We start from the raw sequence: 96732 nt of genomic DNA, 5'->3' as shown, positions 1-96732 counted from the left end.
TACCTTCCAGCCGCGCTTGATGATGCCGCTGTCGCTCTCCTACGATCACCGAGCAATCAACGGTGCGGATGCCGCTCGTTTCACGGCCTTCCTGGCCGATGTGCTGACGGACATTCGTCGGTTACTGCTGTAATCGTCTCTGAGTAAGCCACAAGCGGCGCCCAATAGGGCGCCGCTTGTGTTTAAAACGGTTCGGTAGGTCAGCAAGGCAGGGGTGACCAAAGTACAAGGAGTTGCCACCTTACTGTTTTCACTTAAAAAAATGTTAAAAAATAGTGCTCTCAGGCTTTTGGGGAGTTGTGTCGTCCGAACGGCACGGTTATTGTCAGTCCATTATTCAAAATTATTCATATCTAACGACTAACATTCAAGGAGCAGTGCCATGCGTTTAATCCTGTTGGGTGCCCCCGGCGCGGGGAAGGGGACTCAAGCTCAGTTTATTTGTGAGCAGTTTAAGATCCCTCAGATTTCCACCGGGGATATGCTGCGCGCAGCCATTAAAGACGGCACTGAACTGGGACTTAAGGTAAAAGAAATCATGAACAGCGGTGGCTTGGTCTCTGACGAGATCATTATCGATCTCGTTAAAGAGCGCATCAGCCAGCCTGACTGTGACAATGGTTTCTTGTTCGATGGTTTTCCGCGCACCATCCCTCAAGCAGATGCGATGAGAGAAGGCGGCGTTAAGCTGGATCACGTACTGGAAATTGCCGTACCTGATGAAGAGATTGTTAGCCGCCTTGCAGGTCGTCGAGTGCATCCGGCGTCTGGACGTGTTTATCATGTTGACCACAACCCACCTAAAGAGGTGGGGAAAGACGACGTAACGGGTGAGGCGCTGATTCAGCGTGAAGATGACCAAGAGTCTACCGTGCGTAACCGTCTCTCGGTTTATCACGATCAAACCGCACCGTTGGTAGATTATTACCAGCAGTGGGCGAAAGAAGACCCTGACGCCGCGCCGCAGTACCATCGCGTTGAAGGTGTAGGCAGCGTGGCTGAGATTACCCGGCAGGTAAAAGACGCCTTAAGCTAAGCGCTTACCGCGAGTGCTCCATTCGATGGCCCGCAGGTTACCTGCGGGCCATCGTCGTTAGGGCCGCGTAAAGGTATAATGGTTGTCTATTTCACGGAGTGCAAAACCGCTATGTCATCGTTACACCTTCTTGCACTAGACGCATCCTCTAGTGCCTGCTCAGCGGCTCTACTACGTCAGCAAGGCTCCCAGCGTGAATGCCTGGCGCGTTTTGAGATGACACCGCGGGCCCACACGCGACGCTTGATGCCGATGGTAGATGACATACTTGCTGAAGCTAATATTTCGGCGCAGCAATTGGATGCTGTCGCCTTTGGACGTGGTCCTGGCTCATTTACTGGCTTGCGCATTGCTACCGGAGCTGCGCAAGGCTTAGCGTTCGGTTTAGATTGTCCTCTGTTGGGTATTTCTACCTTGGAGGCATTGGCGCTTCAGGCACATCGTCGCTACCATTTTCGCCATGTGGTCACCGCGCTGGATGCTCGCATGGGTGAAATTTATGCGGCCACGTGGCACTGCCTTAACGATACCCTTAGCCAGCAGAGTGATGAAGTAGTGATAGCGCCTGATCACTTTCGGATACCCGCTGACGAAACCGACTGGGTAGGCGTGGGATCAGGCTTTACGCTGTGGAATGACTTTGCGTTAGGCGTGCAAACGCGAATGACACAGCATCTCATCGACCTTGAACCAAGAGCAGAAGAGATGGCATGGCTTGCTGTTCGCGATCTCGAGGCGGGCTTAGGACAAGCGGCACATGAAGCGCAGCCGATTTACTTGCGCAACGATGTTGCCTGGAAAAAGCCAGCATGAGCCAGGTGGCGAGCCCAGAATCCCTTGTGCTGCCTTCGGGACTAGCCCTTCGTTACGTGGATGGCCAGTTGGCGCTATCAGGTGACGAACGCCACTATGGAAAGCCGTTAAGTGTGGACTTTGTCGCTGGCAAGGCAGCACACCGTCGTCAGTTTGGTGGTGGGCGAGGGCAGTTAGTTGCGAAAGCCTGTGGGCTGGCTAAAGGTGTCACGCCTAACGTTGTAGATGCTACGGCTGGGTTGGGGCGGGATGCGTTTGTGCTAGCAAGCCTGGGCGCGCAGGTGCTGTTAATTGAGCGTGTCGCGGCGATTGCCGCGCTGCTTCAAGATGGCCTTGCCCGCGCTGCGTTAGCGGACGATACCGCTGCGATTGCAGCGCGCATGACCCTTCGCCACGGCGATGCTGCTGAGCAGCTTGCTGCTCTGGTGACAAGTGCCGTCTTTGATCCTGAAGTGGTTCACCTTGATCCGATGTTTCCGCACCGTGAAAAGTCGGCATTGGTCAAAAAAGAGATGCGCCTGTTTCGCGAGCTGGCGGGGAATGACGATGATGCACCGCGCTTATTAGAGGCCGCACTAGATGTGGCGACGCACCGAGTGGTGGTCAAACGCCCTCGCAAGGCACCTCCTATTGGTGGCCCTGCGCCGCAGCATACCCTAGAAGGTAAAACGAGTCGTTACGATCTGTATGTGCATCGTTCGTTAACTCGCCGCTAGCCGTATTATCAAGAGAAGGAGTCTCTATGCAGCACGTGTGGCGAGAAGGCAACCGCATTACTCTGCTGCCCGAAGCGTCTCGGTTTCTGCCAGCCATGTTTGAAGCTGTTAGCCAGGCGCAGCACTATGTGTTGGTAGAACTTTACTTGATGGAGTCTGGCGAGCTGGCCAGCCAAGTGATCGATGCGCTTATAGAAGCCGCTGAGCGAGAAGTGAGGGTGTTTTTACTGCTCGATGGCTATGGTTCTATAGGGCTGGAACATTACGATCGCGCTCGATTGCAGCGGGCAGGTATAGCGTTACGGCTGTTTAACCCTATTGGTTTTCACTCACTCGCCCGTAACCTTAGTCGCGATCACCGGAAAATTGTGGTGGTGGATGGAAAAATTGCCTTTACCGGTGGTTTTGGTGCCGTGGATGAGTTTCTCGATGCATGGTACGAAATTGCACTGCGTATCGAAGGGCCTGTAGTCGCTGATTGGGAAGGGCTTTTTCGGCGTTTATGGCGCTCTCGGTTAACTCAGCAAGTGTTAGACAGCCAACCTCAGGAGGCGCTACCGCAGCAGCAGGCAGTAGTGCACTTTGCCGATGGCGTAAGTGGTCGAGTAGTGTCGGGACGGGGTTATCGCTACCAAGCCATTCGTCATTCGCTTTATGCGCGGGTTAGTCGCGCCAATAAACGGCTGTGGCTGTGTACGCCCTATTTTGTACCGACGTTTACACTGCGCCGTCGCCTGATACGTGCAGCACGACGCGGCGTCGATGTTCGTCTGTTGTTACCTGGAAGTAAACATGACCATCCTGGTGTGCGCTATGCGGGCCAGCGCTTTTACCAGGTCATGTTAAAAGCTGGTGTGCGCATTTTTGAGTTCCAGCCCACCTTCATTCATGCCAAATTTGTGCTGGCAGATGATTGGGTCAGCATTGGCTCCTGTAATTTCGATCACTGGAACCTGCACTGGAACCTTGAGGCTAACCAAGAGATAGAGAGTCGGATATGCGCTGATGAGGTGCGAGGGTTATTTGAGCGCAACTTTGCGTCGAGTCAAGAGGTGGATGCGGCCGTTTGGGCTGCGCGGCCATGGAGGCAGCGCGCCCGAGAGTGGCTGTATGGCGTCATGGACGCTATTGTCACTCGCCTTAAATAAGAGTCCTCAACCCGCTATCGACGTTTTTTTCCTTTGGCTGGGGTTTTCTTGCGCGGTTTTGGCTTTGGTGTTTCAGGCGGCACGCGGTAGTGAAGATAAAGATCAAGTACTAGCTCAGGCAGCTGAGCGACGAAGGTCTCCTGGCTGGCCTGGTCTTGGGCCATCTCGGCCATCTCAGGCTCATCATCGAACAGACCTGAGAGTGACATAAAAGGTAACAGGAGAGTGGCGGCGGCCTCTTCGTCATCCTGGAACCAAGCACTTTCGTCACTGAATACGCCTTCCATAAAACCTGCACACCAGTCGCCGATGGGCGTTTCTTCAGCGGGAATGCCATCGAGTGTCAGCTCGAAAGGCAACTCCGGTAGGCCGCCTTGCTCAAGCACTGCGACTGCGTTATCGCGTAGCAGCGCCAGTAAGTGGGTAATCTCGTTTTGCTCGGCGTCGTCACGGTAGTTGGGTTGCCCCTGAAATAGCTCGGCCAACCATTGAGCAGGAGGCTGTTCGCTGGGCGCAACCGCCAGTGCGACTAAAAAGCCGTGGGCAGAGATAAGGTCCAGCGCATCCTCGCCTACTTGTTCAGAGTCGAGAAAGTCATCCAGCCTATCCAGCTGCTCGTCGTCAAGCAGCGGCTGAGGCGGGACGCTGTTCGGAGAGTTTGCTGCGGGCACGTTATTGCGCTCTGCCATGGGGAGCCTCGTCGTAAAAGTCGTCTTTGAGAAAAGGGCGTTGATCGGTAACAATGGTTGCCAACATCATGCGTTGCAAAATACTCGTTGAGTAGTTTATCACTAATGAAGACCCAACCACTGCCCTCTTGGTCGGCACAAACGCTTTCGGTACTCTCCCGTCGAGAGCTGATACAAGCCGCTCAGCTAAGGGTTGATGAAGCCCTGCAGCGTTGTCGAGAAGTTTATCCCACACTGCCTGCACCAGGGGTGTGGTTTGACCTGAAAGGTGCCTCAGCCGGTCAGGCGCATTTAGGACGGGGTGGGCTGCGTTTTAACCCTGTTCTTTTAAGCGATAACCGGCAGGTGTTTTTTGATGAGGTTATTCCACATGAAATGGCTCACTGGCTGGTCTTTCATTTAGCAAATGGCACTCGCTTAAAGCCACACGGACGCGAGTGGCAGGCCGTGATGCGAGACCTGTTTGGTTTAGCGCCCAATGTTACCCACCAATTGGACATTCAGTATGCTCAGCCGCGCCCCTATTGTTATCAGTGTGGTTGCCAAACTCACCGCTTTACGGCTAAGCGTCATTCTTTAGTGGTAAAGGGGCGTCGCTATCGTTGCCGTCATTGTGATCAGACCTTGGTCTACAGCGCTTTTGAAAAACCTTGAATCTTCTTTAACTTATTGTTTTTAAAATTAAAAATGTTAATACCAATGTCTAAAGGGAAGCCAGCCTTGGGAGGTTTATGCTAGTTAAATATTAAGCGCGTCGGTGCGACTAATAACAATGCCGACACCATTTCCCAGAGAGTGCATTTTCACGGACAGAGGCAATTTCATGAGCGAGCATAATAACGTCTATCCAGTGCGCGATAGCATCGCCGCCAGTGCATGGGCCGATAAAGATAAATATGCGGCAATGTATCAGCAGTCCATGGACGACCCAGAGAGCTTTTGGGCCGAGCAAGCAAAGCGACTTGATTGGATTAAGACGCCGACCAAGATCAAAAATACCTCGTTCGCACGAGACAATGTTGATATCCGCTGGTTTGAAGACGGTGAGCTTAACGTTAGTGCTAACTGTTTAGACCGACACCTGGAAAAGCGTGGCGACCAAACGGCGATTATCTGGGAAGGCGACAACCCAAACGATTCCAAGCATATTACTTACCGCGAGCTTTACGAGCGCACCAATCAGCTGGCCAACGGCCTGAAATCGTTAGGCATCAAGAAAGGCGATACGGTCACGCTATATATGCCAATGATTCCAGAAGCGGCCATGGCCATGCTTGCGTGTGCCCGTATCGGTGCTGTGCACTCCGTTGTATTTGGTGGCTTTTCGCCGGATGCGGTGGCTCAGCGAGTAATGGGGTCAGATTCTAAATTAGTGATTACTGCCGATGAGTCGGTGCGTGGTGGTAAGCACGTCCCCCTTAAAGAGAACGTTGATTCGGCCCTGACGCGCGACGGCACCGATGTGTGTAAAAACGTGCTGGTGGTGAAGCGTACCGGTGGGGATATCGAGTGGCAGGAAGGGCGCGATATCTGGTTCGAGACGTTGGTCGATAAACAGTCTACTGAGTGCCCAGCTGAAGCCATGGGTGCGGAAGATCCGTTGTTTATTCTCTACACCTCCGGTTCTACTGGGGCTCCGAAAGGCCTTAAGCATACCACTGGTGGCTACCTCACCTATGCAGCGATGACCCACCAGTACGTTTTCGACTATCAAGAGGGTGAGGTGTACTGGTGTACGGCGGATGTTGGTTGGGTGACGGGGCACAGCTATATCGTGTACGGACCGCTTGCCAACGGTGCAACCACGCTGATGTTTGAAGGCGTGCCGAGCTACCCAAGCCATGGCCGTATGGGTGAAATTGTCGATAAACATCAGGTTAATATCCTTTATACGGCGCCGACTGCCGTGCGTGCACTTATGGCGCATGGCGATAACGTGATGGATTCAAGTAAGCGTGAATCGCTGCGCCTGTTGGGCTCTGTTGGAGAGCCCATTAACCCTGAAGCCTGGGAGTGGTTCTATCGCGTGATCGGCAATGAGAAGTGTCCGATTGTTGATACGTGGTGGCAAACCGAAACCGGCGGCATCATGATTGCGCCACTACCCGGTGCCACGGATCTAAAACCCGGCTCTGCCACTACGCCTTTCTTTGGTGTGAAGCCAGCACTGGTTGATAACGAGGGCAATACGCTGGAAGGTGCGACTGAGGGAAATTTGGTATTGCTTGACTCTTGGCCGGGGCAGGCACGTTCGATCTGGGGAGATCATGAACGTTTTGTACAGACCTATTTTTCGACCTACGATGGCATGTACTTTACGGGAGATGGCTGCCGTCGAGACGAAGATGGCTATTACTGGATTACAGGGCGTGTAGACGATGTGCTTAACGTCTCTGGCCACCGTATGGGTACGGCTGAAATCGAGTCGTCGCTCGTGGCTCACTCTGCAGTCGCGGAAGCGGCAGTCGTTGGCTTCCCCCACGATATCAAGGGGCAGGGCATCTATATCTACGTGACGCTTGGTGATGGTATTGACCCCTCTGATGAACTCAAAAAAGAGCTTACCCAGTGGGTGCGTAAAGACATTGGCCCGATTGCATCGCCGGATGTGATTCAGTGGGCACCAGGTCTGCCTAAAACACGTTCGGGTAAAATTATGCGTCGGATTCTACGCAAAATTGCTGCTAATGAGTGTGACGGTTTGGGTGATACCAGTACGCTGGCAGACCCATCGGTGGTCGATGAGCTCATTGAGCATCGTGCGAATCAGTAACCCTCTATGCCCCCGGTTATCCTACTAATGGGGGCATTTTTCAATGACGGATGTCATTCATTTGCTATGTTAAATAAGGCAAACTAGGGGTATCCGTTGCAGTGCCGGCCATGGAGCCGGCACTGTTATTTCTATCGGGATGACGTAGAGATGACAAATTGTGCATGTGATGCTTGGGAATGACGAAGCCCATGGGGTACCATGCTTCAACCGTATGAGCCTAGCGTCGCGGCGGCAGCCAACCCCGCTGCTCGAGGAACCGGAGGAATATCCATGGCAGTAGCCCATAAGTTTATCGTCGCAGACGACCATCCGCTGTTTCGTGCAGCGCTCACCCAGGCGTTGCGCCAGTTAGCCCCCCAGGCTGAGATTGTCGAAGCCGACACCATGGAAGCCACCACTGAGGTCGTTAATCGACATCCAGATGCTGATTTGATTTTGCTAGACCTACATATGCCAGGAGCGCATGGCTTCTCAGGTTTGATTCAACTGCGTGGTCAGATGCCCGATATTCCGGTGGCAGTTGTTTCAGGCAGCGACGAGCCCTATGTAGTGCGCCGTGCAATTGACTATGGTGCATCAGGCTTTATTCCTAAATCGTCCTCGCTACAGTTGATTGCTGAAGCGGTGGGAGAAATTCTGCAAGGGGAAGTGTGGCTGCCAGAAGCGTTGGCAAATGTATTAGATGAAACCAGTGAAGAAGAGTCGCGTTTTGCGGAAGCCATTGCCTCGCTGACACCGCAGCAGTTTCGTGTGCTCAATATGCTGACCGAAGGCTTGCTGAATAAACAGATCGCCTATGAGCTTAGCGTCTCAGAAGCAACGATTAAGGCTCACGTGACTGCAATTCTGCGCAAGCTGGGAGTACACTCGCGCACCCAGGCAGTTATTGCTGCTCAAAAACTTGAAGTAGAGCCGCCGAAAGTTTCTTCTTGATGGGTAAGTGATTGATATAAAACGACTCATAAGTTACTGCGTGTCTCGCCGCTCTGTCATTCCTGATAACCCCATTCGGGAATGACGGTGTGGTGCATCTGTCTCGCTTCGGGAATGACGGTATGGTGTATCATTACGTTTTCCCTCCTGCTCGGCTTGCCTGCAGTGTACGTGTTAAAAGGGCGCGCAGCGCTGCAGGTTTGACTGGCTTCAGTAGTAGCTGGTAACCCGCTCGCTTGATCTCTTCGGCAACTGTTTCTGTGCGATCGGCGGTAATCACAATGCCAGGCACCTCTCCGTCTAGGCGCTCGCTAAGTGCTTCAAGTGCCATAAGCCCAGTTACTTCGTTGTCCAGGTGGTAATCCGCTAAAATGGCATCGGGGTCACCATCCATATTACGCAGAATCGATTTTGCACCACCGATGCTGGTCGCAGTAAATACCTCGCATCCCCAGCCGCTTAGCATGGCTGTCATGCCCTCTAGAATGAGTGTTTCGTTATCAATACACACAATGCGGGTGCCCGCCAGCTTGTTACCACTGCGTTTGGCTTGAGGTTCTTGGTCTGCTGCAGTCACTGCTCGCGTTGCCACAATAGGTACGCTGACGGCAAATACGGTGCCTACGCCTTCCCAAGAACGCACTTTGATGGGGTGGTCAAGCACACGGCTCATGCGGTCAGCAATGGAAAGCCCCAGCCCTAGGCCTTTTTCGCTCTCTTTGTGACGAGATACCTGATCGAGGCGACGGAACTCTTGGAAAATTTCTGTCAGTTTCGACTCGTGAATGCCTGGGCCGCTATCCCATACCTCTATGGAAAGGCGTCCATTCTGTCGACGACACCCCAGCAGTACGCGGCCTTCCTGGGTGTAGCGAATCGCATTAGAGAGAAAATTCTGCACAATACGGCGTAGCATTTGAGGGTCTGAGTCTACCCATAGTTGCGTTGGCACGACGACGAGATCAAGTCCACGGTCATCCGCCATGACCTCAAACTCAGCTCGCAGTGGCCGGAAGATATCCGCCAGTGCGAAGTGGCTTCGGCGAGGTGTTAGCGCGCCAGCATCGAGTTTGGAAATGTCCAGAAGGGTGCCCAGCAGCTCTTCCGCAGCTTGAAGAGAGTTATCAATATGGCCAATAATTCGCTGAGTGTCGCTAGTGGTGACGTTTTGCATTAAAGCAGAGGTAAATAGCCGGGCCGCATTCAGTGGTTGCAACAGATCGTGGCTGGCGGCGGCCAAAAAGCGCGTTTTAGACGCGTTGGCATCCTCGGCTAACTGTTTTGCTTGGCGCAGTGCCTGCTCTGCTTCGGCGCGCACACGGTTCTCTTGGCGCAACGCCGCGTTGGCCTCGGACAGTGCTTGTGTCCGCTCGCGTACTCGCTCTTCAAGGGTTTCGTTGGTTTCTTTCAAGGCGATTTCAGCTTGGCGACGCTCGGTAATATCTTGGTAAAGCGCAAAAAAGCCTAAAATCGATTGGCTATCGCCAAAGTGGGGCGTATACGTGACCAGCATATAGCGCATGGCGTCGTTAACGCGCATTGATACTTCAAAACTGACACGTTCGCCTGCGAGAGTGCGCTGTACCCAGGGCATGCGCTCTTCGGCCTTTTTAACCGGCAATACGTCTTCGTATCGCCGACCAATCACGGCATTGCGGTCAATGTCGAAGGCTTGTTCGTAGGCACGATTGGTGAATAAGTAGCGACACTCTTTATCAAAGTAGGCAATAAGCGCTGGCACATTGTCTGTGTAAATACGGATATTGTTTTCTGAGCGAATCAACGCCTCTTCGATGCGCTTTTGCTGGGTAATGTCTTGGTAGGTGTAAACAAAACCGCCACCCGGCATCGGATTGCCTTGCACTTCCAGTACGCTACCATCTTGGCGGTAGCGCACGTAGCGATGTGGCTGGCCATCACGAATGTTATCTAATAGCAGTTGTACGTGCTCTTCAGGGTCACCGGGGCCGTATTCGCCGTTATGGGCGTTGTAGCGAAAAATACGATCCATTGGCGCGCCAACGCGAATCAAATGATCGGGGAAGCGGAATAACTCTAAATAGCGCTGATTCCAGACGACCAGCCGCAAGTTTTGGTCAACCACGCTAATGCCTTGGTTGATGTTTTCGATAGTGGCTTGCAACAAGGCGCGGTTGAACTCTAAGACCTGGGAGGCTTCGTCAACGATGGAGATAACATCTGAGATCCCAATCCCCCGGCCTTGAAGCGCAGAGTTAACCACAATTCGCGCCGATGATGCACCTAACACAGAGGCAAGAAAGCGCTCGGTAAACTGAATAACATCAATGGAGGCGCGAGTGCTGTCATCCAGGGGTTTACCTGTTCGGCGAGCGTAATCCTCAAACGCACGGTCCACCTGGTCTGCGCCAAGAAAGCGCTCACAGAGTACTTTTAGGTCACCGACAGTGGTGGCACCTGTCCAAGGCCGGTTAACTGATGTTTGGCGGGTTTCGACGCTATCAACAAACAGTGATGCCTGGATGCGTTCGACCACGCGCTGAGAGGTAACTTGCGATACAAAGATATAGCAGAAAAGATTAATGCCCAGCGACAACATGACACCGTGGGTGAAGGAGTCGCCAAGATTCAGGCCAAACAACGCGGTAGGGGTGAGCCAGACAAGTCCTAAAGGACCACCTGAGAGCCAAGCGGCTGGAAGCACGCCTGCATTGATCATTGCGGGCATTAACAAGCTATATGTCCAGATCGCAAAGCCAGCGTTCATGCCAACGATAACGCCGAGGCGGTTGCCGCGTTTCCAGTAGAGCCCGCCAATTAGCGCAGGCGCAAACTGAGCAGCGGCTGCGAACGAGAGCATGCCAATGGAAGCCAGCGAAGCGAATTCCGCAATGAGCTGGTAGAAGCCGTAGGCCATCGCTAGAACAGCGACAATAGTGAGGCGGCGCGCACGTAGCACTAAGCGCCCATAGTCGCGCGCCTTGGTATCGAACCAGCGCAACCTGAATAGGGCTGGAATCACAATTTCATTAGAAATCATAATAGAAACAGCGACGGCGGCGACGATGACCATGCCGGTCGCCGCCGAAAAACCGCCAATAAAGGTCAGTAGCGTCAGCCACTGCTGTCCTGATGCCATGGAGAGCGCCAGTACATAGGTATCTGGCTCTACACCGCTCTCAGAAAACAGCAGCAGGCCAGCGGCGGCCAGCGGTACGACAAAAAATGCAATGGCCAGCAGGTATAAGGGGAACAGCCAGCGCGCTTTGCTGGCATCGTCGGGGTGGATGTTCTCCACAACGGCAACATGGAACTGGCGTGGGAGACAAAGTATCGCCAGCATGGCAAGTAGGGTTTGCGCCCAAAAACTTTGGCCAAAATCCTGGTTAGCTAGCTGGCGCTGTAATTCCAGCTGGTTTTCGGCGTGGCCCATCAGTTCGCCTAATCCGCCGAACATGCCCCAGGTCACAAAAGCACCGAGCACAACAAAGGCCAGTAGCTTTACTAAGGACTCAAAAGCGACTGCATGAATTAGCCCTTCATGGTGCTCGGTCGCATCGGTATGCCGAGTGCCAAACAGAATCGCGAAAATAGCCATCACGATTGCCACGTAAAAGGCGGTGTCGCCAAATAACGGGGTGTGAGTCATGTCCGCGGCGTCGGTAAGGACGCTAAAGGAGGTAGAGACTGCTTTCAGCTGAAGGGCGATGTAAGGGAGGGTGCCGATCAGTGCAACAAGGCTGGCAAACGCTGCTAGAGACTGTGTTTTACCATAGCGGGAGGCAATAAAGTCGGCAATGGACGTGACATTTTGATGTTTGGCAACGCGAATCATTTTGGCTAGTACCGGCCAAAATAGTAAAAACGTCAGAATAGGACCAACAAAGATACTGGCAAACGACCAGCCAGCCGTCGCGGCTTGTCCTACTGCACCGTAAAACGTCCATGATGTGCAGTAAATGGCCAGTGCCAAGCTGTAAATAATAGGCCTGCGACGGCTGGCACCATGGGTGCGTGCCCGGCGGTCGCCAAACCAGGCAATACCAAACAGAATCGCGATATACAGCAGCGATACGGCAATCAGGACTCCGCCATGAAACATGTAATTTCCCCACAAGCACCCACCCGCTGGGCGGGTTCGGTCAGGTTCATGGTCAGCCTTAAGCTGGCGCGAAAGTAGCGACTCTAAACGCGATAGACCGCTACTCTAAAAATGCAAAGTACCTGTTCGAAAGGTAAGGGTAGCTATTCTAGGGGAAAATCATCACAGCGTCAGTGGCCGAGATGGCTCCTTCAGGTGTTACGTTTGATCGTTAGGAGGCGCATAACGCTGTGTAAATTCCTGAATCTTGACGCAAAATACGTATAGCCTGGGTATCCAGTTCGCCGCCTACCGTATCCATCGGTACTAATTCACGAGAGGCACAGTCAAGCAGGTACCCCTGAGCGGTCACGGCATCAATATGATGGCGTTCGAACTGATAAAGCATGAACTCTACAACCCGTGTTGGCGACTCGCTGACGTGAACGCTATCGCGATCGATAACCGTGAATTTGGTTGTGATAGGGAAAGCGAATGTCCATGGTCGCCACACGGCGCTGCTGGTCTCGCTGGCGACGACTTCTGCAGAGCTAGGCAACTGCTCTTGCTTGTGCTCGAACCAGCTGTATTCGGTGGAAACCTGATATCCCAGCATGCCTAAACCACCAAAGACAGGCACGATCCATTTGGGTAATCGCTTACGGCTAAGTGTTCTGAGTAACAGGCCAATCCCTGCGGCGGCAAGCCCCGCAAATACAGCAGCAACTAGGTGCCATATCATAAAATATCCTTTCTAAATGACATCGGGCCTCCCTGAGGAAGCCCGATGGTAAGGTGTGGTTCCTCACCTAGTGGCAATCAGCCAATGCAGTGAGGAACAGTGATGACTTAGCAGTGATGGGTTAGTGGTCAACCGCCATGCCAGCACCTTTCGGGTAACGTACGCTCTCTACCAGATCTTGAATCTCTTGGGGAGGCTCTTCCGTTGCGCTAGAGACAGCAAACGCAACTGCAAAGTTGATCATCGCCCCTACCGCACCGAAGGAAAGCGGCGAGATACCCATAATCCAGTTATCTGGCGTGTTGGCAAGCATATTGGTACCTGGAATAAATAACCAGCCCAGGTAGGTGAAGATATACAGCAAGGTCGAGACCAAGCCAGCCAGCATACCGGCAATTGCACCTTTACTATTCATACGCTTGGAGAAAATCCCCATCATTAGCGCTGGGAACAGCGAGGCACCGGCGATACCAAAGGCAAGTGCAACGGTCTGTGCTGCAAACCCTGGCGGATTAAGCCCAAGGTAGGTTGCCAGAAGGATGGCGCCACCCATTGAGATCCGTGCGGCTAGCATCTCACCTTTTTCAGAAATTTTCGGATTGATCATTGTTTTGATCAAGTCATGGCTGATAGCAGAGGAGATCGCCAATAGCAGGCCAGCCGCTGTTGAGAGAGCCGCTGCGATACCACCCGCTGCGATAAGACCAATAACCCAGCCTGGTAAGTTCGCGATTTCGGGGTTAGCCAATACCATGATGTCGTTGTTAACTTCCAGCTCGTTGCCTGCCCAGCCTAGGTCTGAGAAATCGGCACTGCCGTTATACATCTGGATGCGGCCATCGCCATTGAGGTCGCGGAACTGAATCAGACCGGTTTCTGCCCAGGTCACCATCCACTCAGGGATGTCTGGGTGGTTTGTCCACTGGTCGGCAGGTGCATAGCCTTGTGCGTCAGTTGAGGTGATTTCACCGTGTTGGATCGACGACTGCAAAGCCTCCTCGACATTTTCTACCTGGCCTGCAAGGTCTGGGTAGATCGTGGTGGTTAGGTTCAAGCGAGCCATAGAACCAACCGCAGGTGCAGTGAGGTACAGCAGTGCAATGAACACCAGCGCCCAGCCGGCAGACCAGCGTGCGTCGGCGACTTTTGGCACTGTGAAGAAGCGAATAATGACGTGAGGAAGACCGGCGGTACCTACCATCAATGAAAGCGTAAACAGCACCATGTTGAGCTTGTTATCAACATCAGCGGTGTAGTCTTGGAAGCCTAGTGCCGTGACGACTTCATCGAGTTTTTGCAGCAGTGGAACGCCGGATTCTGTATGAGTACTAAACATACCGAACATCGGGATCGGGTTGCCGGTAAGCTGCATGGCAATAAATACCGCTGGAATAGTATAGGCGATGATTAACACCACATACTGAGCGACCTGAGTGTAGGTAATCCCTTTCATGCCGCCAAATACAGCGTAGAGGAAGACGATCAGTGCAGCGATCCAGATGCCCCAGGTATTGCTAACTTCCAAGAAGCGTGAGAACGCAACACCCGCACCGGTCATTTGGCCAATGACGTAGGTAACGGAGGCAACAATCAAGCAGACAATGGCGACGAAGCGTGCCGTGTTGCTGTAGAAGCGGTCGCCGATAAAGTCAGGTACCGTGAACTTACCAAACTTACGTAGGTAAGGAGCAAGCAGCATCGCGAGGATAACGTAGCCTCCGGTCCAGCCCATGAGGAAGCTGGAGTTGGCGTACCCGCCAGAGGCCAACAGACCCGCCATGGAGATGAAGGATGCGGCTGACATCCAATCGGCGGCGGTGGCCATACCGTTAGTGATAGGGTGAACGCCGCCGCCGGCGACATAGAAGTCTTTGGTTGACCCGGCCCGTGCCCATATCGCAATACCGATATAGAGCGCAAAGGACGCGCCAACAAACAGTAAGTTAATTGCAAACTGGCTCATGCTGGCTTACTCCCCAAGGCCAAATTTTTGGTCGAGCTTGTTCATTCTCCAGGCGTAGAAGAAGATCAGCACAATAAACGTGAGGATGGAGCCTTGCTGAGCAAACCAGAAGCCCAAGTCAGTCCCACCAACGGGAATGCCCGCCAACAGCGGACGAAACAGGATGGCGCATCCGTAAGATACGAATGCCCATACTGCTAAGCACCCGAAGATTAACCGTACGTTGGCTTTCCAATAGTCAGCAGCATTGGATTTGTCGTCTGCCATTATGTTGCTCTCCAGTTGTGATTTTTAGGGTTGGAAAGTGAACTTAGGATAGCAAGTGATCCATTTAGGGTAGCCCTTCATAGAAAACCGCTCTTTTTAATTGTCCGCGGTGAGTTGGTATTGCGCGTTTTACTCCTAGTCGAGCCACTTGATAGTGATGCGGCACTACACAGTTTAGGTGTAAGCTGTAATCCTCTTCAGTGGCTTGGTAAGCATTTAGTGAGTAACGCATGATTACCTTGTAGAGCTCATTGTTAATAGTGGGCAATAAATGCCAAAAATAAATCCCAGACTTTGGTATCAATGCGCTTTAAGGTACTAGTTCGATGCTTTTTATTTAATATAAGTATTTGTTTTTAATTATATTTTTGGTTTTTTTAAGGTTTCTGATGATATGATAGGACGATGGTCTATAGCTCGCTAAAAAGCAATGTTTGCTACTTTTAGCAAAGGTGCATAAAAAGTTTTAAGCTGGTCGAGAAAGTTAGCCAGAGAAGTTGCTCTAAAAGTGACACTACTTTGGTCTTTCAACGAACGTCGTTTCGACGTTAGCGTTATAGCGGAAAGTATAATGAGTGGAGCTGGTTAAAAAATAATCACTCCTTTAGTCGTGCTTTCAAATCATCGCGCTTTAGTGGGGTCAATAATGATTGAAGTTGATCTTTCCCAACTGCCTTTCACCCTGATTGATGAAGAGGGGCGTGACCATGTTCGCCGAGGCATGGACATTGCCTACTTTGATCGTGACGAGATTATTCTCGAAACGGGTCAGGCGGGTGAGTCTGTTTTTTTGATTCACAAAGGTGAAGTTGCCGAGCTTGACCCTACGTTGCCAGCATCTAGTGCGCGAATAGGTCACTACACGGCAGGCGATTTGTTTGGTGCGATCAGTATTCTTAATGGCAAGAGTCGGTACCGCTTCCAAGCTGAGCAAGAGTGCTTGTGTTATGTAATGCCCAAGGCGCTTTTTATGAAGCTGTGCCGCCGCCATCCGGATTTTGAGCACTTCTTTAAGCAGTCGCTATCTCACAAAGCTCGGCTACTGACGGAAAAGCGCGCTGACGGTGGCGTGACCATGGCTGGCTTTATGCTGGCTAAAGTTAGTGAATGCATGCGAGATCCCTTAACGGTGGACGCCACTGTGACCATTGCCACTGCCGTGCGTCAGCTCAATGATAGCCATGCTGACAGCTTGCTGGTGAACACGCCCAGCAAGGTTGGCATGGTGACCAAAACCGACTTGCTCAATGGGTTGATACTACATAACTGTCAGCACGACTCGCCGATAGAAGCCGTGGCCCATTTTTCGCTGGTAACCGTGACGCCCCAGCAGTACCTGTTTGAAGCGTTGGTGTTAATGACGCGGCACAAAGTGGCGCGGGTAGTGGTGATGGAGCAAGGCGAACTTAAAGGTGTGGTAGAGCTAACGGATGTGCTGAGCTTCTTTTCAAGCCGCAGCTATGTGGTCAGCCTGCAAGTCGAGCAAGCCAGTAACCTTGAGGAGCTGGCTGCAGCTAGTCAACGTACCCCTGAGCTGGTCAACGCGCTGATGGCGCAAGGCGTCAAGTTACGCTTTGCCATGGATTTGTTGGCGGCACTTAATGGCCGGATTATGAACAAGGCATGGTCGTTTATTATTCCAGAGGAGTACCACACTCAAAGCTGTCTCATGGTCATGGGCAGCGAAGGTCGTGGCGAACAGATTCTCAAAACAGATCAAGATAACGGTTTGATTTTGGCAGACGGCTGCGATTGGCCAGCGTTGTCCAAAGACATGAACGCGCTAACGCAGACGCTGATTCAGCTGGGCTACCCGCCATGTCCGGGCAATATTATGGTGTCCAATCCTGAGTGGGTGGGTAGCGTATCTCAATGGAAGAGCAATATTGCCAAATGGGTCAGCGACAGAGATGGCGATAGTTTGATGAAGCTAGCCATTTTGTTGGATGCCCATGGCGTTGCTGGTAATCCACAGCTGCTGGACAGTGTGCGCACTGCGCTATTTGAACGCTGTTCCCGTGATGAGCTGCTGCTGTCTTACTTTGCCCGGGCGGCCTTGCGTTTTTCTACACCGCTGACGCTGTTTGGCTCTTTAAAAAAGCCTCAGCACGGGATTGATATTAAAAAAGGGGGCATTTTTCCCATCGTCCATGGGGTGCGTACCATGGCGCTTGAACGCCGAATCAATGCCACGTCTACCTTAGATCGCTTGGATGCACTGGCGGCAGATGGCCGCCTGGATCGACGCTTTGCTGAAGATCTTGGCGAGGCGCTAGCACTATTTACTGAGCTGCGTCTAAGGCAGCAACTGCAAACGCTGGATGAGACTTCAACACAGCGCAGTAACCGTGTTGTCGTGCAAGAGCTCTCGTCCCTAGAGCGCGATTTATTGCGTGAGGCGCTGCATATCGTAAAAGATTTTAAACAGCGGCTCTCCCACCGTTACCACTTGGAGTATTCGTGACCGGAATGCGCTTGTTAGATAGGCATGTGTCACTGTTCAGCGGCTCGTTACGCACGTTGATGCAGCGCGAAAGTGACCGCAGGCGTTGGGCCGACTCCCCCTATGCATGGCTGTTTCAGCCCTATATGGGAGAGGAGGTAGTTGCGCTTGCCTGTCAGGTGAGCCCCGGGCGATTACCTGTGGTTAGCTTAGCCGCCGTGGTGTTGAGTCCGCACCGAGTGCATACCAGTCAGGCCTGGGTGGCTACCTTTGCGGATGCGCAACGTGCCTGCCCAGCCACGCTACGTCGCCATCATCGGCTGTACGCGACGGAATCCGTGCTCACTCCTGACGCTGACAACCTTGGCTCATTGGCTGAGTTTATTGGTAATCGCCCGCTTATCGGCTGGCAACTGGATCACGCTGTGGAGTGTCTGAATGGTCTGTTTAAAACGGGGCTGGGCTTTGGGGTACCCAACGCTCAGGTAGATGTGGCTAAGTTGCATCACCGGCAGCTACGCCGTCTGCACCCCCATTGTGATACCGCCAGCCAAATCACAGAGGCGCTCGCCCGCTGGCAAGTGCCGGGCATCCAGTGGCTAGGTGTGTTGGGTGATGCTACCGCCAGTGCGCTTTTGTATCTGCGTCTGCAGCGTGAGATGGCACGCGAAGCTTAATACCAAGCACTTTTCCAGCGTGATTGGCTGGGTTTATGTTGGGTGGTGGTGGCGAGTATTGTTAGAATGCACGCTGCTTCTTCTACCATCGGCAGTGCTTACACCATGCAACAACCTGATTACTTTGACCCCGCTGTGGCAGATATGCCTTCTGTTGACGGTTCTTCTGTTGATAGCTTACGACTGCAGTCTGCGCATAATGACGCTAAAAAGAAACGTGAATTCAATAAATTACAAAAACGACTGCGGCGAGAAGTAGGCAACGCGATCATCGATTATCAAATGATCGATGAAGGTGACCGGGTGATGGTATGCCTGTCAGGTGGCAAAGATAGTTATACAATGCTGGAGATACTACTGAATCTGCAGCGCAATGCTCCGGTTAATTTCTCGCTGGTGGCGGTGAATATGGATCAAAAACAGCCGGGCTTTCCTGAGCACGTGCTGCCCCAGTACCTAGATAAAGTGGGTGTTGAATACCACATTCTAGAGCGTGATACCTACTCTGTGGTGAAGGAGAAAACCCCTGAGGGAAAAACGACCTGCGCGCTCTGCTCACGACTGAGACGTGGCTCTCTGTATGGCTTTGCCGAGGAAATTGGGGCGACGAAAATTGCCCTTGGGCACCATCGTGAGGATATTTTAGAAACGTTGTTTCTTAACATGTTCTTTGGCGGCACCTTGAAGGCAATGCCGCCCAAGCTCTTGTCTGATGATGGAAAAAATATTGTGATTCGTCCTCTTGCCTACTGCAAAGAGGCGGATATTGCTGAGTTTTCTCGTCTGATGGAATTTCCCATTATTCCCTGCAATTTGTGCGGCTCTCAGCCCAACCTTCAGCGGCAAATTGTGAAGGACATGCTCGCTGAGTGGGATAAAAAGCACCCAGGGCGCTTGGAGAGCATGTTTAAAGCGGTCACCAATGTCGCTCCTTCGCAGTTGGCAGACCGCCAGCTATTTGATTTTAAAGGCCTGGAAGCCAAGCAAGCGGCGCTGATGGAGGGACGAATTCAGGCGCTTAACGTGGGCTAGCCGATAGCTCTTCCTCTTCGGCTAAGGTGATCAAGCGTTGCATATCAAGAATGTTCACCTCGCGGCCTGAAACAGCCACCACATTTTGCTGCTGAAAGCGGCTTAAAATGCGGCTGACGGTTTCCACTGCAAGGCCTAAGTAGTTACCAATGTCGGCGCGGGACATGGAAAGCCGGAAGCTATAAGGTGAGTAGCCCCGTCGACGGAAACGGTCGGAAAGGGTAATTAAAAAGCTAGCAAGACGTTGGTCAGCAGTCTTGCGTGATAGCAGGCGCATCATGCGTCGGTCATCGCGTAATTCTTTACTCATACTGCGGTAAAGCTGACCGCGTAATTCAGGCAGCTCTTCAGAAAGCAGGTCTAGGCGGTCAAAGGGAATCTCGCAGACAGTGGTCGTTTCCAGTGCGATAACGCTGCCTGGATAGTGTTCTTCATCAATCCCATCTAAGCCAACCAGCTCGCTGGGAAGATAGAAGTTCGTCAGCTGGTCATTACCATTACCTTCACTCGTCACCTGCTTTAGGCTTCCTGAACGAACGGCATATACACTGGTGAAGCGGTCGCCTTGGCGAAATAGTGGTTCGCCTTTTTTCAGCGGCGCGCGGCGGCGAATGATGGCGTCAAACTGGCTCATGTCTTCAAGCTCTAATGCGAGCGGTAGACACAACGAGCTCAGGCTGCAGGTTTGGCAGCGCGCCTCTTGCAGCAGTGAACGTCGTTGGCTAACGGGGTGTGACATGTGATTCTCCCTTTCTCGTTCGCCATCATGGGCGCAGGGGCAAGACGCCTCAAGAAGCTTATAAAATCTTCGAGTAGCGCTGAGTAGTCTGGCTTGGCAGTCGAGCATCAAAGGCCATTGCCAAGTGACGAATTAGCAAGCGTCCTGTGGGTGTCGCGCTAATCGTTTGCTGATCGCACGTCACCAAGCCATCCTGCTCAGCGGTTTTTAGTTGCTCAAGTGCCATGGAAAAATAGCTAACAGCATCAATTCGCCAGCGCTTGCCAATGGCCCCAAGGTCAATCTGCATATCGCACATTAGACGTTCGATCACGTCTCTGCGTATTAGGTCATCCTTATTTAAACGTAATCCTTTGACGGTTGCTAGTCTTCCTTGATCTAAGGCCGCTTCATACTGGTTAAGCTGGGTAGGGTTTTGCGCGTAAACATCGTCAACCCTTGAAATAGCGGATACACCTAAGCCAACTAAGTCGCACTGAGCGTGGCTGGAATAGCCCTGGAAATTACGCTGTAGCGTACCGTTGCGTTGAGCGATTGCCAGACTATCGTCTGGGCGCGCAAAGTGATCCATACCGATATGAACGTAGCCTGCATTCGTCAACATCTCAATGGTGGTATGTAGGATCGCCAGTTTTTCATCGGCGTTGGGTAGGTCTGTTTCGTTAATTCGGCGCTGAGGAGCAAAGCGGGTTGGCATGTGGGCATAGTTAAAAACAGACAGCCGAGCGGGGTTTAATTCGATCACTTGGCTCAATGTTTCGGCAAAGCTTTTTTCTGTTTGGAATGGCAGCCCATAAATTAAATCAAGGTTGAGCGAGCGAAAGCCAAGGCGGTGAGCTTCCTCCATTAATGTTTCAGTCAGTACTCGTGGCTGAACACGGTTGATGGCTGTCTGTACCTGCGGGTTTAAATCTTGTACGCCAAGGCTTAAGCGGTTAAAACCCAGAGACTGCAGGTGGCGCAGCGTAAAAACGTCCGCCTCGCGAGGGTCAATCTCAATGGCATAATCGCGGTCAGCTGCACTGGATAGTCCGAAACGGGCATCTAGGCGATCAATCAGGTCGCCCATTTGGGCTAGGCTAAGAAAAGTCGGTGTGCCGCCCCCCCAGTGTAATTGTTGCACTGGGCGTGAGGTGTCTAAGTGGCGTGCAGTGAGCACCATTTCTCGGTCAAGCCTGGAAAGATAAGGCTCTGCCAGGGCAGTATTTTTCGTGGCAATTTTATTGCAGGCGCAGTAGAAGCAAATCTTGCGACAAAAGGGCACATGTACGTAGAGCGATAGCGGCCGCTGGCTGGTGTTGCTGCGCTTCAGTGCCTGGGTAAAGTCATCGGTGGTAAAGCGCTCATTGAATGCAAGTGCCGTCGGGTAGGAAGTGTAACGTGGACCGCTCTTGTCATAACGGCGCAGCAGTTCCTCATCCCAGGCAGTTGCCCCAGGCACTGCGGTATGTGTTGGTGAGAGGGCAGCAGTGGCATGAACGGGCATGATGAGCGCTCCGAAGTGGAAAAAGTGCAATAAGGCAGTGTGGTCTAGCCAAGTGATGACTCAGACATTGATCCATATGTTAGTGCAGTGTCACTTCGAAAGCGTTGAGCTATATCAAGCTATTTAAGGGTGGGTTAAGGCGTGCAGGGGGCTTTAATGTGCGGTGAGCGACATAAGGGTCCAGAGCTGCCATAAGGCGAAGCCGATAATCGACAGGGCGGCAATGGTTCGGGTGGTGGGGTGCCTGATTAAATGGCTGAGCTGCTGTGCGGCTAACCCAGTAGCGAGCAGCGCTGGCAGTGTACCTAATCCAAAAGCGCCCATTAGGAGAGCTCCTTCAAGCGGGTCAGCAATCGCCAGGCTCCAAGCCAGCATGGAGTAGACCAAACCGCATGGCAGCCAGCCCCATAGTGCGCCTAGTGTAAACGCTTGAGGAATATGTACTACGGGCATCAAGCGCCTACCGACCGGCTCTATATAACGCCAAAGATATCGTCCAACAGCTTCGACTTTGAGAAGCCCTTTCCACCAGTTGGCGATATACAACGCCATCAAAATCAGCATTAGCGCAGCAAAGGCTTGTAGTGCCACGCCTGCTGATGGTGATAGTGAAAGAAGCGTGCCAAGCGACGCGACGAGGGCACCCGCCACCATGTAGCTAAGAATGCGGCCAGCATTGTAGCTGACGAGGAGCCCCCCCATGCGTGCGGGATGGCGCATGCTGGGTGGAACAGCAAAGGTCAGTGCGCTCATGATGCCACCACACATGCCGATGCAGTGGGCACCCCCCATTAAGCCAAACACAAAGGCGGCTAGCAACGGGGGTAAGTCAAGGCCAACTGGATTCATGCGTGGGGCTCGTGGTCATCATCAGATGCCTGTTTGGTCGCTGCTTTTTTACGTTCAGCGCGCTGCTCAGACGTTAAATCATTATCATCGTTGTCGAACAGAATGCGGTGGGCAGGGCCTTCTAAGTCCTCGAACTGGTCGTGCTTAACGGCCCAGAAAAACGCCCACACGGCCAAGCCCAGCAGAATTAATGAAAGCGGAATTAACAGATATAAGATGGTCATACAGTCACCGGAGATGCAGAAGCAACCTGGGGGGTAGGTGGCGTGCGCCAGCGCGTTAAGCGTAGTGCGTTACCGACCACCACCAGAGAGCTTAGCGACATGCCAATCGCGGCAAGCCAGGGGGGGATTAATCCCATTGCCGCTAAGGGAAGTGCCGAAAAATTGTAGCAAACAGACCACATCATATTTTGACGCATGATGCGCCGAGTCGCACATGAGATATCAATGGCTTCGAAAATGCGCATTAGGCGTGGGCTGAGTAACACAGCATCGGCGCGCGTGCGGGCTAGGTCTGTTGCACCGTTCATAGCAATAGCAACGTCGGCCCCAGCCAGCACAGGGACATCATTAATGCCGTCACCAATCATGACGACCCGCTCGCCTTTCGCTTGCAGCTCGCGGAGCCGCTCAAGTTTGCCCTCTGGGGATTTGCCTGCGTGCCACGTGGTGATGTTGAGCTGTTCAGCCAGGCTTTCTACTGCCTCTTGAGTGTCTCCAGACAGCAGCTCTACTTCGAGCCCGCGGGCTTGGAGTGCGGCGACTGTTTGCGCGGCATCCTCGCGGATACCGTCATGAAGCTTGAACCAGGCGCGGGGTTCGTCGTCTTGGCTCAGTAATAGCCACTGCCCAGCGCCGGGTGAGGCGAGGGGGAAAGAGCAGGCAAAATCTGGTTTTCCTAAACGCCATGTCGTGCCGTTGAGCACCCCTTCAAGGCCACTGCCGGTAACGCTTTTGACGCTGCGTGCCTGCAGCGTGGCATCACGAAATGGCCGAAATGCTCGGGCAATGGGGTGCTCAGAGTGGGCTTCAAGCGCAGCAGCAATGGCTTGTGCTTGTTCGCTACTAAGGGGGTGCGCGGCGTGTGACGATTGAATAGGGTGTGTTTGCGTAAGTTGCATCTCACCGCGGGTCAGCGTTCCTGTTTTATCAAAAATGACCCGTGTGATGCTTGAGAGTGATTCGATAGCGTCGGCACGAGTTATGAGAACGCCGCGTTGGCGCAGTTGGCCATGCCCAGCGGTGAGGGCCGTGGGAGTTGCTAATGCCAGTGCGCAAGGACATGTCACAACTAGCACGGAAAGCATTATCCACAGCACTCGTGAGGGGTCGATAAACCACCAAGCGAGCGTGACGCAGACGGTGACCACTAGTAGACGTAACACAAACAGGTGCGCCATGCGTGCTGCCATTTGCGCTAATCGAGGGCGGCTGGCAAAAGCACGGTCGGTTAAGTCGACAATCCCAGCAACCCTGGCGCTATTGCCTGCATGGGTGACTCTGATGGTTAGCGGGTTCTCCATGTTTTGGCTGCCGCCCACAACGCTGTCACCGACCCGTCGCGTAACGGGCAAGTACTCTCCCGTTAGCATGGATTCATCCAGGCTAGACTCGCCGTCTTCGATCACGCCGTCGGCGGGTACACCATGCCCAGGCTTAATAAGTACGCGGTCTCCCGCGGCAAGTTCACTGGCAGGTAAAATACGTTCGCTGCCATCGTCTTCCAGGCGCGTAGCCGACACTGGCAGTACGTCGCTGAGAGCATTGCCACTGTGCCCACTGCGCCGCCGAGCACGGCCTTCTACATAGCGGCCAAACAGTAGGAAAAACGTAAACATGGCCACCGAGTCGTAATACACCTCGCCAACATCAAAGAGCACGGCGTAGCTACTGGCTAGGTAAGCCCCGCCAATAGCCAGTGATACCGGCACATCCATGCCCAGTACGCCGGTTTTCAGATCTCGCAGTGCATTGCGGAAGAAGGGTTGTGCTGAAAAAAGTACGACGGGTGTCGCCAGTGCAAACGAGAGCCAGTGGAAAAGGGCGTAAAAGTCTGGACTAATTTCGCCAGGGGCCGCCACATAGATAGGGATTGAAAACATCATGACTTGCATCATGCCCACCGCAGCGACAATAAGGCGACGCACGTTCATGCGCTCTTCATGCTGCAGACGGGCTTGCGCTTGGTCAGGCTCATAGGGCAGGGCATCGTAGCCAATGGCGGCTAGCTCAGCGAATAGCTGTGAAAGCTGTATGACGCTGGGGTTCCAGCTGACACGCAAGCGATGATGGGTAAGGTTTACTGCACTTGAGGCAACGCCTTCAAGAGCATTCAAACGGTGTTCAATTAGCCATGCACAGGCTGCACAGGTGATGCCTTCTACCGCCAGAGTGGCGCGTACCAGCCCTTCATCGCCATCGGAGTGCACGAACTTGGCTTGCAGGCCAGGATCATCAAATACTGACCATGTTTCAGCTTTGGTGGCCTGACGTTCATCGGGGCGCTCAGGCAGCTCGGTACGGTAGCGGTAGTAGCTTTCTAATCCGCCATCTACAATCGCATGGGCGACTGCCTCGCAGCCTGGGCAGCAAAGCGGCTGTGGTGTATCGTCGATGCTGATACGCCACGGTGCCCCATCGGGCACCGTGTTGCCGCAGTGATAGCAGCTAAGGACGCTGGTGCTCATTCGCTCGCAGAACGCCCCCCGGGTAGCAGGGCAATACGGTTCTCTTCAGGGAAGCGTGCTTCACCTATTAAGCGCCAGTCGGCGCCTTCCTCCTCTGGCTGTAGCTGCAGGTACCAGCGGTATTGAAGGTTATCTGGCGCTTGGGCGACATAGCGGCCATCACGGACGTGTTCAAGCATAAATTGCTGATCGCGATCATCTTGGGTAGGGAAAATAAGTTTTAGGTACAGTGTATCTGGGCGTTCGTCGCCAGCCAGATCGAGAACAATGTCACTGGTGATTGGGTCAATGCGTAACTCGGCGGTTAGATTGAGTTCTCGGGCTCGCTCCTGTTTGGCGATCACAACGTTAATCGCACGGCCATGCTCGTAGTAATCATCCTGCACCAAACCGTCAGACGTGCGTAAGGCCATCACCGCTAGGGTGCTACTGGCAAAGATAGACACACCTAGCAGCCCGAGTAAAAACCAGGGCCAAACTTGCTTATACCAAGGTGTAACGTCAGTGGAAGACATCGTCTTTTTATCTCCTAATATCGCCTAAAAAACGCGTTTCACGCTCTTGGCGGATTTTCTCGTTGTGCTGCGCCTGCAGCATAAAAGTAATCGGGTGGCTGGGCTGGGTAAGTGTTTCCGGTGCGGCAATTACCGTGACTATCTGAGTCCGTGACTCGCCAGCGGGTACACTAACGGAGGTATTGTCCAGCGTTAAGTTGGGCAGCCCTGTCACGCTGAGTTGATAGGTGTGATCTTGGTGATCTAGGTTACGTATTGTCAGGTTGTACACGTTGCTAACTTGCCCGTCGCGGGTCATTTGGTATAGCTGCGTGCGTTCCCGCTCGGCTTCAAAGTTAAGCGGCGTGCGGTCGTTAACCGCCCAGGCAAACGCGCCGATCATAATGACGAGCGCTGCAAAATAGCCAAGTAGCCGAGGGCGTAGAAGGTGGCTTTTTTTCCCCTCCAGTGCGTTTTCTGTCGTATAACGAATCAGTCCTCTTGGGTAACCCATTTTATCCATCACGCTGTCGCAGGCATCGATGCAAGCGGCGCAGGTGATGCACTCATACTGCAGGCCATCGCGGATATCAATGCCAGTTGGGCATACTTGGACACAAAGCTCACAATCAATACAGTCACCGAAGCCTGCTTCGCGCGCTTGCTCATGATTTAACGATTTCTTACGCCGCCCCCGCGGTTCGCCACGTGTTTCGTCGTAGGACACAATGAGTGTGTCGCGATCAAACATCACTGACTGGAAGCGAGCATAGGGGCACATATAAATGCACACTTGCTCACGCAGCCAGCCCGCATTCAAGTAAGTAAATACCAAAAAGAAGCCAACCCAAAAATACGACCAGCCGTGAGCTTCCAGTGTAGGTAACGCCATAACTAGCTCGCGAATTGGCGTGAAGTAGCCTACAAACGTGATACCGGTTGCTAAGGCGATGAGCAGCCAAGCCATGTGTTTGGCGCCTTTGCGCCATACTTTATCCACTGTCACCGGCTGTTTGTCGAGCTTAATGCGCTGGTTGCGAGACCCTTCGATACGGTGCTCCAGCCAAATAAATAGAAATGTCCAAACGCTTTGTGGACAGGTATAGCCGCACCATACGCGCCCGGCAAATACGGTGATAAAAAATAGCCCAAATGCGCAGATGATTAGTAACCATGAAAGCAATACGAACTCTTGCGGATAAAATGTAGCGGCAAGGATATGAAACTCTCGGCCTGGCAGATCAAACCATATCGCAGGGCGATCGCCCCAGTTAATCCATGGCAGTAGGAAAAAAACCAGCATCAGTGCCCAGTTAGCGCTGCGCCGTACTTTTTGAAACAGGCCTTTAATTTCGCGCACGTATATGTGACGACGCTTGGCGTACATCTCTTGGGTAGAGCTCTCTCCCGGGGTGTGGTGGCCCACAGGTGGCGGCGTAATATCTTGGCTAGGTATCTTTTCCATGGCGATGATCGCAGCTCATATTTGGCAGGAATGGGCGACAGCATGGATATCGTGGCGCTAACCATCCGACGCGCGGATAGCGATGCTGTACGCCGTGTCACTAAACAGTAGTGTAACGGATAGAGAAAGTGCCTGAGCAGGCAGTAGATGAAGAAAGGGTGCGGTATGAAACCGCACCCCCTTCATGCCTCGTATCAACGAATACCGCTTTTCCTAGCGTTAGTCTCTAAAACGCAGGCTATACACATAGGCTGCCACTAGGTGAACACGCTCTTCACCGATATAAGCCGCTTGAGCAGGCATGTGGCCGTTACGGCCATTGCGCAACGTTTGACGGACAGAGTCAGCAACGCTTTGTCCAGGTGCTTGATAGAGCCAAATATCGTTGGTTAAGTCAGGTGCGCCCAACGCGGTATTACCTGTGCCGCTGGGAGCGTGACATGCTGCGCAGGCGGCCATGTAAGTGCTTTCACCGCTGGCTGCACGCTCCTCATCATGCTCCAGGTTAGAGAGTGAAAGTACGTACTGAGTGAGGTTCTCTATGTTGTTCTCACCGAGCTGCTGCCAAGAGGGCATCAAGCCATTACGGCCGTTGTTGAGGGTCGCCAGGATATTTTCCGGCTCACCGCCATATAGCCAGTCATCGTTGGTTAAGTTCGGAAAACCGTAGCCGCCCTGGGCATTAGAGCCATGACACACAGCACAGTTGTTCAAGTAGATGCGCTCGGCTACCTGCATGGCGTCAGCATCTCTTGCTAACTCAGGAATAGGTATTTCCTGATATTGAGCAAAGATAGGCGTGAAACGCTCATCCGCCCGGGCGACTTCCTCTTCCCACTGGCGTTCTTGAGACCAGCCCAGCACTCCGGCGAAGTTGCCCAATCCTGGATAAAGCACCAGATAGCCCAAGGCAAATACGACGGTAAGTACAAACAGCTGGAACCACCACCGAGGCAGTGCGTTGTCATACTCTTCGATTCCGTCGGCTGCGTGGCCGGTAGTCTCGACGTTGCCATCGGCATCTGGCGTTTTGTCAGTTCTGCGGTTAGCAAACAAAATCCAGACGCTCAGTGCAATCGTGCCCAGCGTGATGACGATGATCCAGGCGCTCCAGAAGCTGGATAAGGAGTCACCCCATAAATTATTCATGTATTTTTATCTCCCCTGTCGTGGCGGGAATCTACTTCGTCTGTAGGCGAAGCATGCTTATCACGGAACGGCTGCTTATCATCATTTTCGGCAAAGGGCAGGTTTGCCGCTTCATCGAAGTCTGGTTTGCGTCGCTTTGAGTAGGCCCATAAAAAAATACCGATAAAGGCGATAATCAAAATCAGCGTGATAAGGCCGCGGAAAGTTCCCGTATCCATAGCTTAACGAGTGCCCTCAAGCACAGTTCCTAGTTGCTGTAGGTAAGCGACCAGTGCAGTAATCTCTTGTTGGCCTCGCACCTCGGCAGTCGCATTGGCGATATCTTCATCGGTATAGGGCACGCCAAGCCGTTGTAGAGCACGCATCTTTTTAGGCGTTGCATCGCCATCAAGGGTGCGCTCAAACAACCAGGGATAAGCGGGCATAATGGACTCAGGTACTACGTCACGAGGGTTATACATGTGCGCACGATGCCAGTCGTCGCTGTAGCGTCCGCCGACGCGGGCAAGGTCTGGACCGGTACGTTTGGAGCCCCATAGGAAGTTGTGTTCGTAAACTTCCTCTCCCGCCACGTTATAGTGGCCATACCGTTCAGTTTCTGCCCGGAAAGGACGTACCATCTGAGAATGGCAGCCGACACAGCCTTCGCGCCGGTAGATGTCACGCCCTTCTAGTTCGAGTGCAGATAAGGGGCGTAGCCCCTCAACGGGCTCCGTCGTGTCCTTTTGAAAGAACAGCGGAACGACTTCGGCCAAGCCGCCAAAACTGATCGCAACCAGGATCAACACGGCGAGCAAGCCAACGTTCTTTTCGACAATCTCGTGTTTCATTGGTCTCAACTTCCCCGGTTTAAGCGGCTTGTGGCGCTGGATGGCTGATAGCTTCGCGGCGCTTCACGGTCATGTAGACATTGAACGCCATGATGAGCATGCCTACGATCCAGAACAGGCCACCAATGAGGCGTACAAAGTAACCAGGGCCGCTAGCCTCGACAGATTCTACAAAGGTGTACATTAGCGTGCCGTCGGCATTAATCGCGCGCCACATCAAGCCTTGCATAATACCGTTGACCCACATAGAGGCGATGTACAGCACGGTACCGATTGTCGCTAGCCAGAAATGCACCGCAATCAGGTTAACAGAGTGCATTTCAGTACGTCCAAAGAGCCTTGGGATCAGGTGGTACATTGAGCCGATGGTAATCATCGCTACCCAGCCAAGTGCGCCAGAGTGAACGTGACCAATGGTCCAGTCAGTGTAGTGGGAGAGCGCGTTAACGGTCTTAATCGCCATCATCGGGCCTTCGAAGGTCGACATACCGTAGAACGATAACGCCACTACTAAGAAACGTAGCGTAGGATCCGTACGTAGCTTATGCCAGGCGCCAGATAGGGTCATCATGCCGTTGATCATGCCACCCCAAGAGGGGGCAAGTAGGATGATTGACATGATCATGCCGAGTGACTGTGCCCAGTTCGGTAATGCGGTGTAGTGCAGGTGGTGAGGGCCAGCCCACATGTAGATCATGATTAACGCCCAGAAGTGGACGATAGAGAGGCGATACGAATAAATCGGACGTTCCGCTTGCTTGGGTACGAAGTAGTACATCATGCCCAAGAAACCAGCCGTCAGGAAGAAACCAACCGCATTGTGGCCGTACCACCACTGCACCATAGCGTCCACAGCACCGGCGTAAATCGACGTAGAGTACATCGGCGTAACGGGGATAGCAGCGTTGTTAACAATGTGTAGTACGGCAACGGTTATGATAAACGCAGCAAAGAACCAGTTTGCTACATAAATATGAGGCGTTGCGCGCTTTTTCACTGTCATTAAGAAGACGATGGCGTAGCTGATCCATACGACCGCAATCAAAATATTGATTGGCCACTCAAGCTCAGCGTACTCCTTCGTCGTGGTATAGCCTAGCGGCAGCGTTACCACGGCAGAAAGGATGACCGCTTGCCACCCCCAGAAGGTGAACGCTGCGAGCTTGTCAGAGAAAAGGCGAACCTGACAAGTGCGTTGTACGACGTAATAGGACGTCGCAAATAGCGCAGAGCCGCCGAAGGCAAAAATAACGGCGTTAGTATGTAACGGACGAAGGCGTCCGAAGCTGGTCCAAGGTAAGCCGAGATTCAGTTGCGGCCATACCAATTGTGCGGCAAGAATGACGCCAATCGTCATCCCAACAATGCCCCACACAACGGTCATAATCGCGAACTGCCGAACTACCTTGTAGTTGTAGGTCGGGTGTTCCAGTGCTGTGCTCATTTCATGTTCCCATCGAACGCGGTTAGGGGGTAACCCGAAGCATTTTGCATTAGCATTTTGCACGGGTGCGGCCACCCGCTTGATGATGCAGGTCAAGATCCGGCATAGATTCTATCGCAGCCGCGCCTTAAGCTGAACACGCCAATAGATGTAACGCTAAATTACTAGGAGAAAAGCGTGTCGTATTATGCGGATGCAGGGTTCATTCCTATCACGGCAGAGGCACTGCCCGATAGGCTGGATAGCCCTACTATTCAGCGGTTTGTTGTAGATGGTTACGGGCCTTTGAGTGTTTTAGGCCGTTCTGACGCAGGCCGAATACTGCTTGCGCACGGTGCCGGAGCTGGGCATCTCTCAATATTTATGCGGCAATTTGCCGCGACGCTAGCTGCTCAGGGTGTTCAAGTGTTGGCGATAGATCTTCCCTATATGCAACACATGAACGAGCAGGGTAGGCGCCGTCCGCCGCCGCCAGTCAAACAAACATTGGCACAGTTTGCAGGTTGGTACGACTTACTTGTGCCGTTGGCGCCTGAACCATTATGGGTAGGTGGTAAATCCATGGGAGGGCGTGTCGCTTCGTTGTTTGCCAGTGAGCGCCAGTGCCAGGGAGTCATTGTAGCGGGTTATCCCTTTCATCCGCCAAAGCAACCCGAGCGTCTTCGTGTGTCTCACTTTTCTGCTATCCAGTGCCCTATGCAGATACTGCAAGGCGAGCGGGATCCTTTCGGTACCTATGACGATGTCATGGGGTATGAGTTAGGCATGAATGTTGATGTTGTGTGGCTGGCTGATGGTGACCACGACTTTAAGCCCAGACGCGCTTCTGGTACGAATCAGCAGGTTTTGATTGACGAAGCGGCCATACATGCGGCATCCTTCGTCCGCGCTCAGAGAGCGGAAGCATCGGTAGATCACAGCACGTTGGTTTAGTTCGGGAATTTAAACTTAACATGTTGACATATTGCCAAGCTTCTGTAGAATGCAGCGCCACGTGACCAGCGGGTGGTTAGCTCAGTTGGGAGAGCACCAGCCTTACAAGCTGGGGGTCACTGGTTCGAACCCAGTACCACCCACCATTATTTGGTGCCCTGGAAACGTGAAGCAGTAACAGTTGATGTCATAGCGGACCGGTAGTTCAGTTGGTTAGAATGCCGGCCTGTCACGCCGGAGGTCGCGAGTTCGAGTCTCGTCCGGTCCGCCATCATCAATTTATGCTGTCAGCTAGTTATCGCTATTCGGACCGGTAGTTCAGTCGGTTAGAATGCCGGCCTGTCACGCCGGAGGTCGCGAGTTCGAGTCTCGTCCGGTCCGCCACGATAACCAGCATTGAAAGTGAAGTAATATTGATAAGCGATAGCAGCTCTTCAATATTTTGGGTGGTTAGCTCAGTTGGGAGAGCACCAGCCTTACAAGCTGGGGGTCACTGGTTCGAACCCAGTACCACCCACCATTTCAACTAACATTTTTAAGTGCTTCTGAATTGCTTATAAATGCTGGTGTGTCATGGTGTTGGTAAGTAGCAATAGCAGGTAGTATTAGCATTTAGCAGTGTCTTGATGCGGACCGGTAGTTCAGTTGGTTAGAATGCCGGCCTGTCACGCCGGAGGTCGCGAGTTCGAGTCTCGTCCGGTCCGCCATTTAAGCACTCATCGGCTTGTTAATTCAGTCGAACAAATTCCAAAAAGCCCAGATCATCGATCTGGGCTTTTTTTGCGTGTAACCGAGACCTCTAACGTATTACGTGCAGCCATTAAGCTGCACGCTAGCGTCAGGCAATAGCGCTTACACCCGCTTTGGCAATCTGCACATCCTGGTCAGGCTTCACGCCTGAAATGCCTATAGCGCCCACGACGCTGCCATCAACAATGATGGGAACGCCACCTGACAGTAAACCTTGTAGCGGAGCAGATAAAAATGCTGTGCGGCCGCCGTTAATCATCTCTTCAAAAACTTGTGTTTCTTTACGACCCAGCGCAGCACTGCGGGCTTTTTGCGTGGCAACGTCTGCACTGAAAGGCGCAGCATTATCTAAGCGGCGCAGGGCGAGCAAATGCCCACCATCATCGGTTACCGCAATGGTTACTGGCCATCCGTTGTTATCAGCTTCTTTTTGAGCAGCATCTAGTACCTGAACTACGTCGGCTTGGCCGAGAACTGCTTTGGTTTGCATCAATATTTCCTTTTTATCAAGGGAAGAAAAATGCCGCGCTCGTATTTGCTTGTAAACGCTCGTTAGCGCGGCACAGAGAATTAGTGTTTATACCAGGGCGGCATCAACCACCTCTACCCAGTGCCGCACCGGAGTGCGATTGGCGCTAGCAAGGTGAGTTTGGCAACCAATATTGGCGGTGACGATAACCTCTGGATGACTGGCTTCCAGTGCATTGAGCTTATTATCGCGCAACTGTGTGGCAAGCTCCGGCTGGGTGACCGAATAGGTGCCTGCTGAGCCACAGCATAGATGCGCATCCTTCACTGGCGTTAACGTAAAGCCAAGCTTGCTAAGTACGCTTTCAACCGCACCGTTGAGTTTCTGTGCATGCTGCAATGTGCAGGGGCAGTGAAATGCGAGGCGTTGATGCGCTTTCAACTGCAGTGTTTCCAGTGGTTCGTCGCGGAGGATCTCGACGATATCTTTGGCAAGTGTGCTGACTTTTTGAGCTTTCGCGGCATACGTAGGGTCGTCTTTGAGCATGTCGCCATACTCTTTGACAAAAGCACCACAGCCGCTGGCCGTTTGAACAATGGCTTCTGCACCTTGTTCAATATGTGGCCACCAAGCATCGATGTTAGCACGCATCCGAGTGCGGCCATCGTCTTGGGCATTGAGGTGGAAATCAATCGCACCGCAGCATCCTGCTTCGCTAATGGGAGTTACGCTAATGCCAAGGCGGTCTAGCAGGCGTGCAGTTGCCGCATTGGTGTTGGGGGAAAGCCCAGGCTGAACGCAGCCTTCTAATATTAGCACTGTGCGGGCATGGCGTTGACTGTTGGGGCGTAGGCCCGCATCAACCGGCGCAGGCGGCATTTTGCTGCGTAGTTTGCCAGGCACTAGGGGTTTGAAGGTTTGCCCTAGGGTTAGAAGTGCTTTGAATCGCTTGGGACTTACCAGCATTTTGCGCAGCGCATAGCGTTGGGCGCGTTCTGCCATTGGACGAGGGACTCGGCGATCGATTTCTGCACGGCCAATATCCAAAAGCTTGTGATATTCCACGCCAGAGGGACAGGTGGTTTCACAATTGCGGCAGGTTAAGCAGCGGTCTAAATGCAGGCGTGTTTCTTCAGTGACCTGGTCATCATCATCGCGACTCTCCAGTAGCTCTTTCATGAGGTAGATGCGCCCGCGTGGGCCGTCTCGCTCATCGCCTAGCAATTGGTAGGTAGGACAAGTGGCATTGCAAAAGCCGCAATGTACACAGGTGCGCAGGATGCGCTCGGCTTCCTTGATGTGAGGTTTCTGAAGGTCGGCATCGGTAAAGTGCGTCTGCATGTCAGCTCTCCTGATTAAAACGCCGCATAAAGACGACCAGGGTTGAAAATGCCGTGGGCATCCAGTTCGGTCTTCAAGTTGCGATGATACTTTTCGACCACGGGGTTGAGTGGGGTAAACGGTGACTCTGCTCCGCCTTGAGTATGGGGGGTGAAGCAGGTGGCGTGCCCGCCAGCTTGCTGGCAAGCCTTACGCAACGTATCTGCAGCCACGCTGGTTTTCACCCAACGTTGGCTACCGCCCCAATCATAGAAGATGTCGTTATCAGAAATGTCTAATGAGAGTGGTGAGGTATTCGGCGGCAAGGATAGGCGCCATAGTGCTTTAGCAGCGTCAGGCGCAAAAAAGGCATGTTGATGGTCGCGTAACTGTTGCCAGAAGTCTGCTGATAACGGCTCACCGCCGAGCCGCTCTTTGGTGGCGTTGACTGAGCTTGCGCCACCTTCTAAACGAATAAATAGTTCGCCTGCATGCCATGCAGCAGCAGTAATAGGCAGCGGTTGTCGTCCTAGTTCGGCAAGCTTACCGAGCGCATCTTTAAGGCCCATGCTTAGACGAAGGCTGTGGTTGGAGGTAGGAATGGGGAGTACTTTGAATGAAATATCCGCCAGCACCCCCAGCGTTCCTTGGGCGCCCACCATTAAGCGTGAGAGGTCGTATCCAGCGACGTTTTTCATCACTTCACCACCAAAGCGCAACAGCTTACCTTCTTGGGTAATAATCCGAGTACCTAATACAAAGTCTCTCGCGGCGCCAGCCCATGGGCGGCGTGGTCCCGAAAGCCCTGCAGCGACGGCGCCGCCAATCGTACTGGCTTCACCAAAAATGGGAGGTTCAAAGGCAAGCATTTGGTTCTTTTCAGCAAGCGCTGCATTAAGGGCGCTTAAACGGGTGCCTGCCCGCACCGTTACGACAAGTTCGACGGGGTCATAAGAAACAATACCACTATGAGCCGCCATATTAAGGTCTTTGCCTTCTACTGGTCGGCCGTAAAATGCGCGAGTATCGCCAGCGACGATGCGCAGTGGCGTGCGGTCGGCATAGGCGCTGCGCACCTGTTCGCACAGGTCGTCAGCGATATCCCGGTCGGCAGTATGTATCGCTAGTTCGGTCATGATGATTCCTAATAAGTATGCTTCCTAGTATCTAATGGCCATAGCTCTTAATGGTCATAGCTCTTAATGGCTATAGCGCTCAAAGACTAGGTCCCGGATCAGAAACGTGGCAGATCTGGGTGCGGCAATTCGTTGTTGTGTACATGCATTGCGCCAAACTCGGCGCAGCGTGCCAGGGTAGGAATGTTTTTCCCTGGGTTAAGCAGGCGCTGGGGATCAAAGGCTGCTTTTAATGCATGAAAGACGGTTAGCTCATCAGGCTGAAACTGACTACACATCTGGTTAATTTTTTCCCGACCTACGCCGTGTTCTCCGGTAATAGATCCGCCTGCGGCGACGCATAGCTCCAGAATTTTTCCGCCCACGTCTTCAGCTAATGCCAGTTGACCCTCTTTATTGGCATCAAACAGGATGAGCGGGTGCATATTGCCGTCGCCAGCGTGAAAAACATTAGCAACGGCTAAGCCGCTTTCTTCGGAGAGTGCGGCGATGCCTTTAAGAACGCGCGGCAGTTCGCGGCGGGGAATGGTGCCATCCATGCAGTAGTAGTCGGGCGACATGCGGCCAACGGCAGGGAAGGCATTCTTGCGTCCCGCCCAAAACTTGGCACGTTCAGCTTCGTCGCGGGCTTGTTGAATATTAGTAGCGCCAGCTTTTTCCAGCACTTGGCGCACGGTTTGGCAGTCATCATCCACGTCAGCTTCAACGCCATCTAACTCACACAGAAGGATGGCTTCTGCTTCAACGGGATAACCAGCCTTGATGAAATCTTCAGCGGCTTTAATTGCTAGCTTGTCCATCATTTCTAATCCGCCAGGAATGATCCCAGCGGCAATGATGTCGCCAACAGCACGGCCCGCTTTCTCTATGTCGTCAAAGCTGGCCATCAACACCTTGGCAGTTTCAGGTTTTGGCAGCAGTTTGACAGTGATCTCTGTTACCACGCCGAGCATGCCTTCAGAACCATTCATCAGTGCAAGGAGATCAAAGCCAGGAGCATCCAGCGCTTCGGATCCCAGCGTCATCCGCTCGCCTTCAATGGTCATGACATCAACGCGCATTACGTTGTGAACGGTAAGCCCGTATTTCAGACAGTGAACGCCACCCGCGTTTTCCGCCACATTACCGCCAATGGAGCAGGCAATCTGTGACGATGGGTCTGGCGCATAATAGAGCCCGTAAGGGGCAGCGGCTTCAGAAATGGCTAAATTGCGCACACCCGGCTGCACGCGGGCAAGGCGAGCGTCAGGATCAACGCTAATGATAGTATTGAAACGTGACATTACCAGCAGCACACCATGTTCTAAAGGCAGTGCACCACCTGAAAGCCCTGTTCCTGCGCCTCGGGTAACCACCGGAACACCTAGCGCGTGGCAGCGCTTGAGCAGCTCTTCCACTTGCTCCAGTGTATCGGGGAGCGCAACTAACATAGGTAGTATGCGGTAAGCGGCTAGACCATCACACTCAAAGGGATGTAGGTCCTCTTCACGATGAAGTAGCGTTAAGGAGGGAATCGTGTTGCGCAGGTCTTCAAGGACATCTGCTTTGTCGCGGTGAACAAATTCGCCGTCTAGGCGTTCATCGAAGAGAATATTCATGTTGGCTCCTGTAAGAGAGGAGAGCAGAAAAGTATCTAATCATTTTATGGAAAAGCTTTCCATAAATAACTTGCTAAGCGCTGGAAATCTTTTGCATAAGGTGAGAAGAGGGTTATCCAAAACGCTATCAATCACTGAGTACTGATAGTTTAGTGAATAGATAGCTGGGTAGCCCGTTGGGCTACCCAGCGTATGCAGCCCAGTATTAATTATTTACATCAATGGATCGGTAATGCCCATCACGTAAAACGCAACCATTGCAATAATGCCGGTGAATACCAGGTAATAGATGGTTGGGATAATCGTTTTACGAATTGTTGTGCCTTCACGGCCTAGCAGGCCAACGGTCGCGGATGCAGCCACTACGTTGTGAATCGCAATCATATTACCTGCCGCAGCACCAACCGCCTGCAGTGCCACCATCATGGCCGTGGAGAGGCCAAGGGTTTGCGCAATACTGAACTGGAACTCTGCCAGCATCAGATTGGAAACCGTATTTGAACCGGCAATAAAGGCACCCATAGCACCGACTGCCGGCGCGAAGAACGGATAAACACCGCCCACCCCGTTCGCCACTGCTTGAGCCATCATGACGGGCATCGAAACCAAATCGGCACCGTTGACACCAGAGTTGATCAGAATACGTACCATCGGGACGGTAAAGATCAATACAAAGCCAGCACCGAAAATCGTTTTAGTCGACTCTGATACCGCTGCACTCATTTGGCGAGGGTTCATTCTGTGAATGAAATAGGTCACTGCGACAACTGCCAGAATGATACCGCCGGGCAGATACAGAGGTTGTAAGCTGCCGCTAACGCCTGTTTCACCAAAGATATTCGCCCAGCTCAGGTTTACTGAGGTCAACGCTGACCGTAGCGGCTCAACCGTACGTGAGGCCACCAGGAAAATTGCCAACAATACGTAAGGCACCCAGCCCTTCAGGGTAGACATCGGTGCTTTACCCACTACGTCATCCAGCTTGATTTGCAGGTTGCCAATCCATTCATCGGGCCAAGAGCTTGACTCAGGAAAGTCCCACGTATCTTTTGGCAACAAAAAGCCTTTGCGAGCCGCTGGCACAACAATAGCCAAGCCGACCATCGCACCAATCATTGACGGGAATTCAGGTCCTAAGAACACGCCTACAAGCGTGTAGGGAACAACAAATGACACGCCGGTAAAGAGCGCGAAGGGGACGATGGATAGGCCCTCTTTCCAGGAGCGGTTAGCACCAAAAAAGCGCACCATAATCAAGACCAGGATCAGAGGCATTAAAACGCCCACAATGCCGTGGGTAATAGCGACTGCGCTGGTGATTTGCTGGAAAAAAATGTCCCAAGTAGAGCCATTCGCTTCCAACTGAGCGGTAATACCAGCGCGGTCAAGGCCACTTCCCACACCGACAACCACGGGTGTACCAACGGCACCAAACGAAACCGGCGTTGACTGAATCATCATGCCCACAACAACCGCAGCCAACGCGGGGAAGCCCAGCGCTACCATCAGCGGGGCGGCAACCGCGGCTGGGGTGCCAAAACCAGAAGCACCTTCAATAAAGCAACCAAACAGCCAGGCAACAATAAGTGCCTGAACGCGACGGTCGGGGCTGATACCTGAAAATCCATTACGGATAGCCGTGATGCCACCAGAATGCTTAAGCGTATTAAGCAGCAAAATGGCGCCGAAGATTATCCATAGAAGTCCAGCGGTTTGGATCAAACCTTGAACTGTGGATGCTGCGACGCGGCTAAACGACATATCCCAAGCGGTCAGACCAATAATGGCTGCCGTTAGAAAAACGATTGGCATGGCTATTTTGGCGGGTATTTTAAAGCCAATGAGTAAAATACCAGCTAGCAACAGCGGCAAAAATGCCAGAAGTGCAAGTGTAGTTTCATTCATGTTAGGAACGGCCCTTGTTATTGATTTGGTGGTCTCCGCAGACGCCAACATGGTGTGGCAATGCTAGTCGGGTCAATGTGAAAGATACGAGTAGGTCGGATGAATAACTAGATTGGAAAATTGGTATGACCAATTTTAGAGCCCTGCCTAGGAGGCGTTTTAGTTAGTTTTTTTAATTTAACATTTTGTTTTTGTTTGTTTTTAAACTTCCTTCGCGGACACGATTTGCAGGTTAGTCATTAGACTAATAGACAGCTCAGTTACTCGCTCAGCAGGAAGTACACCCTTACTAATCTCATTACTTGCGTCGCCGGTGGCTTGCGCCCATTGTTGTCGACTGATAGCCCCATCACTAATAACAAAGGAGATCGCTACCATGGCAATAACTTTCTATGACCTGTGTGGTCGCGACGAACGTTTGCGCTTCTCACCCTATTGCTGGCGCGTACTTATGACGCTGGCTCACAAAGGTATGCCTTACACCACTGTGCCTTGGCGGTTTCTGGAAAAAGATGCGCTAGCATTTGCAAACTACGACAAAGTACCTGTCTTGACTGATGGTGACATGGTCGTTACCGACAGCTTCGAGATCATGCGGTACTTGGATGATGCATATCCCGACAAGCCTGTTTTGGGAGACTGCGTCAGCTACCAGCGAGCGCACTTCTTTAAACTCTATATAGAGCGTAGCGTCACGCCAGCACTTTTTCGAATTGTAGTGCTGGATTTGTTGGATGCGATTCACCCAGGCGACCGAGACTACTTCCGAGAGACACGGGAAGCACGTTTTGGTATGCGCTTAGAAGAGGTACACAATCCAGAGGAAGGGCGCTCACAGCTAAAACAACGGTTGGCTCCAGTGCGTGATCAACTAAGGACTAGCTCGTTTTTGGATGGCGAGGCACCCAGCGGGGCAGATTATCTGCTGTTTGGCAGCATGATGTGGGCGTATGTCGTGTCCCTTGAGCCATTAGTTGAAACGAATGACCCAGTGGATGAGTGGTTTAAGCAAATGTTGAATGTGCATAACTCGGTGGCGGGTAAGGCGATCACTATTCGTGATCTATAATACGCTAGGCAGCTGCTATGCTGCCTTTATCTATCAGTTAGTTGCGCAAACGGTTTATGTCGTTTGCGTGAGAGGAGATGGCAATGATTGACCTGTATTACTGGACAACTCCTAACGGCCACAAAATCTCCATTATGCTTGAAGAGGCAAAGCTTCTTTATCGTATAAAGCCTATCAATATCGGGCGCGGTGAGCAGTTTGACCCAGAATTCCTTACTATTGCGCCAAATAATCGTATTCCTGCCATTGTTGATCATGCCCCTGAAGATGGTGGTCAGCCACTGTCACTGTTTGAGTCGGGCGCTATTTTGGAATATCTGGCTGATAAATGCGGACAGTTTTTACCTTCCGAGGGGCGCGAGCGTTACGTGGTATTGCAGTGGCTGCATTGGCAAATGGGTGGGCTTGGCCCAATGGCGGGACAGAACCATCATTTTTGTCAGTATGCACCGCAAAAAATTGAATACGCTATCGGGCGCTATGTTCGTGAAACGCACCGCTTGTATAGCGTATTAGATCAGCGTCTCTCCCAGCAGCAATACGTCGGTGGTGATCGCTACTCGATTGCGGATATGGCGATTTACCCATGGATTGTTCCTTGGGAGAAGCAGTGCCAAACGTTAGAAGAGTTTCCAGACTTGGAGCGCTGGTTTGATGAAGTGGCGCAGCGCCCTGCTGTTCGCAAAGCTTATTCTTTAATCGAAGATATCAATCCACAAGCAGGAAGTGATATGGATAGCCAGGCTCGTAAATACTTGTTTGGCAACTAATAATTAAGCTTTGTTAATAGCTAAGAATATTTTATGTTTGAAGATTGGTGTAACAAGATAAAAATTATGTTGCGCTGCACAAAAAGCGCTGCTAGCTTTGGAGATAGCAAAGGCAACAGCCTAGTCATTGACCGCTCAGAAGGGCGTGTCGAATCGCTAACTCACCCCAAGGGGACTATGTAATGAACAAAGCCGCAGAGAAAACTACCCAGCAGTTTGAGTCAGTCATCGTATCACCAATGCGCTCTTACACACTGGCGGCGCTTGACTACTACCAGCAGATGGTTGGCGCACAAATGGATGCAGCTCGTGCTTATTCCGACATGACGATTGCTCAAGCGCGTACCTGGTTAGACGTGAAAGATGCTGACAGCTTCAAAAAAGCGATGGAGAGTCAGCAAAAAGCAGCGACTAACCTGATGGAGCGTGTGAAAGGCGACTCAGAAAAAGTGACCTCCATCAGCCAAAGCTTTATGCAAGACAGCCAGAAAATGGTTGAAGAAAACACCAAAAAAGCGGTAGAGACTGTTAAGTAGTAACGTATTGATTGATAGCCATTGAGTAGCGATGAACCGAAAGCGCAGCAATCGGCCATTCAATACTCAACGCTCAGAAATGCCGCGCCCTTTGGTGCGGCATTTTTGTTACCACAGCTGTGAGGAACTCTTAGCTATTGCTGCTCGACACGTGCTCTTAGCCGGAAACGTGCTATGCGAATAATCTGCTCAATGGCGGTTTCTCTTTCCTCAGCTAAGCCGTTATTTAGGCGCTCTTCAAATGCTGCCAAAATGGCGTGGCGATCAAGCCCTTTAACCGCAATAACAAATGGGAATCCGAATTTTTCCTTGTAGGCTGCATTCAGGTATTCAAAACGCGCGAACTCATCAGGTGTGCATTGATCCAGCCCCGCTCCTGCCTGTTCCTTGGTAGAGTCTTGGGTTAGCTCGCCCGCCATCGCTGCTTTACCGGCTAAATCGGGGTGCGCTTGAATAACAGCGATTTGCAGATCTGGCTCGGCCTGCTGAAGCATAAGCCCCATTAGCTCAGCTAGCGCATCCGGTGAGTTGTGAGTGTCCGTTAAGCCCTTTTTCCATGCGGCTTCCGCCACCCAGGGTGAGTGCTCATATACATCACCATAATGCAGTACGAAGGTTTCAAGGCTGCATGTACTGGGAGCAGGCGTAAGAGCAGGTAATGATGAAGTAGGCACAAAACTCTCCAAAGCGTCTATGATGGAATTACTGTATACAATAAATAGCATCAACGGTACTCTTTGACCAATAGGTTAGACAACACCAACAAGCAAGATAATTGAGGAGTGGCTATGGGACGGTTAACCACCCACGTACTGGATACTGCTAAAGGACAGCCTGGCCAGGGAATTACGATTGATGTGTTTCGCTTATCAGGTGACACGCGTGAACACTTAGGTAGTGTCATCACTAACAGCGATGGTCGCTGCGATGCACCTATTTTGGAGGGTGATGCGCTTATGGTAGGCGAATATGAGCTCGTATTTCACGCGGGAGACTACTTGCGTGCCCAAGGGATAGAGGCGCATGAACCACGCTTTTTAGATATCATTCCTCTGCGTTTTGGCGTTGTGGATGCCAGCCAGCACTACCATGTGCCGCTGCTGCTGTCTCCTTACAGCTACTCCACCTACCGTGGTAGCTGAGGGGATCTGTTATGCAAGCATATATTATTGATTTTGTTAATTTACTGCTTCGCTGGTTGCATGTTATCGCGGCCATTGCCTGGATCGGTGAGTCGATCTATTTTGTCATGCTGGACAATAGTTTAAGAAAGCCAAAAGCCGCCGAGGATCGTGAAAAAGGCGTTTTCGGAGAGATGTGGGCCGTACACGGAGGTGGCTTCTACCACAATCAGAAGTATGCCACTGCACCTGCCAAGCTTCCGAATGACCTGCACTGGTCGTTTTGGAAAGCTTACACCACGTGGCTTTCGGGTTTTGCACTGTTCGTTATTCTCTACATGGCTAACCCAGGTTTTTATCTGGTCAACCCCAACAGTCATTGGGCGTGGGCAGCCAGCATGACAGGCTGGCAAGCCAACGTGCTGGCTTTGGCCTTTTTGCTTGGTGGCTGGGTGGTGTATAACGAACTCTGTAAGCGCGTTAGCCCGAATATGGAGCGTGATGGACTGTTGAGCATCGCTGTTGCCGTGATGATGATCGTGGTTGCTTACCTCAGTACGCAGATGTTTACTGGACGTGCCGCTTTCTTGTTAACGGGGGCTGTAATGGCCACAGCGATGTCGGCAAACGTTTTTTTCTGGATTATTCCCGGCCAGCGTCGCATGGTAAAAGCTATGAAAGCTGGCGAAGCGCCTAATCCACTAGATGGTAAGCGTGGTAAGCAGCGCTCTGTACACAACACTTACTTTACGCTGCCAGTCGTATTGTTGATGGTAAGTAATCACTACTCGTTTATTTATTCTCACGAGCTTGCTTGGGTAGTGATGGTGCTGTTTATTTTTGCAGGCGCCCTTATTAGGCAATTCTTTGTATTAATGCATGCTGGAAAGACGCAACCCGCCTATCCTGCCATTGGGGTAGGGCTTATTCTATTAGCGTTTTGGGTCGCAGCACCTAGCCCCAGTACAGGCAGCGCAAATGTCGCTAGCGCACCAGACCAGGCTCTGGTTGCCGGTCTCGTCGAACAGCACTGTACGGAGTGCCATGCCCGCCACCCAGAGCACGCTGGTTTTTCAGCCCCCCCAGCGGGTTATGCGTTTGATACCTGGGAAGAGATCCTTGGCCACAAAGCACAAATTCAGCAAGTCGTCGCGAGTCGGTATATGCCACTTGGTAATATCACCAACATGAGTAACGAAGAGCGCGATATCATTGCCGCGTGGGAGGAGTGATTAAAGTCGCAAACAGGAGAATCTATGAGTGATGCGCAGGCGGCGTTAACGCGGCGACCCTCTGAAAAAGAAGGTGAGGAGCGTCATGAAGCAATTTATCGCGCGGTGAGTGACGCTATTGTAGAACAGCGGCTCAAGCCAGGAGCTCGGCTGCGTGAAGATGCTTTATCAGAAGTCTTTGGTATCAGCCGTACCGGCATCCGTAAAATTCTGCAGCGTCTGGCGTTGGAGCAGTTGGTAACGCTGACGCCTCGCCGCGGTGCTAGTGTTACACGGCCCACGGCTGAAGAGGCAAAAGATGTGTTCGACGCTCGGCAGATGATTGAGTGTGGTCTGATGCCTGATGTAGCACGGCGTATGGGGGCGAAAGAAGCCGCCGAGCTTCGCGAAATGGCTCGCCAAGAGCGTCAAGCCTTGCGCAGTGGACAGCAAAGCGTCGCCATTCGCCTGTCAGCTGACTTCCACGTTCGCCTCGCTCAGCTCTCAGGTAACGCAACGCTCGCTGAGTTTGTGGAGCGGCTGTGTTCACGCTCATCATTGATTCTGGCGGTTTACGGCCATCGCGGCCATTTAGGCTGTGAATCCCACGATCACGATGATTTGATCGGCTATCTGGAAGCGGGCAATGGCGAACGGGCGAAAGCATTTATGAGTCGCCATCTCAAGGCCATCGAAGCATCGCTCTCTATGGTAGAAGAAGAGGAAAATGTACCGGATTTACAGCAGATTTTTGGTGGTTAGTTAGGCATGTTTCGTAGTGGAGAATTAGTGGTGAGAAATTAAGTAAAAAAGCCCAGGCCTCCAGGCCTGGGCTTTTTCTCGTGTTAAATGCTGTGTGAGTGTTTAAGTTGCCGCAGCGGGCATTGCCTTAAACTGACGCATTAAGCCAAAGTAAAACAGCCCGCCTAGCCCTGCGCCAATTAGCCATCCGAAGCCATCAAGGTTTGCAAGAGCGGGAACTACGACCGTAGAGAGCGAGAATAGCGCTGCACCGCCGAAGGCAATTAGAGCGCGGGTATTCCAGCCTTTCACGTAGTAGTAGGCGCTGCCGGGGGCGGAGGAGAACAACTCTTGCATATTGAGCTCCTGGCGCTTAATGAGATAGTAGTCCACCACGATGATACCGTAGAACGGCGCAACGATTGCCCCCAGGGTGTTCACAAAACCTGGTACACCGATTTGGCTAATCACCGAGATCCACAGCGCGCCCACAAAGAAAGCAATCACCGCGGTAATCAAGCCTCCCATCTTAAAGCTGATTTTACTCGGGAACAGGTTGGCAAGGTCATAAGCCGGGGGAATGAAATTAGCCACCAAGTTAATGCCTACCGTAGCGGCAAAGAACGTGAGTGCGGCCACAATGGTCAATGCTAGAGAGTCAACGCGTTCAACAATATCAGCGGGGTTGGTCAGCGCGTCTCCAAACAACACTAATGTGCCAGCAGTGATGATCAGCGCAATAAAGGAGAAAAACGCGACGTTTAGCGGCAGACCAAGCAAGTTACCAAGCTTCATTTGGCGCTCTGTTTTCACAAAACGGGTGAAATCACCAAAGTTAATCACTACCGCCGCAAAATAGGCCACCATCGTGCCAACAACCGCCAGGAACGCGCCAAGGCTGCTGCCACTGTACTCTCCGACGCCGCTAAAGATAGTGCCTACAGCGGGAAGTAGTTCGCTGCCTGCCTGGTACCACACAATGATCATGAGTACGACCATCACCAAGTAAACCAGCGGTCCTGCCCAGTTTAGAAAGTGTTTGATGCGCTCAATGCCTTGCCAGAAAATTGCGATTTGAAATAACCAGACAATAACAAATGACACCCAGGCAACGCCTGAAAGGCCTAGAAAAGTACTGCCATTGCCTGCCCCAAAGAGTGCCGTGATGAGCAGCGCCACAGCCGTCGATGCAAAGTAGGTCTGCACGCCATACCAAAAAATGCCGACAATGGCGCGTAACATCGCTGGAAGGTTAGCCCCCCGCACCCCCATGCTGGCGCGCACCATAACGGGAAACGGGATGCCGTACTTTACGCTTGGTTTACCCGTCAGGTTGACCAGAAACATGACAATGACCCCAGCCAGAATGATTGCGGTCATGACCGCCCAGCCATTTAGGCCATAGGATAGAAACAGTGACGCCGCCAGGGTGTAGCCAAATAGGCTTTGAATATCATTCGACCATACGTTGAAGATTTCAAATGCTCCCCAATTGCGGTTTTGGGGTTTTAGGGGGGCAAGGTCTTCATTGTAAAGGGTGGGGTCAATATGCCTTATATCGAGTTCACTGCTAGGTAGTTTATTCATTATCAATGCTCTCTTGTCGAAAGGCCTACCTACCACACATAGTGCGGTAGGCAGGTGCGAGGCATATTTACTGGTTAAACCGCTGGCAGGCAGGCCAATGTTTCATCAGTAGGTAATAGGTCAGGCCAGCAGGTATCAGACTGGCGTACCAGGAGATCGAAGAGAATAGTAATGCAGCGGCAATGCCCACCACTGTAGCAACCAAGGCGGCATTGTTGACCCCTTGATAAGGGCCAGTAGCGTCGTAAAGCTTACCAATATCAAGCGTGCGGCGGCGGATGATGTAGTAATCCACCACGAGAATGGCAAAGATAGGGCCAAGGAAGGCGGAGTACGTTTGTACGAAGAGCTGAAGGCCAGCGGCGGACTCAGGCTGAACCAGTTTCCAAGGGAAGGTGGCAAAGGCCAGCAAACCAACAATAATGGTGGCGATCGGAAACTTAAGTTTGAATACGTCCATCAGTATGTAGGTGGGTGGCACCACGTTGTTAAGTACGTTGGTGGTTACCTGGGCAAAGGCGATAAATAGCAGCGTGGTCATTAGTAGTGGCGTGTTGTCCACGGCGTTGGCAAAGACCTGAATGGGGTCTGCTGTGCCTGTCGCCTCTGACACCATATAGCCAATCAGGCCCATAAACAGCGTGCATGGCAAAATCGACATGGCGTAAATGGTGGTTAACAGGCTTTGTTTGGTACCTTTCTTATGCTCTCGCGAATAATCGCTGACATTGAGCATCATGGTGCTGTAGATGCCCAGGAACAGCATGGTGGCACTCCAGAACGGCAAGCCCCAAGAGCCTTCCATGGTCAAAATGCTAGCCGACAGCTCATCGCCGTAGCGTTGTACCGTGGCGTAGAACATATACATCAACGAAAGCAAAATAAAGACGCTGCCGATGTTCTCAAGCCACTTAATGCCCTGAAAGCCCAGCACCGACAAGCCAATCTGCAAAAACTGGAAGGTAATAAAGTAGAAAATTAGGTTATCGAAGCCGAACAAGGTGGCAGACACCATATTCAGTGCGCCCGCGCCAATCCAGCTTTGAAAGCCATACCACACTACGGCAGGCACGGCCCTTACCAGACCAGGAATACGGGTGCCGGTAAAGCCGAAGGCGCTACGTGCTTGCACCATAAAGGGAATGCCGTACTTGTAGCCAGCTGCGCCGTTAATCGCCAACGCAATACCGATCACAAAGCAACCAATTGCAATGGCAAGCGTTGCCTGCAGTAGGTTTAAGGTGCCCACTACACTTGAGCCCATGGCGAAGGTGCCAATTGAGACGCAGCCACCAAACCAGGCTAAAAAGTAGGATGTTCGCCCCATAATTCGCGTGTTTTGGGGGGCTAGGCTTTCAGCGCCTGGTGCTTTGCTGCCCGTTGCGGTGCTTGCAACTGGTGGTTCTTCTGACGCAATAGAAGGGTTAGGGTTGCTCATATTCGTCCTCGCAAGATTATCGATGTTATTGGTAGCTTGGGCACGTTAAGTGCTCAAGTGGTGCTTGCGGCGTGGCGTACTGACGACACTGTTATTTCTTGTTTTTTCTATGTTTGTTTTTATGGTTGGGTGATTAATGCATTGCTAAGTGGTTATCACCTTGGTGTAGGAAGTTGAAGGTCGGATAGCGCGGAAAACTTACCGGTAAACGGCTTCGGGCGTGGATAAGCTAGGTCACCGTGTTTACTGGTATAAAGGCCCAAACTAACCAGTGATTCCGCGAGCTTTAACGCGGCGCTAACACCCTCGACAACGGGTAGCCCTACTTCACGGCTAATGTCTGCAGTCAAATTAGCCATCCCGCCGCACCCTAGGACGATGGCTCCAATGCCATCCTCATCACGAGCACGGCAGCACTCTTCTACAATGCGGGTAAAGGCGGCATCTGGGTGGTGTTCAAGATCGAGCACTGGAATTTCAGCGGCACGTATGCGGCGGCAATGATTCCGGAACCCATACTGCTCTAGTAAGTGTTCTGCAATAATGCCGGTGCGTCCCAGTGTCGTCACAATAGAAAAGCGCGTGCTTACCAGCGTGGCTAAGTGAAAGGCGGCCTCCGCAATGCCGATGACGGGCGCGCGGGTTAGCTCTCTGGCTGCCAATAAGCCTGGGTCGCCAAAGCAGGCCACCACGTAGGCATCAATATTGCCTTCACGCTCTCCTTTAAGGACTTCTTCGGCAACGCCTACTGCGCTGATGGCCTCATCAAAATGGCTCTCGATGGACACCGGTCCAGCATCGGGCTGGGTCGCGGTAACGGTGGTCGATGCTGCTGCCTGGCATTGAGCGGCCTGATGAATAGCGGCCGTCATGGAAGCCGTCGTGTTGGGGTTAATAATACGTATGTGCACGCCAATCACCTTTCAGGTAAACAATTTTGGGTATCTTGTATACGAAAATAGGGTTGTTTCACATAGACCGCAAGCTCTTTTATGCAGTCAAAAGTAAGGTGGTTGCTTGACCAATTGTTCAGGCTTTAGCGAGGTAGTGATGTTTTCACTGCGAAAATTTAACTATGTCAGCTAATTAACGCTGCGTTAGATTGAAGTGGTTACTGAATGCCGCTATCTTGTATACAATTATTTTTTATGTTGCGGTTTTCTAATATCAATAAAATGCACTGCATCTATGAAAGGAGCTTCTGAATGACGAGTTCATCTGATCGACAATCGAGTACTTATCCGCGTGATTTGGTGGGATATGGCCGCAGGGGGCCTCACGCTAATTGGCCAGGTAAAGCAAAGATTGCTGTGCAATTTGTGCTGAACTACGAAGAGGGTGGGGAGAACTGCGTACTTCACGGTGATGCTGGGTCAGAGCAGTTTCTGTCTGAGATTATTGGTGCTGCTAGCTATCCTGATCGCCATTTAAGTATGGAATCGATCTATGAGTATGGTTCCAGAGCTGGCGTTTGGCGGATCCTGCGTGAGTTCGAAAAACGTGACTTGCCGCTAACGGTATTTGGTGTGGCAATGGCGTTAGAACGCAATCCGGATGTTGCCCAAGCATTTAAAGAGCTGGGGCACGAAATCGCCTGTCACGGCTATCGTTGGATTCATTATCAGGAAGTCTCTGAGCATGTTGAGCGAGAGCACTTGCAGAAAGCTATGGAGATCTTCCAGCGCCTTTATGGTGAGAAGCCTGAGGGGTGGTATACCGGGCGCGATAGCCCAAATACCCGACGGCTGATTCTGGATGAAGGCGGCTTCCTTTACGACAGCGACTATTACGGTGACGATTTGCCGTTCTGGACTTCTGTGACTGACAGCCAGGGTAGTGAGCACAATCATCTTATCGTGCCCTATACCCTCGATACTAACGATATGCGCTTTGCTGCCCCGCAAGGCTTTAATACGGCAGATCACTTCTTTACCTACCTGCGTGATGCCTTTGATGTGCTTTACGCTGAGGGTGATGAGTCGCCCAAAATGCTCTCTATTGGCATGCACTGCCGGCTGTTAGGGCGTCCTGGACGCTTCCGCGCGCTGCAGCGCTTTTTAGACCACATCGAGGCTCATGACCGCGTCTGGGTGGCCCGTCGTGTGGATATTGCCCGCCACTGGGCAGAACACCATCCCGCTCCAACCCGCTAAGAGGCAAAATAATGAATAAATCTCCTTACTACGCCCCTACGGGAGGGCATCCACCGCAAACTCAGCTAACCGCCGACCGCGCGGTGTTTACGCAAGCGTATGCATTGATTCCCAAAGGCGTGATGCGCGATATCGTCACCAGCAATCTGCCCTTCTGGGAAGGTACTCGGTTATGGGTGCTGGCGCGTCCGCTTTCTGGCTTTGCTGAAACGTTCTCTCAATACATTATGGAAGTACAGCCTGAGGGTGGCAGCGAAAAGCCGGAGCTAGATCCCCAGGCCGAGGGCGTGCTGTTCATTGTGGAAGGTGAGTTAACGCTTACTCTGGCTGGCGAGCGCCACACGATGCGTCCTGGTGGCTATGCGTTTATTCCCCCGGGTAGCCACTGGCAAGTGCGTAATGAGTCTTCTGTTCCCGTACGTTTTCACTGGGTGAGAAAAGCGTATCAGTTTGTGGAAGGGCTAGACGTACCGAAGGCCTTTGTCACCAATGAACAGGATATTGCCCCCATTGAAATGCCTGGAACTGAGGGCCGCTGGGCAACTACACGCTTTGTCGATCCTGCTGATGTGCGTCACGACATGCACGTCAATATCGTTACTTTCCAGCCGGGGGGAGTGATCCCCTTTGACGAAACTCACGTGATGGAGCACGGGCTTTACGTGCTGGAAGGTAAAGCGGTGTATCACCTTAATCAGCAATGGGTTGAGGTAGAGGCTGGCGACTTTATGTGGCTACGCGCATTTTGCCCACAGGCGTGTTACGCCGGTGGGCCGGGACCGTTCCGTTACTTACTGTACAAAGACGTCAATCGCCACGCCGCACTTAAGCTCTAACGTTGAGCTGAGGTGTTCAAGTCCTGGTGTTCAAGTCCTGGTGTTTAAGTTCTTATTTTTAAGTTCTTATTTTTTAAGTTCTGGCGTTGGCTGCTTCGCTGTGTGCTTACTCAGCGAAGCAGACTATTTTAGGATTTTATAATGATTAATCTGATAGCCAAACCGCTAACAGCGGAGGCATTTGTGCCCTTTGGCGATGTGATTGATGTCCGTACATCAGCATCGTTCCCCATTAATGCCGGACGTACCCAGCGCCACCACGACCTAGCAAAGGTGGAGACGCTTGGCGACAACGCCCATGCGCTGATTAATATTTTTGTCAGCCAGCCGGTTACGCTACCGCTAGAATTAACCTTTTTAGAGCGCCATCCTCAGGGTAGCCAAGCCTTTATGCCGCTACATCAGGAGCGTTTTATTGTCGTGGTAGCCCCACCTGGTGACACCATTGACGCTGAGGATGTCCGCGCTTTTGTTACTGATGGCCGTCAAGGCGTCAATTATCGCGCAGGTACCTGGCACGCTATCCAGTCGGTACTTGAGCGTGAAGGTGAGTTTTTAGTGGTGGATAGGGGAGGCGATGGCAATAACTGTGATGAATTCCCGGTGGAGATCTGCGTAACATTGGCGTAATTCATTTCATGGTGTTGCATCGCTGTCATACTGGACGCGTTACACTAATTAATTAGTGTCATTAACTATAATTTAAATGGTTGGATTTCTATGAACGCACTGCACTTCTCTTCGATCCGTCGTACTAAAATTGTCGCCACCCTTGGCCCCGCCAGCGACCGGGAAGGTGTTTTGGAAGCTATGCTAGCGGCGGGTGTTGATGTGGTGCGTTTAAACTTCTCTCACGGCACTGCCGACGATCATCGTCGACGCTTAGTGCGTGTCCGGGAAATTGCTGCCCAACTGGGCCGAAGCGTAGCAGCGCTGGGTGACCTCCAGGGCCCTAAAATTCGTATCGCGCGCTTCAAAGAGGGCGCTGTGGTTCTTCAAGAGGGCCAGTCGTTTATTCTTGATATGGCGCTTGATGGCGATTCTGGCGACGAGCATCAAGTGGGCTGCGACTATAAAACGTTGGCGCAAGATGTGGCAGCCGGTGACCGCCTGCTGCTGGATGATGGTCGTGTGGTGTTAGATGTCACTCGGGTAGACGGTCAGCAGGTGCACACCGACGTGGTCGTAGGCGGCAAGCTCTCCAACCATAAAGGTATTAACAAGCAGGGCGGCGGGCTCTCTGCCCCGGCGTTGACCGAAAAAGATAAAGTCGACCTAAAAACTGCGGTTGAGATTGGCGTCGATTACTTGGCTATCTCGTTTCCCCGCCATGCGGAAGATATGCTAGAGGCGCGTCGTCTGTTAGGTGAAGCAGGTAAAGAGATTGGCTTGGTAGCGAAGGTTGAGCGTGCCGAGGCGGTGGCGGATGAGGCAACTCTTGACGGCATTATCGAAGCGTCGGAAGCGGTCATGGTGGCGCGTGGCGACTTGGGTGTCGAGATTGGTGATGCCAAGCTGGTTGGGGTGCAAAAGCGCATGATCAAGCGTGCGCGTTCGCTTAACCGCGCCGTGATTACTGCCACGCAAATGATGGAAAGTATGATTTCAGCGCCGCTGCCTACCCGTGCAGAGGTATTCGACGTTGCTAACGCGGTGCTGGATGGTAGTGACGCGGTTATGCTTTCCGCCGAAACAGCTGCGGGCGATTACCCATTGGAAACCGTAGAGGCAATGGCTCGAGTATGCTTAGGTGCCGAGCGGGAGAAAACCGCCCAAGAGTCGGGGCACCGTATTCATGAAGGTTTCTCTCGGCCAGACGAAACCATAGCGCTTTCGGCAATGTATGCTGCCAATCATATGGAGGGGGTTACGGCGATTGCCTGTATGACGTCCTCCGGTTACACGCCGTTAATTGCCTCGCGTATTCGCTCAGGCCTGCCGATTGTTGGGCTTGCCCACACTCCCGTTGCCCAGCGCCGCATGGCGCTCTATCGTGGCGTGGTATCGCTGCCATTTGATACCTCAGCAATGAGCGCCACAGAACTCAATGATGAAGCGCTAACGCTGTTGGTTAAACAGGGTATTGCCAAGCCTGGTGACCACGTGATTCTGACCCGAGGCGATCATATGAATGCTCATGGCGGCACGAATACCATGAAGATAATGGCGATCACTGAACAGCATGCTTCACACGCCAAGGGGTAACTCATGCGTGCCATGGTGCTGGCGTTTTCATTACTCTTCAGCCTGCCTGCGATGGCGAGTATACCGATCATTGCGGCAGCCTCCGACCTGCAGTTTGCTTTAACGGAGGCTGCCAAGCGGTTTACGGCAGAAACAGGCGCCCAGGTAAGGCTTAACTTTGGCTCATCGGGAAATTTTCGCCGTCAAATTGCCCAGGGAGCCCCTTTTGAACTCTACTTGTCAGCGGATGAAGCGTATGTGTTTGCCCTTCACGAAGAGGGCCATACGCAAGATGAAGGCGTTATGTATGCCATCGGTCGATTGGTATGGCTTCAGCGCGCAAATCGTGGCGACCTGCCGGATGAGGCCAACCCATTAGAGGGGGTTAAACAAGCGGTTGCCGCATACGCCAGTGGGGCGCGGGAGCGTATTGCCCTGGCGAACCCTGAGCATGCACCTTATGGCGTGGCGGCACAGCAGGCGCTGCGTTTCGCCGCATTATGGGAACCAACCGAGCCGCTGCGCGTGCTAGGTGAGAATGTCTCCCAAGCGGCTCAGTTTGCGCTGGCAGACGATGCTCGTGGTGGTCTAGTGGCTTACTCGCTTGCATTGGCACCTGCGCTTGCCGAGCGTAGTGAGTACCTACTGATTCCTGAGGAGTGGCATACGCCGCTGCGCCAACGTATGGTGCTGACTCGGCAGGCGGGTGACGTAGCGAAAGCATTCTATGCGTGGCTTCAGGAAGAGGACGCGATTGCTATCTTTCAGCAATATGGTTTTAGTACCGAGTAATGGATTGGACGGCGCTCTCGGTATCACTACGCTTAGCAGGCTTAACCTGCCTTTTTTTACTCCCCGTAGGAATATGGCTTGGCCGCACGCTTGCAACGGCTCAGTTTCGTGGTAAAGGGCTGTGTGAAGCGCTGATAGCACTGCCGCTAGTGTTGCCGCCCACCGTACTCGGCTTTTATTTGCTACAGCAATTTGGTCGCGATGCGCCTTTGGGAAGCTTTTGGGCTTCGCTCACAGGGGGAGGGCTCAACTTTACCTTTAGCGGTATCTTGCTAGCTTCCTTAATCGCGAATTTGCCTTTTGCGATTCAGCCTATTCAGCGTGCGTTTGAAAACGTACCGATTAACTTGCGTGAAGCTGCCTGGTGCAGCGGCCTGAGCCCTTGGCAAACATTGTTGCGCATTGAGCTCCCGCTAGTATGGCCAGGCATTCTCTCTGCGGCTGCGTTAACATTTGCTCATACGCTGGGGGAGTTCGGGGTGATTTTGATGGTCGGCGGTGCGATTGATGGAGAAACCCGTACGCTAGCGATTGCCATCTATGATCGGGTACAAGCGTTTGATGAACAGGGGGCTGCACGCATGTCGGCACTGCTGCTTTTGGTGTCGTTAACTACCCTAGGCCTGGTCTATGGGCTGGCCGGCCGACGTAGGTGGGTGCGTGGCTGAGGTTATGGTGGGCAGTGGACTTGAAGTGATGGCTAGGCAGCGTGGGCCGATACCTCTGGATGCGTCGTTTAGCTGTCCGGCGGGCGAGCTTTTGGCACTGGTGGGTCCCTCCGGTAGTGGCAAAACCACATTACTGCGAACCATTGCTGGCCTGTACCAGCCTGAGCTGGGTTATGTGGCGTGTGCCGGTAGCACTTGGTTGGCAACGGACCGCCGCTGCGTGCTTACCCCCCAGCAGCGAAAAATCGGCATGGTGTTTCAAGATTATGCGCTGTTTCCCCATCTCAACGCGCTAGCGAATGTCCAGCTAGCCATGGGGCATCTGCCTCATGCCCAACGCCAGCCCCTTGCAAAACAATGGCTTGCCAATGTGCGCTTGGAAGGGTTGGAAAAGCGTTTTCCCAGTGAGCTGTCTGGTGGCCAGCGCCAACGGGTGGCGTTAGCGCGCGCCTTGGCTCGCGAGCCGCAGGTATTGTTGCTAGATGAACCCTTTTCAGCCGTTGATCAGGTGACCCGACGCCGGCTGCAGCGCGAGCTGGCGCTGCTGCGTCAGCAGATCTCTATACCGATTATTTTGGTGACTCACGACTTGGAAGAAGCGGCGGCGTTGGCAGATCAAATTTGCGTGCTGCATAACGGTGTCAGCTTGCAGCAGGGTAGCCCTGAATTACTGTTTCGGTGTCCAACGTCTCCGTTGGTAGCCAAGCTGTTAGATCGCCATAATATATTCGAAGGTCACGTTGTCAGCATCAGCGGCCAGCGTCGGCTGCAGTGGGGCGAGCGCTACTTAGAGGTTGCCGCAGGGCTCGCCGATTTGCCGCTGGGTGAACGTGTAACCTGGTACTTGCCGCCCTCCGATATTGTGCTTCATCGTCGCGACCGGCCTTCACAAGGCGAACGCGAAAATCCTGTGGCCGCTACGGTGCATGAAATGGTCGTACTTGGCGGTATCACCTCGATCTCGCTGCGCGTTTCTCATGGCGATATGCTACGTTTCGATATCGCCACTCATGCTGCTAGGCGCAACCAGCTAGCGTTGGGGGAATCCGTGTATGTGTCGCTACTGGCGGAAGGCATTCATCTTATGTCAGGAGATCACGTGGCTAAATCTTTGAATAACACGTCTCCTAATAACAAAAGGAACCTGTCATGACCATTACGCGCCGTCAGCTACTTAAGACGTCTTTAGGGGTTTCGCTAGCGGCGAGCTTACCGTTGCCGCTGTTGAACGCTTGGGCGGTTGAGCCTCGCCAAACCTCGACACTGCCGCTGGCGATTCACAGCCAAGAAGGCCCGCATCGATTAGACGTTGAAGTGGCTGAAACCGCCTCTCAGCGACAGCGCGGCTTAATGGAGCGCGAGCACCTACCGGAAACGCGTGGCATGCTGTTTCGGTTTGAGAGCGAACAGCCTGCTGGCAACGCCTTCTGGATGTACCGCACGTTAATCCCGCTGGATATTGCTTTTATCAACGGTGAAGGGCGCATTGTAGCGATTAACACCATGCAACCCTGCGCGTCTGAAACGCCCCGAGAGTGCCCCGCTTACCCAGCAGGTGCGTCTTTCCACGCCGCACTTGAGGTGAATGCAGGCTACTTCGCTGAGCGCGGTATTCAGGTGGGCGACTGCGTATCAGTCCCTGCTCTGGCAGGGTTTTGCCGCCCTGATGCATAGCACGTCGAAAAACGCACGTCGAAATAGGCGTCTTACTGGGGCTTTATTGGATGGCGTTTGCCAATGTTGAGCACGATTAAGGCAATACCGGCAACCACAAGCCCCCCACCTAACAGCTTATGGATACCTAGGCTGTCGCCCATCAATAGTGCCCCCAAGCCTACCGCAAGCACTGGCACCAGTAGCGTCATGGGTACCACCCGATTCACTGGGTGGCGGCGTAAAAGTGCGTACCAAATTCCGTAGGCAACAATCGACGACATGACGGCGGTGTAGCTCATCGCCGCCCATCCCCGCCAGCTCGCTTGCTGAATGGCCTGCCACTGGCCGGTTTCAAACAGCCAGGACCCTAACGCTACCTGTGGAATTGCAAAAAGAGCTACCCAGCCCGCCAATGCTAATGGAGCAATGGAGGGGCCACGCTTAATCAGCAGTTGAGAAACTGCCCAGCCAAAGGCGCTTAACAAAAGAATGGTCAGCGGCAGTGGCGAGGGAAGCGTAGGCCCGCCAGCTAACACAGCCACGCCAGCGAAAGAGAGCAACAGCCCCGCGATACGCTTTGCTCCTAGCTTTTCTTTTAGAAACACCACGGCCAGAAGTGTGGCAAAGGGCGTGCCCATCTGAACTAATAGCGCCCCCGTACCTGCTTCAGCTTGGCCTAGACCGATAAACAGCAGCGCAAAATGCAGGCTCCCGAACGTGATTGAAAGCAATAGCAAAAAAGGCAACTGAGCACGGGCGACGGGATAAAAAGGCACCAGCAGAGCAGCGACGAGCATAAAGCGTAGGGTAGTCATTAATAGTGGTGGTAGCTCCGCCACTCCGACTTTAATCACAAGAATGTTTAGCGCCCAAATGGCGATAACCAATAGGCCTAGCATTAGGTCGCGTAGTGGCACGTTGCTGTCCAGTAGTCACCCATAAAAGTCGCTTCAGCATATCAGTAAGTGCTACTGCAACGTAATGGCAACGCCCTTTTTCGCCTAACGTTGATCGCTAAAAGGCTAACTTGGCTTCTTTTAACCCCATGTCTGCCTACAATAGGGAGTTGTCCGCTTCATCGTCCGCTGTTTAGCCTGCGCGAAAAGTGACACACGGCGGTTTAATGAGAAACAACGCCGAATACAAACCGATAAAAAAAGGATTGATATCCATGATGCTGACACGCTCTATGGCTCGTTTTACCGCCGGCTTGGCTGGCGCTGCGCTTCTTTCAGCCACCTTTGCTGCTCAGGCGCGCGAACTTTCTGTATCAACGGTGCTGTCCGATGCCTTCCCTTGGGGGCAGGCAGCTGAGAAGTGGGCCGAACTGGTAGAAGAACGTAGTGGCGGTGAATTAACACTGCGGGTATATCCGAATTCTCAATTGGTATCAGGCGATCAAACCCGTGAATTTTCAGCCATGCGCTCTGGGCTAATCGATGCGGCGGTAGGCTCGACCATTAATTGGTCTCCCCAAGTACCTGAGCTGAATTTGTTCTCTTTACCATTCTTTATACCCGATGAGGCGGCCGTCGATGCGGTGACTGGTGGGGAAGCGGGGGAATTGGTTTTTGAAGCGATTGAGTCTCGTGGGGTGATGCCGCTGGCCTGGGGCGAAAATGGCTTTCGCCAAGTATCCAATTCTCGAGGCGCTATCAGCCAGCCGAGTGATTTAGAAGGCCTGAAAATCCGTGTTGTGGGTTCTCCGTTATTCCAAGATACATTCTCAGCCCTTGGCGCCGACCCAACACAAATGAGCTGGACGGATGCTCAGCCAGCGTTAACAACAGGTGCGGTTGATGGGCAGGAAAACCCGCTTTCTGTGTTTGATGTCGCGCGTATTGATCAGGTGGGGCAGGAGTATCTGACTCTCTGGAACTATATGAACGATCCGCTAATTTTCGCGGTGAATCAGCGGGTTTGGCAGTCGCTTAGTGAAGAGCATCAGGTACTGTTGCGTGAAACCGCGGTGGAGGCGGGGGAGTGGGAAATAGCCATGACCCGTGAAGAAGAAAACGAGCGTCTTGCTGCCATTCAGGAGCGTGGTGTAACGGTGACTGAGCTAACTGATGAGCAGTACCAAGCCTTTGTCGACGCAACACAGTCTGTGTATGAAAAATGGGCACCGCGCATTGGCGAAGACTTGGTCAATGCGGCTCAAGCGGCGATCGACGCACGTTAATGTTTCCCGTGAGTTAGCTGCCGGCCTTTAGGGCCGGCAGCGTTTGTTGAGAGGCTGCCATGAAAGGCTTTCCCGATGCACGCCCAGAACGTTGGCTGGGTGCGCTGTCACTTATTGTTATTTCGTTGATTAGTTTGGGAAATGTGATTACACGTTACCTAACAGGCGGCTCATTTTCGTTTACCGAAGAGTTTTCTGTTTTTCTACTGGTGGTATTGACCTTTGCAGGGGCGTCAGTAGGGCTCAGACGAAACCGTCATATTCGCATCGGGTTTTTAGAACGTGCGCTACCTGGGCGGTGGCGCAGTGGACTGGTTCTATTCCAGGCGCTGTGCGGGCTCACCGTGCTGGGGCTGATGACTTGGTATGGTGGGAAACTGGCGTGGCAAGAGTATCAGTGGGAGTCGCTGTCTCCAGGGTTAGGGCTGCCCCAGTGGTGGTATTTGGTATGGCTACCGGTATTGTCAGCTGCCATGGTGTGGCGTCTCGTTCAGCAAACCCGTGACCGACTAAAGGGAGACCTGAACAATGACGCCTGATATCTGGATGCTTCTCGCGTTTGCTGGGTTTTTGATAGCGGGTGTGCCAGTTGCGTTTTCGTTAGCACTAGCAGGCTCAGTGGGTATTGTGGCTGGTTTATCGCCGGATATGCTGGCGACGCTTGGTACGAATACCTACAACAGCGTTGCTAAGTACCCATTGATCGCTATTCCGCTATTCATTCTCACCGGTCTGATTTTTGAACGTTCAGGGGTAGCACTTCGCTTGGTGCGATTTGCTCAGGCGCTGATAGGACCTCGCCACGGCGGTTTGGCGCTTGTCGCGGTGCTGGTGTGCATGATCATGGGAGGCATGAGCGGATCAGGCCCCGCGGATGCGGCGGCGGTGGCCATGGTTATGCTGCCAAGTATGACGAAGGCGGGGTATCCAAAGCCTTTTTCTGCAACGCTAATTGCCGCGTCGGCTTCTACCGCTATTTTAATTCCTCCTTCTGTCGCCCTGATTCTTTACTCGATTGTGGTGCCTGGCGTTGATCTCCGCGCGTTGTTTGCTGCGGGTTTGTTTCCCGGCATCTTAGCAGGACTAGCGCTACTGGTACCCGCTATGATCGTTGCTAAGCGTTACGGCTGGGAGGGGACGCCGGTAGAAGGTGCTGAAACCTTGACCGTTCGTACGACGTTTAGGCAGGCGTTGCCAGCCTTGTTTGCCCCAGTGCTCATTTTAGGGGGGCTGCGTTCAGGTTTATTTACCCCCACCGAAGCCGCTGTGGTAGCCGTTGCCTATGGCACCATCGTAGGACTATTTCTGACGAAAGAGCTTTCGTTACGTGATTTGTGGGAATTGTTAGGAGAGGCCGCGATTATTTCAGGTGTGGTCATGCTAATTATCGCACTGGCGGGAATTTTTGCTTGGGCCGGTACGATGCTAGGCACCTTCCGGCATTTGGCAGAGTGGATTATTGGCTTAACGGATAACGGCATCCTGTTGCTAGTACTCGTTATGCTAGCGGTGTTGGTCGCTGGCATGTTGCTTGATGCTATCTCCATTTACTTGATCATGATGCCTGTACTGATTCCGGTAATGCAGCATTTTGAATGGAACCCTGTATGGTTTGGCATTCTGTTGGCCATGAATATCGCGATTGGTCAATTCACCCCGCCTGTTGCGGTGAATTTGATGGTGACAACAGAGATCGCAAAAATTCGCCTAGAAGAAACCTTGGGTTGGGCGCTGTTATTTGTCTTAGCAATGGCATGTGCGTTAGCCCTGGTGGCTATTTTTCCGAGTATTGCCCTGTGGTTACCGTCGGTACTGGGCTATAACGTATAAAGTGACCCAGTTAAACAGTGGGGAAGCTTGGGGCTAAGATGCAAAAACCGCTAAACGCTATAAAAAAGCAGGAGAGTAATTAACGGTAACTAAACGTTGTTCATGGGTAATCTGGTTTTGTTGTCTGAGCTGCTTGTGGTAAGTGACGCTGATCCTGGCATTGCTTACAAGCGTTAAGTATATCTGCTAAAGAAGGGGACTTAATAGCAAGCACCAGGATGTGGTTGGCTAATACAGCGGTGAGAACTCACCGTGTGTTTCGCCAAGTAGGTTTTTTTTCGCTAAAGTAGTACATGTCGGTTGTACAAGCTGACGTCGATAACAGATTGTCTTGAAAACGTTTTGGAAGCAATACACCTGAGGGAACCGTTCAGCAGGTGGATTCAAAGCGCATAACGCTCACAACATCAAGATAAAGAGGTGTATCCATGAAACGCCATGTATTTTCTACCGCTGCCTTTTCTGGCGCGTTGGTTGCAGCGGCAAGCTTTGCCTCTCCTGCAGTGGCTCAAGATCGTTTTATCACCATCGGTACCGGTGGCCAAACAGGCGTTTACTACGTCGTGGGTCAGTCGGTCTGCCGTATGGTTAACCGTGGTAGCGATGAGCACAATATTCGTTGTAATGCACCGTCTACGGGCGGCTCAGTTGCCAACGTAAATGGCATGAAAACCGGCGAGCTGGATATGGGCGTCGTTCAGTCTGACGTTCAGTACCGTGCTTTTAACGGACAGGCTAACTTTGAAGAAGATGGCCCTTGGGAAGAGATGCGCTCTGTATTCACCATGCATGGTGAGCCACTGACCGTTGTTGCCCGTGCTGATTCGGGGATCGAGAATATCAGCGATTTCCCTGGCAAGCGCGTCAACATTGGTAACCCTGGTTCTGGTCAGCGCAACACCATGGATGTTGTCATGGATGCGTTCGGTTGGGATGAAAATACCTTTGCACTAGCGTCACAGCTTGACGCGGCTGAACAGGCAGCTGCGCTGTCTGACAACAACATTGACGCCATGGTGTATGTGGTAGGTCATCCAAATGGCTCTATTCAAGAAGCCACTACCACTATTGATGCCCGTTTGGTGTCTGTGACCGGTGAAGAAATTGACGCTCTGGTTGACGAGTATCCTTACTACACGCGCTCAGTGATTCCGGGTGGCCTGTACCGTGGTAATGATGAAGATGTCGAAACCTTTGGTGTCGCAGCAACGTTCGTCTCGTCCACTGATGTTGATGAAGACATCATTTACGAAACGGTTAAAGCGGTGTTCGAAAACTTCGACCGTTTCAAGCGTTTACACCCAGCGTTTGAAAACCTCAACGAAGAAGACATGATTTCAGACGGTTTGACAGCGCCACTGCATGATGGCGCAGAGCGCTATTACCGCGAGCGTGGTTGGATCGAGTAAGGTTAAAAGAGCGCTATTAACGTAAAGTGAATAGTGTTGCTTTTTGTTGCAAAGCGCGGGCATCTTGGGTGTCCGCGCTTCTTGTTGAAAGCGCTGATTGTCAGCGCTGACCATTAGGCAGGGCAAGCGTATGCGTGATGACAAACAACCCTCGGCAACTGCTGATGGCAACCTAGAGGACATGGTTGCATCCAGTGATACGGGGGCAAGGAAACCCCTTGGGATCCCCGGCAAGTTGCTCGTTGGTATTGCGGCGACATGGTCGCTATTTCAGCTGTGGATTGCATCGCCACTTCCTTACATGGTGGGTGTGGGCGTATTTAATGCTACGGAAGCGCGCTCAATCCATTTGGCGTTTGCGCTTTTCCTGGCATTTATGGCCTACCCTGCACTTAAGCGGTCACCTAGGGATCGTATTCCGCTTCAGGATTGGCTATTTGCAGCGGTTGCTACTTTTTGTGGGGCGTATCTTTTCCTCTTTTATTCAGACTTGGCGCAGCGCCCAGGGCGCCCTATCACGCAAGATGTCGTGGTCGGTGTTATTGGCATTGTGTTACTGCTTGAAGCCGCACGGCGAGCACTCGGGCCGCCGCTGATGATAGTGGCAGGGTTATTTATTGTTTATTCGCTGTTTGGCCCTCAAATGCCGGGAATCTTAGCTCACCGAGGGGTCAGTCTTAACGGATTGATTAACCATCAGTGGTTAGGCACCCAAGGGGTTTTTGGCATCGCAGTTGGGGTCTCGACCAGCTTTGTCTTCTTGTTTGTGTTGTTTGGTGCGTTACTGGATAAAGCGGGAGCGGGTAACTATTTCATTAAGGTTGCTTTCTCCATGCTTGGGCACTTTAAAGGCGGGCCAGCCAAGGCTGCTGTTGTGGCGTCAGGCATGACTGGTTTGATCTCAGGGTCGTCGATTGCCAATACGGTTACCACGGGCACGTTTACGATTCCGATGATGAAGCGTGTCGGCTTTAGTTCAGAAAAAGCCGGTGCCGTTGAAGTATCCTCCTCGGTTAATGGTCAAATTATGCCGCCTGTTATGGGGGCTGCAGCATTTTTGATGGTGGAATATGTTGGCATTTCTTATGTGGAAGTGATCAAACACGCCTTTTTGCCAGCCATTATTTCCTATATCGCACTTATCTACATTGTCCATCTTGAAGCGCTAAAAGCGAACATGACTGGGCTGCCATCCAGCAATCCGGTTCGTCCGCTGCTCAATAAAGTGATCGGTTTCCTGACCGGACTTCTCTTGCTGATGGGGCTGTCGTTTGCCGTTTACTACGGTCTTGGTTGGCTTAAGCCGGTACTAGGCGATGCAACGCCCTGGGTTATCGCGATTCTGCTTTCGGTGGCCTACATTGGCCTACTCAAAGTGGGCGCTGCTTATCCAGAGTTAGAGCTAGATGATCCCAACTCAAAAGTGATAACGCTGCCGCAAACCAAGCCCACCGTGATGGTCGGGTTGCACTATATTCTGCCGGTTGTCGTATTGGTCTGGTGTTTGATGGTCGAGCGGCTCTCGCCTGGGCTGTCGGCATTCTGGGCAACGGTATTCATGATTTTTATCATGGTCACGCAACGGCCGGTTATTGCTCTTTTTCGGGGGCGCAGTAAGTTAGCCACTGATGTAAAAGAAGGGTTCCTCGACCTGTGGGAAGGCTTGGTTGCAGGCGCTCGTAATATGATCGGGATTGGTATTGCCACAGCGACGGCAGGTATTGTGGTAGGTGCCGTATCGCAGACAGGCGTTGGTCTAGTGCTTGCTGATGTGGTGGAAATTCTCTCGGGTGGCAACCTGATGATGATTCTACTGCTGACTGCGGTGCTCAGCTTGATTCTGGGTATGGGGCTGCCGACCACGGCTAACTACATTGTGGTATCGGCCTTGATGGCACCCGTGATTGTGATGCTAGGCCAGCAAAATGGTTTGATTGTGCCGCTTATCGCTGTGCACCTGTTTGTGTTCTATTTTGGCATTATGGCGGATGTAACACCGCCAGTGGGCTTGGCGTCTTTTGCGGCGGCGGCCGTCTCTGGCGGTGATCCACTGCGCACAGGTTTCCAGGCGTTTTACTATAGCCTAAGGACAGCTGCACTACCTTTCCTGTTTATATTTAACACGGATTTACTGCTCATAAACGTCTCGTTTATGCAGGGTATCGTCGTCTTTATAATTGCGACCATCGCCATGTTGATCTTTGCCGCAGGAACCCAAGGCTTCATGGTAGTGCGCAGCCGCTGGTACGAGTCACTGCTGCTGTTACTCGTCGCCTTTACACTGTTCCGCCCTGGGTTTTGGATGGATAAAATCCATGATCCTTATGAGTCAGTGCCGCCTGCACAGTTTGCGCAAGCGTTAGGCCAAGTAGACGACGGTAGTAATCTGCGTGTGCAAATCGCCGGTGAGGATGATTTTGGTGATCCGATGACGACCTATGTTCTTGTCCCTGTACCTCGTGGTGATACTGCTGAAGAGCGTATGGAACGGCTAGGTATGGAGCTATGGGTCGATGGTGAGCAGGCAACGGTTGATTTCGTTGAGTTTGGTGGCTTGGCGCAGGATCTAGGCTTCGACTTCGACCAAGAGATCATCGAAGTTCTTGCACCAGTAGACCGGTGGGCCAAAGAGTGGATGTGGATACCAGGCTTTGCCATTTTTGCCCTTGTCGTACTTCTGCAACGCCGTCGTCGTGAGAAAGAGCGGTCTGAAGAGTTGACTACGGCTACTTAGTGGAGGCCACTATGTATCAAAAGATTTTACTACCAGTTGATTTGAATGAGGAGGCGTCTTGGCAAAAGGCGCTGCCCACGGCCATTACGCTCTGCGAAACCTTCGGAGCATCGCTGCATATAGTGACCGTGTTACCGGAGTTTAAGATGCCCATGGTGGGCGCTTATTTCCCTAAAAACTTCTCCCAAAAGGCCCACGAAGCTATCAAGGAGGCGCAGCACGCGTTCATTAAAGAGCATGTGCCTGAGGATATTAAGGTGCAAAGCGTGATCGTGGATGGCTCCCCTTGGGAAGCCATCATTAAGGTAGGCAAAAAGCTTGATACCGACCTTATCGTGATGGCCTCACACACTAAGCGTAAGTTCGTTGACTACGTGCTTGGGCCAAATGCGGAGCATGTGGTTCATCATGCCAAAGTATCGGTGATGATCGTACGCTAACGCGTTGAGAAGCCTTGGTTGGAACAGCTAACTCCAGGTCGACGGGCCTGGAGTTTTTTGTGGTTGAATATTACTGATCACTAACGCATCGAATAAATTGGTGTTAAAGGTGCTGAAACAGGAATTTTTGTACGTTATGCCACTAGATAGGTTCCCCCGTTCAAATGCTCAGCTACATTAATAGTACGTTAAGCCATTAACTTATGGTTAACGAGCTCATGCATGTGGCAACCCCTTTTCAGGGTGTTCGGCTAGCTTCAGTTCAACTTGAGCAGGGTGTTGAAAAGCCACCGCTGTATTGGGGTAAATCTAAGGAGTCATGCCATGAATGCAGCTACAACAAAAACGCACGACCGAGCAGATATGCCTAACGTAAAAATTACCATCAACAAGGTTGGAATGGATCGGCCGCGTGCATGGCTTGCCGCGGGTTTTGAAGACTTTCGCCGTGCGACGGCCGTTAGTTTGACCTACGGTATGTTTTGGGTAGGCCTGAGCATTGCTATTACAGCAGGTGCTATCACATTGGGGTATTGGTACTGGCTGTTACCCATGATTGCTGGATTCATGTTTGTCGGCCCCTTAGTAGCAGTAGGGGCTTATGGCATTAGTCGTGCCATTGAGGAGGGGCGTGTGCCCAACCTGGGCGATGCATTCGGAAGTTGGCGTCCGCATGCTGGGCAGTTAGCGATGATGGGCGTCATGATGATGATTTTCTTCCTCGCGTGGATTCGCCTTGCCACACTTCTGTTCGCGTTATTCTTTGGGTTTGAGGTGCCTAGCCCTGCAACGCTTTACTCGTCACTGCTGACGACGCCGGAAGGTTTAGGCATGATCGCAGTTGGTACTGCTGCGGGTGCCGTGTTGGCCTTTGGTGCTTTTGCGATAAGCTCAGTGGCTATCCCTACCTTGATGGATCAAGACCTTACTTTTATGGAAGGTATTGAAGCAAGCGTGCGTTGTGTAGCGGGTAATTTCCGCCCTATGTTGTTATGGGCAGTTATTTTGACAGTGTGTGTGTTAATCGGGGTACTGACTTTTTATATTGGTTTGGCACTCATTCTGCCTGTGTTAGGCCACGCAACATGGCATGCCTATGAGGATTTGGTGCGCTTTGAGCCAGTTGAAAAGCAGGACTCTTGAGTGTCAATAGTTCGCATAAGTGAAGGAGTAACAAGCCTCTAGCTAAGTATTTCCCTAGACAGTGCATTCACTGAAGCGTATTTCACCTGACCTAATAAAAGAGATAGCGTAACCTTACGCTATCTCTTTTTGCTATTTGTAGCCTGGTTTTTTCTAGGAGTGATCGCCTCCAAAGCGCAGCAGGTAGGCTGCCATATCAGGGTGCATTAATGTGAGGATGTCACTGTGAAAGCATATTTATTGGGGTGGGTTGTCTTGGCACTTAGTATTCCCCAAATGGGGCAAGCTGAGGGGGATGGGCCTTTAGAAACGCCAGAAGGGCCTGTGATTCTGAAGGTTAATGGAAAAATAGCGCATACCAACATTGCTCAGGAAGCACGTTTCGACCGAGAAATGTTAACTGCACTGCCGCAACACGCTTTTGAAACGGGTACTCCCTGGACAGACGGTTGCAGCCATTACAGTGGCCCTCTTATGCGCACATTGCTGAAGCATTTGGGTTATACCGGTGACGTTGTGCATGTGACAGCACTCAACGGCTACGAAGCGGAAATACCGATCAGTGATTTCTATGATTACGACGTGATTCTGGCATTAGAGCGAAATGAGCAACAAATCCCTATTCGGGAATATGGCCCTTTATGGGTGTTGTATCCTTTTAGTCAAGATGAGGCACTGCTGAGTGAAAAAATGCGTTTCAGATCGGTTTGGCAAGTCATGCAGATAAATGTCCGCTAGCAGCTCAAATACTCGGACACCGCGACTGCTTCGTTATCCGCGTCGCTTTAAGCTGGTTGCGATGATTACGGTGCTGTTATTTGCAGCAGCCCTGGTGGTCGCCGCATTAGCGGCTTGGCGGCAAGATAATCTGACCCAAAGTTATAGAGAAGATACTGCGTGGGTAGCCTACAAGCTTGATCGAGATGCTGTTCAACTGCTCAATCACCTACTTGCCGCGACTAGGGGTACGCTTTCGCCGGCCGCCCAGGACGATCTGAATTTGCGTTTTGAACTTCTTTATAGCCGTATGACGCTGTTGCAAGAGGGCGAAGTCAGTTTGCTATTAAAGAACATTAGCAATGCGACAACATTATTAGCCGACATCCAACAGCAGCTAGATCGGCTAGACCCCATGATTGAGCCGCACGACTCCCTTGCCCAGTTGCCGGTAATGGAGCTGGAAACAGAGCTGCAGGTGCTTAATAGGCTCACAGAGCGGTTTGTGATTGCCATCAACGGCTACCTAGCAGAGTCTGCTACCGAAGAGCGCGCGCTGCTAAGCATGTTATATAAGCTATTGATGTCGCTGCTGGTAGGTATGAGCCTTGCGGTGTTGTTGGTGATTGTTTTCTTGGTGCGTGAGATGCGCGAGAGCGCCGCCGCCCGGCGCGAGCAAGAGCAGTTAAGTCATCAGTTAGAAGTTACTGCCAAGCAGGCACAGGCCGCAAATCATGCCAAGTCAGACTTCTTGGCAATGGTGAGTCATGAAATCCGCACGCCGCTAAACGGGGTTATCGGCATGAGCGAGTTGCTTCGCGAACCGGCCAGCCCTGATCAAATAGAAGATTATGCTCGGACAATACACGAGAGCGCTAACCAGCTATTGGCGATGATTAATGAAATTCTTGATTTTTCCAAGATTGAAGCTGGCCATCTAACCCTCGACACCTCACCTACTGCCTTGCAGCCTTTGTTGGACAGCGTGGTATCGTTATTTGAACCTCGGGCGAAAGCAAAAGGCCTGTTGCTAACACTGCATGTGGATCCTCTGGTGCCTGCATGGGTGATGATTGACGCGAGTAGATTGCGTCAGATCCTCCTTAACCTGATTGCTAATGCCATCAAGTTTACTGACCATGGAAAGGTGGCCATTCGGGTGCATGCTACGCACACACGCTTAACGTTCGAGGTGTGTGATACAGGGTGCGGTCTGAGTGAGGAGCAGCAGGCGATCCTGTTTGAACCTTTCCAGCAAGCAGATGAAACCGTTGCTCGCCGCTATGGCGGAACAGGATTAGGCCTTGCGATTTGTAAACGTTTAAGCGATGCCATGCAGGGTAAGTTGGGCGTTCGTAGTGCCACGGCTCAGGGCAGTACGTTTTGGTGCGAGTTACCTCTTGTAGAAACGACACCCGACAATACGCCGCTCCCGGCTGAGCCTGCCCACGACTTTACAGGTACCTCGCTGCTGTTGGTGGAAGACAATGCGATTAATCGTAAAGTGGCGACTGGACTGCTATCTCGATTGGGGTGTGACGTTGTGTGCGCTGAGAATGGCCGCGATGCACTGACATTGGTAAATGCTCAGCAGGTGCATCTCATTTTTATGGATATTCAACTACCTGATATGGATGGCATTCAGGTGACCCAAAAGCTTCGCTCGCAAGGGGGGTGGCTAGCTAAAGTGCCCATTGTCGCCATGACGGCGGGCGGTGTGGGAGATGACCGCCAGCGCTGCCTTACCGCGGGCATGAGTGATTACATCACCAAACCATTGTCGTTGCTCACGCTTAGCAATGTGCTTTCTTTGCAGTTTCGTGATGCTTCGCGCCAGGATGCGTTGGCAGCCCTGCCCACGGAGCGGGCCAAAACAGGTGAGGTGTCGTTACTTAATCGCGCAACATTAGGCATGCTGGTGGAGTCGTTAGGCGCTGATAGCGTCAACCAGCTAGTCACGTTGTATCATCAGCAAACAAGTGATTACTTTGCCCAGATTGCTGCCTGTCTGCGCAGTAGTGAGCGTCTAACCGAAGAGCAGTCGCGTCAGTTGGCGCACTTAGCGCACCAGTTGCGCGGCGAATCGCTTGGAATAGGTGCAGAAAGCCTGGCTTTCGAAGCTAAGCGACTGGAAACTATCGCGAGTCACCCTGCCGCTTCTCAACGCGATGTTGTCGATGAAGCGGTAAGCGTTATGAGACAAACCGCTGCGCGCACTCATGCTGCGTTGGAGAAATGGCGCCGTGATAACTGTTCAGATGAATAGTGGGATTTTGACCGCTGCCAGTAATCAGCTAAACCCGTTCCAGGCTGCTCGGGAGCTAGCCCAACGTTTGTGCCATGAGCACTTGGGATTTGTGCTCTTTTTTTGCAGTGCTGAATATCCGTTAGACGATTTGGCAGGCGCGCTTGGCCGCGTGTTTGACAATGTGCCGATGAGCGGCTGTACGACGGCGGGCGAAATTACGCCGCAGGGCTATGACCGTGGCTCAGTGGTTGCAATAGGTTTTGATCGCCGCGTGTTTGCGATTGAAACTGCGCTGATAGACGACCTTGAGCACTTTGATCTTAGCCGTGCGCAACCGCTAGTGGATACGCTGTTAGAGCGTTGCCGACAACAGGCTGTTGCCCCGGTGAATGAGCACAGCTTTGCGCTTACCTTGCTTGATGGTTTATCTAGTCGTGAAGAGCAGGTGTTGGCAACGTTAGACGCTGCGCTTGGTCGTATTCCCAGTTTTGGTGGCTCGGCTGGCGACGATAATCACCTTACCCACACCCATGTTTATGCGGATGGGCGTTTCCATACTCGCGCTGCTGTGGTTGTCATGCTCAATACTCGGCTGCCGTTTGAAGTATTTTCTACGCATCACCTTGAGCCGCTAGCCCACAAGCTCGTCGTGACAGAAGTTGACCGTGAACAGCGTCGTGTCGTAGAGCTTAATGGCCTGCCTGCGGCAGACGTATACGCGGCGCTGGTAGGCTGCGCTGTTGATGCACTGACACCCTCCATTTTTGCCCAGCACCCGCTGGCGGTTTATATCGGCGGCCAACACTATATTCGTTCGATACAACGCGTTAATGATGACGCTAGCCTAACGTTCTATTGTGCGGTAGAAACGGGCATTGTGCTCACCGCGATGCGGCCTACGCCATTACTCTTAGATTTAGACGCAATGTTACAGCGGGTGCAACAGCGCCTGGGAGCGACACCTGCGATTATCGGGTGCGACTGTTTTTTAAGGCGCATGGCGCTTGAGTCTCTTCAGCAGCTGGAGCAGGCATCAGCGCTGCTTCGCCAAGCAAGGGTGGTTGGGTTTAATACTTATGGTGAGCAGCACCATGGTATGCACGTTAATCAAACCTTCACGGGGGTGGCCTTTGGCGCTCTTCCAACTAGCGGCGGATAGCGATACAGCGGCGGATAATGCAACGCTGCGTGAAGAGAACCGCCGCCTGAGAAAGGTCTGCCATGCGCTAATGGAGCGCGTGGAGTCTGGGGTCAGCCCCAATAGCGCCCCCTATGCGGCGTTTGAGCGTTCGGTTCTGTTGGCAGAGCAGGTGCGTGAACGCACCGATGCACTGCATCGTACATTAGACGAGCTCAGCCAAGTGAATGCACGCCTGTTGACGGCGAATGCCGAAGCTGAAGCCGCGAATCTTTCAAAAACCAAGTTTTTAGCAGCGGTTAGCCATGACTTGTTACAACCCCTGAATGCTGCCCGATTGTTTGCCAGTGCGTTAGAAACCCATGCATTGCCCGATGCCTCCCAGGCCTTAGTAGGACACATAGGGCGCTCGTTAAAAGATGTCGAAGGGCTCTTGGGTACATTGGTGGATATTTCCCGCCTTGATGCGGGGGTGCTCCACGCGGACAAAGCCCCCTTTGCGGTGAGCACACTGTTGGATGCCTTGGCAGAAGAGTATCACCAAGTGGCCGCCGTGCGTGGGCTAACGCTGCACTACGTGCCATCCAGTACGCTGGTAGAGTCTGATTTAGCATTGCTGGCCCGAGTGGTGCGCAACTTTCTCAGCAATGCCGTGCGCTACACCGAGCATGGACACTTACTGCTAGGCTGTCGACGACGTGCTAATGGTCTTGAAATCATGGTGGGAGACACCGGCCCAGGTATACCGGAACCACAGCGTGAGGCGATTTTTCTGGAATTTCGCCGCGCTAATCAGGCTCAGAGTAGTCACAGTCGTGGACTGGGGCTGGGGCTAGCGATTGTTGATCGCATCAGCACCATGTTGGACCATCCTGTCATGCTTACCTCACAGCTAGGGTGTGGTTCCATTTTTTCAATCCTGGTGCCTTATGCGCCGCCGAATGCGGGTGACAGCAGCGCCACATCGCCTCGGGCGGTGCTTTCCCATGGGGAGCTCGATCCACTCCAAGGTTGCGTGGTATGGGTGATTGATGATGACCCTGCCATCACTGAAGGCATGCAGGCACTGTTAGGCAGTTGGGGATGTCGAGTAAGAGCGGCAGCCACGGTGAGTGCGCTTGAGGCCGCCAGCGATGGTGAGCGCCCAGCAGTGTTGTTGGTGGATTATCACCTGGGAGAGCATCGGGAAAGTGGGATCGACTTAGCATCCCGTTTGCGCCGACGTTACCCAGGCTTAGCCACGGTGGTGGTTACTGCCAATCATGAGGCAGCCTTGAAACGGGCTGCCCGAGAAGCCGGTATGCACTGTTTGCTGAAACCCCTCAAACCGCTGCGTCTCAAAATGCTACTAGGCACATTGCTGCAAAGCTAATAACCATCGCGCTACCCTTTTAGTGCTAGCGCTACCCCTACCTCTTTAGTGCTCAGAGGGGCGCCGAGCGAGGTAGGTGCTTAATTCTTCTTCTCCTGCGATCACGATGGCATGTACACGGCTGGTGGCGCCAAGTTTGCGTAAAATAGCCGAGACATGTGTTTTAACCGTCGTTTCTGCAATCAACAGCTCCCGAGCGATCTGCTTGTTCGACATCCCTTGGGCCATGCAGCTCAATACATCTAATTGCTTGTCGGTTAAGCGTGTCAGGCGTTCGCGTGACACCTCTTGCGAAGGTGTCACGGACGACGGCTCCAGGCGAGGAGGAGGGCGGCGCATGATATCCGCCGGCAAATAAAGTTGCCCTTGTAGAATCTGATTGAGGGCTGCTAATAGCTGCTCTCGTGGGGTGGATTTTGGGATATAACCGACGGCACCTTGGGTAATCGCATCTAACACCAGTTGGCGCTCTTGTTGTGCCGACACAATCGCCACTGGCAGCCATGGGAATCGGTTCCTCAGTATTTTAAGCCCCTCTAAGCCATCTGCATCGGGGAGGCTTAAATCGAGCAAGAGAAGATCCAGCTCGTCGTGAGTGTCTATCATACGAATCGCCGCTGCCAGACTGTCCGATTCCAGCAGTTGGGTATCTGTTAATCCGGCGCTAATCACCGCGTGCAACGCATCGCGAAACAGCGGATGGTCATCTGCCACTAACAGCGAGTACATGGCGTCTCCTACCAAGGGATGAGGGTGCGTCCTGCCATCGGGCTATATCGCAAAGGATGTATGTAGCCAACACTGGGTAGGCACCTTATTTAATAATCATAATACTCAGGAGCTGTACCATGATCTACGCCAATCCGGGTGACGCTGGTTCCGTTGTGTCCTTTGAAAAACGCTTCGGCAACTATATCGGCGGTGAGTTTGTTCCCCCCGTCAACGGCCAGTACTTTGACAATATCAGTCCTGTTAACGGCCAAGTATTCTGCGAAATTCCTCGCTCCAGCGCTGAAGATATCGAGAAAGCGCTGGATGCAGCTCATAAAGCAGCCCCAGCCTGGGGTAAAACCTCTGCGCAAGAGCGCAGTAATATCCTACTTAAGATTGCTGACCGCCTCGAGCAAAACCTTGAAATGCTGGCGGTGGCTGAAACCTGGGATAATGGTAAAGCGGTTCGCGAAACCTTGAACGCTGATATTCCACTTGCCGTTGACCACTTCCGCTACTTTGCTGGTTGCCTGCGTTCACAAGAGGGCACGGCCGCGGATATCGATGCCAACACGGTTGCCTACCACTTCCATGAACCGTTGGGCGTTGTCGGTCAGATTATTCCCTGGAACTTCCCGATTCTCATGGCTGCTTGGAAGCTTGGCCCTGCACTTGCCGCGGGTAACTGCGTCATACTGAAGCCAGCTGAGCAAACCCCTGCTTCCATCTTGAAAGTCATGGAAGTTATTGGCGACTTGCTGCCACCCGGCGTACTGAATGTCGTTAATGGATTTGGTGCTGAAGCGGGCCAAGCACTTGCCACCAGCAAGCGCATCGCCAAGATTGCCTTTACTGGCTCAACGCCGGTGGGTGCGCACATTCTAAAATGCGCTGCTGAAAATATTATCCCTTCCACCGTAGAGCTAGGTGGTAAGTCGCCCAACATCTATTTTGCTGACATCATGAATGCCGAGCCGACGTTTATTGATAAAGCCGTCGAAGGTTTGGTGCTGGCATTCTTCAACCAAGGTGAAGTATGCACCTGTCCTTCTCGTGCGTTGATTCAAGAGAGCATGTACGACGAATTTATGGCCAAGGTGATTGAGAGGACGAAAACGATCAAGCGTGGCAACCCGCTGGACACCGATGTGCAAGTAGGTGCTCAGGCGTCTCAAGAGCAGTTCGACAAAATTATGTCGTACATGGATATCGCGCGCGACGAAGGCGCTGAGTTCCTGTCTGGCGGTGATAAAGAGAGCCTGGATGACAGCATCAATGGCGGTTACTACATCCAGCCAACGCTGCTCAAAGGCAACAATAAGATGCGTGTTTTCCAGGAGGAGATCTTTGGTCCTGTGGTCGCTGTGACTACTTTCAAAGATGAAGAAGAAGCGCTGGCCATTGCCAACGACACCGAATTTGGTTTGGGTGCAGGCGTATGGAGCCGTGATATCAACGTCGCCTTCCGTATGGGCCGTGGCATTCAAGCGGGACGCGTATGGACCAACTGCTACCACCAGTATCCTGCCCACGCCGCGTTTGGTGGTTATAAGAAATCAGGCGTAGGTCGCGAAACTCACAAAGTAGCGCTTGAGCACTATCAGCAAACCAAGAACCTGCTAGTGAGTTACGATATCAACCCGCTAGGTTTCTTCTAATACGCTGTTTTGCAGTGATACCGCCCGGCCACGCTGCCGGGCATTTTGTTGCTCCCTTGACGCTTACTCTAACGATAAGAGCAGCCATAAGCTGCCACATCGACAACCATCAGGAGTTGCATCATGGATAATACAATGCGAGCGGCAGTCGTACGTGAGTTCGGTCAGCCATTATCAATAGAGGAAGTATCGGTGCCTCGTCCCAAGCAGGGAGAAGTGCTGATGAAAGTGGCAGCGTCGGGCGTTTGCCATACTGATTTGCACGCTGCACATGGTGATTGGCCGGTGAAACCGTCACCGCCCTTTATTCCAGGGCATGAAGGCGTAGGGCATATAGTGGCTGTGGGCGAAGGCGTCTCTCATGTGAAAGAGGGGGATCGTATCGGCGTGCCGTGGCTCTACTCTGCTTGTGGTTACTGTGAACACTGTTTGGGCGGGTGGGAAACGTTGTGCGAGTCCCAGCAGAATACCGGTTACTCGGTCAATGGCGGGTTTGCTGACTATACCTTGGCGGATGCGGGCTATGTGGGTCGCCTGCCAGATGCCGTTGATTTCACTGAAATAGCCCCAGTATTGTGTGCGGGGGTGACGGTCTATAAAGGCTTGAAAATGACCGACACGCGCCCTGGCCAGTGGGTGGTTATCTCTGGTGTCGGCGGCTTAGGGCATATGGCGGTGCAGTACGCTAGGGCAATGGGGCTGAATGTCGCCGCCGTTGATATCGACGACGGTAAACTAGCGTTAGCCGAACGACTGGGCGCCACGGTGACCGTTAACGCCATGAAAACTGACCCAGCGGCGTATCTGAAGAAAACGATTGGTGGTGCCCACGGTGCCTTGGTCACAGCGGTATCGCCGAAGGCGTTTGATCAAGCGCAGAACATGCTGCGCCGTGGTGGCACGCTGGTACTCAATGGCTTACCGCCGGGTGACTTTCCACTGCCAATTTTTAGCACCGTGCTTAACGGTATTACCATTCGCGGCTCTATTGTGGGCACGCGCAGTGACCTACAAGAGGCGCTGGATTTCGCCGCTGAAGGTAAAGTTAAAGCGACAGTCGCGACTGACACGCTAGACAATATCAATGACGTCTTCCAGCGTATGATCGATGGCAAGATAGAAGGCCGCATTGTGCTAGATATGGCGGGCTGATGCAGCGCGAACAACTCTGGTTCAATGCACACAACAACAAACCCCGACCCATTTGGGTCGGGGTTTATGACGCACGTATGAGCACCGTTGTTACATCTGGGCGTCTTCTGGGGGCTCGCCAATAGTGCCAGGCATCGCCTGAACATGGCCCATTTGCTGACCGGCCAGCGTTAGGAAGTGCAGGTGGCGTTCATACTCTGCCACAAGATCACCAATCACTTGGCCACGGGTGTAGCCATTCAAGTCTTTATCCTGGCCACCTTCTGCTAGGTACACGTCCAAGCGTACATAGAAGTCGTCATCTGCTGGGATGAAGCTTGGGGTACGCATGCGGTGCGGACATACTTGATACACAAAGCTGGTGGCATCGCCAAAGTCGACTTGCAGCGTTAGGTTGGGAAGCGACTCGCCATCCACATGCTCTTCAGTGACGTTGGCGGTTTGACCACGGCTTTCAAGCTCTTGAGCAAACTGTGTCATCGCTGGGCGAATGGAGTGCTCGATGGTCGCCGCTGCACCCGCACGGTTGGAGGTGTCCAGCGCGCGATCCAGGCGCTCACGCCAGTCGCCGCCTGGGGCACTACCCGCGATCATGCGGCGTGCGTCGGCTTTACTACCCTCTAGCTTGAGTGCTTTATAGGTGCCCACCATAATCGCGAAAATCACCACGGAGAATGGCAGTGCAGTAATCACCACGGCACTTTGCAGAGCGTTTAAGCCACCTGCCATTAGCAATGCAATTGTGATTAACCCAATCACGGCTGACCAGAAGATACGCAGGCGCACTGGCGCGTCGTGGTTAACGTCACTCAAAATAGAGGTGAAGTTGGCCAGTACCAGCGCACCGGAGTCCGCAGAGGTAATAAAGAACACAATCCCCAAGACCGTTACGACAGCCGCTGTAATGCCCACGTAAGGGTAGTACTCAAGCAGCGTATAAAGGGTTGTTTGTGGAGTGTTCAGTGCTTGCTCGCCAAGCGTGGCAACCCCTTGGTTGGCCACCAGATCAATACCGCTGTTACCGAAAATAGACATCCATACCATCATAAATGCCAGCGGAATGAACAGCGCGCCCGCGACAAACTGACGGATGGTACGACCACGGGAAATACGCGCCAAGAACAGGCCAACAAACGGCGTCCACGCGATCCACCAGCCCCAGAAGAAGATCGTCCACCACATCTTCCACTCTTGAGCACCTTCATCGGCAAACGCATAGGTGTCAAAGCTTGCGGCGACAAAGCCAGACAGATAATCGCCAGCGTTGTTCACGACTTTATCAAGCAGCACTAGCGTATCGCCTGAAAAGAGTACAAACAGCATTAGGCCGAGTGCCAGCAGCATATTGAACTCGGATAAGCGGCGAATACCCTTTTCAACACCGGTGACCACAGAAATAGTGGCTAGAATGACGACCAGGGCAATCAGGATGATCTGTACGGTCAGGGTCTCTGGCACGTCGAACATATAGTTCAAGCCATAGTTCAACTGAAGAACGCCGATACCCAAGCTGGTTGCAATGCCGAAGACGGTAGAAATAACCGCTGTAATGTCGACCGCGTTGCCAATGGGGCCGTGAATACGCTTGCCCAGTAAGGGATAAAGTGCGCTACGAATAGCCAGTGGTAGGCGGTGGCGGTAACTGAAGTAAGCCAGCGCCATACCCATCAACACGTACAGCCCCCAACCGGAAAGCCCCCAGTGCAGATAGGTTTGAACGACGGCTTGACGCATGGCTGCTTGGCTTTCTGGTGTTAAATCAGGTGGAGCCAAGTAGTGGGCAACCGGCTCAGCAACACTGAAAAACAGCAGATCAATACCGATGCCTGCAGCAAATAGCATGGCTGACCACGATAATAGCGAAAACTCAGGTCGTGAGTGATCGGGGCCAAGGCGAATACTGCCGAAGCGCGACATGCCAATAATCACCACAAAGACCAGATAAGCCACAATGGCTAGCATGTAATACCAGCCGAAGGTTTTACTTACCCAGGCGAGGCCTGCATCAAAAAAGGCACCCGCTTGCTCGGTGAAGAGCATGGTTAACACTAGGAAAATGAGAATGCCCGCCACACTGCCGTGGAAAACCACGGGGTTTAGGCGGTCACGTGAGGGGGTAGTGGGGTTGTCTTTCGCCATGGAGGCGGACTCCTGTTGTTAAGACAAGAATGTACAGATCATTATTTTTGAATGAACGTTCAAATAAAATACGCGGTTTAACCCCTTACTTCAAGTTGATGGGTAGCTTGCCGCCGGTTCGAAAAGAGCTCGCCACCGTAGTATAGAAACAAGTACGCCCGGCTAGGCCGGGCGCTTAAGAGATGCTTGACGTTAAATAAACGCTTACTCGGTGCTGGTTTCTTCTGCAGGTTCACTGTGGTTACCGTGACGGTGCTTACCATGACCACGTTGGCTACGAGCTTTTTCATCATATGCCTCTGCATGTATCTCATGCATCGCATTACGCAGCGCTTGCTGTTCTTCTTCCGTTAAGATCTCAGCCACCCGAGCATGATGCTCCTCACGCAGCGACAGCATGGCATCACGATGTTCGGCATGTGCTTCATCAAGCGCGGCACGCTGTTCTTCGCTAAGCTCCGCGCGCTGGTAGGCATCCTGGCGGCGCTCTTGCATGCGTTCGGCCATTTGCGCTCGGTCATATCCGTGCCCGTCATGGTCTTTATGGTGACCCGCCTGGGCGCTGAACGCCATCGGCATTAAAGCCATGGCGAGCAAGGCGGGCGCAAACAGTTGGCGTAGTGACATGTTCATGGCGTACCTCTTAACAAACTGGCTAGGTGAATGATGATTCATTGACGATGACACTATCTAACGGCTAGGTGCAAGCTCGTTGCACAAAGTGTGCAACAACCGTGATCTTAAAGTGGCTTGTGCGGTCACACTGACATGGGTGAGGGCCCATCTTATTGAGGAGGCTGGAATGCCAGATGCTCATGTGATTCACCGGTACCTTAGCCGTTACTTGAGCCTAAGTACGCTTATTTTAGTGCTCGGCGGCTGTGGTTCAATCCATCAGACTACCCAGGGAGTCCCCGCTATTGAGCAAGCCTTATTACAGCAGGAGACGTTTACCTTTACCCGTTTAGCTCCACAGCGTTATACCCCCGTAGATTGGCCTGAAGTGCTTAATGCCCAGGTTTTGTTACCGAATACCCCAGGCGTTGAACGCCGCCCCGCCGCGCTGATTGTGCATGGCGGCGGCTGGCGAAACCGTGGCCCAGCGGATATGGAAGGCATTGCAGAGCAGCTGGCGCAGCAGGGCTATGTCACGGTTAATATCGAGCACCGCTTTTCACCTGAGTATCGTTTCCCCGAACAGCTGCACGATTTGCAGCAGGCAATGGCCTGGCTGCATAGCAACGCCGACCAATGGCAAGTAGATGTTGAGCGAATTGTGGGGGTTGGGTTCTCATCTGGTGCGCATTTAATAAGCCTGCTGGCTTTGTCTGGCAGTGAGGGTCCGCTTGCCGCTCCCCATGGTGGTGAGCACACACGGTTAGCCGCTGTCTTAGCAGGCGGTTTGCCCAGTGACTTACTGAAGTTTAACGATGGCCGCTTGGTGGTCGACTTTATTGGCGGCACCCGCGCTGAAAAGCCTGAGGCGTATGCGTTGGCTTCGCCAGCACGGCAAATCACCGATCAAGCACCACCATTTTTTCTGTTTCACGGTAGCTGGGATCAGTTAGTACCGGTGGACCATGCGACCGATTTTTATCAAGCGTTAAACGCCCAAGGGGTTGAAAGTGAACTGTATCTTCAGCGCGGGCGTGGTCATTTCGCCAGTTTTTTGTTCAGGCGAAGTGCAATTGATGCGGGCATCGCCTTTTTGAATCGCCAGGTTCAGCCAGATAGTAAAAGTAGACAGAAGCTTTATCCTTCTGGCTGATACTTGTAACCGACCCCATATACCGAGCGGATAATGTCCTGTTCAGGTAGTGCCTCAGTGATTTTTTTGCGCAGCTTTTTGATATGGCTGTCGACGGTGCGCTCCGAGACGATACGGTTGTCGCGATACATGTGATCCATTAGCTGCTCACGACTGAAGATACGCCCTGGCGACTGCATCATGACCTTTAGCAGCTGGAATTCGACAGCAGTGAGCCCCAAGTCCTGGCCATTGGCAAGCGCCTGCCAGCCTTCCTCATCTAACGTTACGGGTGTTTGGTGAGTAGCGGTTGGCGGCGCGCTCTCCGCATGGCTTCGGCGCAGCACGGCTTTGACACGGGCGACCACTTCGCGGGGGCTGAATGGCTTGCAAATATAGTCATCAGCGCCAAGCTCTAGGCCTAGCAGGCGGTCCACCTCTTCTACTTTGGCAGTCACCATAATGATAGGGAGGTTTGGCCATTGCTGGCGAATCTCTCGGCAAAGTGTGAGGCCATCTTTTCCTGGCAGCATCACGTCCAGCAGCACCAGCGCGGGGCTGTGCTGAGCCAGCCAGGGTACGACATCGTTGCCATGGGCAATGATCGTCGTAGTAAAGTTGTGACTTTCAAGGTAGTCCGCCATTAGGCGGGCAATTTTGGGTTCATCCTCAACGACGAGCAACGAGGCTTCGTGGGTCGTGGTTATCTGAGTCATTGTCGGCTCGCTTAGGGTTAAGGTGCAGTAAACAGTGGAAAGCGCAGTGTCCAGCGTAATCCACCAAGTGGCGAGGTGCTGGCCTCAAGGGAGCCACCATGGGCGCTCACCAGGGCACTCGCGATAGAGAGTCCTAAACCGCTGCCGCCACTGGCTCGGTTGCGCGAACCTTCTACGCGATAAAGACGCTCGGTTAGGCGAGAAAGTTCGCTTTCAGGAACGCCTGGGGAACTGTCTTGCCACACAACCACAGCGAAGCGAGCGTCGCTTGCAAGGGAAACGCTGAGTTCGCCAGGCGACTGGGTGTAGGCACAGCTGTTATCCAGCAGGTTGTTCCATAGTTGGCGAAGGCGCTGGGCGTCACCGCGTATCCTGATCGAAGGCGCAAGCTGGCCGGTAAGCTGTAAACCGCTCTCTTCTAGCCAGCGGTTTGCGTCGCTTAGGCGGCTCTCCAGGTGCTCGCTCAGGTTCATGGGGGCTAGTTGGATATCGAGTGCCCCCGCATCACTTTGGGATAGCATCCGCAAGTCGTTGACCAGCCGCTCTAACTGGGCAACCTCTTGGGCTAGCGACGTGAGGTTTTCCTGATTGAGGGGGCGAATGCCGTCTTGCATGGCCTCAATTTCACCGCGCAGGACTGCTAAGGGGGTGCGAAGCTCATGGGCTGTATCGGATACCCATCGTGCTCTGGCATCGCGGCTGGCTTCCAGGGTAGCCGCTAGGACGTTGAAGTCTCTGGCTAAGCTAGATAGTTCATCACGGCCACGCTCTGACAAGCGCGTATGGTAATCGCCTTCGGTTAGGCGCTGCGTGGCACCCGCTAATGCCCGCGTTCGGCGTCCCAGCCACCAGGAGAGCCCGCCAGCGAGTAGTAACGAGGCGAGACCGAGTGAAATGACAATCACGACCAAGTTGCGTTGTTGGCGTTCTAGGAAGCGGCTCTCCATACGTTCCATCATATGCTGCGGGGGGCGAAACCCTAATGCGCCGATTGGCTGGCTTTTGCCGTTCTCATTGTGTTCACTGTACAACGTAAGCCAGCGCCAATCGTTAGAGCCTCGGGGAGCATCAACCGGTGGCACAACGAAATGACCATCGTGATTGCGTAGGGCAAAGTCCTGGGCTTCACCCAAGGGGGAGGGGCGGTCACGGTGCTCTTGGCCAAGCTCAAAGCGCACAATATAGGGCCAGCGTTCGGGCGACTGTGCTAACCATTCCCAACTGCTTTGGGTTTCCCAGCGAGTAATCAGCCCATCCGCCAACAGTGTGGCACGGCGTTCTTGGGCTTGGTTAAGGTAATCAAGAAAACCGCGGTCGATGCTGTAGGAAACGGCTAAGAAAACGCTGGCAGCAATCGCCACGTTGACACTTAAAATAGCCACAAAAAGCTTTAGCCCAAGCCGTGAGGGGCGCCACTGACGCAGAGAGGCTAGCAACCGTGGCATTAACTGGCTCCTTCTGGGCTGGGTGGGTGTGGCTTGTTGAGTTGCTCACGCAGGTTTTCCAGGCCTAGATACAAGCAGGGCACCACTACTAGTAAAATAACCGTGGCAAACAGCATGCCAAAGCCTAACGATATGGCCATTGGAATCATAAAGCGCGCTTGGCGAGAGGTTTCTAGAATCATCGGTGCCAAGCCTAAAAACGTGGTGAGTGTGGTCATCATGATCGGCCGTAGGCGGCGCGTCGCCGCGGCGACGATCGCTTCGCGGGCACCCATGCCCTCACGACGTTTGCGGTTAGCGTAATCAATCAGCACCAGGGCATCATTAATCACCACACCGGAAAGTGCCAGCATCCCCAACAGGCTGATAATCGATAGCCCAAAGCCCATGATCATGTGGCCTGCCACCGCGCCCACAATACCAAAGGGAATGGCGGCGAGTACCAGCAATGGTTGCAGGTAACTTTTAAAGGGAATTGCTAGCAAGGCGTACAGCGCGGCTAACATCAACCACATAGCGGTTCGTAGTGTGGCTAGGTTGTCCGCCGTATCCTGCTGGCGGCCGCCCAGGCTGACTTCAAGCCCTGGCCACGTATTGCTGAGCGTAGGGAAGACGTCTTCTTGCAGTGTGGCAAGCACTTGGTTAATGGCTTGATCCCCCTCAGAGTCTGCGGTCACCGTGATGATCCGCCGACCGTCGATACGCTGAAGGCTGCTAGAGGCTTGGCTTAAAGTGATATCCGCCACGCGGGCAAGCGGTACGCTTAGGCCATCGGGGGTGCGCACTGGCAGGCGATATAACTCATTGAGACTATCGCGATCCTCTGGGGGGAGTCGGACCTCAACGCTGACTTCACGACGCCCTACAAACTGCTCAATCGCTGTCGCGCCTTGCAGTGGGCTTCGCAGTGCCTGGGCCAAGTCACTGCCAGTTAGCCCCAGGGCACGCCCTTCCGCGGAAAGTCGCATTTCAAGCTGCGGTTTTCCGTCACCCAGGCCACTGTCGATATCGGTTAAGCCGTATTCGGCCAGCTGCTCAGCCAGCCGTGCTGCCGCCGCTTCCAGTATCTGAGTATTGGGATGAGACAGCCGTAGGCTAAGCGCGGCACCACTGCCGGGGCCACCAAAATCCGATTCAAAGCGTACCGATTGAGCCCCCACTAAATCGCCGGTGAGTTCGCGCCACTCTCGCGCAATGCGCGATGGGGGCCAATCATCCAAGCTTTCACTGGCAATGTCTAAACGCACAGAGAGACTTTCACCATCTAAACGGCTACGCGAGCTGCTAAAGCGGAGGGTATCCTCTCTTTCGCTAAGCTGCCCAGCGGCGTGTAGCAGCTGTTGGCTCAGCTCGCGGCTAACGCTGATGTGGCTACCAATCGGCAGGGTAACGCTCGCTTGCACTTGATCAGACTCCACCCTGGGCATGAGTGAAAAGCCTAGCCGTCCGCTCATTGCCCACGCTAGTGCGACGCACAGCAAGGCAACCCCTAGGGAGAGCGTCAGCAAACGCTGGTTAAGTGCGCGCTGTAAAAATGGTTCAAATTGCTGGTAAGTAAAGTGATGCAGGCCCCGTTGCATGCGCAGACGTACTGCTTCAATGGGACGCTGCCATACTGGCGTTTTGCGGGGCTTGCTGGCGTGGGCGAGATGAGCGGGCAAAATGAACAGGGCTTCCACCAGGGAAATTATAAACACGGTGATGACCACCACCGGCACGGTGGCAAAAATAAGCCCTAAAAAGCCAGGTAAAAACAGCAGCGGCAGGAAAGCGACAATATTGGATAGAATCGCAAAAGTGAGTGGCGTGGCAATTTCCTGGGCACCTTTCACCGCAGCATCGCGCAAGGAGTAGCCCTGTTCACGGTAACTGTAGATGTTTTCACCGACCATGATGGCGTCGTCCACGACGATGCCAAGGGCGATGATAAAGGCAAACATCGACATCATATTGAGGGACACGCCAATCCAGGGCAGAAACAACATCGCGCCCAAAAATGCGGTAGGAATGCCCAGTGTTACCCAGAATGCCAGCCGTGCCTCAAGAAATAGCGCCATGAGTACTAGCACGAGCGCCAAGCCGAGCCAGGCGTTTTTTAGTAGCAGGTTAAGTCGATCTTCATAGATTTCCGAGCTATCTCTGGAAACGTCCAGGCTGACACCGTCTGGCAGGTTAGCGCGCAGTCGTTCAAGCTCACCGTAAACCGCTTGGGAAATGCTGGTGGGGGTTTGTCCACCAATTTGATAGATATCGACCGATAGTGCCTGCTGGCCGTTGTAGAACTCTTCTCGGTCAGTCTCAGCAAAACCTTCACCCACGCGGGCGATGTCGCCGAGTAACACTGGGGTTCCCTGGGCAGTCGTAAGAATCGGTAGCGCGGCAAACTCAGCTGCGCTGTTGCGTCGTCCTTGGTAGCGAATCAGCCATTCACCTTCGGCAGTTGTCAATTGACCGCTGGCGAGATCGAGTGCTTCTTCGGCGATACGGCTGGCAAGCTGCTGGTGATCTAACCCAAAGCGCTCAATAGCTTCTTCATCCAAAAGCACCTGGATTTCCCGGTCGCGATTGCCGGAGAGCTCGGCGCGGGAGATGCCGCTGGTGGCCTGGAGCTCGGCGCGGACATCCTCTGCTGCGTCGTGGAGAGCCGCTAGGCCCACCGAACCGTACACTTGGAGGCTGACCACGCTGCGGGAACGACCTGCCAAGGTAAAGCGCGGCGGGTCGGCCGCGTTGGGCAGGGTGGTAATCGCATTGACCGCCTGCTGAATATCCTGGTAGACGCGCATCACATCCACGCCATCAATAAGCGTGGCGCGCACCATGCTGCTGCCTTCGCTAGCACTGGCGGTTAACTCATCGATGCCTTCCACGTCAGCAATGGCGGCTTCAACAGGTAGCAGAAGGCTCTGCTCAACGTCTTCCGGCGTGGCGCCCGGGTAGCTGATGCTAACCTGGATAATATCCGTTTCGAATTCTGGAAAGACTTCTTTTTTAATCGCCAGTGAAGCCATTAGCCCGCCAACGATGAACAGCACCATCATCAGGTTGGGGGCAACGCCATGATCGACCATCCACGCTAACGGGCCACGGCGGATCATTGGCTCGCCTCGTCACGAGCAGGGGTATCTCCTCGTTGGCGAACCCGCACCTGCTGGCCTTCCCTGGGTTGTGCCAGACCCGCGACGACAATACGCTGGCCGGCTTCTAGGCCGCTGCGTATCAGGGCCTCCTCTTGGCCGCGATAGGCCAGCGTAACGACAGTACTGCGTAAGCGATCGTCTTCGTCTACCCACCATACCTGCTCGCCTGGGCGCAGCGCTGCGGAGGGCAAGGCGATTAGCGGCTCCTGGGCTGAGCTGTGAAATGTTACGCGAAGGATATCGCCAAGGCGCAGGGCAGGGCCTGCTTGTTCAAGCGCTAGGGGGTCATCCACTGCAATGAGTAACTGTGCCTGCAGGCCGTTCTCTTCCAGGTTTGGCAAAATAGAGACCAGCGTGCCTTCTCGGCTGGTTTCTTCTGGCCATCCCTGGCTGGAAAGAGTGACGTGGCTGCCTGTCGTTAGCCAGCCTAGTGTATCCCCTGACAGCGACGCACGTACCCAGAACTGCTCGACACCAACCAAGTTGAGGACTTCAGTGCCTTGGCTCAATAGGCTGCCTGCACCGACCAAACGGTCTTGCACCACTGCTCGCCAGGGAGAGGTTAATGTCGCGCGCGCTAAGTTTAGCGCTGCCTGATCGCGTACGACGCGAGCCTGGGTAAGTTGAGCTTGGGCTTGGCGCAACTGAGGTTCACGCAGCACCAATGCGCGTCGTTCAGCGCTAAGCTGGCGGCCAAACGACTCATATTCGCTGCGTGCGCGTTGCTGCTCTGCCTGCTCCAGCGCCAGCTGGGCCTGGGCGTTGACCAGTTGCGCTTCGGCATCTTCTAGTATGAGGCGTAAATCTGCCTGGTCGATATAGGCAACCGGTGCCCCTTGTTCGACGACCTGACCTGGGAGAACCCCCTCGCCAAAGCGTTCTAGCTGGCCAGCAACTCGGCTTGCTAGCATGGTGGATTTCTCTGCTTCTACCCGTCCAAAGCCGTTGAGTGTAGGGGACTGCAAACGCTCTTCAGCAATGAGAACATCGACGAGAGGAGGCGTAGCCGGTGGAGGTGGGCGGCGTTCAACGCGCGGTGGCTGGCTAATAATCCACCAAGCCAGGGCTAATCCGCAGGCGAATACCAGCAGTGCAGCCAGTGCACCGAAACCGACACGGCCTTGTTGATAGATAGCGTAAGAGCGAGAAGGGGTCATTGCCGCGCGGCATCCGTTGGCTGAGGGCGAAAATTCCAGAGAAAATGGCGTATCATGCTAGCATCACTGATTGGCAAGCAGCGATTAGGTAAACAATGTGCAAATAGTGTGCAACCTTTTTTCGCTGGCAAAGGTAACTAAACCTGCCATTATTTTTTGAAAAGCGATCCACTTCCTAGCTAACGTGACGTTATGAAAAACACCGCTACCCGCGATAAATTAATTGATACCGGTGCCGAGCTGATTGCTCAGCAGGGCTATAATGCGACGGGTATTAATGCCGTTTTAAAAGCATGCGGTGTGCCTAAAGGATCGTTTTACCACTATTTTTCCAGCAAAGAAGACTTTGGTTTGGCGGTCATCGAGCGCTTTGCCAGCCAGTACGATGAAAGCTTGGCCGCGCTGTTTGAAGATGTTTCACTGCCGCCGTTAGAGCGCCTACGACGTTACTTCGCCTCTGGGCGTGAGCATATGCTGAGTTGCGATCACGCCACCGGCTGCTTGATTGGCAACCTGGGGCAGGAGCTTTCAGGTCAGAGCGATACGTTTCGCGATGCGCTCAACCTAGTGTTCCAGCGCTGGGAAAAACACTTTGTCGCGTGCTTGAAATATGCCCAAGAGCGAGGTGATATCGATACAGCGATTGCCCCAGAGGCGTTGGCCAGCTTTATACTTTCGGGTTGGGAGGGGGCTATTTTACGCGCTAAAACGCTTAAATCGATTGTCCCTATGGAGCACTTTGAGACGATTTTGTTCAATCATATTCTGACACCACCGGTAGCTCGTTAGTCTAGTGAATAATAAGTTAATGGCGTGCGCGAAAATGATGTTCTTCGCTGTTCACGTCGTTACGCACCGCTGCTAGCAGTGCATCATCTAATGATGGGTCGTCTAGTGACAGCAAGCCACACTGTGCCAATGCGGAACGAAGGCTTACCTGTTCATTTAGCCGCTGATATACCACCCTTACGCAGCAGGGCATCCGCTCACTGTTGTCTGCGACGCCCATTTTTAACCCCGTTAAACGAGTCACCTGGCTTTGGAAGCTGGGAAACAGAATGGTTTGGGTAATTTCATGACCATTCAGTGTTTCGTGGTCGACTAAAAATAGCCGGTCTGCAAGTTTAACGGCGGTTCCCACATAGCGGTTATGGCAAGGGCGTGTGTCTGGAGCAACGTGCATTCTTTCTGTGCGCTGGTACACCACCCCACCTTCTCTGGCTTCCAAGCACACCAGCGTGCGCATCAAATGCCCAGGGCGGGACATCGAGTGATAAAGCTCGAAGTAGCGACCCAGATAGCGTTCCATGCCCTCGCTACCCCGCTGAATTAGTGCATTGGGCCAAGGTAGCGTGCTCGGCGAAGTATCCGCATTGAGTTGGCCAGTTTGCACCAGCGCTCGGAAATCGTGGTGAGGCAGAGCGATATCTTCTGGCGTTACCCCAAAAAAGTGGCAAATACGCTGCAGTGCGGCATGGCTAGGATAATAGCGACCACTGAGGTAGCGGTTGAATTGAGCACGGTTAATGGATAAGCGGCGGCAAACGTCCGCAATAGACGGATAGTAGCTGCACAGCAAGCGTAAGTTAGCCACAAAATCATCATGCATGGGGTAGTTTCAACGTTCTCAGAAAGCGGCGGTGCGGCTAATGTGACGCTTTGGGCCAGTCAGTGCAATGCTTCCCAAGACGAAGCGGGTGAAAAACTGGATAATGGGTAGCAATCCGCCTATCGGCTTATTTTTTTCATAGCCGAGGCACACTCATTGCTCCGGATGCCCGTTCATGGAAATTAAAGTCAATTATCTCGACAACCTCCGCTTAGAGGCCAAGTTCGACGATTTCACCGTTATCTCCGATCAGCCGATTCGCTATAAAGGCGATGGCTCGGCTCCTGGTCCGTTCGATTATTTTCTGGCGTCGTCGGCGATGTGTGCCGCTTACTTTGTTAAGGTCTACTGCAACGCACGGGATATTCCTACCGAGAATATTCGCCTGTCCCAGAACAATATCGTCGACCCAGAAGATCGTTATAAGCAGATTTTCAAAATCCAGGTCGAGCTGCCGGAAGATATTTCTGAAAAGGATCGTCAGGGCATTTTGCGTTCTATCGACCGCTGCACGGTGAAGAAAGTCGTTCAAACCGGCCCCGAGTTTCAGATCGAGACGGTAGAAAACATCGACGAGGACGCCCAGGCGCTGCTGATGGGCGCCCCGGAAGGCAGTTGCACCTACATTCCTGGTAAGGACCTGCCGCTGGAGCAGACCATTGCCAATATGAGCGCGATGCTGGCTGACCTGGGCATGAAAATCGAGATCGCCTCCTGGCGTAATATCGTGCCCCACGTCTGGTCACTACATATTCGCGATGCCGCCTCGCCAATGTGTTTTACCAACGGTAAAGGGGCTACCAAAGAGAGCGCGTTGTGTTCGGCGCTGGGCGAGTTTATTGAGCGCTTAAGCTGCAACTTCTTTTATAACGACCAGTACTTCGGTGAAGAAATTGCCAACAGCGACTTTGTTCACTATCCCAATGAAAAGTGGTTTCAGCCGGGGCCGAACGATGAGCTCCCCGCTGAAATCCTCGACGAACACTGCCGCGACATTTACAACCCAGAAGGCGAGTTGCGTGGCTCACACCTGATCGATACCAATTCTGGCCGTGAAGACCGCGGCATTGTATCGCTCCCGTTTGTGCGTCAATCCGATGGGGAAGCGGTCTACTTCCCTTCCAACTTAATTGAAAACCTATTCCTAAGTAATGGCATGAGTGCCGGCAACACCCTGGTGGAAGCCCAGGTGCAGTGCTTGTCGGAAATCTTCGAACGGGCGGTGAAGCGTGAAATCCTCGAGCAGGAGTTAACCCTGCCGGATGTACCCCAAGAGGTGCTGGCAAAATACCCGAATATCGTGGAAGGCATTAACGCCTTGGAAGCTCAGGGTTTCCCCGTGTTGGTAAAAGATGCCTCTATGGGCGGGCAGTTCCCGGTAATGTGTGTGACCTTGATGAACCCACGTACCGGCGGCGTATTTGCTTCGTTTGGCGCGCACCCAAGCTTTGAAGTGGCGCTGGAGCGCAGCTTGACCGAGCTGTTGCAAGGTCGCAGCTTCGAAGGGCTAAACGATCTGCCGCTACCGACGTTTAACTCGCAAACCGTGGCTGAACCTAACAACTTTGTTGAGCACTTTATTGACTCTTTTGGCGTGGTTTCCTGGCGCTTCTTTAGTGCCAAGCCCGATTTTGAGTTCAGCGAATGGGACTTCTCTGGCAGCAATGAGGAAGAGGCCGAGACACTGTTTGGCATTTTTGAGGAGTTGGGGGCCGAAGTCTACATGGCAGTACACGAAGACCTGGGCGCGCCAGTCTGCCGAATTTTGGTGCCGGGCTACTCGGAAGTGTACCCCATTGAAGACTTGATCTGGGATAACACCAATAAAGCGTTGGACTACCGCGAAGATATTCTCAATCTGCACCGCTTGGATGACGATCAGCTCACCGATCTGGTCGAACGGCTGGAAGAGAGCCAGATGGATGACCACGCCGATATCATCACGCTGATTGGTATTGAGTTCGATGAGAACACCGTGTGGGGGCAGCTAACGATCCTAGAACTGAAGCTGCTGGTTTACCTTGCGTTGCAACGCCATGAAGAGGCGCTGGACTGCGTGCAGATGTTCCTGCAGTACAACGATAATACCGTTGAGCGCGGTCTGTTCTATCAGGCGGTAAACGCGGTGTTAGAGATTACGCTGGATGATGAGCTGGAACTCGACGATTACCTGCCCAATTTCCAGCGTATGTTTGGCGAAACCACGATGGCAGCCGTTGTTGGTTCGGTGAGTGGCGAGGTGCGTTTCCATGGCCTAACGCCTACTAATATGCAGTTGGAAGGCTTAGACCGCCACCTGCGCCTGATTGAAAGTTATAAAAAGCTCCATGCTGCTCGGGCAGAGAGAGCGGTTTAGTAAAAAGCGAGCCCCCATCTGACTGCATCAAAAGCGGATGTGATCGAGCGGTGTGCAGCCTTAAAGGGCGCGCACCGTTTTTTTATGTGATGCACTTTGGTGCAGTAATTGGCGCAGTCAGTGCACACAACTGCATCGCTGCGCCAAATTTATTTCTGCTTCATGCTTGGTAAAACGTTCTCCGCGGCACGATTTCAAAAAAGCGCGAAATAAAACGACGCGAATTTCAACATAACGCTAATACAAGAACGCGGAGAACATCACATGCTTGATATGCTCAATGAGCTCCTCTGGGGAAAGGTACTGCTAGTACTGCTGGTAGGCGTTGGCATCGGTTTTACCGTTGCATCCCGCTTTGTGCAGTTTCGCTATTTCGGCCAAATGTTTCGCATACTGGGGTCTGGTCAAGCCTTTAAGCGTAACAAGCACGGCCACTTAAGTTCGTTTCAGGCACTTGTTCTATCAGTGGCGGGCCGCGTAGGGGGCGGTAATATTGCCGGCGTGGCGGTCGCGATTACGCTAGGTGGCCCGGGGGCTATTTTCTGGATGTGGCTGGTAGGCCTAATGGGGATGGCGACTAGCTTTTTAGAGTGTACCTTGGCGCAAACCTACAAAGAATCAGAAGGTGACGGCACTTACCGAGGTGGCCCGGCGTACTACATTGTTAAGGGGCTGGGTAAACAGTGGCGCTGGTTGGCTGCGTTTTACTCGGTGCTATTGCTGTTAACCTTCGGTTTTGCTTTTACCGCACTGCAATCCTATGCGGTAGCGACTTCGTTTGGTGACGCTTTTGGTGTTCCGGTGCTTTACAGCGGCATCGCCTTGGCCATGTTGGTCGGGCTGATTATTTTTGGTGGTATCAAACGTATCGCGCGCATCTCGGAGTATTTGGTGCCCTTTATGGCGGTTAGCTATATCGCCATTGCGCTGCTGGTTATTGCCATGAACATTGGTGAAATCCCCAGCGTTATTGCGCTAATTGTAAAAAGTGCCTTTGGCCTTGAACCGGTGGTGGGTGGCGGTATTGGTGCTGCCATTATGATGGGCTTAAAGCGTGGCCTGTTTTCTAACGAAGCGGGTCTGGGCAGTGCGCCCAATGTGGCGGCGGTAGCCTACGTACCGCACCCAGCCAACCAAGGTATCGTGCAGGCGTTTTCGGTGTTTATCGATACCGTGATTATCTGTTCAGCTACGGCATTTTTGATTCTGCTCAGTGGTGTGTACGACCCGGCCACAGGCGCTGGCGTTGAAGGTATCGCCCTCACCCAGGCGGCACTTGCCGACCATGTAGGCGAATGGGGTCGCACCTTTGTCAGTCTCGCTCTATTGTTGTTTGCGTTCAGCACTATTTTGTACAACTACTACCTGGGCGAGAACAGCCTGAACTTCTTCAGTCGTGATAACCAGAACCTGTTTAACGCCTTCCGTGTGGCCATTGTGTTGCTGGTGTGCTGGGGAGCGACCACTGATCTTGGCACTGTGTTCGGCTTTGCCGATGTCACCATGGGGCTATTGGCAGTGGTGAACTTAGTGGCGTTGATTCTGCTGTTCAAATGTGGCCTGCGCATTCTTAATGACTTTGATAGTCAGCGTCGCCAGGGCATCAAGCAGCCAATTTTCGATGCCAATCAACACCCAGATCTTGAGCTAGATCCGAAAGCGTGGGAGCTGGAGCCTGAAGAGGCCGAGGCGTTAAAGCAGCGCTTGGAAAACGTACCGGCCAAGTAACCATTCAAGCACGTGTCAATTCGATAAGGAGTCACCATGCCCCGCGTACTCATGCTCTACACTGGTGGCACCATTGGTATGCAGCCATCGCCTCAAGGATATGTGCCCTGCGCGGGGCTGGCTGATCGTTTAGCAATACATTTATCGGTAGGTGATCCTGACAGTCTACCTACGTTCGATGTGGTTGAAATGCAGCCGTTGATTGATAGCGCCGAGCTAATGCCCGATGCCTGGAACCGCTTAGTGGCCCAGTTAGAAAGCCACTGGCAGGCATACGATGCGTTTGTGGTGCTGCACGGCACCGATACTATGGCGTATAGCGCCGCTGCGCTGTCGTTTATGCTCGGCACACTAAACAAGCCGGTGATTTTCACCGGCTCCCAAATTCCTTTGGGTGAGCCCCGCAGCGATGCGCTGAATAATCTCGTCAGCGCACTGCAACTGGTGGAGCACCCCGCAACACCTTGTGAAGTCAGTCTGGCTTTTCACGACCGATTACTGCGCGGTAATCGTGCGCGCAAGGTGCGCACTCAGGGCTTAGATGCCTTCGACTCTCCTAATTTCCCCTGGCTTGCCGAGCTTGGCATCGGTATGACCTTTCCACAGCCCTCTGCGCTACTGAGCGGACTGCCTAACTTTGCGCCCATTGAGGTGGATGATGAGACGGTAGCGATCTTGCCGCTTCATCCTGGTATGTCGCTGCGCCGCGCGAAGGCGCTGCTGGCTGATGAACGTCTAAAAGGCGTGATTCTGCATAGCTATGGCGTGGGCAACCCACCCAGCTTTAAAGGCGAGCTGCTCAAGGCGTTAACGGCTGCTAATGAACGAGGGGTAGCACTGATCAACGTGACTCAGTGTGCCCAAGGGGAGGTCGTTCAGGGCGCCTACGCCACCGGCGCGGCGCTGAACCAAGCCGGTGTGATTGCAGGGAGCGATATCACGTTAGAAGCCGCCGTGGCGAAGCTCACGGTACTGCTAGGCCGTGGAATGAGCGGCCCTGCATTGCGCAAGGCTCTAAGCGGTTCACTACGAGGCGAGTGTAGCTCACGAGTTGCGTGCTAGTGCTTTTTTACCTTCCAAATTCGCCAGGTCAGGGCGGCTATAATAAGCGTGCCCAAGGGGGCTATCACGACTGCAGCAGCATTGGGTTCGATATCAACACCTAGCGCTCTTAAGCTTTCCAGCCCTAATTTCATTAAGCTGAAAATGTAGTAGCTAATGACAATAATCGAGAGGCCTTCAACGGCCTTTTGGATTTTTAGCTGGCTGCTAGCGCGGGCATCCAAGCTCTGCAAGATTTTATAGTTTTGTCCCTCGATTTCGACCTGGGTGCGGGTGCGCAACAAGTCGTTTAATCGTGTGGCACTGGTGGCTAACGTTTCCACACGGCGGTTCATGGCATCGCAGTAACGCACGGCAGGCTCAAAGCGACGCAAAATAAACATGCCAAGCCGAGGATAGTTGCCTATTCGTTCTTCGCGCAGTTCATTGATGCGCGCCAACACGATGTTGGCATAGGCATCGGTCGCGCTAAATCGCTGACGTGTTTGTACGCCGCAGCGCTCGAGTTTTGCCGAGAGTAGAGTCAAGGCGTTGAGCAATGGTTCTGCAGGCGAGGTGTGCTGTTCAGCGTGTTGATGGGAGAGCGCTGACAGCTCAGTTTCGTAGTGTTGCAGCTCGCTGCTGAGCGCTTTGGCTTCCGGTAGCGCCAGCATCGCCATTATGCGGTAAGTCTCGATATCAAATAAGCGTCTCGCCATCCTGCCCAGTCGGTAGCTATCCAGATTATCGTTAACTATCAGCAATCGGTTTCTTTGCTGATCATCCAGATTGAAGTCGCTCCAAACTGTGGCATCACCGCCGCCCACCGTTGAGCCCGCTGGCTGATCTAATCCATAGGCGTCCACACTACCTGCCCAACGATTGGCGGTTTCTACGCGCAATACGCTGGCACTGATCATTTGATCGGCAAACTCTGCTAGCACATTGGCTAAAAAAGTAGGCGGTGTTGGCCATAGTCGAGGGTTGCTATTGTTGTCGTGCTTGATCGTCAGCGTAAAAAATTCGGTGTGGCGCTCCCATTTCACCGAGCAGCCCTGGCAACTGACTATTTGTTGCACCTGTTCGGGAGTGACAATGACCTCGGTCACCTCCGCTAGGCGGTTAAGCAACGTATTAACGTCATCGCCTTCAAGCGTGAAGGCGTAATGATGAAGGCAAGCAGGCCCCTCAAAATAAAGGGGAGGCCTCGCGTGAAGCTCGTTATGTAATGCCGTGTGTTGAGCATGCATGAAGCAAATTACCTAGTCTATTGTTGTTACGAATAACTAACCTGATGGCTAACGTAGCTGCCAAGTTGTGTTAGCCAAAGAACCAGTAGCACACCGCAATCGCAGTGATAATGCCCGCAGCGTCGGCGAAAAGTGCGCAACCCAAGCCATGGCGAATCCGGCTAATCCCCACTGCGCCAAAATAGACCGCTAACACGTAAAACGTTGTTTCGGTGCTGCCTTGCATGGTGGCGGCCAGTAACCCAGGAAAGCTATCGACGCCAAAGGTATCCATGGTCTCGATCATCATGGCCCGTGCGCCGCTGCCGGAAAGTGGCTTCACAAAGGCGGTAGGCAACGCATCGACAAAACGTGTGTCCCAGCCAATGCCTTCTATCAGCCAGCGAATACCGCTTAGTCCTGCATCCAACACGCCACTAGCCCGCAGTACGCCCACTGCTACCAGCATGGCGATTAAGTACGGGAGTAGCGTAATGGTAAAACTTACCCCCTCTTTGGCGCCTTCGATAAAGGCGTCATACACTTTTACCCCGCGCAGCGCTCCAACCACTAAAAACATCATCACAATGCCGAATAGCGTTAGGTTGCCGACTAAGGTGGAGGCTGCCGCCAAGGCCTGTGCTGACATCCCCGCCAGCGTGGTGATTAATAACCCCAAGGCAAGTGCTGCAGCAACCAAATAGGCTAGTACCACGGGTTGCCAGAGCTTTAAGCGTTGCATCAGTGCAACAGCGAGTAGTCCCGCTAAGCTGGACGCGCTGGTGGCTAGCAGAATGGGTAGGAACACCAGCGTCGGGTCTTCAGCCCCCTGTTGGGCGCGGTACATGAAAATGGTCACCGGCAACAGCGTCAGCGAGGAGGTGTTGAGCACCAGAAAAAGAATCTGAGCGTTACTGGCGGTATCTCTGCTGGGGTTGAGTTCCTGCAGCGAGTGCATGGCTTTAATGCCGATAGGGGTTGCCGCGTTATCTAGCCCTAGAATATTCGCTGCAAAGTTCATACTAATGAGCCCCATAGCAGGGTGGCCACGGGGCACGTCGGGCATCAAACGGCAGAAAAGGGGATCGAGAATGCGCCCTAGTAGACGAATCAGCCCAGCTTTTTCAGCAATAGAAAGAAAGCCTAGCCACAGCGTCATGGTGCCAAGCAGCACCAAAATAATATCCACGCTGATCCGCGCCATATCAAATAGCGACTGCACTAAGCGCGCAAAAATCTCGCTATCGCCACCGACTAACCACTGCCAGAGAGACGCAGCAAATGCGGCGATAAAAAAACTTAACCAAATTCCGTTTAGCATGGTGGGTGGAGATCCTGATCAACAAATTAAGAGCGTTTTAAACAAAGAACGCTAGGTATCCTACCCAATGAGCGCCTGCTATCGCTAACTCGAAAGCGAAAGAAAAAACAGAATTAACGGCGGAGAAAGTAACGAAAGGATAAATCCGCTGACTACCGCAATAGGGACGCAGGCCACACCGCCGTGCTGTTGAATCACCGGTAGCGTGAAATCCATGGAGGTAGCGCCACCATAGCCAATAGCTAGCGCGGTGTGGCGGTGAATAACGAGCGGAATCAGAATAAAAGCCAGCAGTTCGCGTGTTAGATCGTTGAAAAACGCTACGCCGCCCATTAATGGGCCAAGCTGGTCACCAATTAAAATGGCAGAAAGTGAATACCAGCCAAAGCCTGATGCCATGGCTAAGCCTTCATTCCAGCTCAGAGAAAGCAGTGGGGCGGCTAGCAAACCGGCCAGTAGTGAACTCAGTGCAAGAGTTGCCGCGATGGCAAGCCCAAGGCGATTCAGCAAAATTTGTTTAAGTGGCATGCCGGAGTTGCGTAATTGGCAGCCAATCAGCACCAATAGTGCATAAAGTACCCACTCTGCAAGCCAGTCTGCGGTGGTAAATAGCACTTCCCCGACGAGTGGGCCGAGCAGCAATCCCAGCGCTACGCCACCGATCACGACGCCTACTAGCATTAATGACCCCAGCATGGCGGCCAGCTTACTGGTGGGGGCGTCTTTGACGACGGGGGAGTGGCCGGCTTTTAGCGCCACTCGGTAGGAAAGCCACCATAGTGCAGCTAGGTTAAATACCGTAGTAATACTAAACAGCAGCAGTGCATAGCCACCCAGCCTTGAAAGCTGGCTAGCTAGGTTCTCAAGCCCTGCCAAGCTCACTCCCATAAACAGCAAAATGGCGTAGACCGAGCCACTTACGGCTTGGTTAATTAGGCTAAGTAGCTGGCCAGAACGAACAGGTACCATATAGCCCAGTACCAGAGGCAGCAATACGATCAATAAGCCAGAGAGCATTTAGGGTGCGTTACTCCCGGCGGGGTTGAATTGGGTCATGGTAAGGTGAGTTTGTCGGCGTCCTTCTTTTTGGTATTCCGCTGAGAGGATGAGCCCTGGCCACTCAGGATGGAAGTTAATCTGCAGATGACGATCAGGTTTTTCTACATCAATTAATGTGACGCGATGCGCTTCAAATGTACCTGCCGGCACGTTAATCATACTGGGCTCGGTGGCATAATATTTGAAGTGCTCGTCACGGCCGCGATGATCGACAAAGTTGACATCGCAAGGCGCACTCTCAGTGCAATGTTCATGACCTGCACGTCGGGAAAGGTCAAACAGCGCTGCTTGACGGTCAAGATTACCGAGGTCGCGTTCGTTAAGCTGATAGCTATCGCCAATTCCGAATAACGAGTAGCTGCTGTTATAGAGCAACGAGTGAGTCGTGTTTTCGTTTACCGAAAATCGACTACGTTCTTCACCTCTGGCAACGGCAACGGAAAAGTTCATAGAACTTAGCCAGTGACTTCCTTCATTGCTCAGCGTGTGAGTAATGGTCGCATTGGGCCAGCCACGTAATTCCAGCCGATACTGTGCCTGGAAGGGCTTTGGCGGTTGTAAAGACAGCGCCTCATCTGGCTGAGCTGCACTTGCTGAGTTCAAGCCGCAGATAGCCAGAGTGCTGGCACCGAATATCGCGCCCGCCAGCGATCTTTTGATGGAGTCTCTCAACATGTGTCGCACAGGCCCTTCCTCCCTCATAGTGTTTTCCTAAGAGCCTTTAGTGGGCACTTGGTTCCCAGACACCGCTTAGCGAGCGCGTCTTATAGCATCAGTAGCCGGTGTTCGGGTTAACAGTGGCCAGTACTTCGCCTGCTTCAAAAGCTTTTATGTAATCAATGGCTTGATCAACCGCCTCGTGTAATGGCGTTGGCGCCGCCATATGAGGGGTGACAATGACCTTAGGATGCTGCCACAAAGGGTGGTCGACAGGAAGTGGCTCTTCACAGAAGACGTCTAGCAGGGCGCCACGTAAGTGCCCAGCACCTTCCTTATCGCCTAGCGCATCTAACAGCGCCTGCTCATCAATTAAACTGCCTCGGCCAGGGTTAATCACGCTAGCGCCTTTGGGCAGTTTCGCTAGCCGTTCAGCATTGAGAATACCTTTAGTGGCGGCAGTATCTGGTAAAATGGTGACCACGCTGTGCACTTGACCAAGCAACTCATCAAGCCCGTCGTCACCGTGCAGGCAGCGCACGCCATTAATCTCTTTAGGCGAGCGGCTCCATCCCAGTACCGGAAACCCCGCTTGCGACAGATACGTAGCCACAAAGCGACCGATTGCCCCAAGACCTAAAATGCCGACTGGCCACTGCGCTTTTTCAGGCACGTCATGGGGCTGCCAGACGGTGCTCTTCTGTTGGGAAGCATAGTGGTCCATGCTGCGGTAGAAGTGCAGCACACCATATAGCACGTAATCTGCCATTAACTCGCCCATGCCAGCATCACGTAACTTCACGATAGGAACATCGCTTGGTATGCCAGGCGTTTTTAACAGGTAGTCGACACCTGCGCCCAGGTTGATAATGCCCTTAAGCTGGGTTTGTTCCTGGAGTAAATGCTCCGGTGCTTTCCAAACGGCAAGGTAGTCGGCGTTTTTACGCTCCTCTTTTGAGGCATCACTTGTCAGTACAGTAGCCTGTGGCAATGCTTCTGCAAATGCTGCCTGCCACTGCGCAGCATCATCGATATGCACGACGATTTTCATTTTCTCTCCTTGTTCTATATTAACTATGGTTACACCACTGCAGCTTAGGGTGATTTTTGTCATAAAGACTTTGACCCGCAACCGAGGTGTGGTGCTAGTATCGCCTTAAGACGACATTGGCGGGCCTACTGCGGGGGTGGCCAGGTCGATCCGGTGGTCCGAGAAAGCGACGAGAGTCGCTTTTTCGGTTCTTGGTGATCCCTTTGATGACGAGTTGCCCGATGACGACTCAGGTTTCCCTGCCCTTCACACGTGAAGAGTACGCTAATCGGCTTTGGAAAGTGCGCGCA

Annotated in this window: 84 protein-coding genes and 5 tRNA genes (1 of these 89 cut by a window edge); 50 read left to right on the top strand and 39 right to left on the bottom strand. The window is 52.8% G+C overall.

The annotated features are described in order from the left end of the window. The 5 genes from HZS79_RS11220 to HZS79_RS11200 all read left to right on the top strand — a co-directional run. On the top strand, nucleotides 1-133 hold a 133-nt coding region (locus tag HZS79_RS11220), incomplete at its 5' end, for a 2-oxo acid dehydrogenase subunit E2 (protein WP_179927889.1). A gap of 249 nt (nucleotides 134-382) precedes the next feature. Continuing rightward, nucleotides 383-1036, top strand: coding sequence for an adenylate kinase (gene adk, locus HZS79_RS11215; RefSeq protein WP_162217665.1), 654 nt, complete (start codon nucleotides 383-385; stop codon nucleotides 1034-1036). Nucleotides 1037-1147: 111 nt separating this feature from the next. Further along, entirely contained in the window at nucleotides 1148-1849 is a 702-nt protein-coding gene (gene tsaB / locus HZS79_RS11210) for a tRNA (adenosine(37)-N6)-threonylcarbamoyltransferase complex dimerization subunit type 1 TsaB (protein WP_179927888.1), read from the top strand. Next, the gene (locus tag HZS79_RS11205) at nucleotides 1846-2565 is read left to right on the top strand and encodes a class I SAM-dependent methyltransferase (protein ID WP_179927887.1); all 720 of its coding nucleotides are present in this window, start codon (nucleotides 1846-1848) and stop codon (nucleotides 2563-2565) included. The genes tsaB and HZS79_RS11205 overlap by 4 nt, the downstream gene beginning before the upstream one ends. A gap of 26 nt (nucleotides 2566-2591) precedes the next feature. Beyond that, nucleotides 2592-3713, top strand: a complete 1122-nt coding sequence (locus HZS79_RS11200; RefSeq protein WP_162217668.1) for a phospholipase D-like domain-containing protein — start codon at nucleotides 2592-2594, stop codon at nucleotides 3711-3713. A gap of 14 nt (nucleotides 3714-3727) precedes the next feature. On the opposite strand, the gene HZS79_RS11195 is transcribed toward HZS79_RS11200, so the two are convergent. Continuing rightward, complete coding sequence (locus tag HZS79_RS11195; protein WP_162217669.1) at nucleotides 3728-4402, bottom strand: YecA/YgfB family protein; 675 nt, start codon at nucleotides 4400-4402, stop codon at nucleotides 3728-3730. Between the two features lie 105 nt (nucleotides 4403-4507). Between HZS79_RS11195 and HZS79_RS11190 the strand changes: the two genes are divergently transcribed. The 3 genes from HZS79_RS11190 to HZS79_RS11180 all read left to right on the top strand — a co-directional run bounded on the left by HZS79_RS11190 (nucleotide 4508) and on the right by HZS79_RS11180 (nucleotide 8111). Continuing rightward, nucleotides 4508-5056: a SprT family zinc-dependent metalloprotease gene (locus HZS79_RS11190; protein WP_179927886.1), complete on the top strand. Its 549-nt coding sequence runs from the start codon at nucleotides 4508-4510 to the stop codon at nucleotides 5054-5056. A 169-nt stretch (nucleotides 5057-5225) separates the two neighbouring features. Then, nucleotides 5226-7175 (top strand): acetate--CoA ligase, encoded by a 1950-nt coding sequence (gene acs / locus HZS79_RS11185; RefSeq protein WP_179927885.1) that lies wholly within the window; start codon nucleotides 5226-5228, stop codon nucleotides 7173-7175. A gap of 273 nt (nucleotides 7176-7448) precedes the next feature. Continuing rightward, nucleotides 7449-8111 carry a response regulator gene (locus tag HZS79_RS11180; RefSeq protein ID WP_009721286.1) on the top strand — a complete coding sequence of 221 codons (663 nt, stop codon included), beginning with the start codon at nucleotides 7449-7451 and terminating at the stop codon, nucleotides 8109-8111. A gap of 133 nt (nucleotides 8112-8244) precedes the next feature. On the opposite strand, the gene HZS79_RS11175 is transcribed toward HZS79_RS11180, so the two are convergent. The 4 genes from HZS79_RS11175 to HZS79_RS11160 all read right to left on the bottom strand — a co-directional run bounded on the left by HZS79_RS11175 (nucleotide 8245) and on the right by HZS79_RS11160 (nucleotide 15143). Beyond that, nucleotides 8245-12192, bottom strand: coding sequence for a hybrid sensor histidine kinase/response regulator (locus HZS79_RS11175; RefSeq protein ID WP_162217672.1), 3948 nt, complete (start codon nucleotides 12190-12192; stop codon nucleotides 8245-8247). Nucleotides 12193-12403: 211 nt separating this feature from the next. After that, entirely contained in the window at nucleotides 12404-12913 is a 510-nt protein-coding gene (locus HZS79_RS11170) for a hypothetical protein (protein ID WP_162217673.1), read from the bottom strand. Between the two features lie 121 nt (nucleotides 12914-13034). After that, nucleotides 13035-14876 carry a sodium:solute symporter family protein gene (locus HZS79_RS11165; protein WP_162217674.1) on the bottom strand — a complete coding sequence of 614 codons (1842 nt, stop codon included), beginning with the start codon at nucleotides 14874-14876 and terminating at the stop codon, nucleotides 13035-13037. 6 nt (nucleotides 14877-14882) lie between these two features. Next, a complete protein-coding gene (locus tag HZS79_RS11160; RefSeq protein ID WP_162217675.1) occupies nucleotides 14883-15143 on the bottom strand; it encodes a DUF4212 domain-containing protein in 261 nt (86 codons plus the stop codon). A gap of 646 nt (nucleotides 15144-15789) precedes the next feature. On the opposite strand from HZS79_RS11160, the gene HZS79_RS11155 reads away from it, so the two are divergent. The 3 genes from HZS79_RS11155 to ttcA all read left to right on the top strand — a co-directional run bounded on the left by HZS79_RS11155 (nucleotide 15790) and on the right by ttcA (nucleotide 19295). Beyond that, nucleotides 15790-17607, top strand: a complete 1818-nt coding sequence (locus HZS79_RS11155; RefSeq protein ID WP_179927884.1) for a putative nucleotidyltransferase substrate binding domain-containing protein — start codon at nucleotides 15790-15792, stop codon at nucleotides 17605-17607. A gap of 5 nt (nucleotides 17608-17612) precedes the next feature. After that, complete coding sequence (locus HZS79_RS11150; protein WP_179927902.1) at nucleotides 17613-18263, top strand: 3'-5' exonuclease family protein; 651 nt, start codon at nucleotides 17613-17615, stop codon at nucleotides 18261-18263. 105 nt (nucleotides 18264-18368) lie between these two features. Continuing rightward, nucleotides 18369-19295 carry a tRNA 2-thiocytidine(32) synthetase TtcA gene (gene ttcA, locus HZS79_RS11145; protein WP_179927901.1) on the top strand — a complete coding sequence of 309 codons (927 nt, stop codon included), beginning with the start codon at nucleotides 18369-18371 and terminating at the stop codon, nucleotides 19293-19295. On the opposite strand, the gene fnr is transcribed toward ttcA, so the two are convergent. From fnr to ccoN, 11 genes are all read right to left on the bottom strand, one after another. Continuing rightward, nucleotides 19282-20034: a fumarate/nitrate reduction transcriptional regulator Fnr gene (gene fnr, locus HZS79_RS11140; RefSeq protein WP_162217678.1), complete on the bottom strand. Its 753-nt coding sequence runs from the start codon at nucleotides 20032-20034 to the stop codon at nucleotides 19282-19284. The genes ttcA and fnr overlap by 14 nt on opposite strands. 58 nt (nucleotides 20035-20092) lie before the next feature. After that, nucleotides 20093-21520 carry an oxygen-independent coproporphyrinogen III oxidase gene (gene hemN, locus HZS79_RS11135; RefSeq protein WP_179927883.1) on the bottom strand — a complete coding sequence of 476 codons (1428 nt, stop codon included), beginning with the start codon at nucleotides 21518-21520 and terminating at the stop codon, nucleotides 20093-20095. Between the two features lie 153 nt (nucleotides 21521-21673). Beyond that, nucleotides 21674-22369 (bottom strand): sulfite exporter TauE/SafE family protein, encoded by a 696-nt coding sequence (locus tag HZS79_RS11130; RefSeq protein WP_179927882.1) that lies wholly within the window; start codon nucleotides 22367-22369, stop codon nucleotides 21674-21676. After that, on the bottom strand, nucleotides 22366-22593 hold the full coding sequence (gene ccoS, locus HZS79_RS11125; protein ID WP_179927881.1) for a cbb3-type cytochrome oxidase assembly protein CcoS: 228 nt from the start codon (nucleotides 22591-22593) through the stop codon (nucleotides 22366-22368). The genes HZS79_RS11130 and ccoS overlap by 4 nt, the downstream gene beginning before the upstream one ends. Continuing rightward, the gene (locus tag HZS79_RS11120; protein ID WP_179927880.1) at nucleotides 22590-25058 is read right to left on the bottom strand and encodes a heavy metal translocating P-type ATPase; all 2469 of its coding nucleotides are present in this window, start codon (nucleotides 25056-25058) and stop codon (nucleotides 22590-22592) included. The genes ccoS and HZS79_RS11120 overlap by 4 nt, the downstream gene beginning before the upstream one ends. Then, entirely contained in the window at nucleotides 25055-25573 is a 519-nt protein-coding gene (locus HZS79_RS11115; RefSeq protein ID WP_162217683.1) for a FixH family protein, read from the bottom strand. Before HZS79_RS11115 ends, HZS79_RS11120 begins: the two co-directional genes overlap by 4 nt. A 7-nt stretch (nucleotides 25574-25580) precedes the next feature. After that, nucleotides 25581-27017: a cytochrome c oxidase accessory protein CcoG gene (gene ccoG, locus HZS79_RS11110; RefSeq protein ID WP_162217684.1), complete on the bottom strand. Its 1437-nt coding sequence runs from the start codon at nucleotides 27015-27017 to the stop codon at nucleotides 25581-25583. Nucleotides 27018-27236: 219 nt separating this feature from the next. Beyond that, nucleotides 27237-28166 (bottom strand): cytochrome-c oxidase, cbb3-type subunit III, encoded by a 930-nt coding sequence (gene ccoP, locus HZS79_RS11105; RefSeq protein WP_162217685.1) that lies wholly within the window; start codon nucleotides 28164-28166, stop codon nucleotides 27237-27239. After that, nucleotides 28163-28384 (bottom strand): cbb3-type cytochrome oxidase subunit 3, encoded by a 222-nt coding sequence (locus HZS79_RS11100; protein ID WP_162217686.1) that lies wholly within the window; start codon nucleotides 28382-28384, stop codon nucleotides 28163-28165. Before HZS79_RS11100 ends, ccoP begins: the two co-directional genes overlap by 4 nt. Nucleotides 28385-28387: 3 nt before the next feature. After that, a complete protein-coding gene (ccoO, locus tag HZS79_RS11095; RefSeq protein ID WP_162217687.1) occupies nucleotides 28388-28996 on the bottom strand; it encodes a cytochrome-c oxidase, cbb3-type subunit II in 609 nt (202 codons plus the stop codon). Nucleotides 28997-29015: 19 nt separating this feature from the next. Next, nucleotides 29016-30440, bottom strand: coding sequence for a cytochrome-c oxidase, cbb3-type subunit I (gene ccoN, locus HZS79_RS11090; RefSeq protein ID WP_162217688.1), 1425 nt, complete (start codon nucleotides 30438-30440; stop codon nucleotides 29016-29018). 177 nt (nucleotides 30441-30617) lie between these two features. On the opposite strand from ccoN, the gene HZS79_RS11085 reads away from it, so the two are divergent. From HZS79_RS11085 to HZS79_RS11060, 6 genes are all read left to right on the top strand, one after another. Then, nucleotides 30618-31373, top strand: a complete 756-nt coding sequence (locus tag HZS79_RS11085) for an alpha/beta fold hydrolase (RefSeq protein WP_179927879.1) — start codon at nucleotides 30618-30620, stop codon at nucleotides 31371-31373. Between the two features lie 70 nt (nucleotides 31374-31443). Continuing rightward, nucleotides 31444-31519, top strand: a tRNA-Val gene (locus HZS79_RS11080). A gap of 48 nt (nucleotides 31520-31567) precedes the next feature. Continuing rightward, a tRNA-Asp gene (locus HZS79_RS11075) sits at nucleotides 31568-31644 on the top strand. Nucleotides 31645-31680: 36 nt separating this feature from the next. Further along, nucleotides 31681-31757 (top strand) — tRNA-Asp (locus HZS79_RS11070). Between the two features lie 60 nt (nucleotides 31758-31817). Beyond that, nucleotides 31818-31893: transfer RNA gene (locus HZS79_RS11065), tRNA-Val, on the top strand. A gap of 110 nt (nucleotides 31894-32003) precedes the next feature. Continuing rightward, nucleotides 32004-32080: transfer RNA gene (locus tag HZS79_RS11060), tRNA-Asp, on the top strand. A gap of 131 nt (nucleotides 32081-32211) precedes the next feature. On the opposite strand, the gene HZS79_RS11055 is transcribed toward HZS79_RS11060, so the two are convergent. From HZS79_RS11055 to HZS79_RS11035, 5 genes are all read right to left on the bottom strand, one after another. Beyond that, a complete protein-coding gene (locus HZS79_RS11055; RefSeq protein WP_162217690.1) occupies nucleotides 32212-32613 on the bottom strand; it encodes a GlcG/HbpS family heme-binding protein in 402 nt (133 codons plus the stop codon). A gap of 87 nt (nucleotides 32614-32700) precedes the next feature. Continuing rightward, a complete protein-coding gene (glcF, locus tag HZS79_RS11050) occupies nucleotides 32701-33933 on the bottom strand; it encodes a glycolate oxidase subunit GlcF (protein WP_179927878.1) in 1233 nt (410 codons plus the stop codon). A 14-nt stretch (nucleotides 33934-33947) separates the two neighbouring features. Further along, the gene (glcE, locus tag HZS79_RS11045; protein ID WP_179927877.1) at nucleotides 33948-35048 is read right to left on the bottom strand and encodes a glycolate oxidase subunit GlcE; all 1101 of its coding nucleotides are present in this window, start codon (nucleotides 35046-35048) and stop codon (nucleotides 33948-33950) included. A gap of 98 nt (nucleotides 35049-35146) precedes the next feature. Beyond that, nucleotides 35147-36646, bottom strand: coding sequence for a glycolate oxidase subunit GlcD (glcD, locus tag HZS79_RS11040; RefSeq protein ID WP_179927876.1), 1500 nt, complete (start codon nucleotides 36644-36646; stop codon nucleotides 35147-35149). 213 nt (nucleotides 36647-36859) lie between these two features. Then, a complete protein-coding gene (locus HZS79_RS11035; protein WP_162217694.1) occupies nucleotides 36860-38551 on the bottom strand; it encodes an L-lactate permease in 1692 nt (563 codons plus the stop codon). Nucleotides 38552-38927: 376 nt separating this feature from the next. Between HZS79_RS11035 and HZS79_RS11030 the strand changes: the two genes are divergently transcribed. The 3 genes from HZS79_RS11030 to HZS79_RS11020 all read left to right on the top strand — a co-directional run bounded on the left by HZS79_RS11030 (nucleotide 38928) and on the right by HZS79_RS11020 (nucleotide 40926). Continuing rightward, a complete protein-coding gene (locus HZS79_RS11030) occupies nucleotides 38928-39620 on the top strand; it encodes a glutathione S-transferase N-terminal domain-containing protein (RefSeq protein ID WP_162217695.1) in 693 nt (230 codons plus the stop codon). Between the two features lie 83 nt (nucleotides 39621-39703). Continuing rightward, entirely contained in the window at nucleotides 39704-40390 is a 687-nt protein-coding gene (locus HZS79_RS11025; protein ID WP_162217696.1) for a glutathione binding-like protein, read from the top strand. A 182-nt stretch (nucleotides 40391-40572) separates the two neighbouring features. Further along, nucleotides 40573-40926: a phasin family protein gene (locus tag HZS79_RS11020; RefSeq protein ID WP_162217697.1), complete on the top strand. Its 354-nt coding sequence runs from the start codon at nucleotides 40573-40575 to the stop codon at nucleotides 40924-40926. A gap of 134 nt (nucleotides 40927-41060) precedes the next feature. On the opposite strand, the gene uraD is transcribed toward HZS79_RS11020, so the two are convergent. Next, nucleotides 41061-41600, bottom strand: a complete 540-nt coding sequence (gene uraD / locus HZS79_RS11015; RefSeq protein WP_338017224.1) for a 2-oxo-4-hydroxy-4-carboxy-5-ureidoimidazoline decarboxylase — start codon at nucleotides 41598-41600, stop codon at nucleotides 41061-41063. A gap of 114 nt (nucleotides 41601-41714) precedes the next feature. Here uraD and uraH point away from each other — a divergent pair, with 114 nt between their 5' ends. The 3 genes from uraH to HZS79_RS11000 are packed head-to-tail and all read left to right on the top strand — an operon-like array spanning nucleotide 41715 to nucleotide 44020. After that, nucleotides 41715-42068 (top strand): hydroxyisourate hydrolase, encoded by a 354-nt coding sequence (uraH, locus tag HZS79_RS11010; RefSeq protein WP_162217699.1) that lies wholly within the window; start codon nucleotides 41715-41717, stop codon nucleotides 42066-42068. A gap of 11 nt (nucleotides 42069-42079) precedes the next feature. Beyond that, complete coding sequence (locus tag HZS79_RS11005) at nucleotides 42080-43279, top strand: urate hydroxylase PuuD (protein WP_162217700.1); 1200 nt, start codon at nucleotides 42080-42082, stop codon at nucleotides 43277-43279. Between the two features lie 24 nt (nucleotides 43280-43303). Further along, a complete protein-coding gene (locus HZS79_RS11000; RefSeq protein WP_179927875.1) occupies nucleotides 43304-44020 on the top strand; it encodes a GntR family transcriptional regulator in 717 nt (238 codons plus the stop codon). Nucleotides 44021-44122: 102 nt separating this feature from the next. Here HZS79_RS11000 and HZS79_RS10995 read toward each other — a convergent pair whose 3' ends face one another. The 3 genes from HZS79_RS10995 to HZS79_RS10985 all read right to left on the bottom strand — a co-directional run bounded on the left by HZS79_RS10995 (nucleotide 44123) and on the right by HZS79_RS10985 (nucleotide 47935). Next, entirely contained in the window at nucleotides 44123-45586 is a 1464-nt protein-coding gene (locus tag HZS79_RS10995; RefSeq protein WP_179927874.1) for an NCS1 family nucleobase:cation symporter-1, read from the bottom strand. A gap of 67 nt (nucleotides 45587-45653) precedes the next feature. Next, nucleotides 45654-47024: an NCS1 family transporter gene (locus HZS79_RS10990; protein WP_162217702.1), complete on the bottom strand. Its 1371-nt coding sequence runs from the start codon at nucleotides 47022-47024 to the stop codon at nucleotides 45654-45656. Nucleotides 47025-47179: 155 nt separating this feature from the next. Then, nucleotides 47180-47935: an aspartate/glutamate racemase family protein gene (locus HZS79_RS10985; RefSeq protein ID WP_162217703.1), complete on the bottom strand. Its 756-nt coding sequence runs from the start codon at nucleotides 47933-47935 to the stop codon at nucleotides 47180-47182. A gap of 294 nt (nucleotides 47936-48229) precedes the next feature. Here HZS79_RS10985 and puuE point away from each other — a divergent pair, with 294 nt between their 5' ends. The 8 genes from puuE to HZS79_RS10945 all read left to right on the top strand — a co-directional run bounded on the left by puuE (nucleotide 48230) and on the right by HZS79_RS10945 (nucleotide 55331). Further along, a complete protein-coding gene (puuE, locus tag HZS79_RS10980; protein ID WP_162217704.1) occupies nucleotides 48230-49177 on the top strand; it encodes an allantoinase PuuE in 948 nt (315 codons plus the stop codon). Between the two features lie 11 nt (nucleotides 49178-49188). After that, on the top strand, nucleotides 49189-50013 hold the full coding sequence (locus tag HZS79_RS10975) for a bifunctional allantoicase/(S)-ureidoglycine aminohydrolase (RefSeq protein WP_162217705.1): 825 nt from the start codon (nucleotides 49189-49191) through the stop codon (nucleotides 50011-50013). 141 nt (nucleotides 50014-50154) lie between these two features. Beyond that, the gene (locus HZS79_RS10970) at nucleotides 50155-50643 is read left to right on the top strand and encodes an ureidoglycolate lyase (RefSeq protein ID WP_179927872.1); all 489 of its coding nucleotides are present in this window, start codon (nucleotides 50155-50157) and stop codon (nucleotides 50641-50643) included. 90 nt (nucleotides 50644-50733) lie between these two features. Further along, the gene (pyk, locus tag HZS79_RS10965; protein WP_162217707.1) at nucleotides 50734-52218 is read left to right on the top strand and encodes a pyruvate kinase; all 1485 of its coding nucleotides are present in this window, start codon (nucleotides 50734-50736) and stop codon (nucleotides 52216-52218) included. 3 nt (nucleotides 52219-52221) lie between these two features. Next, entirely contained in the window at nucleotides 52222-52989 is a 768-nt protein-coding gene (gene modA / locus HZS79_RS10960) for a molybdate ABC transporter substrate-binding protein (RefSeq protein WP_162217708.1), read from the top strand. Continuing rightward, nucleotides 52989-53657, top strand: coding sequence for a molybdate ABC transporter permease subunit (gene modB, locus HZS79_RS10955; RefSeq protein ID WP_162217709.1), 669 nt, complete (start codon nucleotides 52989-52991; stop codon nucleotides 53655-53657). The genes modA and modB overlap by 1 nt, the downstream gene beginning before the upstream one ends. After that, nucleotides 53650-54810, top strand: coding sequence for an ABC transporter ATP-binding protein (locus tag HZS79_RS10950; protein ID WP_340159021.1), 1161 nt, complete (start codon nucleotides 53650-53652; stop codon nucleotides 54808-54810). The genes modB and HZS79_RS10950 overlap by 8 nt, the downstream gene beginning before the upstream one ends. Beyond that, complete coding sequence (locus tag HZS79_RS10945) at nucleotides 54807-55331, top strand: DUF192 domain-containing protein (protein WP_162217711.1); 525 nt, start codon at nucleotides 54807-54809, stop codon at nucleotides 55329-55331. The genes HZS79_RS10950 and HZS79_RS10945 overlap by 4 nt, the downstream gene beginning before the upstream one ends. A 32-nt stretch (nucleotides 55332-55363) precedes the next feature. Here the strand turns inward: HZS79_RS10945 and HZS79_RS10940 are convergent, their stop codons facing one another. Further along, the gene (locus tag HZS79_RS10940) at nucleotides 55364-56230 is read right to left on the bottom strand and encodes an EamA family transporter (RefSeq protein WP_179927870.1); all 867 of its coding nucleotides are present in this window, start codon (nucleotides 56228-56230) and stop codon (nucleotides 55364-55366) included. 254 nt (nucleotides 56231-56484) lie between these two features. Here HZS79_RS10940 and HZS79_RS10935 point away from each other — a divergent pair, with 254 nt between their 5' ends. From HZS79_RS10935 to HZS79_RS10885, 11 genes are all read left to right on the top strand, one after another. Continuing rightward, entirely contained in the window at nucleotides 56485-57495 is a 1011-nt protein-coding gene (locus HZS79_RS10935) for a DctP family TRAP transporter solute-binding subunit (protein WP_179927869.1), read from the top strand. Between the two features lie 59 nt (nucleotides 57496-57554). Then, nucleotides 57555-58034, top strand: coding sequence for a TRAP transporter small permease (locus tag HZS79_RS10930; RefSeq protein ID WP_162217714.1), 480 nt, complete (start codon nucleotides 57555-57557; stop codon nucleotides 58032-58034). After that, complete coding sequence (locus HZS79_RS10925; RefSeq protein WP_179927868.1) at nucleotides 58024-59325, top strand: TRAP transporter large permease; 1302 nt, start codon at nucleotides 58024-58026, stop codon at nucleotides 59323-59325. The genes HZS79_RS10930 and HZS79_RS10925 overlap by 11 nt, the downstream gene beginning before the upstream one ends. Nucleotides 59326-59753: 428 nt before the next feature. Continuing rightward, nucleotides 59754-60734, top strand: a complete 981-nt coding sequence (locus HZS79_RS10920) for a TAXI family TRAP transporter solute-binding subunit (protein WP_162217716.1) — start codon at nucleotides 59754-59756, stop codon at nucleotides 60732-60734. 130 nt (nucleotides 60735-60864) lie between these two features. After that, nucleotides 60865-63468, top strand: a complete 2604-nt coding sequence (locus HZS79_RS10915; protein WP_179927867.1) for a TRAP transporter permease — start codon at nucleotides 60865-60867, stop codon at nucleotides 63466-63468. 11 nt (nucleotides 63469-63479) lie between these two features. After that, the gene (locus tag HZS79_RS10910) at nucleotides 63480-63908 is read left to right on the top strand and encodes a universal stress protein (protein WP_162217718.1); all 429 of its coding nucleotides are present in this window, start codon (nucleotides 63480-63482) and stop codon (nucleotides 63906-63908) included. Between the two features lie 324 nt (nucleotides 63909-64232). Beyond that, on the top strand, nucleotides 64233-65051 hold the full coding sequence (locus HZS79_RS10905; protein ID WP_162217719.1) for a DUF2189 domain-containing protein: 819 nt from the start codon (nucleotides 64233-64235) through the stop codon (nucleotides 65049-65051). 225 nt (nucleotides 65052-65276) lie between these two features. Then, a complete protein-coding gene (locus HZS79_RS10900; protein ID WP_340159020.1) occupies nucleotides 65277-65789 on the top strand; it encodes a putative pterin-binding protein in 513 nt (170 codons plus the stop codon). After that, complete coding sequence (locus HZS79_RS10895; RefSeq protein ID WP_179927866.1) at nucleotides 65779-68034, top strand: ATP-binding protein; 2256 nt, start codon at nucleotides 65779-65781, stop codon at nucleotides 68032-68034. The genes HZS79_RS10900 and HZS79_RS10895 overlap by 11 nt, the downstream gene beginning before the upstream one ends. After that, nucleotides 68027-69175, top strand: a complete 1149-nt coding sequence (nosP, locus tag HZS79_RS10890) for a nitric oxide-sensing protein NosP (protein ID WP_246311458.1) — start codon at nucleotides 68027-68029, stop codon at nucleotides 69173-69175. Before HZS79_RS10895 ends, nosP begins: the two co-directional genes overlap by 8 nt. Continuing rightward, nucleotides 69147-70526, top strand: a complete 1380-nt coding sequence (locus HZS79_RS10885) for an ATP-binding response regulator (RefSeq protein ID WP_179927865.1) — start codon at nucleotides 69147-69149, stop codon at nucleotides 70524-70526. The genes nosP and HZS79_RS10885 overlap by 29 nt, the downstream gene beginning before the upstream one ends. Nucleotides 70527-70571: 45 nt before the next feature. Here the strand turns inward: HZS79_RS10885 and HZS79_RS10880 are convergent, their stop codons facing one another. Then, nucleotides 70572-71255, bottom strand: a complete 684-nt coding sequence (locus HZS79_RS10880; RefSeq protein WP_179927864.1) for a response regulator — start codon at nucleotides 71253-71255, stop codon at nucleotides 70572-70574. A gap of 119 nt (nucleotides 71256-71374) precedes the next feature. Here HZS79_RS10880 and exaC point away from each other — a divergent pair, with 119 nt between their 5' ends. Then, nucleotides 71375-72895: an acetaldehyde dehydrogenase ExaC gene (exaC, locus tag HZS79_RS10875; RefSeq protein ID WP_162217724.1), complete on the top strand. Its 1521-nt coding sequence runs from the start codon at nucleotides 71375-71377 to the stop codon at nucleotides 72893-72895. Nucleotides 72896-73018: 123 nt separating this feature from the next. Next, nucleotides 73019-74047, top strand: a complete 1029-nt coding sequence (gene adhP, locus HZS79_RS10870; protein ID WP_179927863.1) for an alcohol dehydrogenase AdhP — start codon at nucleotides 73019-73021, stop codon at nucleotides 74045-74047. 90 nt (nucleotides 74048-74137) lie between these two features. Here adhP and betT read toward each other — a convergent pair whose 3' ends face one another. Both betT and HZS79_RS10860 read right to left on the bottom strand, forming a co-directional pair. Further along, complete coding sequence (betT, locus tag HZS79_RS10865; RefSeq protein ID WP_179927862.1) at nucleotides 74138-76186, bottom strand: choline BCCT transporter BetT; 2049 nt, start codon at nucleotides 76184-76186, stop codon at nucleotides 74138-74140. 204 nt (nucleotides 76187-76390) lie between these two features. After that, a complete protein-coding gene (locus HZS79_RS10860) occupies nucleotides 76391-76819 on the bottom strand; it encodes a type 2 periplasmic-binding domain-containing protein (protein ID WP_246311453.1) in 429 nt (142 codons plus the stop codon). Nucleotides 76820-76988: 169 nt separating this feature from the next. Between HZS79_RS10860 and HZS79_RS10855 the strand changes: the two genes are divergently transcribed. Then, complete coding sequence (locus HZS79_RS10855) at nucleotides 76989-77954, top strand: alpha/beta hydrolase (RefSeq protein WP_179927861.1); 966 nt, start codon at nucleotides 76989-76991, stop codon at nucleotides 77952-77954. Here the strand turns inward: HZS79_RS10855 and HZS79_RS10850 are convergent. From HZS79_RS10850 to HZS79_RS10835, 4 genes are read right to left on the bottom strand one after another with little or no spacing between them, the layout of a single operon-like run. Continuing rightward, nucleotides 77939-78649, bottom strand: coding sequence for a response regulator (locus HZS79_RS10850; RefSeq protein WP_162217727.1), 711 nt, complete (start codon nucleotides 78647-78649; stop codon nucleotides 77939-77941). The genes HZS79_RS10855 and HZS79_RS10850 overlap by 16 nt on opposite strands. 17 nt (nucleotides 78650-78666) lie before the next feature. After that, nucleotides 78667-80094: an ATP-binding protein gene (locus tag HZS79_RS10845; protein ID WP_162217728.1), complete on the bottom strand. Its 1428-nt coding sequence runs from the start codon at nucleotides 80092-80094 to the stop codon at nucleotides 78667-78669. After that, on the bottom strand, nucleotides 80094-83192 hold the full coding sequence (locus HZS79_RS10840; protein WP_162217729.1) for an efflux RND transporter permease subunit: 3099 nt from the start codon (nucleotides 83190-83192) through the stop codon (nucleotides 80094-80096). The genes HZS79_RS10845 and HZS79_RS10840 overlap by 1 nt, the downstream gene beginning before the upstream one ends. Continuing rightward, nucleotides 83189-84391: an efflux RND transporter periplasmic adaptor subunit gene (locus tag HZS79_RS10835; RefSeq protein WP_162217730.1), complete on the bottom strand. Its 1203-nt coding sequence runs from the start codon at nucleotides 84389-84391 to the stop codon at nucleotides 83189-83191. Before HZS79_RS10835 ends, HZS79_RS10840 begins: the two co-directional genes overlap by 4 nt. Before the next feature lie 192 nt (nucleotides 84392-84583). On the opposite strand from HZS79_RS10835, the gene HZS79_RS10830 reads away from it, so the two are divergent. Next, complete coding sequence (locus HZS79_RS10830; protein WP_162217731.1) at nucleotides 84584-85180, top strand: TetR/AcrR family transcriptional regulator; 597 nt, start codon at nucleotides 84584-84586, stop codon at nucleotides 85178-85180. A 16-nt stretch (nucleotides 85181-85196) separates the two neighbouring features. Here the strand turns inward: HZS79_RS10830 and HZS79_RS10825 are convergent, their stop codons facing one another. Next, entirely contained in the window at nucleotides 85197-86000 is an 804-nt protein-coding gene (locus HZS79_RS10825; RefSeq protein ID WP_162217732.1) for a helix-turn-helix domain-containing protein, read from the bottom strand. A gap of 175 nt (nucleotides 86001-86175) precedes the next feature. Between HZS79_RS10825 and HZS79_RS10820 the strand changes: the two genes are divergently transcribed. The 3 genes from HZS79_RS10820 (at nucleotide 86176) to HZS79_RS10810 (ending at nucleotide 91146) form a co-directional block, all read left to right on the top strand. Next, the gene (locus HZS79_RS10820; protein ID WP_162217733.1) at nucleotides 86176-88356 is read left to right on the top strand and encodes an OsmC domain/YcaO domain-containing protein; all 2181 of its coding nucleotides are present in this window, start codon (nucleotides 86176-86178) and stop codon (nucleotides 88354-88356) included. A gap of 264 nt (nucleotides 88357-88620) precedes the next feature. Continuing rightward, on the top strand, nucleotides 88621-90084 hold the full coding sequence (locus HZS79_RS10815; protein ID WP_162217734.1) for an alanine/glycine:cation symporter family protein: 1464 nt from the start codon (nucleotides 88621-88623) through the stop codon (nucleotides 90082-90084). A 36-nt stretch (nucleotides 90085-90120) separates the two neighbouring features. Next, complete coding sequence (locus tag HZS79_RS10810; protein ID WP_179927860.1) at nucleotides 90121-91146, top strand: asparaginase; 1026 nt, start codon at nucleotides 90121-90123, stop codon at nucleotides 91144-91146. Here HZS79_RS10810 and HZS79_RS10805 read toward each other — a convergent pair. The 5 genes from HZS79_RS10805 to HZS79_RS10785 all read right to left on the bottom strand — a co-directional run bounded on the left by HZS79_RS10805 (nucleotide 91143) and on the right by HZS79_RS10785 (nucleotide 96442). Next, complete coding sequence (locus HZS79_RS10805) at nucleotides 91143-92375, bottom strand: DUF3422 domain-containing protein (protein WP_179927859.1); 1233 nt, start codon at nucleotides 92373-92375, stop codon at nucleotides 91143-91145. The two genes, HZS79_RS10810 and HZS79_RS10805, sit on opposite strands and share 4 nt — an antisense overlap. Nucleotides 92376-92445: 70 nt before the next feature. Further along, the gene (locus tag HZS79_RS10800; protein ID WP_162217737.1) at nucleotides 92446-93675 is read right to left on the bottom strand and encodes a spore maturation protein; all 1230 of its coding nucleotides are present in this window, start codon (nucleotides 93673-93675) and stop codon (nucleotides 92446-92448) included. Nucleotides 93676-93759: 84 nt separating this feature from the next. Further along, complete coding sequence (locus HZS79_RS10795; RefSeq protein WP_162217738.1) at nucleotides 93760-94692, bottom strand: LysO family transporter; 933 nt, start codon at nucleotides 94690-94692, stop codon at nucleotides 93760-93762. Next, a complete protein-coding gene (locus HZS79_RS10790) occupies nucleotides 94693-95409 on the bottom strand; it encodes a hypothetical protein (protein WP_238401384.1) in 717 nt (238 codons plus the stop codon). Between the two features lie 97 nt (nucleotides 95410-95506). Continuing rightward, entirely contained in the window at nucleotides 95507-96442 is a 936-nt protein-coding gene (locus tag HZS79_RS10785; RefSeq protein ID WP_179927858.1) for a 2-hydroxyacid dehydrogenase, read from the bottom strand. Nucleotides 96443-96648: 206 nt separating this feature from the next. Between HZS79_RS10785 and doeA the strand changes: the two genes are divergently transcribed. Continuing rightward, nucleotides 96649-96732, top strand: the start of a protein-coding gene (gene doeA / locus HZS79_RS10780) for an ectoine hydrolase DoeA (protein ID WP_162217741.1). Its footprint extends 1134 nt past the window's final position; 84 of the gene's 1218 nt are visible here — the first part of the coding sequence; the start codon lies at nucleotides 96649-96651; the stop codon falls past the right edge of the window.

The sequence above is a fragment of the Vreelandella zhaodongensis genome, from assembly GCF_013415115.1.
In the GTDB taxonomy this organism is placed as follows: domain Bacteria; phylum Pseudomonadota; class Gammaproteobacteria; order Pseudomonadales; family Halomonadaceae; genus Vreelandella; species Vreelandella zhaodongensis.
Note: the sequence above shows the minus strand (reverse complement) of the source record. Positions and strands in the feature narration are given on the sequence as shown.

Bases quoted from the DNA above. Each gene is read 5' to 3' on its own strand.
- adk (WP_162217665.1), top strand. From the start codon at position 383: ATGCGTTTAATCCTGTTGGGTGCCCCCGGCGCGGGGAAGGGGACTCAA.
- tsaB (WP_179927888.1), top strand. From the start codon at position 1,148: ATGTCATCGTTACACCTTCTTGCACTAGACGCATCCTCTAGTGCCTGC.
- HZS79_RS11205 (WP_179927887.1), top strand. From the start codon at position 1,846: ATGAGCCAGGTGGCGAGCCCAGAATCCCTTGTGCTGCCTTCGGGACTA.
- HZS79_RS11200 (WP_162217668.1), top strand. From the start codon at position 2,592: ATGCAGCACGTGTGGCGAGAAGGCAACCGCATTACTCTGCTGCCCGAA.
- HZS79_RS11195 (WP_162217669.1), bottom strand. From the start codon at position 4,402: ATGGCAGAGCGCAATAACGTGCCCGCAGCAAACTCTCCGAACAGCGTC.
- HZS79_RS11190 (WP_179927886.1), top strand. From the start codon at position 4,508: ATGAAGACCCAACCACTGCCCTCTTGGTCGGCACAAACGCTTTCGGTA.
- acs (WP_179927885.1), top strand. From the start codon at position 5,226: ATGAGCGAGCATAATAACGTCTATCCAGTGCGCGATAGCATCGCCGCC.
- HZS79_RS11180 (WP_009721286.1), top strand. From the start codon at position 7,449: ATGGCAGTAGCCCATAAGTTTATCGTCGCAGACGACCATCCGCTGTTT.
- HZS79_RS11175 (WP_162217672.1), bottom strand. From the start codon at position 12,192: ATGTTTCATGGCGGAGTCCTGATTGCCGTATCGCTGCTGTATATCGCG.
- HZS79_RS11170 (WP_162217673.1), bottom strand. From the start codon at position 12,913: ATGATATGGCACCTAGTTGCTGCTGTATTTGCGGGGCTTGCCGCCGCA.
- HZS79_RS11165 (WP_162217674.1), bottom strand. From the start codon at position 14,876: ATGAGCCAGTTTGCAATTAACTTACTGTTTGTTGGCGCGTCCTTTGCG.
- HZS79_RS11160 (WP_162217675.1), bottom strand. From the start codon at position 15,143: ATGGCAGACGACAAATCCAATGCTGCTGACTATTGGAAAGCCAACGTA.
- HZS79_RS11155 (WP_179927884.1), top strand. From the start codon at position 15,790: ATGATTGAAGTTGATCTTTCCCAACTGCCTTTCACCCTGATTGATGAA.
- HZS79_RS11150 (WP_179927902.1), top strand. From the start codon at position 17,613: ATGCGCTTGTTAGATAGGCATGTGTCACTGTTCAGCGGCTCGTTACGC.
- ttcA (WP_179927901.1), top strand. From the start codon at position 18,369: ATGCAACAACCTGATTACTTTGACCCCGCTGTGGCAGATATGCCTTCT.
- fnr (WP_162217678.1), bottom strand. From the start codon at position 20,034: ATGTCACACCCCGTTAGCCAACGACGTTCACTGCTGCAAGAGGCGCGC.
- hemN (WP_179927883.1), bottom strand. From the start codon at position 21,520: ATGCCCGTTCATGCCACTGCTGCCCTCTCACCAACACATACCGCAGTG.
- HZS79_RS11130 (WP_179927882.1), bottom strand. From the start codon at position 22,369: ATGAATCCAGTTGGCCTTGACTTACCCCCGTTGCTAGCCGCCTTTGTG.
- ccoS (WP_179927881.1), bottom strand. From the start codon at position 22,593: ATGACCATCTTATATCTGTTAATTCCGCTTTCATTAATTCTGCTGGGC.
- HZS79_RS11120 (WP_179927880.1), bottom strand. From the start codon at position 25,058: ATGAGCACCAGCGTCCTTAGCTGCTATCACTGCGGCAACACGGTGCCC.
- HZS79_RS11115 (WP_162217683.1), bottom strand. From the start codon at position 25,573: ATGTCTTCCACTGACGTTACACCTTGGTATAAGCAAGTTTGGCCCTGG.
- ccoG (WP_162217684.1), bottom strand. From the start codon at position 27,017: ATGGAAAAGATACCTAGCCAAGATATTACGCCGCCACCTGTGGGCCAC.
- ccoP (WP_162217685.1), bottom strand. From the start codon at position 28,166: ATGAATAATTTATGGGGTGACTCCTTATCCAGCTTCTGGAGCGCCTGG.
- HZS79_RS11100 (WP_162217686.1), bottom strand. From the start codon at position 28,384: ATGGATACGGGAACTTTCCGCGGCCTTATCACGCTGATTTTGATTATC.
- ccoO (WP_162217687.1), bottom strand. From the start codon at position 28,996: ATGAAACACGAGATTGTCGAAAAGAACGTTGGCTTGCTCGCCGTGTTG.
- ccoN (WP_162217688.1), bottom strand. From the start codon at position 30,440: ATGAGCACAGCACTGGAACACCCGACCTACAACTACAAGGTAGTTCGG.
- HZS79_RS11055 (WP_162217690.1), bottom strand. From the start codon at position 32,613: ATGCAAACCAAAGCAGTTCTCGGCCAAGCCGACGTAGTTCAGGTACTA.
- glcF (WP_179927878.1), bottom strand. From the start codon at position 33,933: ATGCAGACGCACTTTACCGATGCCGACCTTCAGAAACCTCACATCAAG.
- glcE (WP_179927877.1), bottom strand. From the start codon at position 35,048: ATGACCGAACTAGCGATACATACTGCCGACCGGGATATCGCTGACGAC.
- glcD (WP_179927876.1), bottom strand. From the start codon at position 36,646: ATGAATATTCTCTTCGATGAACGCCTAGACGGCGAATTTGTTCACCGC.
- HZS79_RS11035 (WP_162217694.1), bottom strand. From the start codon at position 38,551: ATGAATGAAACTACACTTGCACTTCTGGCATTTTTGCCGCTGTTGCTA.
- HZS79_RS11030 (WP_162217695.1), top strand. From the start codon at position 38,928: ATGGCAATAACTTTCTATGACCTGTGTGGTCGCGACGAACGTTTGCGC.
- HZS79_RS11025 (WP_162217696.1), top strand. From the start codon at position 39,704: ATGATTGACCTGTATTACTGGACAACTCCTAACGGCCACAAAATCTCC.
- HZS79_RS11020 (WP_162217697.1), top strand. From the start codon at position 40,573: ATGAACAAAGCCGCAGAGAAAACTACCCAGCAGTTTGAGTCAGTCATC.
- uraH (WP_162217699.1), top strand. From the start codon at position 41,715: ATGGGACGGTTAACCACCCACGTACTGGATACTGCTAAAGGACAGCCT.
- HZS79_RS11005 (WP_162217700.1), top strand. From the start codon at position 42,080: ATGCAAGCATATATTATTGATTTTGTTAATTTACTGCTTCGCTGGTTG.
- HZS79_RS11000 (WP_179927875.1), top strand. From the start codon at position 43,304: ATGAGTGATGCGCAGGCGGCGTTAACGCGGCGACCCTCTGAAAAAGAA.
- HZS79_RS10995 (WP_179927874.1), bottom strand. From the start codon at position 45,586: ATGAATAAACTACCTAGCAGTGAACTCGATATAAGGCATATTGACCCC.
- HZS79_RS10990 (WP_162217702.1), bottom strand. From the start codon at position 47,024: ATGAGCAACCCTAACCCTTCTATTGCGTCAGAAGAACCACCAGTTGCA.
- puuE (WP_162217704.1), top strand. From the start codon at position 48,230: ATGACGAGTTCATCTGATCGACAATCGAGTACTTATCCGCGTGATTTG.
- HZS79_RS10975 (WP_162217705.1), top strand. From the start codon at position 49,189: ATGAATAAATCTCCTTACTACGCCCCTACGGGAGGGCATCCACCGCAA.
- HZS79_RS10970 (WP_179927872.1), top strand. From the start codon at position 50,155: ATGATTAATCTGATAGCCAAACCGCTAACAGCGGAGGCATTTGTGCCC.
- pyk (WP_162217707.1), top strand. From the start codon at position 50,734: ATGAACGCACTGCACTTCTCTTCGATCCGTCGTACTAAAATTGTCGCC.
- modA (WP_162217708.1), top strand. From the start codon at position 52,222: ATGCGTGCCATGGTGCTGGCGTTTTCATTACTCTTCAGCCTGCCTGCG.
- modB (WP_162217709.1), top strand. From the start codon at position 52,989: ATGGATTGGACGGCGCTCTCGGTATCACTACGCTTAGCAGGCTTAACC.
- HZS79_RS10945 (WP_162217711.1), top strand. From the start codon at position 54,807: ATGACCATTACGCGCCGTCAGCTACTTAAGACGTCTTTAGGGGTTTCG.
- HZS79_RS10935 (WP_179927869.1), top strand. From the start codon at position 56,485: ATGATGCTGACACGCTCTATGGCTCGTTTTACCGCCGGCTTGGCTGGC.
- HZS79_RS10930 (WP_162217714.1), top strand. From the start codon at position 57,555: ATGAAAGGCTTTCCCGATGCACGCCCAGAACGTTGGCTGGGTGCGCTG.
- HZS79_RS10925 (WP_179927868.1), top strand. From the start codon at position 58,024: ATGACGCCTGATATCTGGATGCTTCTCGCGTTTGCTGGGTTTTTGATA.
- HZS79_RS10920 (WP_162217716.1), top strand. From the start codon at position 59,754: ATGAAACGCCATGTATTTTCTACCGCTGCCTTTTCTGGCGCGTTGGTT.
- HZS79_RS10915 (WP_179927867.1), top strand. From the start codon at position 60,865: ATGCGTGATGACAAACAACCCTCGGCAACTGCTGATGGCAACCTAGAG.
- HZS79_RS10910 (WP_162217718.1), top strand. From the start codon at position 63,480: ATGTATCAAAAGATTTTACTACCAGTTGATTTGAATGAGGAGGCGTCT.
- HZS79_RS10905 (WP_162217719.1), top strand. From the start codon at position 64,233: ATGAATGCAGCTACAACAAAAACGCACGACCGAGCAGATATGCCTAAC.
- HZS79_RS10895 (WP_179927866.1), top strand. From the start codon at position 65,779: ATGTCCGCTAGCAGCTCAAATACTCGGACACCGCGACTGCTTCGTTAT.
- nosP (WP_246311458.1), top strand. From the start codon at position 68,027: ATGAATAGTGGGATTTTGACCGCTGCCAGTAATCAGCTAAACCCGTTC.
- HZS79_RS10880 (WP_179927864.1), bottom strand. From the start codon at position 71,255: ATGTACTCGCTGTTAGTGGCAGATGACCATCCGCTGTTTCGCGATGCG.
- exaC (WP_162217724.1), top strand. From the start codon at position 71,375: ATGATCTACGCCAATCCGGGTGACGCTGGTTCCGTTGTGTCCTTTGAA.
- adhP (WP_179927863.1), top strand. From the start codon at position 73,019: ATGGATAATACAATGCGAGCGGCAGTCGTACGTGAGTTCGGTCAGCCA.
- betT (WP_179927862.1), bottom strand. From the start codon at position 76,186: ATGGCGAAAGACAACCCCACTACCCCCTCACGTGACCGCCTAAACCCC.
- HZS79_RS10860 (WP_246311453.1), bottom strand. From the start codon at position 76,819: ATGAACATGTCACTACGCCAACTGTTTGCGCCCGCCTTGCTCGCCATG.
- HZS79_RS10855 (WP_179927861.1), top strand. From the start codon at position 76,989: ATGCCAGATGCTCATGTGATTCACCGGTACCTTAGCCGTTACTTGAGC.
- HZS79_RS10850 (WP_162217727.1), bottom strand. From the start codon at position 78,649: ATGACTCAGATAACCACGACCCACGAAGCCTCGTTGCTCGTCGTTGAG.
- HZS79_RS10845 (WP_162217728.1), bottom strand. From the start codon at position 80,094: ATGCCACGGTTGCTAGCCTCTCTGCGTCAGTGGCGCCCCTCACGGCTT.
- HZS79_RS10840 (WP_162217729.1), bottom strand. From the start codon at position 83,192: ATGATCCGCCGTGGCCCGTTAGCGTGGATGGTCGATCATGGCGTTGCC.
- HZS79_RS10835 (WP_162217730.1), bottom strand. From the start codon at position 84,391: ATGACCCCTTCTCGCTCTTACGCTATCTATCAACAAGGCCGTGTCGGT.
- HZS79_RS10830 (WP_162217731.1), top strand. From the start codon at position 84,584: ATGAAAAACACCGCTACCCGCGATAAATTAATTGATACCGGTGCCGAG.
- HZS79_RS10825 (WP_162217732.1), bottom strand. From the start codon at position 86,000: ATGCATGATGATTTTGTGGCTAACTTACGCTTGCTGTGCAGCTACTAT.
- HZS79_RS10820 (WP_162217733.1), top strand. From the start codon at position 86,176: ATGGAAATTAAAGTCAATTATCTCGACAACCTCCGCTTAGAGGCCAAG.
- HZS79_RS10815 (WP_162217734.1), top strand. From the start codon at position 88,621: ATGCTTGATATGCTCAATGAGCTCCTCTGGGGAAAGGTACTGCTAGTA.
- HZS79_RS10810 (WP_179927860.1), top strand. From the start codon at position 90,121: ATGCCCCGCGTACTCATGCTCTACACTGGTGGCACCATTGGTATGCAG.
- HZS79_RS10805 (WP_179927859.1), bottom strand. From the start codon at position 92,375: ATGCATGCTCAACACACGGCATTACATAACGAGCTTCACGCGAGGCCT.
- HZS79_RS10800 (WP_162217737.1), bottom strand. From the start codon at position 93,675: ATGCTAAACGGAATTTGGTTAAGTTTTTTTATCGCCGCATTTGCTGCG.
- HZS79_RS10795 (WP_162217738.1), bottom strand. From the start codon at position 94,692: ATGCTCTCTGGCTTATTGATCGTATTGCTGCCTCTGGTACTGGGCTAT.
- HZS79_RS10790 (WP_238401384.1), bottom strand. From the start codon at position 95,409: ATGTTGAGAGACTCCATCAAAAGATCGCTGGCGGGCGCGATATTCGGT.
- HZS79_RS10785 (WP_179927858.1), bottom strand. From the start codon at position 96,442: ATGAAAATCGTCGTGCATATCGATGATGCTGCGCAGTGGCAGGCAGCA.